This is a genomic window from Xanthomonas sp. NCPPB 901 (assembly GCF_056725085.1).
The window spans coordinates 745,687-861,029 of sequence record NZ_CM161511.1 but is presented as its reverse complement, the minus strand read 5'-3'; the positions used below and the strand labels follow the sequence as shown (position 1 = coordinate 861,029).

The following is a 115,343-nucleotide window of genomic DNA, read 5'->3' as shown; positions in this document are numbered from 1 at the left end:
ATGCGCGCATCGCGACCGGCGACTGGCACGACCGGCTGCCGATCGGCGACGCCGCGACGGCGACGCTGACCCGCGCCAACCACTGGTCCAGCCGCGGCATCGCCGATCGCAGGATGGCGCTGTGGTCCGGTTTCTTCATCGAGACCGCGCGGGGATCGGTGTGGTTCGCGGGGGACACCGGCTATGGCGATGGCGCCATCTTCCGCGAGATCCGCGCACGGCACGGCGCGCCCGACGTGGCGTTGATCCCGATCGGCGCCTACGCGCCGCGCTGGTTCATGGCACCGCAGCACATCGACCCCGCCGAAGCGGTGCGGATCTTCCAGGACACCGGCGCGCGGCGCGCGCTCGGGATCCACTGGGGCACCTTCCAGCTTACCGACGAAGGCCGTGAGGCGCCGCGCGAGGCGCTGGCCGCCGCCCTGCACCTGGCAGGTGTCGCCGCCGCCGACTTCGTCGCCGCCGAGCCCGGGCAGGCCTTCGACTTCGCCGATCCCGCGCCATAGCGTCAGGGCATGCTGGCGACGATGGACGAGCAGCGCTCGGGCGCTATTGCCTACAGGTAATCCGTAGGAGCGGCTTCGGCCGCGACAGGCTTTCCCGGTAACGCCCGTCGCGGCTGAAGCCGCTCCTACGCGATGCGCCCCGTCGTTAGCAAAGAGGCCCCCACGAGGAGACGAACCGCCACGCGTGCGCGCTTCGTCGCGGCAAAGCAGCGTGCACGCAGGCGCAGACCGCTACACTCGCGCTCCCCGCCCACCAGGACACCGCCATGCGCGACCTCAGCCCCCTGCCTTCCATCGCCCTGGGCCGCTACCGCCACTTCAAGGGCGGCGAATACGAGGTGCTGGGCGTGGTCCGCAGCAGCGAGACGCTGGAGCCGCTGGTGCTGTACCGGCCGCTGTACGGCGCAGGCGAACTATGGGTGCGGCCGTACCCGATGTTCGTCGAGCCAGTGCAGGTCGACGGCGTGTCGCGCCCGCGCTTCGCGCCGCTGGATGCCGTCTCCTGAGACCTTGTCAGGCCGCAGCCATGGGCGCCGTCCCTAGCGCTTGGCGGCGGTGTCCACATCGCTCTTGGTGGCGGCGTGGTCCTGCGCCGGGCGGTTGCGGTTCTTCTTGGCGCGGGTCACCAGGTACAGCATCGCGGCGATGAGCAGGATGAACAGCCCGGCAACCCAGGGCATCAGCGTGGTGTCCATTCGACACTCCAGTTCGGTTGTGCAGTGGCTACCAGAACACAGGCGCGGTGAAGGTCTTGGCTAGCGCGCCTCGCGCCGCGATCGCCTGCGCACGCATCACACGCGCGTCACGACCTGTGCCGCCGGCGAACAGGCACCATGCTCGCCGCGGCAACGAGCGCTGGCGCCGTCGATCGCGCGTCACCTAGGCGCAGCACCCAAGCACTGCGCCCTCGACGTGCCGCAGGCGTGCACTGCTCCGCGGTCCTCGGCGCAGGCGCACTCGAGCACGCGGCGGATCTGCGCAGCGTCCGCACGGCGGGCATGTCCCTACGGCACGGCCGGCACCTGCACCGCACGTGCGACGGCCTCGGTCGAGGACACCAGCGGCCAACGCAGCTCGAAGCGGGTCCCGCTGCCTGCGGGCACGCACAGCGCATCGCCGCCGTGCGCCACGGCGATGGCCTTGACCACCGCCAGGCCCAGGCCGCTGCCGCCGCTCTTGCGCGAGCGCGACGGATCGCCGCGGCGGAACGCATCGAACACGCGCGCGGCGATCTCCGGTGCGATGCCGGGGCCGGCGTCTTCCACGAACAGCACGCACTGGCCCGCGTGCGCCAGCACGCCCACCCGCAACGGGCCCGGCTCGGCATAGTGCTGCGCGTTCTCCAGCAGGGCCATCAGCGCCTGGCGAATGCGCACCGCATCGCACAGCACCGGCGTGCGCAGCGCCAGCGTGGGTTCCAGCACCAGCCCGCGCGCGTCCAGGCTGGCGCCGAACGCATGCAGCACCGCCGCCACCTCCTGGGCCAGGTCGGCCGGTGCCGGCTGCAGCTCCAGGTGCCCGCTGTCGGTGAGGCTGAGCACGCGCAAGTCCTGGATCAGCCGGTTCAGGCCTTCGACCTGCCGCAGCAGGCTCTCGAACGCCGCCACGTCCGGCGCGAACACGCCCTCGGCCAGGCCCTGCAGGCGCCCGCGCAGGATCGTCACCGGCGTGCGCAGTTCGTGGGCGACGGCGGCATTCCAGAACGCGCGCTCGCGGGTCATCGCCTGCAGCCGATCGGCCATGGCGTTGAAGTCGCGCACCAGCTGCGCGGTCTCGCCCAGTGCATGCGCGTCCATGCTCGCGCGCGCATGCAGGTTGCCCTGGGCGACTTCGCGCAGGCTGCGCGCCACCGAGTTCAACGGCGTGAGGATGCGCCGCGACAGCCGCACCGCCACCGCCACCGCGATCGCCACGGCCAGCGCCGCGGTGGCGCCCATCCACATCATCTCGACATGCGACGGCACCCAGGTGTCGGAGATGCTGTCCGGCAGATAAGCCACCGCCACCGCGTAGAACACGTAGGAACCGACCACCGACAGCAGAATGATCCACAGCGCCAGCGCGCCCAGCGACAGGATGACCTGGCGGCGCAGCCCGGGGGCGCGGCTCATGCGCCGGATCCGAAGCGATAGCCGACCCCGCGCACGCAGCCGGGCGTGCCCTGTACGCCCAGCGCCTCCAGCTTCTTGCGCAGCTTGCTGACGTGGCTGTCGATGGTGCGCTCCTGGGTGTCGCCTTCCGGCAGGCAGGCGTCGCGCAGTTCGGCACGGCTGAACACCCGCTTCGGCGCGCGCATCAGCCGCACCAGCAGCTTGAACTCGGTGAGCGTGAGGTCCAGCGTGTGCCGGCGTTCGCCCACGCGCACGCTGGCCTCATGCTGGTCCAGGTCGATGTGGAAGGCACCCACGCGCAGGCTGCGCGCCTCCTCGGCGCCGTTGCCGCGGATGCGCCGCAGCACCGCCTGCACCCGCGCCACCACCTCGGCCGGGTTGAACGGCTTGACCACGTAGTCGTCCGCGCCCAGGCGCAGGCCCATCAGCTTGTCGATGTCCTGGTCCAGCGCGGTGAGCATGATCACCGGCGTCTGCCCGCGGTGGCGCAGTTCGGCCAGCACCTTCCAGCCGTCCACCGCCGGCAGTTGCACGTCCAGCAGGATCAGGTCCGGATCCAGCGCCAGGTGCAAATCCAGTGCGGCGCGGCCGTCGCCGGCATGCGCGGTGCGCAGCCCGCTGCGCGCCAGGTAGGCGGTGAGGATCTCGGCGATCTCGCTCTCGTCTTCGGCGATCAGGACCAGCGGCGCGGACGCGGGCGCGGCAGCGCCCGGAGAGGAAACGGACATGGCGTGGCGGCGAAAGGCGCGTCGGCCCGGACGGGCGGCTCTCCATCATATCTCCACACGGCATCGAACGCCGCGCAACCCGCGGCCGCGACCATAGACGGCTTTGGCGTCCGCCGCATCCGCGGCGGCAGCGATAAGGCACGAGGCATGGGCATGCGGCAACGGGGACGGACTCTGGGAATGGGCGGCGCGCTGGCATTGGCCCTGGCCGGCTGCGGCGGCGGCACGGAGCCGCCGCCCGCGGCCACGCCGGTGCGGGTCACCGCCGTGACCCTGCAACCGGCGCCCATGAGCGTGAGCGTGGACCTGCCCGGGCGCGTGGCCGCGGTGCGCAGCGCGCAGATCCGTCCGCAGGTCGGCGGCATCGTGCAGCGCCGCTTCTTCGAGCAGGGCGCCGACGTCCACCGCGGCGATGCGCTGTTCCAGATCAATCCGGCGCCGTTCCAGGCCGACGTGGACACCGCCGCGGCCGCACTGCACCGCGCCCAGGCCGCGCAGGTCCTGGCCGACGTGCAGCACGCACGGCTGCAGCGGCTGCTGGACTCGGGCATGGTCAGCCGGCAGATGTACGACGACGTCGCCTCGCAGCGCACGCAGGCCGCCGCGGCGGTGGCCGAGGCGCAGGCGACGCTGGCGCGGCGGCGCCTGGACCTGGCCTTCGCCACGGTCGATGCGCCGATCGGCGGCCGCATCGACCAGGCGCTGCTCACCGAGGGCGCGCTGGTCTCGCCCAACGACAGCGCACCGATGGCGGTGATCCAGCAGATCGACCAGGTCTACGTCGACGTGCGCCAGTCCGCCGCCGACCTGGACCCGCTGGAGCCGGCCGCGCGCGCCCAGGCCGCCGCCGGCGACGGCCTGCCGGTGCAGATCCTCGACCGCAGCGGCACGCCCTCCGGGCTGAGCGGGCGCGTGCTGTTCTCCGGCACCCACGTCGATGCCGGCACCGGCGACGTGCTGCTGCGCATCCTGGTCGACAACCCGCAGCGGCGCCTGCTGCCGGGCATGTACGTGCGCGCGCGGGTGCCGCGCGCCCAGTACGCGCAGGCGCTGCGCGTACCGCAGCAGGCGGTCACCCACGTCGGCAAGCACGCGCAGGTGTGGGTGCTGGACGCCGACGCGCGCGTACGCAGCGCGACGGTGCAGTTGGGCGAGCTGGTGCAGGGGCACTACCGCATCGTCGCCGGCCTGCAGGCCGGGCAGCGGGTGGTGGTCGAAGGCATCGACCGGCTCAGCGCCGGCGCCCGGGTGGACGCGCGCGCGTGGCGGCCGCCGGCGGCCGCACCGGCAGCCATGGACTGAGCCGGGGACACCGCCATGCCGCAGTTCTTCATCGAGCGCCCGGTCTTCGCCTGGGTGATCGCCCTGTTCATCGTGCTGTTCGGCAGCCTGGCCATCGGCCGGTTGCCGGTGGCGCGCTATCCGTCGGTGGCGCCGCCGTCGGTGTCGCTGTATGCCGCCTACCCCGGCGCCACGCCGCAGACGCTCAACGATTCGGTGGTGAGCCTGATCGAGCGCGAACTGTCCGGGGTCAAGCACCTGCTGTATTTCGCGTCCTCGGTGGACAGTTCGGGCAACGCGGAGGTCACCGTCACCTTCAAGCCCGGCACCGACCCGGAGCTGGCGCAGATGGACGTGCAGAACCGGCTCAAGGCGATAGAGCCGCGGCTGCCGCAGGCGGTGCGGCAGAACGGCCTGCAGGTGGAGTCGGCCGCCTCCAGCTTCCTGATGCTGGTCGGCCTGACCTCGCCCGACGGCCGCTACGACGAAGTGGCGCTCAACGACTACCTGGCGCGCAACATCGTGCAGGAGCTGCGGCGCATCGACGGCGTCGGCCGCGTGCAGCTGTTCGGCGCCGAGCAGGCCATGCGCGTATGGGTGGACCCGGACAAGCTCGTCGCCTACGGCCTGACCATGACCGAGCTGGCGCAGGCGATCGAACAGCAGAACGCGCAGATCGCCCCCGGCCGCCTCGGCGACGAACCGGCCGTGCGCGGGCAGCGCCTGAGCGTGCCGCTGACCGTGGCCGGACAACTGACCACGCCGGCGCAGTTCGCCGCCATCGTGCTGCGCGCCGATCGCGGCGGCGCGCGGGTCACCCTGGGCGACGTAGCGCGGGTGGAACTGGGCGCGCAGTCGTATGGTTTTTCCAATCGCGAGAACGGCGCCGCCGCCACCAGCGCGGCGATCCAGCTCTCACCCGGCGCCAATGCGCTGCGCACCGCGCAGGCGGTGCAGGCGCGGATGGCGGAGCTGGCCGCGAGCATGCCGCCCGGGATGGCCTATTCGATCCCGTTCGATACCGCGCCGTTCGTCAAGCTCTCCATCCAGCAGGTGCTCAAGACCCTGCTCGAAGCGATGGTGCTGGTGTTCCTGGTGATGTACCTGTTCCTGCAGAACGTGCGCTACACGCTGATCCCGGCCATCGTCGCGCCGATCGCGCTGCTGGGCACCTTCGCGGTGATGCTGCTGGCCGGTTTCTCGATCAACGTGCTGACCATGTTCGGCATGGTGCTGGCGATCGGCGTCATCGTCGACGACGCCATCGTGGTGGTGGAGAACGTCGAACGGATCATGGCCAGCGAAGGCCTGCCGCCGCGGCAGGCCACGACCAAGGCGATGCGCGAGATCACCGGCGCGGTGGTCGGCATCACCCTGGTGCTGACCGCGGTGTTCATCCCCATGGCCTTCGCCAGCGGCTCGGTGGGGGTGATCTACCAGCAGTTCACCCTGGCGATGGCGGTGTCGATCCTGTTCTCGGCGTTGCTGGCGCTGACCCTGACCCCGGCGCTGTGCGCGACCCTGCTGCGCCCGGTCGCGCCTGGCCATCACGCCAAGCGTGGCGTCTTCGGCGCGTTCAACCGTGGCTTCGAGCGCCTTGCGGGTGGATACGCCACGCGCGTGACCTGGCTGGTGCGACGCGGCGGGCGGGTGATGGCGGTGTTCGCGGCGCTGTGCGTGGCGCTGGTCTTCGCGCTGCGCGTGCTGCCCTCGGCGTTCCTGCCGGAAGAGGACCAGGGCTACTTCATGACCTCGATCCAGTTGCCCACCGGCGCCACCAGCGAGCGCACCCTCGACGTGGTCGAGGCGTTCGAGCGCCATGTCGCCACCCGCCCGGCGCTGGCCTCCAACCTGGTGATCCTGGGTTTCAGCTTCTCCGGCTCGGGCACCAACGCGGCCATGGCCTTCACCATGCTCAAGGACTGGGACCGGCGCGACGGCGCCAGCGCGCGCGACGAAGCCGAGCGCGCGCAGCGGGCGATGGCGACCCTGCCCGAAGGCGCGGTGATGAGCCTGCTGCCGCCGGCCATCGACGAGCTTGGTACGTCCTCCGGCTTCACCCTGTACCTGCAGGACCGCGGCAACCGCGGTGAGGCCGCGCTGCTGGCCGCACAGGCGCAACTGCTGGACCTGGCCGCGCGCAGCGACGCGGTCAGCGACGTCTATGCCGACGGCCTGCCGCCGGGCAAGAGCATCCACCTGGAGATCGACCGCCAACAGGCCGAGGCCATGGGCCTGTCGTTCGCCGCGGTCAGCAACACGCTGTCGGCGGCGATGGGCTCGCTATACGTCAACGATTTCCCCAACGCCGGGCGCATGCAGCAGGTGATCGTGCAGGCCGACGCCGCGTCGCGCATGCAACTGGACGACGTGCTGGATCTGCGCGTGCGCAGCGACGGCGGTGGCATGGTGCCGCTGCGCGAAGTGGTGCGCGCCAGTTGGACCGATACCCCGCAGCAGTTGATGCGCTTCCAGGGCTTCCCGGCCATGCGCATCGCCGGCGGCGCCGCGCCCGGCGTCTCCAGCGGCGCGGCCATGGCCGAGATGGAGCGACTGGCCGCGCAGTTGCCGCCGGGCTTCGCCGTGGCCTGGACCGGGCAATCGCTGCAGGAGCGGCAATCGGCCGCGCAGGCGCCGCTGCTGATGCTGCTGTCGGCGTTGGTGGTGTTCCTGGTGCTGGCGGCGCTGTACGAGAGCTGGTCGATTCCGTTGTCGGTACTGCTGGTGGTGCCGCTGGGCCTGTTCGGCGCGGTGGCCGCGGTGATGCTGCGCGGCCTGCCCAACGACGTGTTCTTCAAGGTCGGGCTGATCACCATCATCGGCCTGTCGGCGAAGAACGCGATCCTGATCGTCGAGTTCGCCCGGCAACTGCACCGCGATGGCCAGGGTCTGCTCGAGGCGGCGACCAACGCCGCGCGCCTGCGCCTGCGCCCGATCCTGATGACCTCGCTGGCCTTCGCCCTGGGCGTGGTGCCGCTGATGCTGGCCAGCGGCGCCAGCGCCGAGACCCAGCACGCCATCGGCACCGGCGTGTTCGGCGGCATGGTCAGCGGCACCGTGCTGGCGATCTTCTTCGTACCGGCGTTCTTCGTCTGCGTGGTGGGGCTGCAGGAGCGCGTGGCAACGTGGCGCGCGCGCCGCGGGGGCGCGTCGTCGGGAAACTAGAAGTGCTGCGGGGGCTGCAGTCCCGGCCGGAGGCCGGCGCCCGTGCGGAGGGCGGCATCGCGTGCAGACGGCGCCGCCCACGTACCGGTGGGCGGGGTCATGCGCTCGGTCAGAAACGGACACGCCAGACGCTGTTGCCGACGTCGTCGGCAATCAGCAGCGCGCCGTCCTTGTCCTGCGCCAGGCCGACCGGGGCACCGAACAGCTGCGACTCGTCCTGCGAGTGGAAGCCGCTGACCACGGTCTGCGGCGGGCCGACCGGCCGGCCCTGCTGGAACGGCACGTATACCACCTGGTAGCCGCTGAGCGGCGAGCGGTTCCAGCTGCCGTGCTCGGCCACGAAGGCACCCTCGCGGTACTTTGCGGGCAGCGTATCGCCGCGGGAGAACCACAGACCGAGCGCGGCCACATGCGAGCCCAGTGCGTAGTCCGGCTTGATCGCCTTGGCCACCAGGTCCGGGCGCTGGTCCTTGACCCGCACATCCACGTTCTGTCCGTAGTAGCTGTACGGCCAGCCGTAGAAGCCGCCGTCCTGCACCGAGGTCAGGTAGTCGGGCACCAGGTCGGCGCCGATCTCGTCGCGCTCGTTGGCGATCGCCCACAGTTTGCCGGTGCGCGGCTCCCACTGCAGTCCGGTCGGATTGCGGATGCCCGAGGCGAAGATGCGGCTGCTGGCCGAGGCCACGTCCACTTCCAGGACGGCCGCGCGGCGGTACTCCACGTCCAGCCCGTTCTCGCCGATGTTGCTGTTGGAGCCCACGCCGACGTACAGCTTGCGTCCGTCGGGGCTGGCCAGCAGTGCCTTGGTCCAATGGTGCTCGATCGTGCCGGGCAGATCGGCGAACACGGTGCCGGGCGCGGTGATCTCGGTCTGGCCCGCGACATAGGGGAACTTCATGATGTTGTCGGTGTTGGCGACGTACAGCGCATCGCCGATCAGCTGCACCCCGAACGGCGAGTGCAGCCCCTTCAGGAACGCATGCTGCTCCCACCTGCCGTCCGCGGTCCTGCGCAGCAGGGTGATGCGGTTGCCGCCCTTGGCGCTCTTGCCGGAGCGGCTCTGGACCAGCCCCGCGATCAGTTGCTTGGGTGTGGTGACAGGCTCCATCCCCGGCGAATTGGCCTCCACCACCAACACGTCGTCGTTGGGCAGCACGTACAACTGGCGCGGATGTTTCAGGCCGCCGGCGATCTTCTCGATCTTCAGGCCTGCCGCCACGGTGGGCGCCTGCCCCTCCTTCCAGCCCACCCCCTCGGGAACCTGCATCGGCGGCAGCAGAAAGTTGCGTGGCTGCGGCAGCGGCGGCGCGTTGCCCGCCTGCTGGGTTGGCTCGAGCGAGGCCTTGCCGCTGCAGGCGGCCAGGGCCACCGCGCAGCTCAGCGCGAAGGCGGACATGCAAAGGCGCTTAGCCATGGGCGTAGCCCTCGCGTGGCGTGGTGCGGATGGCGATGAGCACATGTCCGATCGCCAACAGCGTGACCGTGGCGATCGAGAGCCAGAGCCCTGCCGGGACCACCGCATACGCGTCGCGGCTGTGCACAAAGGAATTGAAGATGGCGGCGACGATGGCGAGCAGGTTCAACCAGAAGTCGAGCCGTTCCACCGGCAGCACGGAGCGCCGAGCGGTGATCCAGACCTGCACCAGATTGATCAGACGCGGCACGATGGCGATGACCAGCCCGATCGCGATCAGCCAGGCCGCCGCCTTGGTCCACAGGATCACCCCGCTGCGGGCGTAGACGATGTCGAAGATCAGTGCAGCCACGAAGCAGCCGAACGGGATGGGATTGAGCAGGCCGTAGAAGGCGTTGGCCACCACGGAACGGCGCGGTGCAGTCTGCAGATGCATGAGACAGCTCTCGACGAAAGGAAGAAGGGGACGAATCGCCCGCTCACCACGAGCCCACGGAACGCGCCGCCGTGGTGAGGGGACCCACTATCTGCCCGTCCCTGTCTAGAGGGCGTCGCGATGGCACTGCGCGCGCGGGCATTCAATCCCGTATCGTCGTTTCGGCCGCAGCCGCGATCGCAGCGCTAGGCGCGCGCGGGCGCGATCGGTGCTCCGCTGCTCTCGCGCACCGACAGACTCACCGGCACGATCGTCCTGCGCGGTGGAGCGGCCGCGTCCAGCCGCTCCAGCACCAGCTGCGCCGCCTGACGGCCACGCGCGCGCGGCTGCGCGGCGAGCGTGGTCAGCGCGGGCGTGCTCACCGCGGCCTCGGGGATGTCGTCGAAACCGGTGACCGCGAAGTCCTGGCCGGGGCGGATGCCACGCGCGAGCAGGCCCAGCATCAGGCCCAACGCGACGGTGTCGTTGTAGCAAACCGCCGCGGTCGGCGGCGCGTCGCGGGCGAACAGTTCGCCGTGGCGCGCGGCCGCTTCCAGGCGATTGGGCGCCGACTCGATCAGCCAGGCCTGGTCGATCGGCAGCCCGGCCTGCCGCATCGCCTGCGCGTGGCCGGCACGACGCTGCCGGCAGGAACTGGAATCGGCATGGCCGCCGTAGAAGGCGATGCGGCGGTGACCGAGCGCGATCAGGTGCTCGGTGGCCAGTTGCGCGCCGCGCTGGTTGTCCAGGCCGAGGAAGCCCCAGTCGTCGGCACCGGCGAGTTCGCGGTTGAACAGCAGCACGTTCGCGCGGGCGTCCAGCACCGTGTGCAATTCGGCCGCGTCGCTGCCCTCGGCCGGCGACAGGATCACCCCGGCCGGGGTGTGTTCCATCAGCGAGCCCAACACCGCTTGCTGCCGCGCGGGCGATTCGCCGGTGCTGCCGAGCAGGGTCACGTAGCCTCGCTCGCCCAGCGCCTCGTCCACGCCGGCAGCGAATTCGGCAAAGAACGGATTGGCCAGGTCGTTGATGACCAGGGCCACGCTGGTCGAGGTGCGCCGGCGCAGATTGGCTGCGCCGCGGTTGTAGACGTAGCGCTGCCGCTTCAGTTCCGCCTCCACCCGCGCGCGCGTGTCAGCGTGCACCAACGGGCTGCCGCGCAGCACCAGCGAGACGGTGGCGCGCGAAACGCCGACCGCCTCGGCGATGTCGGTGACGGTCACCACGCGCTGGCGGTCGTGCGCGGCGGCCGCCGGTGGGGCCTTCTTGGCCTTGCCGGCCTGCTCCGCCGCGACCGGCGCCGCCTTGCGCGACACGCCCTTGACGGCCTTGGCAGCGCCTTCGGATCCGGTTCGAGGTGGACGCTTCTGGCGCATCGGATCGATTCCTTTCGGACGAGGCGCCCAGCCTAAACCATCGGCTGCGCGCCCCTGGTGCGGTACGGTGCGAGGTCAGCGCCAGCGCAGGCTGGCGGTGCTGGTCGGCGCCGCGCACGGCGACACCGGCAGGTCCTGCGGCTGCGTGCCCCAGCCCTGCGGCTGCGGCGCATCGCGCAGGTCGAAACGCAGGCGCCCGCCCTGGCGCAGCTGCGCCCAGTCCAGCCACACCGGCGCGTGCGCGCGGCCGTCCAGCGACACGCCACCGACGTAGCGCAGCCTGCCGTCGCCGGCCTGCGGCGCGTCGATGCGCAGCGTGCGGCCGGGCCCGACGTCCAGGTCGACGCGCGAGAAGCGCGGCGCGTGCAGCAGGAACTGGCCGGTGCCCGGCACCGCCGGATACAGGCCGATGACGCTGAACAGATACCACGCCGACATCGTGCCCAGGTCGTCGTTGCCGGTGACGCCGTTCGGCGCATTGGTGAACAGCGTCTGCGCCGCATGCAGCACGGTGCTGGTCTTCCACGGCTGGCCGATCAGCGTGTACATCCACGGCGCATGCAGGTCGGGCTCGTTGTTGGGGTTGTAGCGGAACTGGCTGTAATAGCTGTACGGGCCCACCACCCATTCCTTGCGTGCGGCGCCGGCCGGGTCGGCCAGCAGCGCGTCGTAGGCGAAGAACGCGTCCAGGCGCCGCGCGGTCTGCTCGGGCCCGTGCATCGCCTGCACCAGCCCCGGCACGTCCTGCTGCGCCAGCCACTGGTACTGCCAGGCCGTGCCTTCGTGGAAGCCGTGCTGCGAGCGCGGGTCGTAATGACCGTCCGGCGGCGTGTACCACGCACCGTCCTCGGTGCGCGGCCGCGGGAAGCCGGTGAAACCGGTTTGCGCATCGCGCACCGACGGATCCCAGATCGAACGCCAGTTGCGCCCGCGTCGGTTCAGCACCGCCGCGTCCTCGGCATGGCCCAGCGCGCCGGCCATGGTCGACAGCGCGCAGTCGGCCAACGCGTACTCCAGCGTCGCCGAGCCGCCATGGTGCGGATCGACGTCCATGCCCTTGGACGGGAACGCGCGGTCGTACTCCACGAAGCCCTGCGCCAGGTAGTTGGCATTACCGGAACGCCCGGCATGCCGCGAGTTCAACGGCGGCATCTCGAAGGCGTTGCGACGCAACGCTGCGTAGGCCTCGGCCTCGCGCCCCTTCAGCGCGCCGAAGCGCCACAGGTCGACCAGGAACGGCGTGACCGGATCGCCGGTCATCACGTTGGTCTCGAAGTTGGCGTAGCCCCAGCGCGGCAGCCAACCGCCTTGTGCATTGATCGCCAGGATCGAGCGGGCGATGTCGGCGGCGCGCTGCGGCCGCAGCAGCGCCAGCAACTGGTTCTGCGAGCGGTAGGTGTCCCACAGCGAGAAATACTCGTGATAGGTCCAGCCGTCGGCGCGGTGGATGCCGTCGTCGTAGCCACGGTAGCGGCCGTCGGCGTCGCTGCCGGTGAGTGGCTGCAGCAGCGCGTGGTACAGCGCGGTATAGAACACCATGCGGTCGTCGCCACTGCCGCCGTGCACGCGCACGCTGGCCAGCTCCTTGTCCCACGCCTGCTGCGCGCGGGCGCGCATGGCATCGAAGCCGAGCAGGCGGCCGTTGGCCATGCCCTCGCTGTGCAGATTGTTGCGCGCGCCCTCGGCATCCACGTGCGAGATCGCCGAGATGGCGGTGACCGAGCGGTCCTTGCCCAGGTCGAAGGTGAGCCACGCGCCGCTGGGCTTGCCCTCGCCCTCCATGCCATGGCGCGATCCCGGCACGCCGCCGGCCTCGCCCCAGGTGCCGAAGGCCTTGAACGGGCGATCGAACTCCAGGCGGAACCAGGTGGTGTACTGGTGGCCGCCGCAGAAGCTCTGCGTCACCAGCTTGCCTTCCACCACGCGGTCGCCCACGACGGTCAGGGTGCTGCCGGTGACCGTGTGGCGGGCGTTGGCCTGGCCGATGTTGACCAGCACATGGCCATCGCCCGATGTGGAAAAGGTATAGCGCTCGGCCGCGGCGCGGGTCAGCGCGGTGGCCTCGGCGTCGATGCCGCCGTAATCGGTCAGCCGCACCTTGTAGTAGCCGGCCTGGCCGCGCTCGCCGTCGTGCTGGTAGCGCGCACCGTAGCGGGTGTGGTCGAACGCCTTCGGGTCGCCCGTGTCGAACTCGCCGCCGGGACCGATGCGCCCGGTGACCGGCAGCACCGAGACCTGCCCGCCCTGCTCCCAGCAGCCGGCGCCGGACAGGAAGGAATGGCCGAAGCCACGGATCTGCGGATCGTCGTAGCGCCAGCCAGCGTAGTGCGCGCCGATCGGGCTGACCTGGATCATCCCGAACGGGGCGGACGCGCCGGGGAAGGTGTTGCCGTCGTCCTTGCTGCCGATGAAGGTGTTGACCTCGGCGCTGAGCCGCGGCGCGGCGGCCAGCGCCGGTGTGGTCAACAGCAGGGACAAGGCGAGCGTGCGCAGCAGGGAAGGCAGCGGGGAAGACGTCATGATGGGTCCTGTGGTGAACGACCGCGACAGGCGCGACGGCGCGGTCGTGGACGGCGAAAACGGTAGCCCGGCCGTCGCCGGACCGTCGTGCCCATGCCGTCCGCCGCGCGGCAGGCATGGGCACGACACGCTGCAGCTTAGAACTTGTAGGTCAGCCCCAGGTACGCCAGCCGCCCGGCGTAGCCGCCGGTGTAGAAGCGCGCCCGGGTGTCGTCGCCCAGGTGCTGGCGCGACTCCTGCTTGGTCAGGTTCAGCACCGACGCGGTGAGGCTCAGCGCCGGGGTGATGTTGTACGCCGCGTTCAGATCGATCTGGTAGTACGGCTCCTCGTACACGTTCAACCCGTTGACCAGGCCCTGCACCAGCTCGCCGCGACGGTTGTACGAGGCGCGCAGCAGCAGGCGGTCGGTCTCGTAGAACACGGTGAGATTGGTCTGGTTCCTGGCGCTGCCGGGCATGGCGGTCTTGCCGACCTCGGTACCGTCCTCCAGCCGCACCGCCGCCTTGCTGGCATCGTTGTAGGTGTAGTTGAACTGCACGCCGAGGCCGGACGGCAGCGTGTGCTGCGCATACAGCTCCACGCCCTGCGACACCGCATCCTGGCCACCGGCCTTGGTGCTGTAGTTCTGCACCGTGACCGCCTGGCCGTTGATCACCATGTTCACGTCGCTGATCACGTCGACCGAGAAGTTCTCCACGTTCTTGCGGAACAGCCCCACGCCCGCCACCGAGCCCGGCTGGAAATACCACTCCAGCCCCAGGTCGAACTGGTTGGCCTTGTACGGCTCCAGTTTCTTGTTGCTGCCCGAGCCGTACCAGCCCTGCTCGCTGGCGCCGCCGGTCAGGCGCCGGTCGGCCACGTATTCGGGGCTGTAGTACTCCAGGCTGCCAGGTGCGGCGATGGCGTTGTAGCTGGGCCGTGCGATCACCTTCGACGCCGCTGCGCGCAGCAGCAGGTTCTCGGTCAGATCGTAGGCCAGGTTGAAGCTGGGCAGCACATCGGTGTAGTTGCGGTCCAGCGCGCTGACCACGAACGACTCGCTGCGCTGCTGGGTGTCCGACAGGCGCCAGTAGCCTTCCGTACCGCAGTAGGTGTCGGCCGGCGCGCCAGCGGGCATGGCGGCGCCCTGCTGGCAGGCCAGCGGGTTGCCGTCGGCGCCGTCGAAGAAGTAGTCGTTGTAGGCGGTCACCTTGTCGGTGGAATCGGCATGCTGGCCGGTGCGCGCCACCCGCACGCCGACATTGCCGCGCAGGCGCTCGGTGTGGAAGTTGAGCTGCAGGTAGGTCGAGTAGATCTTCTCGTCGACGTTGTAGACGAAGTTGTCTTCGTTGCGGGTCTGCATCGCGCCGTAGGTGTTGTTCAAGTAGCCGATGTAACCCGGGAAGTTGATCGCCGGGAACGCGCTGGACTTGACTCCGCCGGCCAGGTTGTCCAGCGGGAATAGCAACTCCGGCGAGAACTGCGTGGCCAGGGCATTGCAGCGTCCGTTCCAGTAGCGGTTGTTGTAGTCGCTGGGGTCGGTGCCCGGGCACACCCAATAGTTGTTGCCGGTGCTGCGGTGGATGCCGCCATCGCGGCGCTTGAGGCCGAACTGCAGCGAGTCGAAGAAATCGCCGTCGATATGCCAGGTGGTATCGATCTGTGCGTACTGCTGCTGGTTGGTGTTGCGGGTCCAGGACGAACCGGTCGACCCCAGGTCGACCTGCAGGATGCCGTTGCGCAGGTTCTGCATCAGCTCCGGCGAGAAGGCCATGGTCGGCGTGCCGGTCAGGTCCCAGGCGCTGGCGAAATTGCCGTTGCTCCAGCTGCCGTCGGCGTTCTGGCGGCGCGGCTTGATCGGCAGCGAGAACTGCAGTTCCGGCCCGCCCTTGGCCCAGGTGCGGCCGGCCTTGAACGACACGTCCACCTTCTCGCCACGCCATTCGCCGCCCAGGTCCACCGTCTGCGACAGCGACTTCTCGATGTTGTAGCTGCCGGTGATCTGCGGCGTCGGCACCGTGCAGTCGTCCGAGCCCCAGCCGCCCGGCGGCAGGCCGGCCGCGGCGGCCTGGGCCTCGCTGCAGTAGTAGGTCTTGCCCGGATGTAGGCTGTAGGCGGCACCGGTGACGATGGTGCCGCTGGGATCGAACTGCAGCCCGTCGAGCAGTCGGCCGCCGCGCCAGTTGCCGTCGCCGTAGTAGCGCGCGATGTTCCACTCGGGAATCTTGACGGTATTGGTCTGCGAGTTCTGCGACAGGTCGAAGCGGAAATAGTTCGCGGTCAGGGTCAGGTCGTCGGTCGGCTTGAACTGCAAGGTCAGCTGGCCGCCCTTGCGCTCGCGCTGCTCCTGCTTGACGTCCAGGCTGACCGCCGTCGGCATCATGAAGCGGGTGTAGTACCTGCCGTTCTGGTCCCAGAAGCCGGTGCCGCCCCACCAGTTGGCGTTGAAGTCCGAGGGATTGCCGTTCACGTCGACCGCCGGGCCGCCTTCGTCGCGGCCGTACCACTGCCAGCTCTCGGTGCTGGCGTTGAGCGTGCGTGCGGTGCGCTTTTGCTGCGTGTAGCCGACGAACACGCCGAAGCGGTTGTCCTGGTCGTGCCACGCGTACGAGCCGGAGAACTGGCCGTCGGTCTTCTTGCTGGTATCCGACCACACGCCTTCGGCGGAGACGAAGCCGGAATTGGACTCCAGCTCCAGCGGGCGCCGCGTCTGCAGGATCACCGTGCCGCCGATGCCGCCTTCGTCGATGCGCGCTTCCGGCGTCTTGTACAGCTCCGCGCTGCCCAGCAGGTTCGACGGCAGCAGCGTGTAGTTGAACGAGCGCGTCGGGTCGCCGTTGGACTCGGCGGTGGCGATGTAGTTGCCGTTCAATTCGGTCAGCACCAGCTCCGAGGACAGGCCGCGCACGCTGACGTTCTTGCCTTCGCCGCCATCGCGGCTGATGACCACGCCCGGCACGCGCTGCAGCGCATCGGCCACGTTCTTGTCGGGGAACTTGCCGACGTCCTCGGCGGTGATCACATCGACCACGGCGTTGGCGTTGCGCTTCTGCTCCAGGCTCTTCTCGATCGCGTAGCGATAGCCGGTCACCGTCACCGCGTCCAGGTCGGTAGCCTGCAATTCGGGCTGGCCCGCGGGGGCCGGCGTCCCGTCGGCCTGCTGCGCGAAGGCGGTGGTGGAGGCGGCGCTCGCGAACAAGGCGATGGCGATGCCGGCGGACAGCGTGCTGCGGTTGCGTGCGAATGGCATGCAGTTCATTTCAATCATCCTCTCCCAAAGATTGATCGGCTGCGCGAGCGCGGCCGCCACCCGATCCAGGGACCGGGCAACAGGCACGCGTCGCTGTAGAAAACATCCGGCGCCATTGCGGCGAGCCGGTCCTACGGTTCCTCCCCCATGTCCCTGCACAAACTGAATTGGATCGTTCTAATGCAGCGGGAAGCTTAAGTACCACAGCCTCCTTCGCAACGCATGCTGCCGCGCAACAGGTCTAGGGCATGGCGTGTCGTCTACAGCGCGCACACGCTGCGGTGCTGCTGACTCACGGCATGGCCTGCCGCGTCACCGGCTGCAAGAGTTCGATTTCGGCCAGCGAAATGCCGTCGCCCGCCTCGATGCGTAGCCGGTACGCGGAGTAGGTGCCCGGGCGCGCAATGCGGAACGGACGCAACTGCCGCGCCCAGGCGAAGCGCTGCGCACGCCGCTGGTCCAGCGTGGTCCACGCGCCATCGGCGTTGCGTCCTTCCAGCGTCCACCCCAGGCCGGACAAGGCGCTGTCGGCGCTGGTCAACGTGTAGTGCGTGGCATGCATCGGCTTGTCGAAGCGCAGGTCGACACTGGCGCCGGCCGGTAGGGGCAACGCCGTCGTCGCGTCGTCGTCGATCAAGGCCGCGGCCCTGGACTGTCCTTGCAGCGACACCGCGACGGCCTGCGAGGCCACATCCTCCAGTCCGCGCGGCGCGCTGCCCGGCGGCGTCAGCGACGGCGGCAACGCGTCGGCGCCACTGCCCCAGCGCGAGGGCGTCGCACCCATCACGAACTCCAGCGTGGCGCCGTCGGCGACGTCCGCATGGCGCAGCCAGGCCTTGTTCCAGGGCTTGCCGTTGAGCGTGAGCGACTGCACGTACACGTTGCGCGCACTGTTGTTACGCGCGATCACCACCAGCTTGCGGCCGTTGCCAAGGTCGACCTCCGCGCGCGGGAACGCCGGCGAACCGATCACGTATTCCGGCGCGCCCATGCGCAGCGGATACAGCCCGAGCATGGCGAACAAGTACCACGCCGACATCTCGCCGTTGTCCTCGTCGCCCGGGTAGCCCTGGCCGATCTCGCTGCCCAGGTACAGCCGGCGCAGCACCTCGCGGGTGAGACGCTGGGTCTTCCACGGCTGCCCCGCCGCCACGTACATCCACGGCAGATGGTGCGAGGGCTGGTTGCTGTGCGCGTACATGCCCATGCGCACGTCGCGCGCCTCGGTCATCTCGTGGATGACGCCGCGATAGCTGCCGGCAAAGCGCTTGTCCGCGGTCTCGGGCGTGGCGAAGAGTTCGTCCAAGCGCGCGGCCATCGCGTCCTCACCGCCCAGCAACCCGGCCAGGCCGGCCGCGTCGTGCGGCGTGGTGAAGGCGAAGGTCCAGGCATTGGCCTCGGTGTAGTCGCCGCCCCACACGCGCGGATCGAAGCGCGCCGCCGGCGCATCCCACTGGCCGGCCGGCGTGCGCCCGCGGAAGAAGCGGGTGGCGGGGTCGAACAGGGACACGTAATCGGTGGCGCGCGCCTGGAAGTACTCGGCTTCCTCGCGGTAGCGCTGCGCCTGCTGCGGATCCTGTTCCCGTTCCGCCAGCGCCTGCCCCATCTGCGCAAGGCCGAAATCGTTGAGCGCGCCCTCCAGCGTCCACGACAGCCCTTCATGCACGTCGTTGGCGGCGTAGCCGCGATACATCGAGCGCGCCAGGCCCTTGCGGCCGACGTTCGACACCGGCGGCACCACCGTGGCATTGCGCAGCCCCGCCGCATAGGCTTCCTTCGCATCGAAGCCGCGCACGCCCTTCAGCCAGGCATCGGCGAAGGCGACGTCGGAACTGGTGCCGACCATCAGGTCCGCATAGCCCGGCGAGGACCAGCGCGCCACCCAGCCGCCGTCGCGGTACTGCTGCAGGAAGCCCTCGATCATCGCCCCGGCCTGTTCGGGCGCGAACAGCGCATAGGCCGGCCAACTGGTGCGGAAGGTGTCCCAGAAGCCGTTGTTGACGTAGACCTTGCCCGGCAGGATCGGCGCCGAGGTGCGCTCGGCGTCGCCGCCGGCGTTGTCCTTGGACCAACTGTTCTGGTCGGCATGCCGCCAGTCCGGATGCGCCGCGTCGCTGACGTTCTCGTGGGCGATGTTCGGATACAGGAACAGCCGGTACAGATTGGAGTACACCGTGACCCGCTGGTCGTGGCTGGCGCCCTGCACCTGCAACCGTCCCAGCACCGCATCCCACGCATCCTGCGCACGCGCCTGCACCACTTCGAAGCCGGCGTCGCCGATCTCCTGCTGCAGATTGCGCTGCGCCTGCTCCACCGAGATCAGCGAAGTGGCGATCCGCATCACCACCGTGCGGTCCGCACCCGGCGCGAACTTCACGTAGCCGCTGGGGCGACCCGTGGCGATCTTGCCGCTGGCGATCCACGGACGGTCGAAGCGCGCATACACGAACAGCCGCGTGGCGCCGTTGGACAGTCCGCTGCGCGTATCCGAATAGCCGCGCAGCGTCTGCGTCGCAGCATCCAGGGTCAACCCGCCGCGTGCGTCGACGTTGTCGAACAGCAGATTGGCATCGCCGCCCTCGGGAAAGCGGAAGCGGAAGATCGCCGCCCGCTCGCTCGGCGTCAGCTCCGCACGGATGCCGTTGTCGAAATCCACCCGGTACAGATGCGGGCGCGCCTCCTCGTGGTCGTGACTGAACGACAACGCACGCTTCGCACGATCCGCCTCCGGCACCCCGCGCGTGGCCGAGGGCATCACCTGGAAGGTCTGGCGATCGCCCATCCACGGGCTGGGTTCATGGCTGATCGACAGCGCCTGCAGCCGCGGCCGGTTGTCGTCGCCGTTCTGCTCGTTCCAGCGGTACAGCCAGCTCAGGGTTCCCGCATCGGTCGCCGGCACCCAGAAATTGAAGCCATGCGGCATCGCCGTGGCCGGAATGTTGTTGCCGCGCGAAAACGTGCCGTTGGACTGCGTCCCGCGCGTGGTCACCACCTCGTCGCTGGGCCGCCGCGCCGCCTGCGGCGCGGGCACGCGCCGCGCCGCGACATCATCTATCCAACCCGCCGCCACCTTGCCGGCCCCCGGCTGTACCTGCAGCTCGATCGCGCGGATGCGCTTGCCGCGCAGCGCCGTCACGGTGCCCAGCCGCACCTGCTTGAACGCCCACTGCTGCGGATACAGCGTCTTCGACGCCGCCTGCCCCGCCGCACTGACCAGCGCCCCATGCTGGTCTTCCACGCCCAACTCGGACAAGCGGCGCCCATCGTCGAACAGCAGATCCACCGCCACACCCGTCGAGGCCACCGTATCGCCGTCGACGATTTCCGGCAGCACCATCCACGACAGCACGGTGTCCGACTCCACCGGCAGATCGACCGCGAACAGCTGTGCACGCCCGGCCGCATTGGCGCGGTAGTGCAGCGCATGCAGGCCGGTGTAGCCCATACCGGCCTTGGCCGCGTAGGGCTGCTCGGGGCCAGTGCCGATGGCAACTTGGACGCCTGTTTTGTCGGACTGCCTGGCCGATGCAGGCACAGGTTCACCCCGCTCGAACGAAGACGCGAAGCCGGGTTCGGCCGCGCATGCCGCACCGGTGCCCGCGCACAACAGCGCCGACGCAGCGACGAGTCCGAACCACCAGCGCGAAGACTCAGGCGAGTGCGCGAAGCGCGGACGGATTGGCATGGCAGGCTCCCCAAACTCTCTAGGTCGGTTGTGCCGCGACGCGTGGCGTCACGCACCTCCGGTGGCAACGGCGCGCAGCGAAGGCACGCAACGTGGACCGGATCGACCCGAGGGATCGCCGCTCAAGTCGGCATCCAACGCCGCTTCACGACCGCAGATGGATGCGGACCAGAGAGCAGGCGTCAGCAAACTCGTCGCACGCGATCCCTACCCGCCGTCTCCCCCAAGGATGCGTTGCATCAACGGCTTTGGATCGATCCAACCGAGCTAGAAGTAACACGCCTTTCGAAGAGTTGCATGCTGCTGCGCAACAGTTCGCCTGCGGATCGACACGCGATCCAGCGTCTCTGGTTTAGGTCGAATACGAAGAGGCATGACGCTGAAGCGCCACGCGACGGGGAGCGATCGAAGGCGATAGAGCGCCCTGCCTGACTGACGATCAACGGCTACACTGGCAAGCGCTGGATCGCTCCACACACACAGGGGGTTTCAAATGAAAATGGCCACACTCGCAATGTTGGCTGGACTGCTGGCAACGTCGAGCGCACTCGCCGGGACACGCTGCACAACCGACGCGTTCGGCGTGAAGACATGCACCGGCGACGACGGAAGCACGACGCGCACCACGACAGACGCCTACGGTACGACCACGACCCGTGACAACCAGGGCAACCAGACGCGCTGCACTACCGACGCTTACGGCACCAAGGCGTGCCAGGGCAGCGACGGAAGCTTGACGCGCACCACGACAGACGCCTACGGCACGACCACGACCCTCGACACCCAGGGCAACCAGACGCGCTGCACCACGGACGCGTTCGGCGTCAAGACGTGCAACGATGGCAAGGGCAACATGACGCGCTGCACGACCGATGCCTATCGCGTTGAGACTTGCCGGTAAGCAGCCTGACGCTGCATTCAAGCCGACGCCGCGTTGCGGCGCAGCTTGATCCAGCAACGTCCTTCCGCGCAACGCCCGTTACGCCGAGCATCTTCTTTTATCGAGGGTTTGCGACGGCGTGCGTTGCGTGTCAGAAGCTTGCCCACGCTGTGATCAGGAAGCCATGGCAGAGTGCATCTCCCGCTCCATGGGTCTTGGACGTCACCCCATGGGAATTGATGCGACAGGTGCACTCTGGCCCAATTTTCCTGGCCGTCATGCGGCAAGAAGCGAATGAAAGGCGATGGCGCGAGCGACCTGCTTGATTATCTATCAACGGCTACAATCGCTAGCGTCAGATCGCTCCACACACACAGGGGGTTTCAAATGAAAATGGCCACACTCGCACTTTTGACTGGACTGCTGGCAACGTCGAGCGCATTTGCCGACACAACGCGCTGCTCGACGGACTCGCACGGCAACAAAACATGCCGCGGCGACGATGGAAGCGTGACGCGCACAAGCTCAGACTCCTATGGCAATACCACAACCCGTGACGACCAGGGCAACACGATTCGCTGCTCCTCGGACTCCTACGGCAACAAAACCTGCCGCGGCGACGACGGAAGCGTGACGCGCAGCAGCACGGACTCCTACGGCAATACCACGACCCGTGACGACCGGGGCAACACGATTCGCTGCTCCACGGACTCCTACGGCAACAAAACCTGCCGCGGCGACGACGGAAGCGTGACGCGCAGCAGCACAGACTCCTACGGCAATACCACGACCCGTCACGATTAGGGCAACGTGGTTCGTGGCGCGACGGACTCCTTCACCAACATGCCGTATCGCGACGGCAAGGGCGACGCAACGCGCTGCAGCACCAGCAGCTTGGGCGTTACCACTTGCCGGTAAGCGACCTGCACTGCATTCAAGCCGACGCCGCTTTGCGGCGCGGCTTGATCTAGCGATTGCCTTTCGAGTAACGGGCCAGCTGCGCCAAGCGGCTTTCTTCAACAACCCTTCGCGGCGGCTTGCGGTGGCGACTGTCAGAAGGTTGCGGAAGCTGGAGCCAGGCAAACTTGGGGCAGATCACATCTCCCACTACATGGGTTTTAGACGTTCCCCGCTGGGAGTTGATGCAAGTAATTGCGCCCTGCCCCTGTTTTACCCAGCGCAGTGCATACAGCCCGGCCTAGCCCATGTCGGCCTTGGCCCAATAGAGATGTTCGGGGCCATTGCCAATGGCTATCTGAACACCTGTTTTATCAGGCTATGCCGGTAGCGCAGGTGCGGTTTCGCCGCGCTGGAAGGAGGCGAATGGCGCGAGTGCGACCGTGCAACTCGTGCCGGATCGACTCGGCAATCGCGGCGAGAGCCCACATCAGACGCAGCCCACGACGGCGAGCGCATGCGAACCCCAAAGCCCAAACGCCGGTGCACGGACTTCATGCGACTAGTCACGAACAGCAGACCTTGCCAGCTCCGGCAGTGACGCCTACATCCCGGACATCAACATCCAGCCCGGCAGCGCCGGACTCCCAATGAGCCGCCCGGCGGCAGAAGCGCTCCCGCTCTGCGCCGTGCTTTGAGTGACGACATTACCGCTTCACGAGGCGTGGCTTAACGAGCGAGCCTTTTCGGAAGCTGGAGCCGATGGGGATTATTCCATAGCATCAAGCCACTCAAATAGCACAACGCCAGCAAGCTCCAAGCTCCATAGATTGCGCGCGCCTGCTCAAAAAAGTCCCAAAACCGCCCCGTCACGAAAGGACGCCACAATGCACTAAACTCGGGAATATACCAACACAAATATTCCTTCGCGTAATTCTCCCCCCAACACGCATCCATGTCGCTTTGCGCAAAGACATAGCCATCAACGGACACCCATACCGAAAGCAGAACCACTAGCCAAAGCAACGACAATCGCGGCAAAGAAAGGGCTTTCTCCTGCACCAGGCGTGCCATTATCAGACAGGCTGGAGCACATAGATAAAGGAAGAATCGCGGGCCCCAGAAACTTCCGCCGTACCAAGCCCACCATTTTGAATACAGCAACACCGGCCCAACCAAAGCCACCAATGCAATCAACGAGGCACGAGCATCAAGCTGCAAAGTCGAACGCACCCTTTTGCTCATGGCGAGAAACACGCCCGGGATATAAAAAACAAGCCCCTTGCCAAACGATAGAAAAATCGAAATCAGCCCGAACAATACCGGATAGCTGAATCCTGAACGACCCGAGTAAGGAAGAACCGTCTGGAATCCATGCTCGCTATCGGAAAAATAGCCACCTGCGGCGCCTGCGTGCTTGACCCACAACTCAAAAGCAACGGCAGCGATTGCAAGCGCGGCGGAAGCGCAAGGAATCTTCTTTTTATCAAGGACGAACCAGACCAGGGCAAATGCCAGGAAAGGTGGCAGCAATGCGGGAGTATTCACGCAGCCGACCGCCATCAACACCATCGAGGCCAAAGGTCTACGCTCTACCCACAACACGCCGAGAAAAAGACAAAGCGCGCTGAGCACTTCGCCATAGTAATTCTGCAAATGATGGGGAAACATCGAGCCACACAGCATCAACAGCAGCCATGCACGGCCCGTTCCCGCACCATAACGAAGCATGATCTGCCTGTATATGGGAATCGCAAACAAAATGAAAATCAGAAAATTGAAATATGCCACGAATCTGGAGGGCTCGACATGCAATGCCACTGCCAGCCACGCCAATGGCATGGAGAGCAACGGCTGCACCAATGAAAACTTCGAGAACCGCTCGTCACCCTGTAAAAACCCCTGTACCGAAGTGAAGCGAACCGCTCCATCTCCACCAACATTAGGATTCAACGTGGCCAAAACAACCAGAAAGCCCAATGCAATCAGGCTCCATTCGATGATCGACTGCGCGCCCCACCCTTCGCTCCCCTTGCCTCTCAATGCATTCATCGCGCGACACCATCCAAATCTGTCATTTGCATAATCAAACCAGAAGAACGCGACCAGGCGCGCGCCCACATCCACTCGTGTTTAAGAGCACGCGACCGCGACTGCGTTTCTAGTAGCCCCGGCGGCTAGTTTAGCGCAGCTTGATGAAAGTGGGCAAAAATGATCTCTGTACCGCTATCCGAGAAGGGCTTGAGCCACGCAGGGAAGGCATTGCCGAGCCACGCCATGGATTGACGTCGAATGGCAGTTCGGGGCGTTGCGCGTCACAATCGCCATCCGGTGCCGCGGCGCGCCTGTCGATCTGCAACCCGTGGCACTGCACCGCGGCCGTAGCGCATTTGGGAAACACCCGCTTTCAACAGCATCACGCTCTGGATGGCGTGCTTGCATTCGATGGACAGCGCTTCGAGTTCAAGCTGCATCACACACTAGTGAGGGTGGAGATTTAGAGCTTGAATGCATCGGCGCTGTGCAGCCATGCCGCCATATGCGCATTGGCGTTGCCGAGAGACACCTTGCGCAACTTGGACACCCCGTTCGAGCACGCACATCGCGACAGACCAGCCGGGCGTGCGCTCACCATGCGGGACGTAGATCGACTGGTGGCCCACCAAGATTCGAACCTGGAACCAAAGGATCATGAGTGATCCGTCAATTGGATAATTCCCCTTATGGATCAATCAATTACCAAGAGTGCGCTTCGCCCAGGCTACATCTAGGCTACAGTCTCAGCCCACCGCCACCTACTCGTCAATGCGGACAACACCGATCGCTTCAAAGTAGCTGGCCGGCCCCAGGATGGAGCCGTCGCGCAATAGGCTGAGTGACCCCAACCGATCTGGCACAAACATCGGTTCGAGACGTGTGGGCTGATCTACCCCAGCACGTGCCGCCTGGAGCACGCTGTGGAACATGCCAGCCTCTAGGCCGAAAAATTGGACGGGAGGATGCAAAGTGAGAGGATTTCCGAGCCAGCCGTCGTGGTACATCGGCCAGTAACCGCGATGACCTGGGCTGGGGATGATCCCGCCTACGAACTTACTCCCTGCCAATGGGCCTGTCCGACACACCCATAGGCCGCGCCGTTCGTTGCTCGCCTGCCCTTGCAGAGGAAACGCAAATTGAAGGCTGTCCGCGACAACCGGCAACTGCAGTCTTTGGAAGATGGAAACGTAGTGACCAAATACCATCGATCTCCCGACGGACTCGGGGTAGCCAGCGTCGCGCATACCCTCGGTCCACGGATTTTCTACCCACAGTTTTGACTTTACCTTAGGCGTCTCTTCTGTGCCCCAGCGAGCTGCACTAATGAAGCCCTTAACTGCCAGTTCCCTCCCTGCCGAATCACACAGTCGCGCTCGCGCAAGCTGCTTCCGGAAGCTGTCGAATTCCTTGGTCTTAAACGTCACCGAGCTGTAGCGGCCCTTCGCCTCAAGCAAATGGATACTGCTGGTTTCGTCGGGCCCGCAAACATAATCAGGCAGATCGCCAGGCTTTCGCCGGCTCCAGGTATGTCCAGATCCCGGCCAGCTCATTTTCATTGCAACGTCAAACGGACAGAAATAGGTGTGTCCCAGGTATGTGTACAGGAACCATCGCGCAAACGCCTTTCCCAACTCATTGGACACATTGCGCTTGGATTCGGTGTCGGCCCCAGTACCCGCCCCCTTCATGCGCCAATCGGACCCAGCCGTCAGCCGTCCCCAATATTCAAAAACGTCGTCGACGGCGGGTGCCTCCCCATATTTCGTCAAGTAGAACTGGTGGAACAGCTCACTCTTGGGAACAGTGATTGACGTCACCGGCTTGCCGGCGGCGTCCAGCAGCTCCGCCGGCAGCGAGGGAAAGGCGTTCAAGGCCAGTTCAATAGTCCGCGAAGGATTCACCGCGTCGTCCCTGAGATATGAGGGCTCAAGCGTTTCTGCTAGGAAATCGTTGACGTGGAGCCCTGCGCCAGCAGCAAGCCTGGCCATGGCTTGATTGGATAGCAGCAGTATGTGGGGTGGTGGGCCCTCCCGGGCTCGAACCGGGGACCAAGCGATTATGAGTCGCGCGCTCTAACCAACTGAGCTAAGGGCCCACATCCTACTATTGTCGCACACCGCTAACGCCTCAACAAACTGCCAAGGCCTTCATTCGGATCGAGAAACAGCCTTCGCCACTGCGGTACGCTGACGACCCGCGTTGGGCAATCAGAGAATGGAGCGGTAGGCAGCAAGCGTCTTGATGGTTTGGACCAGACCTTGGCGCAACATGATGCCCAGGTAAGAGTCCACATCGATCGGGGGCGTCTTCAATTGAGCCCGCTGACGCTGCTCCGCAGACACGACAGCAGCGGCATCCAGATCCAGCAGGTTGTCCACGAACTCATCGGGATGCTGCGACTCGATGCCGTAGGGAGCCAGCAACTCGGCGGGAAAATCCCGCTCGTTGAAGGTCACGATCACGTTGGCGCCGCAGCGAATCGCCGCGGCCAAGACGTGGCGGTCGTCCGGATCGGGCAGCGCCAGCCCTGGGATGAGCGAATCGAATCCCTCCACCGACCGTCCGGAATGGCGCGGTCCATCAACTTGGACGTGCGGTCGACCTGCGGCTGGCAGCGCTGACGGGATCTCCCGCCATCACGTGATTGATGACCGCGTTGCCGCCTCAGGGAATACGACGATTTAAGCTGACGGCCCCATAGCCGTTGAAGATTTCGCACTTCAGCCCAAAGTGACGCGCGTTGATTTCCGCGAGACCGCCACCGAGTGAATGGCCAACAACGGCGACGTCATGAACCTCGGTGTACTGGCCAATCTATTCTGCGGTTTCCAGGGCGTGTCGAGTGAACTCAATGGCATCCGCCGCTTGGGCGTTGTGACGGGCGGCGACCATGCCCCCATCGGCAACCAGGCCATCGCGCCACGGCTCGCGGTCGAACTCGCTGCCGCGGTGTGCGACGATGAGTTCGTTGGTATCCAGCCGTTGATAAAGCATGCCTTGATAGCCGGAAATGCTATCCATATAGCTGAGCCGCTTGTAGGAGACACCTCCTATATCGAGAGGCTTACTTCTTTCCCCCGGTCTCGGGCGGCTTTTTATATGCATCATTTGCCAGCGCCGCATATTGGCTAGTCGTCATGCTCGTGGAAGCATCTCTCCGATGTCAGCGTCACGTTGAAGATATTGGGTCGTGCATTCTCATTGAAGTCATCAATGGTTGATACGCTGCTATCCGGGAAGTCATCCACGCCCGCTCTCGGATAGAGTCCTTTCCAGAAGTACGTGACCTTGGGCGCTGAACTATAAATCTCCTTCTTGAACAGCGCAGGCTCGTACCGCGTTTCTTCATGCTTGCCGGTCGCCTTCAATGCAATACCGACGCCTGTTAGCTAAAAGCGACACACGCCCATGCCGTAATAGTCCGCGTCGACCATGCCGTCGGCATACACCGTCCCCACATAATGTTGCCCGTCGATCTTATGACAGTTGACGGGTATTCCCGCTTTTTTCGGCTTGGTTCTCACGCCTTCGAATGGCTCGTTAAGCGGCGCACACTATTCATAATTGGCCATGTCATAAAATGCAGTACCTGAGACATACCCAAACGTTCCCGGCACACCTTCGATGGTCATCGCAATTCGATACGCCTGGGTCAGCTTGACATTACGCTGATAAACTGGATTTCCATCGACTGCGGTTTGCGCAACACCGTCGGCTTTTTAAGAGGCGGCATTCATCTGATTGCATCCGGCCAAGAGGGACAGAAGAAACCCGGCAGCAACAGTCTGAGCGTTCATAAGGGCGTTAGGCCACCAAGGTGCTGCGTATCGCCCATTCGGCCTGCGCTAGGGCCTCGGTCAGCCCGCGGCAACTGCGCCTGATAGAAACACCGAGTAGCAACAGGGCAGCGATCAAAATCACGAACATCATTCCAGCTTCCGGCACGCGCATTACCATCGGCAGAGCGATTGGCAGCGCACTTACCGCCAAGCTCATCATGAGCACCTGCACAGCTGCGCCAACGACGCCGAAGATGGACCGGCGCAACGGGCGCCACTGTGCGATGCGCCCGCCGTGTGCCTGAAGGCGCTGCTTGGTAGCTGATGCGCCTATTGCCAGCCTAAGTAACATCGCCGCGATGCCAAGGTGAACGAGCGCTCCCATGGCTGCCAAGCTTTGCGCCAGCAACAGGATGATGTTCTCTGACGTGCGATAGGCGAGCGCAGTCAGGCTGGCAGTCAGCGAGAGTATCAAGAGACAAAGGGTCAGCAACGCCCTTACACGCTGCACCGACTGCTGCCACTTATCAGCGGATAGTGTTTGCAGCATGAGGCCAGGTCCGACTATGGCGCATCCTCAGTGACTGACTTAGTGAAAATCGCACATGTTATTTTGTGGAACTTCCGGAAGGCATTTCTCGTAAAATTTATTGTTTATTAAGTCGTGCCCCGCCTACACCATTTGCAGCGTCATTGCCGATTGAGGGTTCTAGAATTTTTTAAAGATTGGATCTGAGCAGGCTTTATAAACAACGCTACATTGAGAGCTGCCATTTTCTCTACCACATCCTTCAAGTGCAGCACTCTCTGCGAGCTCTATTGATGACCGTCCAACAGCCACCACACGGCCAACGATGTCACCTCCGGGTGTCTTAGGTTCAGCAAGAGCCGCACATTGATTGAAGTAGGTCAGAATTACTTTACAGCCTATTGCACCACGTTTTGCGCAACGGTCTATTGCGTCTGATTGGGCGTCTGATTTAGAAGTTTTCCCAACAGGAACGCCATAGTGAGGAACGCCATCAATCGCCCCCATTGCAATAGCTCCCCAAGTTTTAATCCATTCGCCCGAAGGACGTGGCTGAGGTGATTGCTGCTGATAATAACCTTGTGGGATGGGCGTACATGACGCTATATTTCCATTTGATTGTGCTGGAAGTTGTCCCGGCGGACAACCTCCTTCAGCCGCCGCAATAGATGGAAAAGCCAGATAGAATAGAAAAATTACTGCTCTGGTTTTCATACGCCCTCAGCCATCAACATTCAAGAAAACCTATTTCCATCATTATTAACAGCATTTCCACGAACCCCAGTCGGCTGTGTGGCGACCGATGAAGGCCCGCCTCTGACACCCAGATTTTGGGGCGATCCAACCACTTCGGATGTATAAGGAGATGAATCGCTTCGTGCAGGTTGTTGCGGCACATACGACCCCGGCGGCTGCCCCTGCGGCCCTGGCGTTGACGCTGCACCACCGGAGAACGCCGAGAAGTGCATGAAGGACGCCATGCTGCCCTGCCAGAGCACTGCCGCCATGGGCGGCACTGAGACGATGAGCAAGGTCATGAGCAAGCCAATCCCTCCCTGCTGCAGCGCCTGGGAAGACAAACCTTCCGCATTTCCCAGCGGTATGAGTTTCATGGCCCAGTAGGCACCTGCCACCTTGGCGGTGAACTTCAACACCATCGCCGTCGCCACCGACAGCATCGATAATGAGAATAGCGTGCCGATCAGGTAGTACAACCATTTTTTGAACAGGTCTTTCGTCTGATCGAACATCAGGAAGAAGATGAAGATCGGCCCGATGCCCACCAGGAAGGCCAGGGTGAACTTGAACAACAGCAGCATCGCACCAGCGACCATGGGCGGACCGGCCGTGCCGAATCCAGCCAACAGGATCGCTCGGCTCTTTTGATCGATAGACTCCGGATCGTTGGCGTCCACCTTCACGGCATCCAGGGCGGCCATCGCGAGCTGGGTGTACTCCAGATTCTGGTCGATCGCATCGGCTGCGCTGGAATTATCGTCGCCGGTGAACAAGCCGTGGATCTCTTTGTCCAGGTTGTCGGTCATCGTCTTGTGCAACATCGCGCCGTTGGCGCCGACGGTGGACGCGATCATGAGGATCACTGCGACCTTGGCCGCCTTGACGATCGTCGCCATCGCCGATTCCCGTGACTGCCCGGTGGCGATGCGATAGCCCTGGATCAGCACCCAGAACATCGTCGCCGTCAGCGCGATCACACTCACCCAGCGCATCGCCCGCCGCGTCAACTCCAGACCGAAGGTCGCGATCTCGTTGGTGAAGTAGTTGTTAACAAGCCTGAAGAACAGGAAGTCGCCCAGGTTAGCGTCTGCCAGCGGCTGCACCCAGTGCGTCGCAGTGTCGAAAAGTCCGTTCATGCTGCGTGTTTATCCGATGTCCATGGTGGATGTGGGCTGCGACGCGATCAGTTTTGCAGCGCGCCAGCCAGCACGCCGGCCTGCACGACCTGCCCCAGCAGGTTGTCCTTGTTGCCGTTCAGGGCACGCCGGGCCAGGCGCGACTGGTCGTCCTTCAAGGCGACGATGTAGGCGTCGTAAGCCTTCATCTGCGCATTCCAGTAGTCTAGGTCCATGGCGTTCTGCGCCGCGAAGCGGCGGACTTCGTTATCGTTGGCAGCCAGTCCGCCTTGGCTCGACCCGATGCTGTCGCGCTGGGCCTCGATCTGCTGCTTGAACTGCTGGTTGCGATCGATCAATCGCTTGAGCATGCGCACCGTCTCGTTGTACTGCGCGTTTTGCGCCATCACGATGCGCGCGCACACTTTCGTCTGCTCCCCAACCGCATCGCCGCTCATGTTCGGCGCAAGCGCCTTGAACTGGCTCAGCAATCCCGAGAGGCCACTCTGCGCGGCTCCCGGGCAACTGTCTTCCACTCCGTACTCCAGGGGGCGGTCGGCAAAGTTGTCTTGCATGGTGGAACCGCCGAGTTGCAGCCGCTGGAGCTTGATGAGCTGCTGCTGGTAGTGCTCCAACTGCTTCTGGTACTGGCTGATCGTTTCCTGCCAGCGCTTTGCGGTCTCCGCGTATTCCGCCATGGCTTTGGACATCGACGCCGGATCATTGACGATCACCTGTGCGTCGGCTTGACCGGCGCAGAAACCGCCGACAAGCAGCAGGGCCGCGAACAGCGGCGAGAGCGGGATGAGGGAGCGGCGTTGGCGAAATGCTGTATTCACGGCAGGTCTCGTCGGGTCAGAAGCAAAACCGGTGGAGCGGGACAGGAGGCAGTCCTATGTAGCGAGGACGCCAGCGGGGGGGCGGCTTGGGAGGGGGAGAAGCACTGCGTGGCAGCCGCAGGAGCAATTTCTTGCTGACGACTGCGGGTCCGCCCACGACCTGGGCTGGGGGATGAATGCAGGTTCTCGTCCTGCTGCGGCCATGGTCCTTATGCGCAGTTGGGGCAGGTTGGGGCAAACTCTGGCATAGGTATGGGTGAATTTCCACCTCCACCCATTCAGGCGGGCGTGGCCGGCTTCGCCGAACGCCTTCTATGCTTGGCCCTACAGAGGGACGTAGGAAAAGTCTGACCCCTCAACGCGGCAGTTTCCTACCGCGTTTGCGCAGTCCGTTTTGTCAACACCCGCCTGACCGGATCACGTACCTTGGCCAAGCCCAAGATGCAGGCGACCACCCCGCAGGGGGGAAGGAAACGTGATGCGTGACCACATGGCAACTCCGCCGACCATCGTCGGGCAGCATGGTCATCGCCTGCCGCTTTCCAGTGTAAGCGTGAACCAGCCAGATTTCCGTAGACACTCATCTGCGGCTCTGCGCGTAACTCCTTTCAAACTCTAACGGTGGCAGCCAGCCACCCGTGATCTTGGCCGCCTGCATCGGCTATACACCGTGTGCTTGGATGCGGGACACGACGTCCACCACCGTGAAGCCACGCTCGATTACCTGCCTCCCCGCTTTGGCACGGAACTCATCCGTGCATTGCTTGCTGTTGCCCATAAACACCTCGGTCATTGCCATCAATTATGGCAACTGGATGTCTACGAGAGGCTGGCCGGTCCACGGGCAGTGCGCGATGACCAAGGCGAACAGGCGCATGGCGGTATCCCCGAAAAAGTCCCAGACGCAATCGCTTTCTGGATCAGCGGGCGATACCAGTCAAGGTTCGTAGCCCCACTGCGCGATGATGGTTTCCACGATGTGTTGATTCGGTACGATCGCGCCTGGACATGTCATCAGAAATGTCCGGCGTGCCGCCGCCGTGGCCGGCGGGTTGAACGCCGGGCTCCATACCTGGATGGCATGGAAAGCTGCGATTGGCGCCGCACATTGGGGACTCGGAGTGCCGAACCCGGACACGCTGGCCATGCAAAGAAAGACCGAGCAAGAATCAGGCGCCTGTGCGCGAGCCGGGGCGCTCAGGCCGAGGTCTAAAGCCGCAGCCAGCGCGAGAGTGGCGGAAATGGCGCGTAGTTTCATGATGAACCTCCCTGGTTACTGAAATGACGTGCTTGTTTCTGGGCGACTTGCGATAAGCGCGGCTCAACGAGACAGTGCCGGCGCCGCTTCCTGTGGCGGCGGCTGGATTGGGCGATGCGTGATTCTCAGCATGGCGGGTGGCGTTGTAGTCGGCTTGTAGAAGCGGACGGCGAGGTCCGGGAACTGTGGTGAAGTATGTACCAGGTCTTCCGCGCGAAGGTGGGGATAGCGCTTGAGCATGTGCCTAGCTAGCCATCCGTACTCCGGAGTGAGGCGCGCGCCGCGTTACTTTACCGAAACTATGCCTGACCACAACTTCAGGAAACTCCTGAATGCGAGGTTTGGGCCATGCGACTCTGCAACCATCTGAATTTATGGATATTTTCCGGCAATGCCATCGCCACCGCAGCGATTGCTGGCAGACGCTGGTCGCCGTGGACAAAGGTAAGGAGGCCATGCCGTCTCCATGCCTGCTGACGTTGTCAACGACATGCCAGGCAACCATCGGTCTTCGAGGTCGCGTCGCGGCTGCCACTGCGTGGCCTGCTCTACGCCCATGCAGCAGTAGACGCTGGCGGTCAGCACCCCCTGCGCCGCGCTGGTGATCTTCTTCGACCCATCCCTGGAGATTCCTGCATGAGCGTCCGCGCGGAGCTTACAAGAGGCTCCCCAGGCGCCCTGTAGACAGTTGAGCGTTGGGGCGCACCTGGAGGACAGCGCCGGGTGCTGAGCATTGCACCGATGCCCTCTGGCAGCGTCAGCCCTATGCCGCCATCACTGCCGGCGGCTGGCGTGAAGCACCGGCAGGCGTAGCAAAAAGGGGGCCGAAGCCCCAACGTCAAAGCAAACCATGCTCTGCGAACGACATGGCAACGGCGCCTGCGACGATGAGGTGATCCAGCGTGCGAATGTCCAACAGCGCCAGCGCCTGACGAAGCCGTGAAGTCATCGTTTTATCGGCCGCGCTCGGCTCGGCGCCTCCGTTCGGATGGTGGTGGGAAACGATGACCGCGGCCGCATTGAGCCGCAGCGCCTGCTTCATCACCTCGCGCGGATGCACGTCGGCGGCGTCGATCGTGCCGTGGAACATCTCCACGCAGTCGATCACAGGTGTTGGGTAGGCGGTTTGATCGCCGTCTCGTGCTGATGCTGTAATCAGGACGTCGCGCTGACGCTGCCGCACAGGTTCATTCTCGCCATAGCGCTCGCCATAGCGTTCAAGCGGCGACGGCGGCTGAAACTACGGATTCGTCATTGCTGGCGGAAGGCCGTACCTGCTCTGACTGGTAAGTGCTTCCAGTAGCTGCTCCCGTGTGGGAGGCGCGTAGGAAAACGTCATCGAGCTATTGGGCGAGTGCTTCATCAGGTGCGCGATCGTAAACGCATGCACGTTCAGACGCGTCAGCGTGGTGGCAAAGATGCGCCGGAGGTCGTGCATGGACCACAAGCGATCGCATGCTTCCCGAACGAGCTTGATGTGGTACTGCGGTGGGCAGGCCATATGGCCCGTCTTCGATTTGGCATAGCCGAACACGAAGTCGTTGATCCTAGCCACATAGCGTCGCTCCAAGATCGTGCGCGCCAGCGGCGCGAGCGGAAAAGGTGTAGGACTGACCATTCCTGGTGTCCCGGAATGTCACCTCGTTCTTCTTGAAATCCACGTCGGTGCTCCACCGTAGTGTCGCGGACTCAACAGAACGGCTAGCCGTGATGAGCGTGAACAGGATGTAGTCGCCCTCTACTGGCTTCAACGCTTCGCAGGCAAACCACCACTTCACGAAGTAGGGCTTCGTCGTCTCCAGCAATCCGCTGCGCCTGTTCATTCGGTCCCAGCGCCGTGCAGTTCTGAGGATGGCAACTGGATTGGAGAAACCCACACCGGCCAGACGATGCTTGCTGATCGCGTCCTTGTAGGCAGCCTGTAGATACTTGAAGTGCTGATTGATGGTACGAGTGATGGGTGCCGGCGGGCCGTCGCGCCGATGCTTGGCAAGCATGCGTGAGCCTACATCGAAGCGCGCTAGCACATCATCCTGTGTGATCTCTCGGTATGGCCGCTTGAGCCAGTTGGGCAGCACGCCCTTCACGATCTCGACCATCTCATTCGATCAGCCGTCCGGCTTGCTCTTGAACGCCTGCCCCTCATGGCCACCGGAGTGCTTGATGGCTGCGTCAATGCTCTTCTTGATGTTGGCGCAGTGCGCAACCTCGTCACGGTACTCCTGGAAGAGTTCTCCGAGTGTGGCGTCGATAGGGCATCGCTCACGCTCGGCGTAGGGATCTTTGCCTTCCAACAACGGCGCTTTCAACAGCAGAGCTTTTTTGCGCGCCTGATCGACAGTCATGGATGGGGCCGTACTCTCCAAGCTTCCGCTTCGGCACCTTCCTGCCAATGCGGACCTGGAGATAGAACACCTTTTGGGTCGCTGAAACGCGCAGACCGAAGCCGGTCAATTCATCGTCCATGTATCGCGTTTGCTCCCCAGCCGCGGCCGGCGGTAGGGACTCTTGGGCATCTTGGACTCCTCTAGGCTACGCGCAGCCAATCCCAGGCTACACATAGGCTACACGCGAGCTACAAGTTGATCGCTGCCCATCCAAGTTCAATGCGTTGCGACGCACTGAAAAATTATTACAAAACAATTTCTTATCGAAACAATAGCGAAATTCCCAACGCCTGCAAGGGCTTGCGAAATGCCACTTTAGACGCTCATGAGTCCTCTGCCCTAACCGTTGAGCCATCGGACGCGTCCGGAGCGGGCGGGCGATGCGTCGCCGCCGGCTTAGCGCCTCTGGCGCGCATGCAGAGGAAGGCGCCGAGGCGGGCGTGAGTTTACCGGTCGGGGCGGTGGGCTGTCTGCCCGGGGCGGTAGACGGGGCCGAGAATTGCTCTCGGCCTGTGGGCGCAGCGAGCTAGGCGCCGAGGACTGCACCTAACGGGTGCGAATCTTCGGCATCTCGTGTGGTTACGGCTCGAGTGCTGACAGTGGATCGGGAAAGCGTCGGGACTGGAGTCCCTCCCACAACAGCCGATTTCGCTCCCACCAACGGACGCCTCCCCCCACCCCCTACCCCTACTCCTCAACCCCAAGCACCAGCACCGCCAGCGGCGGCACGGTCAGCACCAATGAAGCAGGATGCCCGTGCGCACCGATGTTCTCGGCCCGCACGCTACCGCCGTTGCCGGTATTGCTGCCGCCGTAGATCTCGCTGTCGGAGTTGAGCAATTCGCGCCAGCGGCCGGCGCGGGGCACGCCGATGCGGTAGCCGTGGTGCACCTGCGGGGTGAGGTTGGCCACCACCAGCAGTGGGGTGTCGCCGCTGCGGGCCTTGCGCAGGTAGGCGAACAGGCTGTTGCCGGCGTCGTCGCCGATGACCCAGGCGAAGCCCTCGGGTTCGTCGTCGCGGGCGTGCAGTGCGGCGTGCTCGGCGTAGAGGCGGTTGAGGTCGCGGACCAGGCGCTGGATGCCGCGGTGGTTGGGCTGGTCGAGCAGGTGCCAGGGCAGCGCGGCATCGTGGTTCCACTCGGTGGGCTGGGCGATTTCGCAGCCCATGAACAGCAGTTTGCGCCCGGGGTGGGTGTACATGTAGCCGAGGTAGGCGCGCAGATTGGCGAAACGCTGCCAGTCGTCGCCGGGCATGCGGCCAAGCAGGGAGCGCTTGCCGTGCACCACTTCGTCGTGGGAGATGGGCAGCATGAAGCGCTCGGAATACGCGTAGACCATGCTGAAGGTCATCTCGCCGTGGTGGTAGCGGCGGTAGATCGGGTCCAGCTCGATGTAGTGCAGGCTGTCGTGCATCCAGCCCATGTTCCATTTGTAGTTGAAACCCAGGCCGCCGTGGGCGAGATCGGCGGTGACGCCGGGCCAGGCGGTGGATTCCTCGGCGATGGTCATGGCACCGGGGGCCCGCTCGGCCACCACCTGGTTGAGCCGGCGCAGGAAGGCGATGCTCTCGTAGTTCTCGCGGCCGCCGTGGATGTTGGGCACCCACTCGCCGGCGTTGCGGCTGTAGTCGCGGTAGAGCATGGAGGCGACGGCGTCCACGCGCAGGCCGTCGACGTGGTAGCGCTGCAGGAACTCCAACGCGCTGGCGATCAGGAAGCCGGAGACTTCGCGACGGCCGTGGTTGTAGATGAGCGTGTTCCAGTCGCGGTGGAAGCCTTCGCGCGGGTCGGCGTGTTCGTACAACGCGGTGCCGTCGAAGTGGGCCAGGCCGTGCGCGTCGGTGGGGAAATGCGCCGGCACCCAGTCGACGATGACGCCGATGTCCTCGCGGTGGCAGCGATCGACGAAGCGGGCGAAGCCTTCCGGGCTGCCGAAGCGCGCGGTCGGGGCGAACAGGCCCAGCGGCTGATAGCCCCAGGAGCCGCCGAACGGATGCTCGGTGACCGGCAGCAGTTCGATGTGGGTGAACCCCATGTCGGCCACGTAGGGAATCAGCCGCTCGGCCAGCGCGTCCCAGTCGAGCAGGCTGCCGTCGTCGGCATGCATCCACGAGCCGGCATGCACTTCGTACACGCTGATCGGCGCCTGCGGGGCGTGGCGGCGCGCGCGGGTGGCCATCCAGGCATCGTCGCGCCAGGAGAACGACGCGGGGTCGGCGACGATGGAGGCGGTGCCGGGCGCCAGTTCGGCCTGGCGCGCGACCGGGTCGGCCTTGGCCGGCAGCTCTTCGCCGCGCGGGCCGCGCAGGGCGAACTTGTAGCGGGCGCCGGGGCCGACGCCGGGCACGAACAGTTCCCACACGCCAGCCTGGTGACGCAGGCGCATCGGGTGGCGGCGCGCGTCCCAGCTGTTGAAGTCGCCGATCACCGCCACGCGCGAGGCATTGGGCGCCCAGACCGCGAAGCGGGTGCCACGCTCCCCGTCGACCTCGACCACGTTGGCGCCCAGCGCATCGGCAAGCTGCAGATGATGGCCTTCGGCGATCAGGTGCAGGTCGAAGTCGCTCAGCTGCGGGCCGAAGGCGTAGGCGTCGGCGGTGTCCTGCTCGCCGCCGGGCCAGCGGATGCGCAGGCGGTAGCGTCCCTCGCCCGGCAGTTCGGCATGGAAGAAGCCTTCCGGCCCCTGCTGCAGCGGCACTTCGCTGCCGTCCTCCAGCACCGCCAGCACCGCGTCGGCGCCCGGCTGGTAGCTGCGCAGCACCCGCGCCGCGCCGAGGCGGTGCGCGCCCAGCACGGCGAACGGGTCGCCGTGGCGGGCGGTGGCGAAGGCGCGCTGCGTCGCGTCGTCCCAGACGTGGACGGCATCACTCATCGAATCGACTCCTGGGGCACGGGAAAGCGGTCGAGTATGCGCAACAGTCCCTGTATGGGCACCATGATCCATGCCGGGCGGTTGGCGGCCTCGTAGCGAATTTCGTAGCAGGCCTTCTCGATCAGGAACAGCAAGGTGGTGGCCTCGAACGCGGCCGGCGCCACCCACGGGTGCGGGCTGGCGTCGAGCACGCCGCGGTAGGCGGCCAGGAACGCGGCGCTGGCGCGACTGCGGAACGCGGCCAGGAACGCCTCCTGCGCGGTGTCCAGACCCGCGCCCACACGCGCGGCAGTGCCCTCCTCGCCGCGCGCGGAGACTTCGCTGGCGTAGTCGAGCGAGCGCAGGAAGCCGGCCACGTCGTGCAGCGGGCTGGCCTTGGCGCGGCGTTCGTCCAGCGACTTGGCCGGCTCGCCTTCGAAGTCGATCAGCACCACGTCGTCGAACGCGACCAGGATCTGGCCGAGGTGGAAATCGCCGTGCACGCGCGTCAGCAGCGCGCCGGACAACAGCGACGGTGCCTGCTGCAACCAGGCGTCCAGGCGCGCACGCTCGGCCAGCAGGCTGTCCACCGCCGCATGCTCGGCCGGGTCGTCGTTGGCCGCGCGGTGCGCCAGCAACGTGTCCCACATCGCCTGCACCTCGTGCACCACGCCGTCCACCACCTGCTGCGCGGCGGCCGCGTCCACCGCCTGCGGCGCGAAGGCGGGCGCGTCGGTGGGCTGCGCCAGCACCGCGTGCAGTTCCGCCAGGCGCCGCCCGACCAGGGCGGCGAAGGCGTCGTAGCTGGCCACGCTCTCCAGCCGCGCGGCATCGTCCTGGGCGGCGTCGTATTCCTCGGCGCCGCGCGCCAGGTGGTCCAGGGTCCAGCGCCAGGCATCGCCCTGGTTGCGCACGAAGCCCTGCAGCAAGGCCAGCGTGGTCTCGCTGCCGTCGGCCTCGACACGGGCGACATGGCCCAGCAGCGGCGCGGCGTTGGCGTAGCCCAGCGCGGTAAGGCGTTCGCCGATCTCGATCTCCGGGTTGATGCCGGCCGACACGCGCCGCAGTAGCTTGAACACCGCCGCGTCGCCGACGATCAGCGAGCTGTTGCTCTGCTCGGCCGACAGCCAGCGGATCTCCGGGTCGTGGGGGATATTCACGCGCTGCAGCGCCGACGTCGGACAGAAGCGGATACGCTCGGCGGCGGATGCATTGCCGGCCTCGCCGTCCACGCGCAGTTCCGCCTTGTCGCGCAGCGCGGCGAGCATGCTCAGAGTAAAGGGCTTCAGCGCGAAGGCATCGGTCAGATAGCCGACCTCGCGGCCGTGACGCACGCGCGCCAGTGCCAACTGCTCGGCCAGCACGCTCGGCTGCTCGCGCTCCCAGACGATGCCCAGCGGCAGGATGTAGTGCTCGTGCGCGCCGTCGTCCAGCTCCGCCTCGATTTCCAGCAGGGTCAGGCCGTCGCCGCCTGACAGCGGCGTGCGCCGCGCGATGCGCACGCTGCGCAGCGCGCGATCCTTGGCCGCGAACCAGCGCCGGGTGGTGAGCCATGCCGGCAGGATGTCGCGCTCCAGCGTCGGCAGGTGCGCCTGCAGGCCGGCGCTGTCCACAGTGCTGCGCAGCACCAGGGTCTGGTAATCCGGCAACGGCACCGGCGCCGGCACGTGCCAGTCCGGCAACGTCGCATTGCCGACCAACTGGAAGGCGTAGAACCCGAACGCCGGCACGGTGAGCAAATAGGTCAGCCGCCCGATCGGCGGGAAGCTGCCGCCGCCGAGGATGTCCACCGGCACCCGGCCCTCGAACTCGGACAGGTCCAGTTCCACCGCCTGCAGCGTGTGCGAGAGGTTGGCCACGCACAGCACGGTCTCGTCCTCGTGGCAGCGCAGGTAGGCGAGCAGGCGGCGGTTGCCCGGATACAGGAAGCGCAGCGTGCCGCGGCCGAACGCGCGGTAGCGCTTGCGCACCGACAGGATGCGCCGGGTCCAGGTCAGCAGCGAATACTGGTCGCGCTGCTGCGCCTCCACGTTCACCGCCTGGAAGCCGTACAGCGGATCCATGATCGGCGGCAATACCAGCGCCGCGGGATCGGCACGCGAGAAACCGCCATTGCGGTCGATCGACCACTGCATCGGCGTGCGCACGCCGTCGCGATCGCCGAGATGGATGTTGTCGCCCATGCCGATCTCGTCGCCGTAGTACAGCACCGGCGTGCCGGGCATGCTCAGCAGCAGCGAGGTCATCAGCTCGATGCGGCGGCGGTCGCGCTCCAGCAGCGGCGCCAGGCGCCGGCGGATGCCGAGGTTGATGCGCGCGCGGCGGTCGGCCGCGTAGGTCTGCCACAGGTAGTCGCGCTCGGAGTCGGTGACCATCTCCAGGGTCAGCTCGTCGTGGTTGCGCAGGAAGATCGCCCACTGGCAGCTCTGCGGGATCTCCGGGGTCTGGCGCATGATGTCGGTGATCGGGAAGCGGTCCTCGCGCGCGATCGCCATGTACATGCGCGGCATCAGCGGGAAGTGGAACGCCATGTGGCATTCGTCGGCGTTCTCGCCGAAGTACTGCTGGGTGTCCTCCGGCCACATGTTGGCCTCGGCCAGCAGCATGCGGTCCGGGTACTCGGCGTCGAGAGTGGCGCGAATGCGGCGCAGGATCGCGTGGGTCTCGGGCAGGTTCTCGTTGGAGGTGCCCTCGCGTTCAATCAGGTACGGCACCGCATCCAGGCGCAGTCCGTCCACACCCAGGTCCAGCCAGAAGCGCATCACTTCCAGCACCGCTTCCATGACCGCCGGATTGTCGAAGTTCAGGTCCGGCTGGTGCGCGTAGAAGCGGTGCCAGAAGTATTGGCCGGCCTCCGGGTCCCAGGTCCAGTTCGACTTCTCGGTGTCGCAGAAGATGATGCGGGTGCCGGCGTAGTCCTGGTCGCTGTCGGACCACACGTAGAACGCGCGTTCGGGCGAGCCGGCCGGGGCACTGCGGGCGCGCTGGAACCAGGGATGCTGGTCGGAGGTGTGGTTGATGACCAGTTCGGTGACGATGCGGATGCCGCGCGCATGCGCCTGCGCCACGAAGCGCTCGAAGTCGGCGATGCTGCCGTAGTCCGGGTGCACCGCCATGTACTCGGCGATGTCGTAGCCGTCGTCGCGGCGCGGGCTGGGGTAGAACGGCAGCAGCCAGATCGTGTCCACGCCCAGGTCGGCGATGTAGTCGAGCTTGGAGATCAGCCCGGGGAAGTCGCCGATGCCGTCGTCGTTGGAGTCGAAGAACGACTTGACGTGCACCTGGTAGATGATCGCGTCCTTGTACCAGCGCGCATCGCCGGCCGGTGCGCGCGGCTCGAGTGGCGGGGACGAGGTCAGGGCGACATTCATGCAGGGGCTCCGGCGCGGATGCGCCACAGGGAGAACGGCCGCGACGGATCGAGGCGGATGTATTGGGTCTTGCCATACCAGGTGAAGTCGTGGCCGTCCCACAGGTCGCGCACGGCGACGCCGGCGTGGTCGGGCAGGCCCAGTTCCCACAGCGGCACTTCGATCTGCGCGTTCTGCGGCGCGTACGGGTCCAGGCTCACCGCCACCAGCACCAGGCTGCGGCCGCGCGCCAGGTGCGCGGCGTCGAGGAACTTGCCGAAGTACAGCACCTGCTCGTTGTGCGCGACGTAGAAGCGCGTGCCCAGGTGCGACTGCAGTTCCGGATGCTGGCGGCGCAGCAGGTTGAGGCGGGTGATCTCCTCGACGATGTCGCCCGGCGCGCGCTCGGGCCACACGCGCAACTGGTACTTCTCCGAGTCCAGGTATTCCTCCTTGCCGGGCAGCGGCGTGGCCTCGCACAGCTCGAAGCCCTGGTACATGCCCCACAGCCCGGACAACGTGGTCGCCAGCGCCGCGCGGATCAGGTGCCCACTGCGTCCGCTCTGCTGCAGGAACAGCGGATTGATGTCCGGGGTGTTGACGAAGAAGTGCGGGCGGAAGCACTCGCTGGGCGTGCCGCTGTTGAGTTCCTCGATATAGGCCTGCAGCTCGGCCTTGTGCTGGCGCCAGGTGAAGTAGGTATAGGACTGCGAGAAGCCGACCTTCGCCAGCCGGTACATCGGCTTGGGCCGGGTGAAGGCCTCGGAGAGGAACACGACTTCCGGGTGGCGCCCACGCACTTCGGCGATCAGCCATTCCCAGAACGGGAACGGCTTGGTGTGCGGGTTGTCGACGCGGAACAGGGTGACGCCCTCGCTGACCCAGAACAGCACCGCATCGCGCAGCGCGTTCCACAGCGCCGGCACCGCGCCGCTGGCATAGAAGTCGACGTTGACGATGTCCTGGTACTTCTTCGGCGGGTTCTCCGCGTACGGGATGGACCCGTCGGCGCGCCAGGTGAACCAGTCCGGATGCTCGCGCAGCCAGGGATGGTCCGGCGCGCACTGGATGGCGAAGTCCAGGGCCAGCTCCAGGCCGTGCGCGGCCGCGGCCGCGCGCAGGCGGCGAAAGCCTTCCAGTCCGCCCAGTTGCGGATGCACCTCGGTATGCCCGCCCTCGGCCGAGCCGATCGCATACGGGCTGCCGGGCTCGCCCGGCTCGGCGGTCACCGCGTTGTTGCGGCCCTTGCGGTTCTTCTCGCCGATGGGATGGATCGGCGGCATGTACAGCACGTCGAAACCCATCGCCTGGATGTGCGGCAGCCGCGCGATCACGTCGTCGAAGCTGCCGTGGCGCTGCGCATCGCCGCTCTGCGAGCGCGGGAACAGTTCGTACCAGCTGGCGAAGTGCGCGGCGCGGCGTTCGGCCTCGACCCGGAAGGTCATCGGGTACTCGGTGCGGAACGGCTTGGCGTCGGCGCGCGCCATCGCCTCGGCGGTGTCCGGTTCGAGCAACAGTTGCGCCTTCTCGGCCAGGTCGTCGGTGCGGGCGATGCGCGTGGCGATGGCCTTCAGCCGCGTGGCCAGCGCGCCGCGGCTGCGCGCGCGCGCGGCCTCGACCTGGGCCAGCGCTTCCTGCACGTCCACCGGCAGCAGGGTGCCGGCGGCGCGCTTCTTCTCCAGGTCGGCATGGGTGGTGGCGTAGACGTCGCGCCAGGCCTCGATGCGGAACTCGTAGCGGCCCAGGCGCTGCAACGGGAACTCGCCGCGCCAGCGGTCGTTGCCGAGCGCGCGCATCGGCGCGCTCGACCAGGTGCGCGCGTCGGCGGCGCGCCACAGCAGCGCCACGGCGATGCGGTCGTGGCCGTCGCAGAACGCATCGGCCTCCACGCACACGCGGTCGCCGACCGTGCGCTTGACCGGGAAGCGGCCATCGTCCACCGACGGCGTCACCGCCTCGATGCACACCCGCGCCTCGCCGGCGGCGACCTCGGCCGGCGTGCGCGCACGCGCGGCGGTCAGCACCGGGCGCGCCGGCAGGCTGCGGTAGATACGGACTTCGCCCGCTTCCAGCGTACCGCCCTGCTCGCCCTGGATCGGTTCGCCATGGTCGCTGAGCAGGCCTTCGCTGTCGCCGAGCAGGCGCAGCAGCGCCGTCCCAGGCACCGGCAGCAGGTGGTCGCGGTCGCTGTTGAGCAGCACCAGCCACGGCGCCGCGTCCAGCGGCTCCACCGCCACCGCGGTCAACGCGCCGTCGCGCAGCAGCGGGCGCAGGCGCAGCGGCGCGGTGGCGTCGGGCAGCGACGCTGCCGGCATGGACGCGTCGCCCTCGGACATACCGTGCTGCGCAGGCTCGGGTTGCCCATGTTCCGTCAGTATGTCCTGCGCGGCGATCGCCCAGGCGCCGCCGAACGCGGCGGCCAGGCGCTGCCGCTGCGCGCGCGGCAACGGCAGTGGCGCATCGCTGGCGGTGTCGGCATCGAGGGTGGCGACCACGCAGCGCGCCAGTGCGCGCAGGGCGCTGTCCTCGTCGAAGAACCAGTCGCCGCGGCCGTCCCACCAGGCCAGCGAGGAGAACGCGGCATCGAAGCCGGCGCCGGCCAAGCCGCGCAAGGCATCCAGGCCCAGCCCGGGCGTCCACGCCAGCAGCCGCGCCTGCGGCGCCTGCGCGTGGACCCCGTCGATCAGCGTGCGCCACAGCGACGCCGGGACGCGCTGCGGCTGCAGCACGCGGAAGCCGGCCACGCCGCTGTGCAGCCAGTCGAGCAGGCGCGCACTCCACCACTGCGCCAGTCCCGCGCCCTCTTCGGCGGAGGCGAAACGGCCCTGGGCGATGTCCGGCGCGGCGCGTTCGGCGCGCGGGTCCGGCAGCGCCGAACTGCGCGCGCGGAACCAGTGCGGATGTTCCTGCAGCAGGCGGCTGCCGCCGCCGATCTCGTCGATACGCAGGTCCAGCACCACGCGCAGTCCGTGCTGCTCGGCGCGCTGCAGCCAGCGCTGCAGCTGCGCGTGGCCGGCCGCGTCGTCGCTCGCCGGGTCATGCAGGCGGCCGTCCGCGTCCTGTGCGAACGGGTTGGGCAGCACGACGTGATCGCATCCCTGCGCCTGCGCCGCCGCCAAGGCCGCGTCCAGCGCGGCCGCATCGTGAGTAGGAAAGGGGGACAGCAGGCAGACATGCATTCGGAAAATCCCGTTCGACGAATGAGAAGGACACGTCGCCTCTGCACGCCGTTGCCGGCAACGCGGATCGCGCCGTCGCATGGCAACGGCACCGGAACGGAATGGGCCTGCACGCTGCCGCGCCTCCAGGATCGCGACGGTGCCGGCGCACCCGGTCCGCGCGATGCGATGCAGCACCGACACGAGACCACGAACGCCGCAAATGGAATGTGTGGATGACATTAAATACGCGTGCATGTGATGCGGCGCGATGTGACGATGTGGGGCGAAGCACGTTGCGCGACCAAGCCCAACGCACGTCACACCGAATATTCACGCGATGTTGACGTCCGCTCGAGGCGCGCACGAGGCCGTCGTGCAGCGCGGAAGCCTCGGCTGTCATCCAGGCGCAGCCTCATGCCGGTGCAGCTTCAACGCATCTGTGAACCTGCTGCCACCACACTCCAGCCGGATCCCGCTGGCCCTGCGGGAGTCAACTGTCATGCTGCCGCGACGCGCGAAGTGCTGTGCTTTGCGATGGCGCAATGCGTCGGGACTGAAGTCCCTCCCACAGTGCACCCGGCAGGCTCGCCGCAAGCCGCTGTGGGAGCGACTTCAGTCGCGACGAGTGGAGCCATCCAATGACCGATTGCTACGGCAGTCGTGGCTGAAGCCCCTTGCACAGTGCACCCTGCGGGACTCGCCACACACCCCTGTAGGAGCGGCTTCAGCCGCGACGGGCTTGGCCGGGAATGCCCCGTCGCAACTGAAGCCGCTCCTATAGGACATCTCCCGGCGTAGCTGGAGTGCCCTTCATTCGCTCATCGAATAGGCGCGCTCGGCGCCAGCCGCCGCCCAGGCGGTGTTGGGCGTGGCCTGCAGGGTGAAACGCAGTTCGCCGCCGGCCATGAGTTCCTCGTGGCGCAGGAACGCGCGGTTCAGCGGACGCCCGTTGAGGGTGACGCTGCCGACATAGGGATGCGCATCGTCCAGGCCGTCGGCGATCACCGTGAAGCGCTTGCCGTTGGGCAGCGCCAGGGTGGCGCGCGGCAGGAACGGGCGGCCGAGGATGTATTGGTTGCTGGCCGGCGCCACCGGGTAGAAGCCCAGCGCGGTGAACACGTACCAGGCCGACATCTGCCCCAGGTCGTCGTTGCCGGCCAGGCCGTCCGGACGCGCCGCGTACTGGCTGCGCATGATCTGCTGCAGCCGCGCCTGGGTGCGCCACGGCTGCCCGGCGTAGGCATACAGGTAGGCGACATGGTGGCTGGGTTCGTTGCCGTGCGCATACCAGCCGATCAGCCCGGTGATGTCCTCCATGTGCGCGAACACCTTGGGATCGACCTTGGCGTCGAACACCTGGTCCAGCCGCGCCAGCAGCCTGTCGTCGCCGCCATGCGCACGGGCCAGGCCGGCCACGTCCTGCGGCACGTACCAGGAATACTGCCAGGCGTTGCCCTCGGTGTAGTCGCTGCCGTAGCCGCTGGCGTCCGGATCGAACGGAGTGCGGAAGCTGCCGTCGCGCTTGCGCGCGCGCATGAAGCCGCTGTCCGGGTCGAAGGCGTTGCGCCAGTTGCCGGCGCGCTTGGCGAAGGTAGCGGCGACGTCCGTGCGGCCCATGTCCTGCGCCATCCGCGCGATCGTCCAGTCGTCGAAGGCGTACTCCAGGGTCTTGGAGGCGGCCTCGCCTTCCTCGTCGATCGGCACGTAGCCCAGCTCGCGGTACTGGGCGATGCCGTCGTAGGGGCCGTAGTTGGCGCTGGCGACCATGGCCTTGAGCGCGGCGTCGGTGTCGTAGCCGCGGATCCCCTTCATGTAGGCGTCGGCGATCACCGGCACGGCGTGGTAGCCGATCATGCACCAGGTCTCCAGGCCGTGGAACGCCCATACCGGCAGCACCCCGTAGGGACTTTCGCGCTGGTGCGCGAGCAGCGAGTTGACGATGTCGTTGGTGCGTTGCGGCGGCTGCACGATGGTCAACAGCGGATGCAGCGCGCGGTAGGTGTCCCACAGCGAGAACGTCGAGTAGTGGGTGTAGCCCTGCGCCTGGTGCACGGCGTTGTCCGGCCCGCGGTAGCGGCCGTCGCTGTCCATGAACAGGGTCGGGCCGAGCAGGCTGTGGTACAGCGCGGTGTAGAACTGGGTGCGCTGGGCCGGCGGCGCATCCACCTCCACCGCGCCCAGCGCCTGCGCCCATTGCGCGCGCGCCGCGCGGCGCACGCCGTCGAAGTCCCAGCCCGGCACCTCGGCGTCGAGATTGGCGATGGCGCTGTCCTCGCTGACCGGCGAGATCGCCACCTTGACCAGCAGCGGCCCGCGCAGGGCGTCGCCGAAGTCGAACGATCCGACCAGTTGCCGGCCTTCGATCTGCGCGCGCTGGGTGGGGTCGTTGTCGCCCGGCGGCGGGAAGCCCTTGTAGGGGATGTCCTGCTCGGTGTTGTGGAAGGCGTGGCCGCGCAGCGGCTGCGAGAAGCGCAGGGCGAAGTACAGCTGCCGCCCCGGCGCCCAGCCGCGGGTCTCGCGGAAGCCGGTGACGGTGCCGTCGGCGCGCAGGCGCAGCCGCGACCAACTGATCTTGCCCGGGTAGTCGTACAGGCTGGTGCGCAGGTCCAGCAGCACGTGCGCCGGCTGGCCGGCCGGGTAGGTGTAGCGGTGCACACCGACGCGGGCGCTGGCGGTGAGTTCGGCGCGGACCTTGTAGTCGTCCAGGGTCACCGCGTAGTAGCCCGGCTCGGCGCGCTCGTCGTCGTGGCGGAAGCGCGCGCTGTAGCCGCTGCCGGGGGTGTCCGGGTCGCCGCGCTCCAGCCGCACCGCGCCGCTGATCGGCATCAGCAGCACGTCGCCCAGGTCGGAATGGCCGGTGCCGGAGAAGTGGGTGTGCGAGAAGCCGACCAGACTACGGTCGTCGTAGCGGTAGCCGGCGGCCCAGCCGTAGGCGTCCTTGCGCGGCTGGATGCGCGTGTCCGGGCTCAGCTGGACCATGCCGAACGGCACCGTGGCGCCGGGATAGGTATGGCCCTCGCCGCCGGTGCCGATGAAGGGGTCCACCGCCGCCACCGCGCGCTCGCCGGCGGTGGCGGAAGCAGCGGCGGCGACGGCCGGCGCGGTCGGCCACAGCGCGGCCAGCAGCAGTGCGGCGGTGCCGCCCAGCGTCCTCGAGCTGCGCATGGCAGGCTCCCCGTATCGAATCGATCCAAACCGATAGCACAAAGCCCGCCCAATGCCTTGCTGCACTGCAAAATGCGGATCGCAGCACGACGGCGCAGGATGGGCGGCCTTTTGAACCGGTCTAATCCGCCGTGGCGCCGTCTCCCGCCGACAAACGCGTCACCGTGTCCGACATCGCCGCCGCCTGCGGCGTGTCGCGGGCGACCGTGTCGCTGGTGCTGCGCAACAGCCCGCTGGTGCATGCCGACACGCGTGCACGGGTGGCGGCGGAGATCGCCCGCCAGGGCTACGTCTACCACCGCGGCGCGGCCAGCCTGCGCGGGCGCGCGTCCAATGCGGTGGCGCTGGTGGTCAACGACCTGGCCAATCCGTTCTTCGCCGAGTTTGCCGGCGGCGTCGACGCGGCGCTGGCCGAGGCCGGATACGTGATGCTGATGGGCAGCACCGGCGAGTCGCCGGAGCGCCAGCAGACCGTGCTGGCCTCGCTGATCGAGCACCACCCGGCGGCGCTGATCCTCGCCCCCACCGAGAACACCGACGCGGCGCGGCTGCGCCAGTTGCTGGGGCCGCGCCTGCCGGTGCTGCTGTTCAACCGCGCACTGGACGGCGACTGGCCGTTGCTGGCGCTGGACAACCGCCGCGGCGCGCGCCTGGCCACCGAGCACCTGCTGGCGCAGGGCCACCGCGCCATCGCCTTCTTCGGCGGCCACCGCCAGTCCAGCTCCTGCGCCGAGCGCCGCGCCGGCTACCGCGAGGCGCTGGCCGCGGCCGGCATCGCGGTCGACCCGGCATGGCTGATCGAATGCGCACCGACCCGGCTGGACGCCGCGCGCCAGGCCGGCGCGCTGTGCGCGCGCGACCCGCTGCCGACCGCGCTGGTCTGCTACAACGACGTGGTCGCGCTGGGCCTGGCCAGCGGCCTGGCCGAACGCGGCCGCGTGGCCGGCCGCGACTACGCGCTGATCGGCTTCGACGACATTCCCGAAGCCGCCGTCGCCACCCCGCCGCTGTCCACCGTCGCTGTCGCCCCGCGCGAACGCGGCATGCAGGCCGCGCGCCTGGTGCTGGACGCGCTGCGCCACCGCCAGGCACTGCCTGCGCTTACCATCGCCCCCGCCCGGCTGTGCCTGCGCGCCAGCAGCCGGGTCATCCTCTCGCCCGTTCCCGGAGTCGCTGCATGAGTCGTCGCCCGCTGTCCAACACCGCCGCCATCGCGGTGGTCAGCATGATCTTCTTCACCTGGGGTGGCCTGACCAGCCTCAACGACGTGTTGATCCCGCATCTGAAAGCCGTGTTCCAGATGAACTACGCGCAGTCGATGCTGATCCAGTTCACCTTCTTCGGCGCCTACTTCCTGATGTCGGTGCCGGCCGGCGCGGTGGTGTCGCGGGTCGGCTACAAGGCCAGCATCGTCATCGGCCTGGTGGTGGCGGCGATCGGCGCGGCGATGTTCTACCCGGCCGCGCGCCTGCCCTCCTACCCGCTGTTCCTGACCGCGCTGTTCGTGCTGGCCAGCGGCATCACCCTGCTGCAGGTCGCCGCCAACCCCTACATCAGCCTGATCGGCGCGCCGGAGAAGGCGCCGAGCCGGCTCAACTTCGCGCAGGCGCTGAACTCGCTGGGCACCACCGTGTTCCCGTGGCTGATCGGCCCGCTGATCCTGGCCGGCGCGGTGCTCGGCGCCGACCAGCTGGCGGCGATGAGCCCGGAGCAGCTGTCCGCCTACCGCATCGAGCAGGCGCGCTCGGTGGAGATCCCCTACCTGATGCTGGCTGGCGGCCTGCTGTTGCTGGCGGTGTTCGTGCTGGTGATGCGGGTGCCGTCGCTGCGCGAGGACACCGATACCGGCGCCGAGTCGCACCACCGCTTCGCCGACGCGCTGCGCCATCCGCACCTGCTGTGGGGCGTGGTGGCGATCTTCATGTACGTGGGCGCGGAAGTGTCGATCGGCAGTTTCCTGATCAACTACATCTCCGGCCCCACCACCGGCGGCCTGACCGAAGCCGCTGCCAGCCACTATCTGCCGTTCTACTGGCTCGGCGCGATGATCGGCCGCTTCGCCGGCGCGGCGCTGCTGCAGTTCGTCCCGGCGCGCAAGCTGCTGGCGACCTTCGCCGGCATCGCCTCGCTGCTGCTCGTGGTCACCATGCTCAGCACCGGCCATGTGGCGATGTGGAGCGTGATCGCGATCGGCCTGTTCAACTCGATCATGTTCCCGACCATCTTCACCGTGGCCATCGAGCGCCTGGGCGTGCTCACCAGCAAGGCCTCCAGCCTGCTGATCATGGGCATCGTCGGCGGCGCCATCGTGCCGCTGGTGCAGGGCGTGCTGGCCGATGCGATCGGCATCCAGCACGCCTTCGTGATCCCGCTGCTGTGCTACGCCTACATCGTCTGGTACGGCCTGCGCGGCTCGCGCCTGTCGCCGGACCTGGCGGCGGCCGCCCCCACCACCGCGCCGACCGCGCGCGCGATGCACTGATCCGCTGATCCGTTCCCCGCGCGGCGGCGGCCCACGTGCCGCCGCCGCGCGCCGCAGCCTTCCCCTCCCTCACTCCGTTCGCCAACCACCCGCATGAACCTGCCCGCCACGCCCCTGCCCGACTTCGCCGACGCCGCCGTCCTGCGCGCGCACATCGCCGACACCATGGCCTTCTACCACCCGCGCGCGATCGACCCGGCGGGCGGCTTCTTCCACTACTTCCGCGACGACGGCAGCGTGTACGACGCCGGCCATCGCCACCTGGTCAGCAGCACCCGCTTCGTCTTCAACTACGCGATGGCGGCGATCGAGTTCGCCGAGTCGGCGCTGGCCGCCGAGTACCTGGACGCCGCGCGCCACGGCCTGCGCTACCTGCGCGAAGCGCACCGCGATACCGCCAGCGGCGGCTACGTGTGGACCCTGCGCGACGGCGTGGCCGAGGACCGCACCCAGCACGCCTACGGCGCCGCCTTCGTGCTGCTGGCCTACGCCACCGCGAAGAAGGCCGGCCTGGACACCGACGCGTGGATGGACGAGACCTGGCAACTGCTGGAAACCCGCTACTGGGATGCCGCCGCCGGCCTGTACCGCGACGAGGCCACCCCGGAGTGGACGTTCTCCAGCTACCGCGGGCAGAACGCCAACATGCACCTGTGCGAGGCCCTGATCGCCGCCTACGAGGCCAGCGCCGAACCGCGCTACCTGCAGCGCGCGCTGCTGCTGGCCGACCACATCACCCGCCGCCAGGCGGCGCTGGCCGGCGGCCTGGTGTGGGAGCACTACGACGCCAACTGGCAGGTGGACTGGGACTACAACCGCGACAACCCCAAGCACCTGTTCCGGCCGTGGGGCTTCCAGCCCGGCCACCAGGTCGAATGGTCCAAGCTGCTGGTGCTGCTGCACGGACACCTGCAGGCCGCCGCCGGCACTGCGCCGGACTGGCTGCTGCCGACCGCGCGGCACCTGTTCGACACCGCCCTGGCGCACGGCTGGGACGCGCAGCACGGCGGCATCGTCTACGGTTTCGCTTCCGGCACGGAAGACGCGCCGGTGGTCGGCGTGCCGGACGTGGCCGCGGCGCCGACCTACTTCTGCGACGACGACAAGTACTTCTGGGTGCAGGCCGAAGCGATCGCCGCGGCCTCGCGGCTACTGGCCGCCACCGGCGATGCCGGCTACCGCGCCGCCTACGACAAGCTCTGGGCGTACTCCTGGGCGCACCTGGTCGACCACCGCTACGGCGCCTGGTTCCGCATCCTCAGCCGCGACAACCGCAGCTACAGCGACGAGAAGAGCCCGGCCGGCAAGACCGACTACCACACCATGGGCGCTTGCCACGACGTGCTGGCGGTGATGCGCGGCAGCCGCGCGTTCGGGTAACGCAGCCCCCTCGGATGTAGCGGCGGCGGCAGCCGCGACGGGGCGTTCCTGGGAACGTCCGCTCGCGGCTGAAGCCGCTCCTCCGCAGGTGGCAGGGTTTTCGGTGCACGCCTCGCCTCGCCCGAGGCGAGGCGTTTTTCGTTGCACCCTGTTTCAGTGCACGCCATCCTCCGCCGGCGCGTCCGTGGCCGTGCCCTGCACCTGCGGCCGCTGCCGCACCTGTTCGATCGGCTGGTTGGCCGAATCCGTGCCTTGCTGCAGCGGGTCGCGCTGCGGCGCGGGCTTGCTCTCGAAGGTCAGCGGCGGTTGCCCGGCCTCGGTCTGCACGCTGCTGATCTCGCCCTGCGCGCGCCGTGCCTTGACCTGTTCGATCACCGGATTGCTGCACGAGCCTTCGATGAAGTCGGCGCGTTGCAGCTCGCCGTTCTTCATGTCGACGAAGACGCTGCCGGCATCGGCGGCATTGCGGGGGCTGCTGGTCACCATGCGGCTGCCGCGCGGCAGGGTGCGCGGATCGATCTTGATGACGTGGGTGGTCGGACGCACGCCGCAATAGCTGTACTTGCCCTCGGCATCGGCGATGAAGTAGGTGCCGTCCTCCATGTACATGCGCGCACCGGGAATGCCCAGTTCCTCGGGGTCCTTCACCGAGTTGCCGTTGCAGTCCACGAACACCTGCCCGACCACGCAGCCTTCCTCGCCGAACACGCCGCCGCTGACGTCCACCTTCCAGCGCGACTCGTTGGAGCACACCTGGCCGGGGCCCTGCGCGCGGGTGCGGCACTCGGCCTGCGCGTGGTTGATGCCGTCGCCCTGCATCGCGCCCACGCCCAAGCGCACGCGATAGGCCAGGATCACCTCGGCGCCCGGATCGATGCGGTCCAGCTCCATGCGCAGCACCGGACCGGGTGCGCCCTGCAATGCCAGCAAGGTGGCGCCGCGCACGCGCACGCTGCCCTCGACCAGGCGGAAGCCGGCCGGCAGCCGGTCCACCAGCGTCGGACGCAGGGCGATGCCATCGCCGCTGTTGCGCACGCGCACGGTATAGCTGACCAGGTCGCCGATCTCGGCCTGGCGCGTCGAGCCGACCTTCTCCACCGACAGCTGGCTGGCCAGCACCGGCTTGGGGGTTTCCACGCAGGCATTGTCCTGCAGCGTTCCCTGCGGCGCGGACAACGTGGCCAGGTTGAACAGGCCGTGCTGGGCGGTACCGGCGACGCAGGCATCGTCGTCCTGGTTGCTGCCGGCGGCGACCTTCAGGCGCACGTCGAGCAGATAGCTCTCGCTGGCGCCGGCGGCCAGCGTGCGCTTGCTGGCCAGGGTCCATCCGCCCGCACCATCCAGGGTCACCGCGCTCTCGCTGCCGCGGGTGGAGGTGGCGCCGAGGATGCGCGCATCCGGATCGAACTGCGGGTTGTCGCTGAGCGCATACGCGCCGGCGCTGCCGCCGATATTGGCCACGTCCAGCCGGTAGCGCACATGGAACTCGTCGGCCGTGCCGGCGACCAGTTGCGGCGTGCCCACCACGCGCTTGGCGACGGTGAAGATGGCGCGGATCGGGTGCTGGGTCTGGCATTGCTCGGGATTGACGCAGGCCGGATTGTCGGGGCCGCTGGGAACCACCGCGTTGCTGACCGCGCCCGTCGCGTCGGCAGCGACCTTGGCACTGTAGGCGAAGACATAGCGGCCCGCGCTCGTGCCCGCCGCCAGCGTGCAGGTGAGGACCTGCCCCGCCACGCTGCAACTGCCACCGTTCGGCGCGACGATCGAGGCGGCGTCCAGGTTCAACTTCGCGCTCAGCGTGTCGGTCAGCACCACCGGCGCGGTGGTCGCGGCGCCGGTGACGTTCACCGCCAGGCGGTAGCCGATGCGGTCGTTCGGCGCGACCTCGCTGCCGCTGGCCGGGTCGGCGGACTTGGCGACGGTGATCCGCGCGTCGGGATCGTTGACCAGGTCGCAGACGATTTCCGCCCCACCGACCACCTCCGCGGCCGGAACCGTATAGGTACGCGACGCGCTGTCCAGGCTGCCGACCACGCGGCCACCGACGCTGCAGCGGCTGTCGGCGCTGGACAGGTGCCAGCCGGCCGCCGCGGTTTCGGTGATCGCGATCGCACGCCCCAACGTCGAGACCACGAACGCCTGGACGCCGGCGCTGGCGGTGTCGCCGTCCACCTGCACCGCGCTGTCGCTGGCGCTGGTGGCGACGCTGCCGCTGGCTTGCACGGTGTTGCCGAGGGTGAAGGCGAAACTGCCGGTGCCGCCGCGCGAGGTCTTGCGCAGCACCAGCGTGGCGCGCGTGAGCAGTTCGGCGAAATCGTAGTTCACGCCGGTGCCCTGGCGCGGCACCAGAATGTCGCCGATCGCGCTCGGCAGCGTGCCGACCGCATTGGCGGTGCCGCCGAGGCTGCCGACGCGGCGCTTGCCGTCGGCATAGCCGGCCGGCTGCGCCTCCACCAGCCGATAGCGGCCGCTGGCGACGTTGGCGAACAGGTAGTCGCCCTGCGCATCGGTGTTGACCACCCGGCTGACCGACACATCGTCGCCCGCGCAGGCGATGGCGCCGCTGGCCGGCACGCTGGCGGTCTGCACGCTGCCGTCGGGGCCGCTGCTGCAGCCTTCCAGCGTGATCTGCACGGCGCCGATGCCGGCATCGCTGCCATCGAACTGGCCATTGTCGTTGTCGTCGCGGAACACCTTGCCCGACAGCGCGCCGGCGACCACGCGCGTGGTCGCCGCCGGTGCCACCACGGCCCGGGTGAACGGGACGTTGCCGCTGACCCCGCGCATGGCGAAGTCGTTGCTGTACACGTCGCCGCCGGCGTTGCCCTGCGGCTGCAGCAGCACCCGCACGCTGCGCAGCTGCCCGTCGAGCTGGCGCACGCCATCGGCGCTGACCACGCGCACCGCGGTGACCTGCGCCGGCGATGCCGGGCACCCGGCGCTGCCGAACTGCGCCTGCGTGCACCAGCGCGTGCTGCCGCCGTTGAGCGCGTTGCTGGGCGCCGCCGGGTCGTGGTCGATGCTGCCCGGCGCCGCGCTGCTGTAGTACACCGTCGACGCAGGGCTGCCATCGCCGCTGATCGCGCCCAGCAGCGCGGCCAGGCCAGTGCTGCCGCTGACCTGGCTGCCGCGCGCATCGCCGGCATACGGCAGTACGTCGATCAGGTCGCTGCTCTGCACGTCGCCGCCGACGCTGATCCAGCGCAGCGTGTAGCCGATCGGCTGATTCGGCTCCACCGTGTCGTTGTCGGCACGCTTGCTGATCTGGAAGCCGCCGGGATTGCTGATGGTGAGGTCGCGGCGGGCGGCGAGGCGGCACAGCGTGCCGGTGACCGCGCCGGTCGCCGAATCGACGCTATAGCCGCTGTTGAGAATGGCGTCGTAGACCCCGCCGGAGTTCTGGCAGGTCCCGGCGTCGAGCGGGCTGCTGACCACGGTGAAGTTGGGCATGACCCGGGCGTTGGCCGACGCCACGTCGACATCGACCTTGAAGCGGATCGGCGCGATGCTCTGGCCGGTGGCGACGCTGGGAAGGTTCCAGACCAACGTGGTGTAGCCGGACTGCGGCGTGTTGGCCTGCACGCTGCTCGGCGCCAGCGACGCCGAGCCGTTGACGTACTGCGCTTCCGGCGGCAGCACGTCGCGCACCTGCAGGCTGGTGGTGGTCTGGGTGGTACCGGACGAACTCAGCACCGGACGCAGTTCGTATTCCACCTGCTGACCGGCGACCACCGCGTTGACGTTGTTGGCCGGGGTCAGCGTGACCTTGCTGATCGAGGCGCGCGCGGCGATCAGGGTCACCACGTCGCCCCAGGCCGTGCTGGTGATGAAGCGGCTGCTGTCGTCGCCGAGACCCACCCAGCGGATGCCCTGCGCGTCGGGCGCACTGCCCTCCGGCACATTGCTGGTGCCGACGGTGCCGTAGTTGTAGACGGCCGTGCCGTTCTCCCACACATGACCGGCGGCGACGCCATAGCCGGCGACCGGGGCGGTCCTGGTCGCCTTCAGCGCCACTTGCAGCAAGATCTGTGCGCTGGCCGGCATCGGCACCAGCACCCGCGCGCGGACCTTGGTGATCCGCGCCGCACCGCCCGGCACCGCAGCGAAGCTGCTGTACCAGGTCGGCGACTGGTCGTTGCCGCAGGTGCCGTTGGCCTGATCGTCGCGGCTGGCCCACCCGTCGCCGGCGCCGTCGCGGCCGCCGGTGCCGTATTCGATCACCACGTTGCCGTCGGCCCAGCCCTGCGGGTTGGCGCTGGCGAGCGGCGCCACCGCGCTGGTGAGCTGATACTTGGTGGTGTCCAGCTTCTCGCACAGCACCAGCCCCTGGACCGGGGTGCTGCTGGGATTGAGCGCAACCACCGCCGCGCCGAAGTTGGAGCCGTCCTGCACGGTGCCGTCGGCGGTGTGCCAGCCGCTGCTGCCGATGTCCAGGTACTGCTTGCCGCCTCCGATCGAGGTGGTCTTGGTGAAGTTCAGGCTGGCCGCATTGTTGGCGCTGTCATCGCCGCTCAGCGACTGTCCACTGATGGTCCGGCCGCGTACACCGCTGTAGCGGTTGGTGATGGTGACGTTGGCCTGGTCGATCATCGGATCGAAGCCGCTGGCCGGAATCCAGATGCTCAGCACGCGCGCCGCGACGTAGTTGTCGCCGGGAGCCAGGTCGTTGTACTCGGTGCCCTGCCGCGGGAAATAAGTGCCATCGTCGGCCAGGTAGGTTCCGCTCCAGGGCGCATCCTTGATGGTGACGCTGATCGGCGCACCCGGCCCGGACTGGGTGGCGGTACAGGTACCGCTGTCGCGCAGCTGGTTGGGCGTGCGGCCGGTGCCGCCGTTGGGCATGCCGAACAGGCCGACGTTGCTGCCCTGGCTGCTGTTGTTGAGGATGCAGTTGCCGCCCGGCCAGCTGTACAGCACGCCCTGGGTGCGGATCGCGTTCTGCAGCGCGGCCGCGCCGTTGGGATCGTTGCTGCTGGTCACCTCGATGTCGCTGAGGTTGTCGCTCCAGGCGATGCCGTCGCCGTCGATCGGTTCCAGACCCTTGATGCCGTTGGGGGCGCGGATGCCGGCGGCATAGCTCATCACCCAGCCATCCTGGCCGTTGAGCTTGGTGTAGACCCAACGGTTGCGGCTGCCGTTGGACTGCGGCTGCTTGACCACGTCGTAGCCGCCGCGCGCGCGGACCGTAACGACCAGTTCGCCGCTGTCGGTGGCCAGATAACTGGTGGTCGGCGGCGTGGAAGTCTGCGGGCTGGTGAAGGTCGTGGTCGGCGGGTTCAGCACCGCACCGTTGGGTGCGTTGCCAAGCACCATGGCCACCGGCAGGATGCTGCGCGCGCCGGCGTCCATCGGACCGTTGATCACGCAGGTCAGGGTCAGGCCGTCGGCGCTGATGCCGCTACCGTTGCCGTTGCACTGCGGCGGCAGCGCCTGCCAGGCGACGATGCGGTCGCCGTTGCTGCAGCCGGCGGTGCCGGCGGCGCAGGTCGGCAGCGTCGAGGTGATGCTGACCTGGCTGTCGCCGCCATCGGTGTAGTACTGCAACGCATAGGTCACCGTGTCGTTGCTGCGCACGTCGCCGTTGTTGCCGGCGGCATCCAGGTTGTCATACGGCGCCGAGCCGGTGGTGGCGGCGCCGGAGCCGGTGCGCACGGTGCCGGCGGTCACCGCCGCCAACGCCGGCAGCGCGTGGAGCAGCACGCTCAACAACAGCAGTTGCCGTGCCGCGGTGCGCACGCAGCCGCTGGCTGCCAGCCAGCGCAGCAGCGCGCGTGGCGCAGGCATGCGGTACGGCGAGGACGAATGGGCGCGTTCGACGGAAGCCATGGCGGTGCTCGTGGTAGGCGGAGGGGCGAGTGCCGGCACGCGCTGCGTGGCCGCCGCGCGGCACGGCGCCGAACCAGCATCGGGAAGAAGGCGACGCGACCGGCGCATCAGCGCGCATCGCCCTGGCGGCCGACGATCTCGACCGAGACCCGGCGATCGGGCTGCAGGCAACGGGTCAGCGCCGGCGTGGCGCTGGTGCCGACGCACTGCGCGGTGGCCGCGGTCGGCGCGCGCGCGCCGACGCCGTCGGCCTGGATCGGCGCGGCGATGCCGTGCTGCTGCAGGTACTGCTTGACGGTCCACGCGCGCTGTTCCGACAGCCGCTGGTTGTAGGCGGGACGGCCGAGGCGGTCGCTGTGGCCGACCAGGCGGATGCGCTCGATCTGCGCGTACTGCGTGTCCAGTCGTTGCACCAACGCGTCGAGCGCCTGCCTGCCCTGCGGCAACAACCCGGCCAGGTCGCCGCGATCGAACGCGAACAGGGCATCGGCGCTCAGATCGAAGCGCTCGGACTGCGCCGGCGTCTGCGCCGGCGCAGCGTTGGGGCAGGCATCCGCCTGCGCCTCGGCCCGGCTGGTCAAGTCTTCGGCGATCTGCAGATAGGGCTTGGCATGACGCCAGCCGCCGTCGTGGATCTCGTTGCCGGCATGCACCAGTTCCACTTCGGCGCAGGCAGTGGCCTGTGCGGCGCAGCGGAAGCCGGCGCCGCGCTTGAGCGCATCGTAGCGGGCCCACAGATCCGGGCGCAGCTTTTCGGCGCCGTTGACCAACGGCGTGTCCATGCCCGGATCGCGCCCGTTCTCCAGCGCGTCGAGCAATTGCACCGAGGCGTCCAGCGCCGCCTGCGGATAGCCGCCGCGATCGTTGCGGGTGTACTCGTGGAAGCTGGTATCCAGCCAGCACTGCGCCTTGGACAACGCATAGTCGTCCACCCGCAGGCCCTTGTCGTTGAGCGCCTTGATCCGCGTCTGGGTGGCCTGATACGCGTCATGGTCGGCATGGATCGCCTGTGCGCTGATGCGTTGCGGCGACGGCTGCAGCGCGACGGCATCCTCGGCCGCGGCGCAGGGCAATGTCCATGCGCCCAGCACGGCGACGATCAGCACGCTCAGCACGTGATGCGGCAGGGAAATGGATCGAGTCTTCATGGCGGTGCCCGGTTCGGTGCGGCAGCGGAGAGGGGAAAAGCGGCGAGGAAACGGCGTCATCGCGGCAGCGCCGGATTGACGGCCGGGTCCTTGCCGCGGAACAGGTCTTCGTCGAACTTGAAGCGCAGGCGCAGGAAGCCGCCCTGGTTGGTGTACTCGGCGCCGACCATGTCGTCGTCGCGGAAACCACGCCAGTTCCAGCCCGCCGACAGCCACAGGTTGGCGGTGAGCAGATAGCCGACCTCCAGGCCCTGCGCGTGCTGCACGGCGCCGCCCGGGCTCCACATGCGGTAGGCCATCGCGCTGACATCCCAGCGCTCGCTCAACCCGTAGGTGCCGCGTCCGCCGAGCAGGTAGGCGGTATAGCGGTCGCGGCCGCCGTCGATGCGGTCGCTCTGGCGCTTGCCGGCCACACGCGCGGTCCACCACCACACCCGGTTCGGATGCCAGTCGGCGACCACCGCGACCACGTGCTTGTCGTAGCCGCCGCTGGGGGCGAGCAACTGATCCTGCCCGAGCCACTGCGACAGATCCGCGTCGCGGCGGGTCCAGTACTCGTATTTGCCCAGCAGGTTGAAGCGGTTGCGGTCGGTGTCGCGGTAGGCGATGCCGAACTGGAAGCGATCCTCGTCGCTGCTCTGGCGGCTGTCGTCGTAGTCGTTGCGCAGGTAGTAGTTGCGCGCCAGCACGGTCCAGTCGCGGCTGAGCTTGCGCGCCGCGGTCGTGGTCGACAGCCAGCTGTCGTAGCCGCCGCCAAGCCAGCCTTGGCTGGGCAGCGTGCTGTCGCTGCGGGTCGGCATGGCCCCGGTCCGACGCCATTCCAGGCGCTGGTTGAGCAGCCACAGCTCGTCCGGACGCCACTCCACCGCGAAGGTCGCGGCGGTGGCGCGCTGCACCTGGCCCTGCAGCGCCTCCAGCCGCTCCGCGCCGGTCTGCAAGGTCAGCGTCGGCCCCAGGTGCCACAGGTTGCGCACGCCGCTGGCCCACTGCGCCTGGCGCGCGCCGAAGCTGTCGTACATGCGGTACTCGTTGAAGACGGTGCCGCCTTCCATGTACTGGGTGTCCAAGCCGAACACGAAGGCGTTGCTGTCGTAGGGGCTGGGCCGGCGCTGCCCGGTCGCCGGATCGATCACGCTCGTGCTGGTGGCGACCGTGCTCAAGCCGGTGTTCCACTCGTAGCGCGCATACAGGCGGGTCTGTTCGTGCACCTGGTAGCCGGCGCCCAGCGCCGCGCGCCGGTGCGCGCTGTGCGCCACGTCCTGCTCCACTTCGCCGCTGAGATCGACCCTGGGCAGCGGCCGCCATCGCGTGGCCACACGCAAGGCGGTGTACGCGACCGGCACCCCGGCCAGGCCGTTGCCGACCCAACTGCCGTAGTTGCCGCTCCAGCCCGCGCCGGTGTTGTACAGCGTCTGTCCGTTGCCGGGGTTGAGCGCATTGGCCATGCCGCCGGCATAGCCACCGCCGATCCCGCCGCCGATGCCCGGCGTCACCAGTCCCACGCCATAGGGCGCGCCCAGATTGCCCGGCAGGCTCAGGCCATTGCCGAGGCCGCCGCTGCCAGCGCGCTCGTCGACGTGATTGGCCCCCATCTCCAGGCTGAAGGTGTCGGCGGGCGCATAGCGCAGCCCTGCCTGCGCCTGGCTGCGCTCGGCCGCGCTGATCCGGTCGGAGATCCAGCTGCCTTTGGCGTACAGCCCCCAGGCGCTGCGCGCGTCGCCGTCGAGGTCGCCGCCCAGCGCCAACTGCGCATCGAGTCCGGCCTGGCGACGTCCGCCAAGATAGGAAGACGCCGGGTTGTTGAAATCGGCATCGCTTTGGCCGTACCAGGCCAGCACGTTGCTGCGCCGGTCGCGATGGCCGAACTCGGCGCGCCAGGCATCGCCGGTGACGGTCTTGCCCGCAGCGGCGAACGGATCGATGGTGTAGATGGTGCCGCTGGCCGAGTTCAGCGCGCTTTCGGTCCGCGCGTACTCGCCGCGCAGCCAGGTGCGTTCGCCCAGATGCACGGTGCTGTTGACGCTGGCCAGTTCGAACGGCGCCAGCGGGTTCTGGTCCTTGACATAGCTGCCGCCCAGTTCCAGCGCCGGCAAGACCTTGTATTGGCCGTTGAGGCCGTACACCCAGTAGTTTTCGCCGCCCTGGTCGACTTCGTAGGTGATGCGCACCGACACCGGATTCAGCGATTCGTCCACCGACGGCACCGGCTTGGTGAACAGGATGCGGCCGCTGAACGGCTCGAAGGTGTAATCGCTGAAACGCACCATCGGCGTGGTCTGCAGGATCCGCGACGGCGCGTACCGGTCGCGCACCACGATCTGCACCTGCTCGCTGCCCAGCACCGCGTGGGTGCTGTTGCTGACCGTGTAGGGACCGGACAGGCCGCGGCCCGGGAACTCTTCGACCACCTGGCGCAGATGATCGTCGGCAGCGAACGCATCGAGGCTGCCGCGCGCGCCTTCCAGATGGCCGCGCACGCCGGTCAGGGTGCGGGTGTATTGGCCCAGGTCGCGGACCTGGGTGCTCGCCACCTCGCCCTGCCCGGCGCGCTGGCTGAAGCCGTCGCCGGTGGCGATGTCGCCGTACATCAGATAATTGCGCTGCCGGTCCAGGCGCAGATACAGGCGGCTGTTGCTGCGCGCCTCGAAGCCGACCATCGACGCATCGCCGGTGACCGGGAACCAACGCTCCGGATCCAGATCGCGGAACAGCCGCGCGGTCCCGGGCTTGTCGCTGTCGTAGGCCAGGGTCAGCAAGGTGTCGTCGGCGACCTGGCCCTTGAGGAAGAACGCGCTGCGCAGCGCGACGTTGCGCTTGCCGTCGCCGCTGCTGCGCGACCAGCTGTCGATGCGCGCCTCGAATCCATCGTCCGGACGCGCCTGCTGCAGGGAGAACGGATTCTTGCGATCGAAGCTGACGATGCCGTCGACCAGGCCGACCGCGAGCATCTCGCGCAACTCGGGCAGGAACGCGATCCGCCCCTTGGCCACGGCCGCGCCGGCGCTGACCTGCACGTCCACCGACTGCGCCTGCACCGGCGCCAGCAGCCACACCTCGGCCTCGCCCTGGTGCACGGCGACCTGCATGCCCGGCGTTACCCGGTCGGCGTCGCGCGGTGCCAGGCCGGCCTCGTCGCTGTCGGCGCCGGGCAGTTGCAGGCGCCCGGCGGACGCCTCGACGGTGACCATGGTATCGGCCTGCAGCGGCCGGCCTTGCCGGTCGAACACGCGGATCTTCAGCTTCGCCGGAGTCTGCCCGTCGGCCGGCAGGCCATCGCGCTCCACCTCCACGGTGAGGCGATCGACGCCACTGCCGCGCATGTCGAACGGTGCGGGCGGCGGCGACTCCAATGGGAGCGCGCGCGCCGGCGTGCAGGCCGCACCGAGACCGAGCGCTGACGCGATCGCAAGCGCCAGGACCGATGTCTGCCTGCGCGTGCGGAGAGTCGTTGTTGCCATAGTCATGTCGTCCCTGCCTCGCAAACCGCTGCCCGCCGCGCGCTGCGCGACAGGTGACGTCACAGAAAAAGAAAAAGACGCTCGCCCCTAGGCCGACGCAAGCAGATTTCCTGCCGCATGAAGATCGGCCAACGCCCGCATGCCGCTGCGATGCCGCAGCGCACATCGGCGACGGCTGGCGTGTGGTGATTCTTTCGCCTATCGGAGGCAGCGACGTCCGCATTTGCGCAACCACACGTTCTCGATCGCGCAACGCGACCCAACCATGTTTCGTGTTAACCATCCCGCGCCCTGGATCGGGCAACGGGTGCTGCGCTCGGCAACAGCACCCGGCCTGGCGCGAGCCCACGCATTTCGGAGAACGAACGTGGCGGCTCGCGTCATCGGTTCGACGCGGCGGACGGTCAACGCATCGCATCGCGCCTGCAGCGCAATGCAACGCCGCCCTGCCTGGATCACGCGCGCGCCGTCACCTCCGCTCGGGCGACGGCTGCACCAGACAGCGCGCGACCAAGCCGCCGAGCACGCCGCCGAGCAACGGCGCCGCCCAGAACAGCCAGAGTTGCCGCAGTGCGCCGTCGCCGGCGAACAGCGCCGTGGCGGTGGAGCGCGCGGGGTTGACCGAGGTATTGGTGACCGGAATGCTGACAAGATGGATCAGCGCAAGGCACAGCCCGATCGCCACCGGCGCTGCCGCTGGCACCGCGCCCGGCCGGGTGGCGCCCATGATCACGCCGACGAATACCGCCGTGAGCACCGTCTCCAGCACGAAGGCAGGCACCATGCCATAGCCGTCCGGCGACAGATCGCCATACCCATTGCTGGCGAACGCAGCGGGGGACGTGGCCTGGAACGCTTCCGCCACCGAGCCATGGTGGACCAGATACAGCAAGGCCGCGGCCAGGATGCCGCCGACCAGTTGCGCCAGCACGTAGGCCGGCACCCGTCGCAATGGGAAGCGCCCGCCCGCCCACAGCCCCAGGCTCACCGCCGGATTGAAATGGCCCCCGGACAGATGCCCAAGCGCATAGAGCCCCGTGAGCACGCTGAAGCCGAATGCCAGCGCAACGCCGACGTTGCCGATGCTGCCGCCAGCCAGTATCGCCGCACCGCAGCCGCCCATTACCAGCCAGAACGTGCCGACCGCTTCGGCGAGGAGTCTCCTGAACATTGCCGTTTCCCAGATGAAGGTGTCATGTCGAATCGCGCGACGCGAGGCGGACGGCGATTGCGCGATCCCGGCCTCGGCACGCATGCGGGCTCCATGGCGTTGCCATCGCCGGCACTCCTTCGCCGACGATGGCAGTGGACTGCATCCTGCGTCTCCACGCGGCCGTCCTGCGGCGCGTCCCGCGCTGCCGGCGGCAGTCGCCTGCGATCTAGGGTCGCGCCGGCAAGGACGTGCGCAAACCGCCAGAACAGCAACCAATGGTTGCCGCTGCGCGCACGCCGCCGCGCAGCGCACGTGCGCTCGGTCGCACCGCTATACCTCGGGAAAATAGGTCTGCAGCACCTGTTCGATGGCCGCACCGGACAGCACTGCCAGGGCTTTCGCCATCGCCGCGCCGTGGCTTTCCACCACCAGGGTGATCCGCCCGTAGGCCGTCGCAACCACATGTTCGGCCCGCGCTGCATGCGACGTCGGATCCAGGCGATCGCCACTCGCGTCCATCGTTTCCTCCTTGCGCCATCGGTCCGCCGCAGCGGCGGACGGGATGACACGCAGCATCCGCGCCGAGACCATCCACAGCCACGGCTTCGGCGACAACCTAGCGTTCGCGCACCCACAACCGGTCACGCGTACAGCTGCGGAGCGCTCTCGACCAGGAACGCGATGAAACGCTGGATCTTCTGCGAATTCCTGCGGTTGCCCGGATACACCGCAGACAGCGCGAAGGCCGGCAGCGCCGTGTCGTCCAGGACCTGGCGCAAGCGCTGCGCGGCCACCGCATCGGCGACAAGGAAGCGCGGCGCGGCGACGATGCCGAGGCCGGACTCGGCCGCGGCCAGCAGGTGCCGCAGCGAATCGCTGCGCATGCGTTCGTTGACGCGAAAGGCATGCCACTTGCCATCGGCAAGGTAGCGCCAGGCACGCGCGTCGCCGCCTTCGATCAGTGCGTCGTGCGCCTCCAGCTCCTGCGGCTGCGTCGGCACGCCGCGTTGCTGCAGGTACTCCGGGCTTGCGTACAGCGCGTAACCGACCTGTGCGATCTGGCGCGCGACCAGGCTCGAATCTTCCAGTTCGCCCAGGCGCAAGGCCACATCGAAATGCGCCTCGTTGCCGGACGGCGTCTCGTACTCCACATGCAGCAGCACATCCGGATACGCCAGGGCAAAGCGACTCAGCAACACGCCGACCCGGCGCTCGTCGAACGTCCGCGGCACGGCCAGGCGCAAACGGCCATTGACCTGGCCCTGCGTGTTGGCGACGAACTCGTTGGCCGCGGTGAATGCCTCCAGCAAGCGTACGCACTTGGCGTAGTACACCGCACCGACCTCGGTGGCGCGGACGCTGCGCGCACTGCGGTCCAGCAACGGCGCGCCGAGCTTGCGCTCGATCTCGCTGATGCGCCGGCTGACCACCGACTTGGCGGTCTGCAGGCGCCGCGCGGCTTCGGTGAAACTGGCCGTTTCCACCACCGCCACCAGCGCGCGCAGGTCGGCGATCTCGATCATGCGCGCTGGTCCAGCATCTCGGCAGCGAGCAGGTCGTCGAGCACGGCGGCGAGGGTGGCATCGCTGGCGTCGGCCCCGAGCTGCACGCAGAACCCGCTGTCGGTGTCGCCCCAGGCGGCATCGCCGATCAGCAACAGGACCGTTTCCGCGCTGATGCCCAGGCGCCCGCGCAGCGCCATCACCGACGCACCGTCGTCGCCGGCAGCGGCGATCGCCAGGGCCAGCGGCCCGTCGCAGGCGCGCTGCCGTTGCAGATCGATCGTGCGCCTGCCGCGTGCGGCCAGCATCGCGTCGATGCGCTCGGCCAACGCGTCCCGCGGCAATGCCACCAGCACATCGCCGGTCACCCCGAGCGGGCTTGGCGACGGCGCCAGCGCCTGGTCGGCCCGCACCGGCATGCGACACCACAGATCGCAACCGCCGTCCTGGCGCCGGACCAGTTCGACCTGCGCACGCAGCTGCCGCAACAACGTCTGGCTCACCGCAAGGCCCAGGCTGCCTTCGGCATGATGCAGCAGCAGGTCGTCGGTGGTGACCAGCGGCCCGAAGTGCTCGGCGGCAAAGCCGTCCGGCTCGCACACCAGCTCCATCTCCAGGCAGCGCGCGCTCGCCTTGAGATCCAGCGCCAGCCGCTCGCCGCGCAATCCATCGAGCGCGTGCGCCAACAGGTTGATCAGGATCTGGCGCAGCGCCAGCGGGTCGACCAGCACCGCCTCCGGCCCGCGGCTGACCCGCAACTGCAACTGCACCCCCGCCTCGCGCGCCTGCAGGGCGAAGGTGTCCTGCAACCATGCCGCCAGTTGCGGCAACCGCACCGCGCCGCGTCCGTCGCTGTCGGCCGACAGCCGGCCCAGCCCGACCAGCGCGTTGCGCGACAACGCATCCAGCTGCACCGCCGCCTGCTGGATGGCCGCCACCGACGCGGATGCGCCCGGCACCGCGTCGAACTGCCGCGCCAGCACCTTGGCATGCGCCGAGAGCGCGGCCAGCGGCGCCCGCATGGCATAGGCGATTCCCGCGAACAGGTTGCCGGTGCGGCGGAACGGTTCGAGCGCGCGCTGGCTGCGCGCATCGCGCGGCGGCGTTCGTCCCAGCATCCGCAGCTGCCGTTCCTGCGCCAGCGCCGCCTCGTTGCCGCGTTGCTGGTACGCGCGCAAGGCCAGCATGCCGTCGCTGTTGCCGAGCAGCACCATGTGCCGCAGCGCATCGCCTTCCTCCACGATGTGCACGTCCACGTAGCGGTCGGCGCTCAGTTCCACGCCGGGCAGCGTGACCGGCAACGCATCGCAGCCGACCAGCAGGTCGCGCAGGCGCTGGATGGTCGCCGCCTTCGGCTCGGTATCGCCAAGCAGTTGGGTCAGGTCGCCGACGATGTCCTCGACCTCGCCGCTGGCATCGAAGCTCACCACGACCGGCTGCTGCGCCACCACCGTGGCGGACCGACGGCGCCGCTTCACGGCGAATGCTCGAGTTGCGCGGCGAGCGCGGCGAACGCCTCTTCGACGCCGTCGCCGGAACGGGCGCTGGCGCTGAAGGTCGGCAACTGCTGGGCCAGATGGCGCACGTGCGCCGGCGTCACGTCCCATTGATCGGCCATGTCGCACTTGTTGAGCACCAGCACGGCCGGCAACGACCGGCCCACCGTGCGCTCGGCCTGTTCGCGCAGTTCCAGCACCGTGGCCAGCGTGTGCGCGCGGGTGCCATCGGCAACCAGCAACAGTCCGTGGCTACCGCTCAGGTAGTGGCCACGGAGCTGATCGATCAGGCTCGCCCCGGCGATGTCCCACAGCACCAAGCGCAGTTCGTGCTCCGACGAGCGCACGAGCGTCTTGCTGTCGACCTTGACCCCCACGGTGGTCAGGTAGTGATCCGAGAAGGTGTTACGCACCGCACGCGCCACCAGGCTGGTCTTGCCGACGGCGAAATTGCCCAACAGGCTGATCTTTCTGGACATGGAGATCATGGCGATACCGCAAAGGGAGTGACGATGAGAGAGGTGGCGCGGGCGCTGCCGCGGTGAGGCAGCGTGGCGAGCGCGTCCTCGTCCAGCGCGAGCGTGTTCGGTGGCCGCAGTTCGTGCATCAGGCGCGTCGCCAGCCACTCGGCGCGGCGCCGGCGCAGGTCGCGGTTCTGCGCATAGCCGCCCGGATCGTCAGTAAAGCCGCGCGCCGCCAGATGGAAGCCGATCGCATGCGCGGCTCCCACCTCCTGCAACGCGCGCAGGCACTCGATCAGCGCGCCCAACGCCGCCCGCATGTCGCCGCGCGGCTGCGTCGTTCCGGGTTCGAAGGCGATCTGGATGGCCTGCATCTGCGCGATGAGTGCCGCGATGCGCTCGCGCCCCGGGTAGGTCAGCCGCTCGGTCTCCAGCCGCAGGCCGGGCAACGGCGAGGGCTGCGCGCGCAGCCGCTGCCAATCGGCGAAGCCGACTTCGCCGACCAGGCGCAGGCTGCCGTCGGCGTCCGGGCCATGCACCATGGCCAGCGGCAGCCCGAGGCTACGCGCCATGCGACGGCGCAAGGGCAATGGTTCCAGCGACAGGAACGGCTGCAGCCGCCATTGCGCCGTCACCTGCGGGTGGACACGCGCCAACCACGCGGTGGGATCGTCGGCGAACGGATCCAGCAACCCGGCGATGCGCACCTGCCCGCGCCGCGACGCATCCCAGCCGGAAAGCGACAGCCCCGGCCAGTGGGCCAGCGCGTCATGCACGCGCTGCTCCCGGGCCGACCAGCGCGCGGCTAGCCCCGCGTGCACGCCGATGGCCAGGACCAGCGCCGCCAGCGTCGCATACACGTAGCGGCGCTGGCGCCGGGCGCGCGGCGACTGCCAGCCCGGGACCCCGGGGTTCAGCGTCGCCAGCGAAACCGACTGCAGATAGCCGGCGCCGGCCTGCCCGGCCTGTGCCGCATCTCCCAGCGCCGCCCCGTGGCGGCGATGCAGTACTTCGCTGATCGCATCGAGGCGCTGGACGAATCCGCTTGGCGGCACGCCGCGCACGAACGCGACCAGCCAGCACCACGGCGACTCGCTGACCGCCAGACGATACTCGCCCACCGTGGCCGAGCCGATGCCGTCGTCGCCGGCGACCGCATCGCGCACGAACTGGTGGATCGCGCTGAACATGCCGGCCACGGCGTCGGCATCCAGCGCGCGGGCGCCGTCGGCGCCCAGATAGCCGAGCAACAGGCCGTTGCCGCGCTGGATCAGGAACAGATGCTCGACCCGATAGTGCGCACTATGGCGCAGGACGATCTGCGCATACGGCACGCCGCCACGCAAGGCCAGCCAGCGCCACCACAGGGTACGCGGACTCAGCGGAGCGCCCAGCGCCCGATCCAGATCCTCGCCGACCTGGCGCATCGCCTCGACCAGGGCGCGACGGATGGTCGCCCCGATCACCGGATACAAGGCCGCCACCACCGATTGCGGCCGTTGCCGCACCGCCGCGTCGAGCGCCTCGCCACTCAGTGCCGACAGCGCCTCGCGCAGCCGCGATGGCGCGGTCGGCGCAGCCGCATCGCGTTCCAGTTCCTCGGCCAACAGGTCGGCGAGCTGCGCCAGCCGCGTGTCCAGGCGCCTCAAGCGCTCCCACTCGGGCTGCAGCAACAGCTCGCGGAGGCGCTGGTAATCGTCGTGCATATGCCGCACTCAGCCTTCGCCGAGCGCCGCTCCCGGATCGCGCAGGCGCAGCGCCAGTTCGGCGAGCAGGTCGGCAAGATCGTGCCTGGCCAGTTTCTGCGCCTGCAGCGCGCCGTGCGCGTCGGCAAGCGCCTGGCGCACGCCGGCGACCGCCTCGTGCTGGGCCTGGCGCTGGTCGGCCAGCGCCGCCCGGTGCCTGGCATCGGCCGCCTGGGCATCGTGCTCATGCCGCTGCAGTGCCGCGTTGATCTCGGTCCGCTGCGTGCGCGACGCCTGCTGCCAACGCGCCTGTACATCGTCGATCGCGTTGGCGCGGTTGTCGGCCTCCTGGTGCAGTTGCGCCTGCATGCGCTCGGCCTGCTCCAGTACCCGGGCCTCCAGCTCCTGCAATTGCCTGTCGCTGCGCTGCGCCAGTGCGGACAGCTCCTGCTGCACGTAGTGCCGCAGTTCCTGCAGACGCGCATCGAAGTCGCGCACCACGCTGCCGAACATCAACTCGCGCAGTTGCTCCATGCGCGGATCGGCGGAGACGGACGATGGCGGATCGGCGCGTGTGGCCGACGGCGGCGGCAGATCCTCGGCGGAAGCGGCGGGCTCGGCACGATCGGGCATCATGGGTGGCTCTCGGGATGGCGGTAATGGCGGGGGACATCGGAGCGCGGGCAGGACGAACGCGACAGCGCGCTCAGGCCACGCCACGGCGCGGCAACGGATCGCTCGGATCCTGCAGCGCCGGCGCCGCGTCCTCCAGGCGCTGCAACACCTCGCGCCTGCAACGTTCGTCGAGATAGGCGGCAACCAGTGCGGCAAGCGCCGTACGCAACGCCGGATCCTGCAATGCGCCGACCACGTGTCGCCACGCGTCCCGCTGTGCCCAGCGCGCGAACCGCACATAGACGCCATGCCAGGGGCCGAACGCCGCTGCCGGCACGCAGGTCCAGCGCGCGCCGGTCGCGGCGACCCACAACACGGACTCGACGAAACGCCGCGTCTCGGTCGCGTTGCGCGCGCGGCTGCCGAGCCGGCCCGGCAGGCTGGCGGCGATCTGCGTCCACTCCTCGTCTCCCAGACGGCGCGTACAGTCCCATTGCGCGCGCAAGTCGCGCATGTCGCCGGGCGACGCAGTGGCAGTGGTAGACAACGGTGGACAGCGACTCATGTGCCGCGCTCGCCATCCGGAGCAACAGCGGCCCCATTTCGCACTGCCGCTTGCCGACCTCCGCCGTGCCTCGGGACAGCAGGACACATGCTGTGCCGCAGGGTTTCGCCGCCGCTGTCCTCGCATACATGTGCTTCATCCATTCGCGTCCTCGCCGACTGCCATGCCTCCAGGCAACCGCCGACACAGCGTCGGATACGGTTGCCTCTTTTCAATGGATTCGTGCTTGATGTCACAATGAGGACATTGCATCGTGTGAATAAATTCACGTTGCTTTAAGTGCAGGCTTCAGGGGGCATCAACACATGCATGCGCGTTCCGCTCACGAGCCACCGGACGACTCGATCACCGACCTCCTGCACGCGGCCCAGGCAGGCCAGGCCCACGCCTGGGACCGGATCTACACGCTGCTCTACCAGGACCTGCACCGCATCGCGCGGTCGCAGGCGCGGCAGCAACGCGACCTGGGAATGTCGCCGACCTCGCTGGTCAGCGAGACCTGGCTGCGCCTGGTCAACGCCGAGGTGGCCGCGGCGACCCGACCGCATCTGCTGGCGCTGCTGGCCCGCGCCATGCGCTTCGTGCTGGTGGACGAAGCGCGGCGCAAGCTGACCGACAAGCGCGGCCAAGGCGTCGTCCTGGTCCCGCTCGAGGCGCAACACGATGTCGCCGAGGCGGCGCAGTCCGCCGAATACATGCTTGCGCTGCAGCAGGCGCTGGAAGCGCTGGAAGCGCTCGACCCGCGCCTGGTCAAGGTGGTGGAGTTGCGTTACTTCGGCGGCCTGAGCGAAACCGAGGTCGCCGATCTGCTGCAGCGCAACGTGCGCACGGTACGGCGCGACTGGCGCAAGGCCCGCGCCTTCCTGGCCTGCCAACTGGATGGCGCCGCGGCGACCGGAGCCTCCGCCGGTGCATGACCTGCACGCCGAGGCACTGAAGCTGTTCGACACGTTCGTAGCGCTGCCGCCGACACGGCGCGCCACGGCGCTGCAGCGCCTGCGGACCGCGCACCCGGCGCTGGCCGCCGTGCTCGACGGCTTGCTGGACGCCGACGCCGCCAGTTCGCCGCTGGACCTGCCGCTACCGACGGCGCTTGCCGGCGCTGCTGCCGAGATCGAGCCGGATCGACGCCTGCAGACGCACCTCGGCCCATGGCGCATCGTGCAGGTGCTCGGCGAAGGCGGCATGGGCACTGTCTACGAAGCGAGACGCAGCGATGGCCATTACACGCAGACCGTCGCCCTGAAATGCCTGCGCATCGCCGCGGTCTCGCCGGCGGTGGCCGATGCCTTGCGCCACGAGCGCGACACGGTGGCGCAACTGGACCATCCCGGCATCGCGGCCTTGCTCGATGGCGGCATCGACCGCGACGGCCATCCCTGGTTCGCCATGCAGAAGGTCGACGGACAACCGATCGACCAGTGGTGCGATGCGCACCGGCTGTCCCCACGCGAGCGGGTGCGCCTGCTGTTGCAGGTGTGCGATGCCGTCGCGTATGCGCACCGCCTGGGCATCGTGCACCAGGACATCAAGCCATCGAACCTGCTGGTCGCCGAGGACGGGCGTCCGCGCCTGCTCGATTTCGGTCTGGCGCGCCGCATGCAATCGGACCGCAAGCTCATCGCCATCAGCCACGGCTACGCCGCTCCGGAAGCGCTGCGCGATGCGCGGCCAGCCCGCACGCTGGATATCTACGCGCTGGGCGTCGTGCTGTACCGGCTGCTGTGCGGCAGCGGCCCGCTGCCGCCGGCGCCGCTGGGGGGCGCGGCGCTGGCCGCAGCACCGCAGCCACGCCGTCCCAGCGCCTTGGCCGCCGGCACCGACGCGGCCAGCGCACAGGCCCGCGGCCTGTCCCGTCCGCGCGCGCTTGCCGCGGCGATCGGTGCCGATCTCGACGGGATCGCCTTGCGTTGCGTGGCGATCGCGCCCGAACAACGCTATCCCAGCGTCGAAGACCTGCAGGCGGACCTGCAACGCTGGCTGGCACATCGCCCGGTGACAGCCGCGCCCACCAGCCGTCCACACCGCATCCGGCTGTTCCTGCGCAGGAATGCGCTGGCGGCGACCCTGTGCAGCATCGCCGTGGCGGCGCTCTTGATCGGCGGCGGCATGGCGGCCCTGCAGTTGCAGCGCGCACGCCAGGAACTGCGCTCGGTCGCCGCCCTGGACCGCCTGTTCGAACGCACGCTCGGCAGCACCACGCTGTCCGGTCTCGGCGAAACGCCGCTGACCCCGCAACGCCTGCTCGCCGAGACCGAAGGGCGCCTGCGCGATCCGGCATTTCCGCACACCCCCACCAGCCGCGCGCTCGGCCTGGCCGCGCTGGCGCGCAGCTACGACGTCATCGGCAACACGGCGCATGCGGCGAGGCTGGCCGCCGAAGCGGTCGCGCTGCGGCCGGACGATGCGCGCATCGCCGCGATCCTGGCCAGCCTGCAGAACCAGCAGGCCGATTACGCGCGCGCCGAACGGACCGCGCTGCACGGCCTGCAGCAGGTCGACGACACCGTCGAGCAGGACGCCGAGCGCTTGCGCCTGCGCGCCACGCTGATCGCCGCGCGCGCCCGCGCGCGCTGGGGCCAGGCCGACCAGGACCAGGCCACTGCCTTGCTCGAGCAGGCGCTGGCGCAGTTGCCGAACGGCGGCACCGACAACACCGTGTTGCGCGCCGATCTGCTGACCCTGCGCGGTTACTGGCGTCTGCAGAAGTACCGGATGGCGGAGGCAGAGCAGGATCTGCAGCACGCCATCGCCCTGAGCCAGCCGCTGGCTCCGGCCACCGCCGACGATGCACGGCACTTCCTGGTGCGCACGCTCGGCCTGCTGGACCGGCCCAGCGAAGCGCATGCCCTGGCCGTCACGCTGCTGGCCAGCCGGCGGCGCATGTATGGCGAGAAGCATCCGCAGACCGCGCGCGCGCTGGTGTCCTACGCCGAATCGCTGATCTATCTGTCCGATCTCAAGCAAGCGCTGGTCTACACCGACAAGGCGCGCGCCATCTTCCATGCCAGCGTCGGCGACGACCATCCCGACATGGCCGAGGCATTGCGATTTTCCTCCTACGCACGGACCGGCACCGGCGACCTGGCCGGCGCCATCGGCCAGGCGCGCGAGGCTCTGCGCATCCACCTCCGGGCGCACGGCCCGCACCACGAACTCACGCTCAAGGCCAAGAGCAATCTGGCCGGCGAGTTGATCTACTTCGGGCAGTACGTGCCTGAGCAGCGCAAGGCGTACGACGACGAGGCATTAGCCCTGTTCCGGGAGGTCATCGCCGAAGGCACGCGGCAACGCCTGCCGATGCCGGCCATCCGCCTCACCTACGCGTTCGGCCTGGTGATCAGCGAGCATCCGCAGGAGGCCGAGCAGCAACTGTTGCTGGCCGATCATGAAATCGTGACCTATCTGGGCCGCCAGCACAGCTATCTGTCGCAGACCCAGTATTCGCTCGGCCTGTTGTACGTTCAGCTCAACCGCGACGGCGACGCCGAGCGCGTGTTCCAGGCGCTGGTCGACGGCATGGGCGATCCGGCACAAGCGTCGTACATGCGCACGATGAACGCCTTCGGCGCGCTGGACGGGCTCGGCGACATCGCCCAGCGCGGCGGCCGCACAGGCCAGGCCCGGCGCTACTGGCAGCGCGCGCTGGCGCTGGGATCGCGCATCTACGGCCCCCGCGACAACACCCTGGTCGCGGTGAAGCGGAAACTCGCCGCGGCGGGCTGAGGCGGGCCGGCAACGCCAGGCTGCCGTGCCCCTGCCTGCACGTCACGACGCAATGACGGCGCGCAGGCCGACCGTCGCTATCGGCGATCACACCGCCATCGCGACTGAAGCGGCTCCCACGGATCTCGCGCACACCCCGGCACCCACAAAAAAGCCCCGCACCTGGCGGGGCTTTTTCGTGACCGCGAACCGCGCGCGCTCAGTCGATGTCGAGGAAGCTGCGCAGCTGTTCCGAGCGGCTCGGGTGACGCAGCTTGCGCAACGCCTTGGCCTCTATCTGGCGGATGCGCTCGCGGGTCACGTCGAACTGCTTGCCGACTTCCTCGAGGGTGTGGTCGGTGTTCATGTCGATGCCGAAGCGCATGCGCAGCACCTTGGCTTCCCGCGGGGTCAGCCCGGCGAGCACGTCGCGCACGGTCTCGGACAGGTTGATGTTGGTGGTGTTCTCGATCGGGGACTCCACGTTGGTGTCCTCGATGAAGTCGCCCAGATGCGAATCCTCGTCGTCGCCGATCGGGGTTTCCATCGAGATCGGCTCCTTGGCGATCTTCATCACCTTGCGGATCTTGTCCTCCGGCATGTCCATTTCCTTGGCCAGCTCCTCCGGGGTGGCCTCGCGGCCGTACTGCTGGAGCATCTGCCGGGAAATGCGGTTCAACTTGTTGATCGTCTCGATCATGTGCACCGGGATGCGGATGGTGCGCGCCTGGTCGGCGATCGAGCGGGTGATCGCCTGGCGGATCCACCAGGTGGCGTAGGTCGAGAACTTGTAGCCGCGGCGGTACTCGAACTTGTCCACCGCCTTCATCAGGCCGATGTTGCCTTCCTGGATCAGGTCGAGGAACTGCAGGCCGCGGTTGGTGTACTTCTTGGCGATGGAGATCACCAGGCGCAGGTTGGCCTCGACCATTTCCTTCTTGGCCTTGCGCGCCTTGGCTTCGCCATAGGCCATGGCGCGGCTGATTTCCTTCAGCTCGGCCAGGCTCAGGTAGGTGGCCTGCTCCACCGCGACGGTGGCTTCCTGCTCGGCGATGATCTGGTCCTTGACGTCGCGCAGCGCCGAAGACCACTTCTGCTTGCGCTTGAGCGCGTCGTCGACCCAGGCCACATTGGTCTGGTTGCCTTCCCAGGAACGGATGAAGTCCTTGCGCGGCATGCGCGCCACGTGGGTGGCCAGATGCAGCACGCGGCGCTCGTGGTCCTTGACCTGGGCCATGGTGTCGCGCAGCTTGCGCACCAGCACGTCGGTCAGCGGCAGCGGCAGCTTCAGGGTGACGAACACCTCGGCGATGTCGTTGCGCAGCTTGGTGACCAGCTTGTGCTCGGCGCCGTTCTTGGCGTGGGCCTTCTTGAACTTGGCGTACTCGGTGGCCAGCACTTCCATGCGCCGCGCGACCTCGGCCGGGTCCGGACCGGTCGGGCCGGCGTCCTCTTCGGCGGTGTCGACGTCGTCGTCGTCCTCATCGGCATCGGCATCGCCGGCACCGTCGTCTTCGGCGACCACCACCGGCGCCGGCTCTTCCTCGATCAGGTCGTTGAAGCCGACCACGATCTCGGCCAGGCGCTTCTTGCCTTCCTTGTGCTGTTCGTAATCCTCGAGCAGGGTCTCCACCGCCAGCGGGAACGCGCCCAGCGCGGCCTGCACCTGGCCGAGGCCTTCCTCGATGCGCTTGGCGATGGCGATCTCGCCTTCACGGGTCAGCAGTTCTACTGTGCCCATCTCGCGCATGTACATGCGCACCGGATCGGTGGTGCGGCCACCCTCGGTGTCGAGCGCGGTCAGCGCCGCGGCGGCTTCTTCGGCCGCGGTGTCGTCGACTTCGCGGTTGCCGGTGTTGCCGTCGTTGAGCAACAGGGTTTCGGCATCGGGGGCAACCTCATGGACATCGATGCCCATGCCGTTGATCATGCCGATGATGTCTTCGATCTGTTCGGGATCGACCAGATCGTCGGGAAGGTGGTCGTTGACTTCCGCGTAGGTCAGATAGCCCTGTTCCAGGCCCTTGCTGATCAGTTGCTTGATGTCGGATTGCTGGGCAGGACGTTCGTTGGCCATGAGTGCTCGCGCCACCGGCAGGTAGGTGAATGAGTGAACCTAGCATTATAACAGCCCGGACCGCCGCTTGCCGGACGAGGAGCCTGAACGGCTCCGCCAGGAACGCGCCGGCGTCTACGGCCGGAGCAGAAACGTGACCGGGCCGTCGTTGACCAGGCTGACGACCATATGGGCACCGAAGCGGCCGCTTTCCACCCCCGGCGGGTGCTGCGCACGGCACAGCTCCAGCAGTCGGTTGAAGCCGCGTTCAGCCTTGGCCGGCGGTGCCGCGGTGGTGAAGCTGGGCCGCATGCCCGAACCGGTATCGGCGGCCAGGGTGAACTGGCTGACCAGCAGCAGGCCGCCGCCGGTATCGCGCAGCGAGCGGTTCATGCGTCCGTTGTCGTCGGAAAACACCCGGTAGCCGAGCAGGCGCTCGGCCATGCGCCGCAGCTTGGCCTCGTCGTCGCCCGGCTCCACCGCCACCAGCGCCAGCAGGCCGGGGCCGATCCGGCCCACGACCTCGCCGTCGACGCTGACCGAGGCCTGGGTGACGCGTTGGATCAGCGAGAGCATAGGGCGGGGATTGGGGATTGGGGATTGGGGATCGCCCGCGCTTGGCGAACGGCTGCGATCACGCAGGATCATCGCCGAACCGCTTGGATTGGGGAAGCCGGATCGCATGCCGCTGACGGGATCCGCGATGCCCGTCGGGCGGGGCCGACGCGCCGAGCGGATAAACTGGGCCGATGAAACCTGCGACGCTCGCTTCCCTGCTGTACCGCTGCGCCGCCGCCGTGGCGCGCCTGCCGTGGCCGTGGCTGCGCCGCCTGGCCGACGCCCTGGCCGGGCTGTGGCTGCGCCTGGACGCGCGCGAGAGCCGGGTGGTCCGGCGCAACCTGGAGCTGGCCTATCCGGAGCTGCTGCCCAGCGAGCGCATCGCCCTGCAGCGCGATGTGCTGCGCTCGACCGCGCGGCAGGCCTTCGAGACCCTGCTGCTGTGGACCCGGCCGCCGGAACGGAACCTGGCGCGGCTGCGCCTGCGCCACGGCCAGGACCTGTACGACGCGGCGCTGGCCGCCGGCCGCGGGGTGATCGTGGCCGCGCCGCATTTCGGCAACTGGGAACTGCTCAACCAGTGGCTGGCCTCGCGCGGGGACATCGCCATCGTCTACCGCGCGCCGGACTCGGCGGTCGGCGACGCCTTCCTGCAACGGGTGCGCAGCGGCGAGCGGGTGCGCCAGGTGCGCGCCGAGGGGCCGGCGGTGCGGCAACTGTTCAAGACGCTCAAGGACGGCGGCGCGGTCGGCATCCTGCCCGACCAGCAGCCCAAGGCCGGCGACGGCGTGTTCGCGCCGTTCTTCGGCGTGCCGGCGCTGACCATGACCCTGGTCAACCGCCTGGCCGAGCGCACCGGCGCGACCGTGCTGTTCGCCTGGTGCGAGCGCGTCGGCAACGACCTGGAGTTCGCCCTGCACGTGCAGCCGGCGCCGCCGGCGATCGCCGATGCGGACCCGCTGCGCGCGGCCACCGCGCTCAACGAGGGCGTGGAGCGGGTGGCGCGGCGCGACCCGGCGCAGTACCAGTGGACCTACAAGCGCTACACCCTGCGCCCGGACCCGGCCGAGCCCAATCCCTACGCCACCGAGCGCCATCCGCACTAAGGCGCTCGCCCGGGCAGCCCCGCGCTAATCGTCGTGCGGCTGCGCCGGGCCGGCGAGGATGCGCTGGTAGAACGCCAGGTCCAGCCAGCGCCCGAACTTGAAGCCGGCCTCGCGCACGGTGCCGGCATGCACGAAGCCCAGTTGCTCGTGCAGGGCGATGCTGCCGGCATTGCTGGCGTCGATGCCGCCGACCAGCACGTGCACGCCGCGCGCCTGCGCGGTGTCGATCAGCGCCTGCAGCAGGCGCCGGCCCGCGCCGCGGCCGCGATGGTCGCGGTGCACGTAGACCGAATGCTCGACGCTGTACTTGAACGCCGGCCAGGCGCGGAAGGTGCCGTAGCTGGCGAAGCCGAGCAGGGTGCCGTCGGCGTCCTCCAGGCCCAGCACCGGGAAGTCGCCCGCCCGTTTGGTCGCGAACCAGGCCGCCATGCTCTCCGGCGGGCGCGGCCGGTAGTCGTACAAGGCGGTGGAATGGACGATGGCGTCGTTGAAGATCTCCAGGATCGCCATGGCGTGGCGTGGTTCGGTGCAATCGACGAGTTGCATGCGGGGCGGGGGCCGGACGGGACGCGATGCGGCACAGTAGCAAGCAACCGGCGGCGCGTGCACGCCCGCGCGTGTCGCTGGCGCTGCCGCCGCCGTCGCATCCGGTTGCATCGGCGGCGCACTGCGGCCGGGCACAGTGCGTTCCATCGCCTGCAGGCTGGCGGGGCGGGCAAAGCGCGCGACAATGGCGCCCGGGCGCCGAACGCGCCTGCCGGCGCCGCGCCGGTGCCGCCGCGACCGGACGCGGCAGCCTTGAAGCGGCGCCGCCGATCCCCCATCTGGAGTCGTGCATGACCAGCCCCACCGCCCCTTCCGCGCACGCCTTCGGCGATCCTGCCGCGATCCGCAGCGAACGCGCGGCATCGGAGCTGCGTGCCGGGCGTCCGGTGCTGCTCGAGGATCGCGCCGGCCACGTCCGCGCGGTCATGGCGCTGGACAGCAGCACCGAGCCGTCCTATCGCAGCTTCGCCCAGGCCACCGGGCAGCGGCACTACCTGTTCGTGACCCCGGCGCGCGCGCAGGTGCTGGGCCTGGAGGCGCCGCAGGGCGCACGTATCGCCCTGGCCGGGCAGTCCTACGACGCGCTGGCGGCGCTGGCCTACCTGCGCGACGGCCCGGTACCGGCGCACTGGCAGCCCGGCGACGCGCTCGATGCCGGCGCCGCCGAGATCGCCCGCCTGGGCCTGCTGCTGCCGGCGATGGTCGCCGCCGAGCTGGACGCGGACAGCAGCGCCTTCCAGGGTTGCCAGGCGCTGCAGCTGGACGACCTGGAGCACGGCTGCGCCCTCGCCGCCTCCGACAGCTACACCCTGGTCACCCGCACCCAGGTGCCGCTGCGCGACCTGGGGCCGGGCGAGTTCGTGGTGTTCCGCGGCGGCGTGGCCCAGCGCGACCAGGTCGCGATCGTGATCGGCCAGCCCGACCTCGGCGCACCGGTCCCGGTGCGCGTGCATTCCTCCTGCCTCACCGGCGACCTGTTCGGCTCGCTCAAGTGCGACTGCGGCGACCAGTTGCGGCATGGCCTGGCCAAGCTCAAGGCATTGGGCGGTGGCGTGCTGCTGTACCTGGACCAGGAAGGCCGCGGCACCGGCATCGCCACCAAGATGCGCGCCTACGGCTACCAGCACGACGGCCTGGACACCATCGACGCCGACGCGCAACTGGGCTTCGGCGCCGACGAACGCCGCTACGGCAGCGCCGTGGCGATGCTGCGCGGGCTCGGCATCCGCCGCGTGCGCCTGCTCACCAACAACCCGAACAAGGCCGAGCGCCTGCGCGCGGCCGGCATCGAGGTGACCGAGCGCATCCCGGTCACCGGCACGATCACCGCCGAGAACGAAGGCTACCTGCGCACCAAGGCGGCCCGGGCCGGCCACGCGCTGGACGTGGACGCGCTGCTGCGCGCGGCGCGCTGAGCCGCCGGCGCGGCACGGCGCCCGACGCCACACCTGCGGCTCAGGCGGGAACCGCGCGGCGCACAGCGCACACCCGCCATCGCCGCGTTAGGATCGCAGGCCACGCGGCGCGCCCGCGCACTCGCCCCGAGACCCCGACGTGACCGCACCGCCGCCCATGGACGACGCCCTCGCCGCGCCCAGCGCTCCCGCCGCCGCACCGGCATCCGCGCCGTGGCCGCCGGCGGACTGGCAACCGCTGCCGTTGCGCGGCGCCTGGCTGGCCGCGCTCGGCGGCGGCTGCATGCTCGGGCTCAGCCTGCTGGTCGCCGCCGCCATCGTCGGCCTCAGCCTGCACAGCCTGCAGGCGTTGGCCCTGGGCGCCGCGGCGGCGGCGCTGGGCAGCCTGTGCGGCGCCTGGATCGGGTTCGTCCGCCACCGGCGCATCCGCTGGCGGCTGAATGCGCAGGGCCTGGACGTGTTCCGCGGCCGCCTGTGGCAGAGCGAGACGCACGTGCCGATCTCGCGCGTGCAGCACCTGGACCTGCGCCGCGGCCCGCTGGAACGCGCCCTGCGCCTGGCCACCCTGGTCGTGCACACCGCCGGCACCCGGCACACCGCGGTCGCCGTGCCCGGCCTGGACCAGGCCGACGCCGAGCATCTGCGCGAACGCCTGGCGCACCAGCTCGACCACGACGACGACGCGCTGTGAGCGGCCTGGCCGACGCCGAGCACACCACGCCGGTGCGGCGCCTGCACCCGTGGTCGTGGCTGTTCGTGCTGCTGCAGCACCTCAAGCATTTCCTGCTGCCGTTGCTGGCGCTGCTGGTGTTCGGCAGCCGCGACGGCCACCGCGATCACGCCGATCACTTGGTGATGCTGGCGGTCGGCAGCGCGCTGGTGGCGGTGTCGCTGCTGCGCTACCTCACCTACCAGTACCGCATCGGCCGCGACAGCCTGAGCATCCGCAGCGGCTGGCTGGAACGCAGCCTGCGCGAGATCCCGTTCGCGCGCATCCACAACGTGGTGGTGCACCAGTCGCTGCTGCACCGGCTGTTCGGCGTGGCCGAGGTACGCCTGGAATCGGCCGGCGGCACCAAGCCCGAGGCGCAGATGCGGGTACTGCGGCTGGACCAGGCGCTGGCGCTGGAACAGCAGATCCGCCACCGCGCACCCACCGCCGAGCCTGCCGACCCCACCGACGCCGACGCCGCGCCGGACAGCGAGCTGCTGCTGGCGCTGCCCACCGCCGAGGTGCTGCGCCAGGGGCTGATCTCCAACCGCGGCATGGTGGTGCTGCTCACCGCCTTCGGCGCCACCTACCACCTGTTCCCCGAGCGCATGATTTCCAACGCGATCGAGCACTACGGGCGGCAACTGTTCGGCTACGCCACGCACCTGCAGTTGGGCTGGATGGCCGGCGGGGTGACCTTCGCCCTGATGCTGGCGACGCTGTTGCTGCTGATGCGCGCGTTGTCGATGGGGCTGGCGCTGGTGCAGTACCACGGCTTCCGGCTGAGCGAGAGCGAGCGCCGGCTGACCGTGGAGCGCGGCCTGCTGACGCGGCTGCGCAGCAGCGTGGCGCGGCGCCGGATCCAGGCATGGACCCTGCACGAGAGCGTGCTGCAGCGGCTGCTGCGGCGGCGCAGCCTGCACATCGACACCGCGGTGATCCAGTCGCACCACGGGCACGACCACGCACTGACCGAACTGGCGCCGCTGGCCACGCCGGCCGCCTGCGACGCGCTGCTGCAGCGGCTGCTGCCGCAGATCGCCTGGCCGCCGGCGCGCTGGCACGGCATCGCCACGCGCTGCTGGTGGCGGCTGTCGCTGCCGGCGCTGCTGCTGGTGCCGCTGCTGTGCGCCGGGCTGTGGCCCACGCTCGGTGCCTGGGCCGCGCTGGGCCTGTTGTGGCTGCCGTGGTCGGCGTTCAAGTCCTGGCGGCAGGCGCAGCGCATGGGCTACGCGCTGGATGCGCGCTACGTGGCGGTCCGCGGCGGCTGGTGGCGGCGCTGGTGGCGGCTGGCCGAACTGGACAAGCTGCAGGCGCTGCACCTGAGCCGTTCGCCGCTGGACCGCTGGTGCGGCACCGCGACGCTGTCGCTGGACACCGCCGGCGCCCGCCACGGCGAACCGCCACTGCGCATGCGGCTGCTGCCGGACGCGCAGGCGCGGGCGCTGTACCGACAACTGGGCGACGCGCTGGCGCAGCGGCGGCTGCGCTGGTGAGCGCGCGTCAGCGGCGCGCGCCGCGGCCCCAGTAGCCGATGCGGCGGCGGATCTTCAGCTTGCGCCACAGGTTCCACGGCTTGCGCCGCGGATTGCGCGCACCCTCGGCGACGAAGTCGTCGATCGCGCGCAGCACGCGCTCGCTGGACTGGCCATCGCGGTAGGGATGCAGGCCATCGGCGAATTCGCGGATCGCCGCCATCAGCTCCGGCGGCCGCTGCAGCGCGCGGCGGATCGCCGGCTCGAACTGCGCCGGATCGTCGATGTCGATCAGCTGCGGGCCCGGACGCCGGTTCTTGAAGGTCACCACCGGCTTGTAGGTGAGCAGGAACTCGTTGAGCGCGGACGAGGTGTCCGAGCACATCATGTCCACCTGCGGGAACAGTTCCAGGATGTTGTCGTTGTCGGCGAAGTGCAGGAACTCGCTCTCCAGCGCGCGGTAGCGCGCGACCATCGCCGGGTCCATCTTTGGATGGAAGGTGACGATCCAGCGCCATTCGCCGCTGCGCGAGAGCCGCGCGACCTCGTCGTAGAGGATGCCGGCCGCGCTCCACGACGGCGAGAACGTGGAGTGGTACAGGATCACCGGCGGCTGCCGCACTGGCGCCAGTTCCGCGCCGATCTCGCGCATGAACGGGTCGATCTTGGGGAAGCCGGTCTCCTTGACCGCGAAGTGGCCGAGCTTGCGCGCCAGCGCGCCGAACGCCGCGGTGTCGCGCGGGCCGGTGGTGCAGTACAGGTCGAAGAAACCGCGCACGTAGATATGCCGCGGCTTGCCGGCGTCGAAGCCATGGAAGGTCTCGACCTTCACCCCCGGGAAGAAATGCGGCACCGCGTTGCTGGAGGTGATCACCGCGTACGGATTCCACGCCAGCACCTCTTCCACCGTGGCCAGATGGCGTTCGTCGGCGGTCAGATCCTCGGCACCGGGGCCGTCGAAGAACCATGCCGCCTCGTCGCCGCGCGCGCGGATCGCCGCCTGCAGCGGACGCAGGATCGCCAGCGCATAACGCTCGGACCCGTACAGCAGATAGTGCTTGCTCATCAGTGCTCCAGATCGTGCCGTTGCAGTTGCGCCCGCGCCTGCTCCACCGAGGCCGGGTTGACCTGCATCTCGTAGTAGCGCATGCGCTTGTACAGCGCATAGCTGGCCGCGGTCTGCGCCACCACGAAGCCGCGCCAGCCGTCGAGGAACGCCAGCCGCAGCAGATAGTCCTTGAGGAAGGCGCCGGCGAACACGAACGGGCTCTGCCACATTCTCACCGGCTTGCGCTTGTCGCGCCAGCCGAGCGCCTTGAGTTCGGCGTAGCGCAGCACCTTCAGTTGCTTGTGCACCAGGGTCGGGTTGTGCAGATGGTTGAACGGCGGCGCGAACGCGGCGCTGGCGCCGTCGAAGCGCAGCGATTCGTGCACCCGCGCATCGCTCCAGCGCGCGCGGCCGCGGTGGTACAGCCGCGCCAGGCGCTCGCCGACCATGGGGGTGTACCAGCGCATCGGCGCGCCCATGTACCAGGTGCTGCGGCGCAGCCAGACCGCGTCCACGCGGTCCTCGGCGAGCAACTGCGGCAGCCGCGCCAGGCACTCGGCGCGCAGCGCGTCGGACAGGAACTCGTCCGCGTCCAGCACCAGGATCCAGTCGTGCGCGGCCTGGGTCGAGGCGAAGTTGCGCTGCGGGCCGAAGCCCAGCCAGGCCTGCTCGACCACGCGCGCGCCGTGCGCGCGGGCGATCGCCACGGTGTCGTCGGTGCTGCCGCAGTCCACCACCAGCTTGTCGGCGGCGAACGGCACGCTGTCCAGGCAGCGCGCGATGTTGGCGGCCTCGTTGTAGGTCATCACCACCAGGCTCAGCGGCAGGGTGGTCGCGGCGGCGTCGGCCATGGCGCGCGGTATCCGGAAGTCAGGCGCGGTGCCGGCGGCCGGCGCAGGCGCCGCGCCGCCCGGCGATGCGGGACCGGCAGTCTACCGGCTTCGCGCGGCGCCTTCAGCGCCCCGCTGCCGGCACCGCCTCGCGCGCGGCCAGCCCGATCAACACCCCGACCAGGGCGACGTAGAAGCCGGTGCTCACCTGGTGCGCGAACATCGACTGGGTCATGCCGCACAGCACGTAGGCCGCCACCACCATGATCCCGGCCGCCGCCGCGCCGTGGAAATGCGGCTGTGGCCGGCGCCGGTACAGGCGCAGCAGCAGCCACAGCGGCACGCCGTACACCATCAGAATCAGCACGGTGCCGGGCAGGCCCTGGGTCGCGCTCCACTCGGCCAGGTCGTTGTGCGCGTGGCCCAGGTGGCAGCGCTCGACGAAGCCCTTCCGGCAGTCGGGCAGGCGCAGCATGGCGTTGTCGAAGCGGCCCACGCCGACCCCGGCCACGGGGTGCTCGACGAAGGTCGCCGCCGCCACCTGCAGGCGCTCGATGCGCGCGCCGGCCGAGGAGTCGCTGTCGCCGCGCTCGTAGCGCTGCACGTCGTGGTGCAGCTCGGCCAGGCGGGTCTGCTTGGTCAGCGCCGGCACGCTCAGCACCAGCACCGCCGCCAGCGCGGTGCAGGCGCCCAGGATCATCAGCCGCGTCGCGCTGTCGCGCCAGCGCAGGCACAGGGCGCTGACCACCAGCAGCAACAGCACGCCCAGCCACACGCCGCGGCTGCCGCTGAGCAGGATGACGATGCCGCCGGCCACCAGCGCGGCCACGGCCCACGGCCACTGCCCGCGCGGCCGGCAGAACACCGCCAGCACCATCAGCATCAGCACCACGTCGGCCAGCACGATGGCGTTGGTCCAGCCCTCCGCGCGCGGCTGGCCCTGCAGCACCTGCACGCTGGCCAGCACCAGGGCGGCAAGGATGCCGAGCAGCGCGCCCCACCACAGCAGGCGCTGCGGCGGCCGCAGCGCATAGGTCCACAGCGCCGCCCACGGCAGCACCAGGAAACGGGTACGGTTGTCGATGTCCTTCAGCGGCTGGCCGAAATACAGCACCGAGCACAGCGACAGCCCGATCACCAGCAGCGCCAGGATCCACAGCCAGCGCAGCGACGGCTGCATCGGCGCCACCGCCTGGCGCAGTTGCGGCAGTGCCAGCAGGCTGGTCGCCAGCAGCAGCAGGCCGAACGGCAGCAGGCCGCTGGGCATGCTGATCACCAGCCCCGGCAGGCACAGCAGCGCGAGCGCCGCGCCACGTTCGGCCAGGGACTGGCGGGAGAACGCGGAAACGGCATGGCGTGGCGCAATGGGCTGGGACATCGAGGAGGAATGGCCGTGGCGGTGGGCTGGTCGGCGATGATCCGGGGGACTTCCCTAACCCGGCCTGACCTGCTCGCGATCGACGCCGCGGCTGGCCGGCAGGACCGGCGGCGGCACCTCCCCGAGCAGGTCGGCGACGGCCGCGCGCAGGCGCTCGCCGAACTCGCGCCGGCGCGTCTCGAAGAAGCCGCGCGCGGCGGTGCCCAGCGCGTCGCACTGCATCGGCGACAACGCCAGTGCCTGCGCCATCGCCTGTTCGAGGCCCGCGGCCTCGATCCGGTAGCGCACGCCGTAATTGTCCGGGCCCTCGCCGACCGGGTCGATCAGCACGCCGCGCTCGGCGCTCACCAGCTCGTTCATCGGCGCACCGTTGGTGGTGATCACCACCGCGCCGACGCTCAGCGCCTCCATGATGTAGTGGCCGAAACCCTCCACCTCGGAGGGGCACAGATGGAAGCGGTGCGCGTTCTGCAGCCGCCGCAGTTCCTGCTGGTCCAGGTAGCCGGTCAGGTAGTCGATGTTCTCGGCCTCGATCGGGTGGGACTTCTTCGCGCTCTGCACCACGGTCAGCCGTGGCCACTCGGGGTGCCGCGCCCAGGTCTGCAGCAGCAGCGCCGTGCCCTTGGCCGAACTGCGCCCGGCCACGTGCAGGCAGGCGCGTTCGCGCGGCACCTCAGGACGGTAGCAATCGTCGCTGCAAAAGCCGATGAAGGCGGTCGGCGCCATCGTGGAAAACCGCTGCTCGGCCTGGCGGGTCTTGCACAGCACCTGGGCGAAGCGCGGCAGGCAGCGCAGCCACTTGTGCCGGAACCACTCCGGGTTGGGAATCAAGGCATTGCGCAGGCCGCTACCCAGGCAGCGCGGATACACCCGCTCCAGGAAGATCTGCAGGTCGGCGCGCCCGAACAACAGGCTGCGCAGGAACAAGCGCAGTTCGCGCAGGCGATTGATCATGCGCACGGTGCCGAAGCCCAGCACCTCGATCCGGTACTTGCCGGTGTCGCGCAGCAGGTCGGCGACCACCTGCAGGTCGCGGCTGAGGCCGCCGCCGTTGTCGCGGCTGATGACCCGGATCAGACGCGGCACGCGTGCCCCCCGGCCCGCGCGGCACACTGGCCGCCACCGGCACCCGCGCCACGCCGCCGCATTGCGCGGGGGCGGCTCATTCGAAGCGGTCCTTGTCCTGCTCGCGCAGGCGGTCGCGGTCGTCCTCGGTGACCACGCAGTGGCCGTGCACGGCGTTGGCCGGGACCAGCCACCAGTCGCGCCGATTGGACACGCCGGCCAGGGTGCTGGCGCTGCGATCGACGCAGCCCAGCATTGCCGCCTCCTGCACCAGCAGCCAGCGCCGCTGCGGCGCCTGCGCCTGCCAGGCGATGCCGCGGCGCAATTGCTCGTCCCAGGGCACCACGAAACCGAAGGTCGCTGCCGGGCGGTCGGCCATCAGCAGGTTCTGCTCCTTCCAGGCGACCAGGCCGAGCTCGGCGTCCGGGCCGATGCGGCGCCCGACCGCCTCCATCACCCCGCGCGCCGAGCTGGACAGGTTGATCAACGGATACACCAGCAACCCGGCCATCACCCAGATCATGGTCAGGGTCGACACCGTCGCCAGTTCCGGACGGCGCCGCGCGAACGCGGCCAGGCTGGCCACGCCCCACAGCCCGATCGCCAGCAGGATCCAGGCCAGCACCTGCACCGTGACCAGATCGATGCCGCGGTCCTCCATCATCTTCGCGCGGAAGCCATGGCCGAGCAGGATCGCCGCGCCGACGCCGAGCAGCGCCAGCGTCAGCAGCGCGGTGAACGCCAGCAGCAGGCGCTTGACCCCGGTCTTGCGCAACAGCCCCGGGATCAGCGGGCCCATCGCCAGGCACAGCATCGGCAGCGCCGGCAGGATGTAGACGTCGCGCTTGCCGGTCGGGATCGAGAAGAACAGCACCACCAGCGCCCACCAGGCCAGCGGCAGCAGGTAGCGCGCATCGCGGCGGCGCAGGCGCCGCGCCCAGGCCGGGATCGCCCACGGCAGCGCCAGCAGCACCGGCAGCCACATGCTCGGCATCACCCCGAAGAAGTACAGCGGCCCGTGCGCGTGGTCCCAGGACTTGGCATAGCGCCCGGCGGTCTGCCGGAACAGGATGTCGTTGAGGTAGGCGCGGTACTCGGGCGCGTTGCTCGACAGCGCCGTGGTCACCATCGGCACCAGCCAGATCGACACCGCCGCCAGGAACGCCAGCGGCCCCAGCCAGAAGCGCGCATCGCGCAGGCCGACCCGGACCCCGCGCCAGTGCGCCAGCGACGCCGCCGCGGCCGGCAGCAGCATCAGCAGCGCCAGCACGCCCACGCCCTTGGTGATGGTGCCCAGGCCGGCGGCGAACCAGCCCAGCGCCCACAGCCGCCAGTCCGGCCCGCGCAACAGGTGGCGCAGCAGCGCGTAGTTGCCCAGGGTGATGAAGAACACCACCAGCGGGTCGATCTGCGCCTTCTTCGCCTGGTAGGTGAAGTGGAAGGCGAACAGCAGCGCGTAGGCCGCGTACATGCCGACGCGGCGCGTCCACAGGCGCCGGCCCAGGTCGTAGACGCAGGCCAGCGTGCCCAGCCCGGCCAGCAGCGACGGCAGCAGGAACGCCACCCGCCAGTTGCCGAACAGGGTGTAGAAGCTGGCCTGCAGCCACATCAGCATCGGCGGCTTGTCCGAGTACAGCTCGGTGCCGCGGTGCGGGAACAGCCAGTTGCCGCTGTCCACCATCTGCTTGGCGACCAGCGCGAAGCGCGGTTCGTCGGCCGGGTGCGGATCGCGCAGGCCCAGGCCGGTGCCGAGCACCAGCACCGCCAGGACGGCCAACAACCAGAACTCTCGGGACGCGCGGGTCTTCAGCATGGGAGGCGATGATACCGGGGCCGGTTCACGCCGTCTTGCGCAACCGCGCGTAGTAGAAACCGTCGCAGTCCTGCTCGCCGGGGAAGCGCTGGCGGCCGCCGCCGGAGGCATGCCCGCAGGCCGCGCCCGGGTCCTCCAGCGCCGCGCCTTGCTGCCGCGCCAGCATTGCCTGCACCTGCCGCGCGTTCTCGTCCTGCAGCAGCGAGCAGGTGGCGTAGACCAGCACCCCACCCGGCCGCAGCACCTGCCAGGCGGCATCGAGCAGGCGCGCCTGCAGCGCCTGCAGCGCCACCACGTCCTCGCGCCGGCGGTGCAGCAGCACATCCGGCTGGCGGCGCACGATGCCGGTGGCCGAACACGGCGCGTCGAGCAGCACCGCGTCGAACGACACGCCGTCCCACCAGTCCTGCGGCTGCGCCGCGTCGGCGACCTGCAGCTGCGCCTGCGCGCCGGCGCCGGTGCGCGCGAAGGTCTCGCCGACCCGCGCCAGGCGCCGCGCATCCACATCCAGCGCGGTCAGGCGCAGGCTCGGGTCGCGTTCGAGCAGGTGCGCGGACTTGCCGCCGGGCGCCGCGCACGCGTCGAGCACGCGCGCACCCGGCGCCGGCGCCAGCACGTCGGCGACCTGCTGCGCCGCGCCGTCCTGCACCGAGACGCGGCCGTCGGCGAAGCCCGGCAGCGCGCCCACCGCCAGCGGCGTCTCCAGCCGGATCGCATCGGCCAGCAACGGCGATGCCTGCGCGGCGATGCCGGCCGCGGCCAGTTCCTGCAGGTAGGCGTCGCGGGTGCCGCGCTGGCGGTTGACCCGCAGCCACAGCGGCGCCGGCTGCTGGCTGGCGGCGAAGATCGCCTCGGCCTGCTGCGGCCAGTCGGCCTGCAGCGCATCGCGCAGCCACAGCGGCCAGCCCGCATCGGCGGCGACCACCGGCAGCCCGTCGCGCAGCGCGCGCCGCAGCAGCGCATTGACCAGCCCGGCCTGGCGCGGCCGGTCCAGCGCGCGCGTCGCCTCCACCGTCGCCGACAGCGCCGCATGCGGTGCAAGGCCCAGCGCATCGAGCTGGGCGAAGCCGGCCAGCAGCAGGCCGCGCAGTTCGGCGTCGCGCTGCGGCAACTGCTTCTGCAACCACATCCGCAACGCCGCCTCGTAGGCCGGGCGGCGGCGCAGCACGGCGAAGCAGATCGCCTCGACCAGCGCGCGGTCGCGCGAATCGGGCAGCGTCGGCAACGCGGCCGCCAGTTCGGCCTTGAGCGAGCGGCCGCGGTCGATCACCGCCGTCAGCACGCGGGCGGCGACCACCCGCGGGGCGACGCCCGGCGGCCACACGGCAGCGGGGGTCGCGGTCATCGGCGCACGCTCCAGAACGGGGCGTTCCCGCGCGCGCATGCTGCGCCGTGGTGGCGCGCGCGCAAGGCGCGGACACGCGGAGCAGTGAACGCCCGCTCAAGCCTCAGCGAGGACGCAGCCACAGGCGCGCCTGCCAGGCCCAGCACGGCGTCCGCGATACGCAATGGCACGCGCGTCAGGCCAGCACCGGCAGGTCGCGCCGTGCGTTGAGGTAGTCGGCGGCGGTGATCGCCTTGCCGCCGTCGCGCTGCAGCACGCGCAGGCGCAGCGCGCCCTGGCCGCAGGCGATATCGATGCCCTGCTTGGAGGCGGCCAGTACCGTGCCCGGCGGCTGCCCGTGGGCCAGGTCCAACGCGATCGCGCCGCGCACCCGCACCCGCTCGCCGGCCAGCATCGCCTCGGCGACCGGCCACGGATCGAACGCGCGCACCTGCCGCGCCAGCTGCGCCGCCGGCTGCTGCCAGTCCAGCCGCGCCTGCGCCTTGTCCAGCTTTTGCGCATAGGTGACGCCGGCCTGCGGCTGCGGCTGTGCCGCCGGGCGCAGGCCGGCACGCAGCAGACCGAGGCCGTCGGCCAGCACCTGCGCGCCGAGCGCGGCCAGGCGGTCGTGCAACTGCCCACCGGTCTCCTCGGCGCCGATCGGCGTGCGCTGCGACAGCAGCACCGGGCCGGTGTCCAGCCCGGCCTCCATCTGCATCAGGCACACCCCGGTCTCGGTGTCGCCGGCCTCGATCGCGCGCTGGATCGGCGCGGCGCCGCGCCAGCGCGGCAGCAGCGAGGCATGCACGTTCCAGCAACCATGGGTCGGGATCGCCAGCACCGCCTTGGGCAGGATCAGCCCGTAGGCCACCACCACGATCAGGTCCGGCTGCAGCGCGCGCAGCGCCTGCAGCGTCTCCGGCGAACGCAGCGTCTGCGGCTGCAGCACCGGGATACCGCGCGCCACCGCCTCCAGCTTGACCGGCGACGGGGTCAGCCCGCGCCCGCGCCCGGCCGGCCGGTCCGGCTGGGTGTAGACCGCGACCACTTCATGGCGCTGCGCAGCCGCGCGCAACGACGGCACGGCGAAGTCCGGCGTACCGGCGAAGACGATTTTCATGGAGGCTGGGAACCGGGAATGGGGAAGAGGGAATGGGCAAAGCGCGAACCCGGGAAGGTCACGGGCACCGCACTTACGATTCCCGTTTCTCCATTCCCGGTTCCCCGCTTCAAGCCACGTGCTTGCGCGCCTTGGCCAGCTTCTTGCGCACCATTTCGCGCTTGAGCGGGGACAGGTAGTCGACGAACAGCTTGCCGTCGAGGTGGTCCATCTCGTGCTGCACGCACACCGCCAGCAGGCCGTCGGTGCTCAGTTCCTGCGGCTGGCCCTGGCGGTCCAGGTAGCGCACGGTGATGGCGTCGGCGCGGGCCACGTCGGCGTAGATGCCGGGGACCGACAGGCAGCCTTCCTGGTACACCTGTTCGCCGTCGCGCTGCACGATCTGCGGGTTGATGAACACCTGCGGGGCGTTCTTCTCCTCGCTGACGTCGATGACCATGAAGCGCTTGTGCACGTCCACCTGGCTGGCCGCCAAGCCGATGCCGGGCGCGTCGTACATGGTCTCGAACATGTCGTCGAGCAGGCGTTGGAACGCCGCGGAGGTGACCTCGGCGGACTCGACCGGCACCGCCTTGGTACGCAGGCGCGGATCGGGGAATTCGAGAATGGGGAGCAGGGCCATAGCGATACCCAGGATGGGGGCGCCGGACGATTCGGCAAGGCCTGCGAATTCTACCCGTTTCTGCGCCCGGCGCTTGCGCCCGCACCTGGGTTCTGCACTATAGTGCGCCAACCTGTTGGGGAATCAGGCTCCGCGCTCATGTTCAATCGACTCCGCACGGTCGTCGCCGTGGCGATGCTCACCGTGGCGACCTATGCCGCTTCCGCCAGCATGGCCGCAGAACACCCCGACACCTACGTGGTGCGCAAGGGCGACACGCTGTGGGACATCGCCGGGCGTTTCCTCGGCAAGCCCTGGCTGTGGCCGGAGATCTGGCAGGCCAATCCGCAGGTGCACAACCCGCACCTGATCTACCCCGGCGACGTGCTCAGCCTGGCCTACCTGGACCGGGTGGCGCATGCCGCGGTCAAGCCGGGCCCGCGCCAGGACGCGCCGATCGACGCGATCCCGCTGGCGCAGGTGGAGCCGTTCCTGAAGAACCTGCGCGTGGTCGACCGCATCGACCACCTGCCCTACGTCGTCGGCATCGAAGACAACCGGCTGCGCGCCACCGACGGGCAACTGGTCTACGCGGTCGGCCTCGGCCAGGCCCAGGCCGGGCAGCGCTACGCCGTGGTCCGCCCGACCGTGCGCTACCTGCTGCCCAAGCTCAGCGACGACCTCAACGCCGAAGGCCGCAGCATTCCCGGCAGCGGCAACCTGTGGCAGACCTTCGTGCCGCCGGACAAGCGCCGCGAGACCCTCGGCTACGAACTGGCCCAGGTCAACATCGGCACCGTCACCCGGGTCTCCGCCGACGGCCGCCAGGCCACCACTCTGCTGCTGCAGGACAACGCCCGCGAAGTGCGCGCCGGCGACCGCCTGATCCCGGTCGAGGCGCAGCCCTACGACCTGCAGTTCGTGCCGCATCCGCCGTCCGAGCAGGCGCTGGCGGCCGGCCTGCGGGTGCTGGCGGTGGCCGACGCGTTCAGCGTGGCCGGCCCGCGCGACGTGATCGCCATCTCCGGCGGCCGCCGCGACGGCATCGACAACGGCACCGTGTTCTCCCTGTGGCGCCACGGCACCCGGGTCAACAACCGCGTGCTTCTCCCCGATACCTCGCGTGCCGACGACGGCTTCACCGGCGGCGGCGGCACCGTGGCGCTGCCGGACGAATACGCCGCGCATGCGATGGTGTTCCGCACCTTCGACAAGGTCAGCTACGCGCTGGTGATGGACGGCATCAAGCCGACCCGCATCGGCTACGACGTCAAGCACCCGGACGCACGCTGACCCGCCGCCGGGGCATCCCCCTACAGCGATTGCAGACGGCGCCCGAGGGCGCCGTCTGCGTCTGCGGCCTAGCCTGGGCGCATGTCCCAGCCTGATACCGCCCGCATCGACGCACCCGCCGACCCGGCCCTGCTGGTCCTGTCGCTGGCCGCCGGCGCCAGCGCCCCGCGCCGGCAACTGCTGGAGCAGCATGGCAGCCCGGCCGCGGCACTGGCCGCCGGCCCCTCCGGCTGGCATGCCGCCGGCCTGGACGCGGCGCAGATCGCCGCGCTGCAGCGGCCCGACCGCGCCGCGCTGGAAGCCGCCGAGCACTGGCTGGCGCAACCAGGCCGGCACCTGCTCGGCTGCCACGATGCCGACTACCCCACCCTGCTGCGACGTGCGCCCAACCCGCCGCTGGCACTGTACGTGGACGGCGACCCCGCGGCGCTGTGGCACCCGGCCGTGGCGGTGGTCGGCAGTCGCGCGCCCAGCGCCGGCGGCCGCGACAACGCCTACGGCTTCGCCCTGGCCCTGGCCGCGGCCGGCTTCGCGGTCACCAGCGGCATGGCCAGCGGCGTGGATGCCGCCGCGCACCGGGCGGCACTGTCGCGCGCCGACGGGCGGACCGTGGCGGTGGTCGGCACCGGCCCCGACCTGGCCTACCCGCGCCAGCATGCCGCCCTGCGCACGCAGATCGCCGAACGCGGCGCGGTGGTCAGCGAGCATCCGCCCGGCACCCCGGCGCGGCCGGGCCACTTCCCGGCGCGCAACCGGATCATCGCCGGGCTGAGCCTGGCGACCCTGGTGATCGAGGCGGCCACCCGCTCCGGCGCACTGATCACCGCGCGGCTGGCCGCCGAGGCCGGGCGCGAGGTGTTCGCCCTGCCCGGCTCGATCCACAACCCGCTGGCGCGCGGCTGCCATCGGCTGATCCGCGACGGCGCCGGACTGGTGGAAAGCGCCGAGGAGGTGCTGGCCGGCGTCGCACCGCTGGCCGCAGAACTCGCCGACGCCTTGCGCGGGCGCCTGAATGCCCCCACACAGGAAGCCAGCACCGCGCGCGGCGCCACGCCGGCCTTTCCCGACCCCGACTACCAGCGCTTGTGGCAGGCGCTGGGCCACGACCCCATCTGTATGGATTCAGTGATCGCACGCAGCGGATTGACGGCCGCAGCGGCGTCCTCCATGCTGCTGGCCATGGAACTGGATGGCTACGTGGCGGTCGAACGCGGTCGTTACACCCGCAAACCCTAGTTTCTTCACCTCCACAGCGTCTCGCGACGCAGGCCGAGGGGCAATGAAAGAGAGCATTCTGGATGTCCTGCTGTACCTGTTCGAACACTATTTCAGCGAAGACGCGGATCCGGTCCGCGATCGCGACTCCCTCCAGAATGGCCTGATCCAGGCCGGTTTCAGCCCCACCGAGATCAGCAAGGCGTTCGACTGGCTCGACGCCCTGGCCGACCAGCGCCCGGCCGTGGCGCAGCCGCGCATCGACGGGCCGATCCGCATCTACCACGGCCCGGAACTGGACAAGCTCGACGTGGAATGCCGCGGTTTCCTGCTGTTCCTGGAACAGCACGGCATCCTCGACAGCGACCAGCGCGAACTGGTGCTGGACCGGGCCATGGCCCTGGACCAGGACGAGCTGGACCTGGACGACCTGAAATGGGTGGTGCTGATGGTGCTGTTCAACCAGCCCGGCGCCGAGGCGGCATACGCGTGGATGGAAACGCAGATGTTTGTCGACGAGCCGGAACCGGTCCACTGAGCCACTGACGGTCGCGCACGGATGCACGAAGACACCTCTCCATTGGCGGCCTGGTACTACGTCGACGCCGCGCGCGAACGGCACGGCCCGTTGCCGGCGTCGGCCCTGCTGGAACGCCTGCACGACGGCCGCCTGCACCACGAGACCCTGGTCTGGCGCGAAGGCCTGCCGGAGTGGCGGCCGCTGCACGCGGTCGCCGCCGAACTGGGCCTGCCGGACGCGCCCACCCCGCCCCCCTTGCCGCCGCCGCTCCAGGCCGCCGCTCCCGCACGCGCCGCTGCCGCCGTCGCGCCGCGCAACGGCCTGTCCGGCTGCGCGATCACGGCCATCATCGCCGTGGTCGGCGGCGTGCTGCTGGTGGCGTTCCTGGGCATCGTCGCCGCGATCGCCCTGCCCGCCTACCAGGACTACCTGGCACGCGCCAAGGTCGCGCAGGCGCTCGGCACCCTGGCGCCGCTGAAGGACCAGATCGGCGCGTTCGCCGCGCAGGAGCACCGTTGCCCGGTGAACGGCGACACCGGCTTCGGCACCCCGCAGAGCTATGCCGGCGATGCCATCGCGCAGGTGCGGGTCGGCCGTTTCGACAACGGCCACTGCGGGCTGGAAGCCACGCTGCACCTGCCCGACCAAAAGCGCCTGGATGGCAAAGCGCTGTGGCTGGACTACGATGAACGCACGTCCGCCTGGAACTGCAGTTCCGACCTGGACGACCGCGTCCTGCCGGTCCACTGCCGCGGCGGCTGACCGGCACACCGTTTTCGACTGCAACTCCGGGGAACACAATGACTGAGTGGTACTACGCCGATGCGGCGCAGCAGCGCCATGGGCCCATCCCGGCTGCCGAGGTGCAGCACTGCTTCCAGCGTGGCGAGATCGGCCTGTCCACCCTGGTCTGGCGCGAGGGCCTGAGCGAATGGCGCACCCTGGCCGAATTCGTCGACGAACTCGGCCTGACCCAGGCACCGGCGCCGGCGCCTGCACTGGCGCCGTTGGAGGCCGCCGGCGAGGTTCCGCCGCCCGCCCCGGCCGTCCCCGACGCCTGGGCCGCTCCCGCACCCGCGCCGGCCGTGGCGGCCTCGCCCTACGCGGCGCCCGCGGCCGTGCTCGACGGCGGCGCGCGCGTGGTCGGCGGCGGCGAGGTGGTGCAGGCCGGCTTCTGGAAGCGCGTGGCCGCCTACCTGATCGACGCGGTCCTGGTCGGCATCGTCGCCAATGTGATCCAGTTCGTGGTGATGCTGGGCTTCTTCGGGATCAACGGCTTCGGCAAGCAGCCCGACTTCGCCACCGCGGCCGGCATCGTCATGCTGGTCCTGCTGTACCTGCTGCCCATGGCGATCTCGGCGCTGTACTACGGCCTGTTCCACGCCTCCACCAAGCAGGCCACGCTGGGCAAGATGGCGGTCGGCATCAAGGTGGTGCGCACCGACGGCAGCCGCATCAGCGTGGCCCGCGGCGTGGGCCGCTACTTCGGCTTCATGCTGAGCAGCCTGACCCTGGGCATCGGCCTGCTGATGGCCGCCTTCACCGAACGCAAGCAGGCCCTGCACGACATGCTCTGCGACACGCTGGTGGTGGACAAGTGGGCCTACACCGACCACCCGGAATGGCAACAGCGCAAGCTCGGCACGGTCACCGTGGTGATCCTGACGATTTTCGGCCTGCTGATGGCGGCTGCGGTGCTGCTGGTGGCCCTGGCGATCGGCATCGCCGCCAAGGGCGGCTGGCACTGAGTCCGGCGGGCGCCGCAAGCCGCGCGACCACGTGCGCGGCGGCCGGGCCGGCCGCCGCCGGCTTGACAGCGGACGCCGGACATGCCCACTAATAAATAAGCGCCGTAGCTGAACGCCCGGGGGTTCCGTCCCGGGCGTCGGCTTCTCTGCGAGACCGCAACGCTTCACTAACCGGAGCAATTGCGCCACCCTACCGCCCCCAGGGCGTCCGCCCACGCCCATCGAAGCCCGACCCGCCATGTCCAAGCACCTGCTCATCGTCGAATCGCCCGCCAAGGCCAAGACGATCAACAAATACCTCGGCAAGGATTTCCACGTCCTGGCCTCGTATGGGCACGTGCGCGACCTGATCCCGAAGGAAGGCGCGGTGGATCCGGACGACGGCTTCGCGATGCGCTACGCGCTGATCGACAAGAACGAGAAGCACGTCGAAGCCATCGCCAAGGCGGCCAAGGCGGCCGAAGACATCTACCTGGCGACCGACCCGGACCGCGAGGGCGAGGCGATCAGCTGGCACATCGCCGAGATCCTGCAGGAGCGCGGGCTGCTCAAGGGCAAGCCGCTGCACCGGGTGGTGTTCACCGAGATCACCCCGCGCGCGATCAAGGAAGCGATGGCGCAGCCGCGGCAGATCGCCGGCGACCTGGTCGATGCGCAGCAGGCGCGCCGCGCGCTGGACTACCTGGTCGGCTTCAACCTGTCGCCGGTGCTGTGGCGCAAGGTGCAGCGCGGCCTGTCCGCCGGCCGCGTGCAGTCGCCGGCGCTGCGCATGATCGTCGAGCGCGAGGAGGAGATCGAAGCCTTCGTCGCCCGCGAATACTGGTCCATCGCCGCCGACTGCGCGCATCCCTCGCAGCACTTCAACGCCAAGCTGATCAAGCTCGACGGGCAGAAGTTCGAGCAGTTCACCATCACCGACGGCGACACCGCCGAGTCGGCGCGCCTGCGCATCCAGCAGGCCGCGCAGGGTGCGCTGCACGTCACCGACGTGGCCAGCAAGGAGCGCAAGCGCCGCCCGGCGCCGCCGTTCACCACCTCCACGCTGCAGCAGGAAGCCTCGCGAAAGCTCGGCTTCACCACCCGCAAGACCATGCAGGTGGCGCAGAAGCTGTACGAAGGCGTGGCGATCGGCGACGAAGGCACGGTCGGCCTGATCTCGTACATGCGTACCGACTCGGTCAACCTGTCGCAGGAGGCGCTGGCCGAGATCCGCGACGTGATTGCCCGCGACTACGGCATCGCCTCGCTGCCGGACCAGCCCAACACCTACCAGACCAAGTCCAAGAACGCCCAGGAGGCGCACGAAGCGGTGCGTCCGACCTCGGCGCTGCGCACCCCGTCGCAGGTCGCCCGCTTCCTGACCGACGACGAGCGCAAGCTGTACGAGCTGATCTGGAAGCGCGCGGTGGCCTGCCAGATGATCCCGGCCACGCTCAACACCGTCAGCGTCGATCTGTCGGCCGGCAGCGAGCACGTGTTCCGCGCCAGCGGCACCACCGTGGTCGTCGCCGGTTTCCTGGCCGTGTACGAGGAAGGCAAGGACAACAAGAGCGCCGAGGACGAGGACGAAGGCCGCAAGCTACCGGCGATGAAGCCCGGCGATCGCGTGCCGCTGGAACGCATCCTGGCCGAGCAGCACTTCACCCAGCCGCCGCCGCGCTTCACCGAAGCGGCGCTGGTGAAGGCGCTGGAAGAGTACGGCATCGGCCGTCCCTCGACCTATGCCTCGATCATCCAGACCCTGCTGTTCCGCAAGTACGTGGAGATGGAAGGCCGCAGCTTCCGTCCGTCCGACGTCGGCCGCGCGGTGTCCAAGTTCCTGTCCAGCCATTTCACCCGGTACGTGGACTACGACTTCACCGCCAAGCTCGAGGACGAGCTGGACGCGGTCTCGCGCGGCGAGGAGGACTGGATCCCGCTGATGTCGCGTTTCTGGGAACCGTTCAAGGAACTGGTCGAGGACAAGAAGGAATCGGTCGACCGCGCCGAAGCCAGCGGCGCGCGCGAGCTCGGCACCGACCCCAAGACCGGCAAGCCGGTGAGCGTGCGCCTGGGCCGCTTCGGGCCGTACGCGGCGATCGGCAGCACCGCCGAGGATGCCGAGGACAAGCCCAAGTTCGCCTCGCTGCGTCCCGGCCAGAGCATGCACACCATCACCCTGGAGGAGGCGCTGGAGCTGTTCCTGATGCCGCGCAGCCTCGGCCAGGACAAGGGCGAGGACGTCAGCGTCGGCATCGGCCGCTTCGGTCCGTTCGCCAAGCGCGGCAGCGTCTATGCCTCGCTGAAGAAGGAAGACGATCCCTACACCATCGACCTGGCCCGCGCGGTGTTCCTGATCGAGGAGAAGGAAGAGATCGCGCGCAACCGCATCATCAAGCAATTCCCCGGCAGCGACATCCAGGTGCTCAACGGTCGCTTCGGCCCGTACATCAGCGACGGCAAGCTCAACGGCAAGATCCCCAAGGATCGCGAGCCGGCCACGCTGAGCCTGGACGAAGTGCAGAAGCTGCTGGAGGAAACCGGCAAGCCGGTGCGCAAGGGCTTCGGCGCCAAGAAGGCCGCCGCCAAGAAGGAAGCCGCGCCGAAGAAGAGCGCAGCGAAGAAGGCCGCCGCCGACGCCCCGGCCAAGCCGGCAGCGAAGAAGGCGGTCAAGAAAGCCGCGAAGAAAACCGCCAAAAAAGCGGTGAAGAAGGCGGCCAAGAAGACGGTGGCCAAGGGCGGCTGAGCCGCCCTTGTCGGGCTGCCGTTCGCGGCGGCCTTCAACTTTGGGGGCGCGGCCGAGCACGGCGCATGGCGCGCGCCGCCATCAGCACCCGCTCGCCTCATCGCTCCACCGCCTGCCCTCGACCTTGCTGGCGCACATCGCTTAGGCAGCGCGCCCCCGCACGCCCCGCTGCTGCGGGCACCGCGCTTGCCCATGTCGTGGGTTCGGCCACGAGGCCCGGCCCAGCGCGCCTTGCGCCGATCCGCCCTGCTCCGCAATGACCCTCATTGTCCTTAGACAAGGACGTGCCGCATGATGCGCGCATGACCGACCTGTCGCTGAGCCATGCCGTCGCCGTCCTGCGCCAGGGCGGCGTGATCGCCTACCCCACGGAAGCCGTGTGGGGGCTGGGCTGCGATCCGCACGACGAGAATGCCGTGACTCGCCTGCTGCGGATCAAGCAGCGGCCGGTGGACAAGGGCCTGATCGTGGTCGCCGCCGAACTGGATCCGCTGCGCCCGCTGCTCGACCTGTCGGCGTTGCCGCCGGGACGGCTGGCCGCGGTGCTGGCCAGTTGGCCGGGACCGCACACCTGGATCCTGCCCGCCGCCGCGCATGCGCCGCCCTGGATCACCGGCGCGCACCAGGGCATCGCCGTGCGGATCAGCGCGCATCCGCTGGTGGCCGCCCTGTGCCGGGCCTGGGGTGGCGCCCTGGTGTCGACCAGCGCCAACCGCGGCGGCGAGCCGCCGGCGCGGCAGCGCAGCGAACTGGATCCGCTGCTGCTGGACGCCCTCGACGGCCTGATCGACGGCGAGACCGGCGGCCTGGCCCAACCCACCCCGATCCGCGACGCCGCCAGCGACCAGATCCTGCGCGCCTGAGGCGCCGGCCTCGCGCACGGCACGCCGCGCTTCCGCTGCGTTGACGCTTGGCGACAAGCGCGCGATGGTGCGACGTGGGCGCTTCGCGCTCCGGATCCTCACCCCAACCCCTCTCCCGGGGGGAGAGGGGCTTTGTTCCTCCCCTCAGAAAGAGGTGCCCCGCAGGGGCGGATGAGGGTCGGGCGAAGCCTCGCAGCGATGGATCAACGCGCCGGCCTGCCGCGACACCGTCGCGCCCTCAATCCCGACGCGCACGCCCTTTCCCTGGCCGCCCGAGGCGCGCAAGATGCGCGCATGCGCCGCCTTCTCCGCCCGTTGCTGCTGCTGAGCCTGTCGCCCTTGAGCGGTGACGGCTGGGCGCAACAGACGCAGACCATTAGCAGCGACGGCAGCAACGCGTCGGTGCGCATCTACCGCTGCATCGCCGCCTCCGGCGCGGTCAGCCTGCAGAACGCCCCCTGCGAGAACGCGCGCCAGCAGCAGGTGCTGGACATGCAGCGACCGCGCGATCCGCCACCGCGGCCGACCACCACCCTGAGCACCGATCCGGCGCGCGGGGCGGCCTCGCCGGCGCCGCTGCCGCAGCGTGAACTGCGCATCGTCACCGTGCAGCCAGCGCAGCCGATGTACGAGTGCGTGACACCGGAAGGCACGCGCTACACCAGCGACGACAATGCCGGCAACCCGCGCTGGGTGCCGCTGTGGGCCTACGGCTACGCCGAAGGTCCCTACGCGCGGCCGTCAGAGCGCGGCCCCGATGGCCGCCCGCACCGCCCGCCGGGACCGCCTCCGCCGGGTGCGCCGCGCCCACCCGGGCCACCGCCGCCGGTGATGACCGCCGGCGCCGGCGTGATCGTGCCCGCCGGCAGCACCCTGATCCGCGACACCTGCACGGCGCTGCCCGAGCAGGAGGTCTGCGCGCGCCTGAGCGACCGCCGCTGGGAGCTGATCCGTCGCTACAACAGCGCGCTGCAGAGCGAGCGCCGCGCGCTGGAGACCGAACAGCGCGGCATCGACGCGCGCCTGGCGCGCGACTGCGGCAGCGGCTGATGCGCCGTGCGCTCTGCCTGATCGCGTTGCTGGCGTGCGCCAGCGCCGCGCCCGCCGAACCGGTGGTGTTCTATCGCTGCACCGACGCGCAGGACAACCTGACCATCCAGAACAAGCCCTGCCCCAAGGGCATGCGCCAGCAGAAGAAGGTCATGCAGGGCGTCGGCAGCGCCGCGCTGCCGGCCGTGCCCGCGGCCCCGCCCGCCCCATCGCCGCCACCGGCGAGCGCGACGAACGCCGCCACGCCTGCGGACGCGCCCACCCCGCCCGCCCCCGCGGCCGCTGCACCGCCCCCGGCGCCAGCGCTGCCGCCACCGCCGCTGTACACCTGCACCACCCGCGAGCAGGCGTCCTATATCGGCGAAGTCGCCGAACCGCCGCCGCGCTGCGTGCCGCTGAGCACGACGGACCTGGACGGTGGCCCCAACCAGGCCGGCGGCAGCGCCTGCGAAGTGCTGCGCGACCAGTGCCAGCCGCTGCCCGCCGAGCAGTTGTGCGAGGCCTGGAAAAGCTATGTGGCCGAAGCCGAAACGCATTGGCGCTTCGCCGTGCCCGAGCATGCCGAAGCGCTGCACACCGAGTTCGAACGCCGCGAGCACCTGCTTGAGGCCAGCAACTGCGGTGCGCAGGAGCGGCCTGTGCCGTGACCCGTCCCGCTCGCGCATGGTTGTGCGCCTGGTTTACGAGGAGCGGCTTCAGCCACGACGGAGCCTTACCGGGAACGCCCGGTCGCGGTTGAAGCCGCTCCTACGGATGGCGATGCGCGCGGTTGCCGCGCTTGCAACACGCCTGCCCATGGCGCAAAACCCGCCGTCGACCGCGATGCGCAGGTGATGTAGCAGGCCGCCGACAGCCACAGGCACCCGACCGCCGCCGCCACGTCATGGCGCTCGTCGCCGCAGCCGGTCCACCAGGGTGAGCGGGGCCCCTTGTGGGAGGGACTTCAGTCCCGACGACGTAGCGCCCGGGACGTACCTAAGCTGCGCCTTTCGGCTGGTGCCCTGCACGCACGGCCACCATGCAGGGGCTGACCGCTAGAACCCGTAACGCAAGCAGCCACCATCCACCGCGATGCTTCGCCGGCAAGGTAGCTAGCCGCCGACAGGCACAGAAACCGATCCACCGAGGTGAGCGCCCGCGCCTTTGTGGGGGGACTTCAGTCCCGACGACGTAGCGCCCGAAACGCACCTACGCCGTGCCTTTCAGCTGGTGCCCTGCACGCGCAGCCGCCATGCAGGAGCTGAACCGCTAAAACCCGTAACGCAAAAAGCCACCGTCCACCGCGATGCTTCGCCAGCAAGGTAGCTGGCCGCCGACAGGCACAGAAACCGATCCACCGAGGTGAGCGCCCGCGCCCCTGTGGGAGGGACTTCAGTCCCGACGATGTAGTGCCCGAAACGCACCTACGCCGTGCCTTTCAGCTGGTGCCCTGCGCACGCAGCCGCCATGCAGGAGCTGAACCGCTAAAACCCGTAACGCAAGAAGCCACCGTCCACCGCGATGCTTCGCCAGCAAGGTAGCTGGCCGCCGGCAGGCAAAGGAGCCGATCCACCGCGGTGAGCACCCGCGCTTTGTGGGAGGGACTTCAGTCCCGACGACGTAGCGCCCGGGACGTACCTAAGCTGCGCCTTTCGGCTGGTGCCCTGCACGCACGGCCGCCGTGCAGGGGCTGACCGCTAGAACCCATAACGCAAAAAGCCACCGTCCACCGCGGTGAGCGCCCGCGCCTTTGTGGGAGGGACTTCAGTCCCGACGACGTAGCGCCCGAGACGCACTACACCGCTCCTTTCGGCTGGTGCCCTGCGCGCGCACAGCCGCTATGCAGGGGCTGACCGCTAGAACCCATAACGCAAAAAGCCACCATCCACCGCGATGCACTCGCCGGTGACGTAGCTGGCCGCCGGCAGGCACAGGAAGCCGACCGCCGCCGCCACTTCCTCCGGCTCGCCGATGCGGCGCATCGGCGTGCGCTCGATCACCTGCTCGTAGTAGTCCGGGTCCGACAGCGGCCCGGAGGTGCGGCGGGTGCGGATGTACCACGGCGCCACCGCGTTGACCCGGATGCCGTCCTCGGCCCATTCGGCGGCGAGGTTGCGGGTCAGCTGGTGCAGCGCCGCCTTGGTCATGCCGTAGGGCGCGCCACTGCGCACGTGGGTCAGCCCGGACACGCTGCCGACGTTGACGATCGCCGAGGCCGCATGCTGCGCCAGCAGCGGGTACGCGTAGCGCGACAGCTCGAACGCGGAGAACAGGTTGGTCTCGAAGATGCCGCGCCATTCGTCCTCGGTGTAGTCCACCGCGGCCTTGCTGACGTTGCCGCCGGCGTTGTTGATCAGCAGGTGCAGGCCGTCGGCATGGTCCTCGACCCAGTCCAGGATCTCGCGGCGGTCCTCGTCGTCGGCGACGTCCGCGGCCAGCGCCAGGATGCGGCGCTCGGGGAAGGCGTCGCGCAGTTCGTCGCGCGCGGCCTCCAGCGCATCGAGGTCGCGTGCCACCAGCAGCAGGTCGGCGCCGAACCCGAGCAACTCGCGCGCGATCGCCAGGCCGATGCCGGCGCTGGCGCCGGTGATCAACGCGGTCTGTCCGTCCAGCCGCCAACGGTGCTGCATGCGCGTGCCTGTCTGCTCACGGGGGAGGCGTAGGATGATACCTCCACCCTCGAGGAGGTCGCCGCCATGTCCGCACTACTGCGCAGGATGACGCTGGCATTGCCGCTGCTCGCCCTGCTGGCCGCATGCAAGCCGGAACCGCCGCAACCGCCCGATGCGCCGCCGGCGCCGAAGGCCGGCGCGATGCGTGCCGCCATCGCCCAGCCGCTGGACCGGGCCAGGCAGGCCCAGGCCACACTCGACCACGCCGCGGCCACGCAGAACGCCGCGCTCGACGCCGCCACCGCACAATGAAAAACGCCGGCCGCAAGGGCCGGCGTTGCAGTGAAGATGCGACGCGCCCGCGAGGGCGCGCCGCCGACGGCTCAGCGCCGGCTCACAGCCCGCAGAAGCAGTAGGCCAGCGCCTTCACCGGCGCGCCCGGACGGGTGTCGGCCGCGTCCTTGACGAAGCGCAGCTGCGTGTCCAACTCCGGCAGGCTGCGCGCCAGCAGGGCGTGGCCCAGCGCCGAGTCGCTCAGCATCCACACGCCCAGGCGGCTGCCGGCGAACCCGCTGACGAACTGCGCGAACGGCGTGGCCGGCTTTTCGATGTAGCGCACCCGGTACTTGTCCTGGCCACCCAGCTTGGCGCGTGCGGCGGCATCGGCCACCGCGTCCTTGAAGCCGCCGAACGCGTCCACCAGCCCGCGCTCCTTGGCCTGCGCACCGCTCCACACGCGGCCGCGCGCGACCTGGTCGATGGCCTCGACCGACTTGCCGCGCGCCTGCGCGACCTTGCCGGTGAAGTCGGCGTAGCCCTTGTCGATCACCGACTGGATCAGCTGGCCCACCGCCGGATCCATCGGCCGGGTGATGTCGAACGCGCCGGCGAAACGGGTGGTGCCGACGCCGTCGGTGTGCACGCCGATCTTGTCCAGGGTACGGGTGATGTTGGGGATCATGCCGAAGATGCCGATCGAGCCGGTGATCGTCGACGGGTCGGCGTAGATGCGATCGGCGTTCATGCTGATCCAGTAGCCGCCGGACGCGGCCAGGTCGCCCATCGACACCACCACCGGCTTGCCGGCGGCCTTCAGCGCCACCACCTCGCGGCGGATCTGCTCGGAGGCGAACACTTCGCCGCCGGGCGAATCCACGCGCAGCACCACTGCCTTCACCGCCTCGTCGTCGCGCGCCTGGCGCAGCAGCGCCGCGGTCGACTCGCCGCCGATGCGGCCGGCCGGCTGTTCGCCGCCGCTGATCTCGCCCGCGGCCACCACCACCGCCACCTGCGGCCGCGAGTCCACCGGCGAGCGGCGCAGGTCCAACTGCTGCAGGTAGCCGTCCAGGTCGATGTTGCGATAGCCGGTGTCGGCATCGTCGTCGGCCACGCCGCGCTTGGCCAGCAGTTGCTCGACGTCCTCGCGGGTCTTCAGGCCGTCCACCAGCTTCTGCTGCAGGGCGAACTTGGCCAGGTCGCCGCCGGCGGCGGCCACGCCCTCGGGCATGGTGTCGATGCCGGCGCTGATCTGCTCCGGCGCCAGCTTGCGCGCCTTGGCGATGTCGGCCACGTAGCGCTGCCACACGTCGTTCATCCAGAACAGGTCGGCTTCCTTGGACGCCGGCGAGGCCGCGTCGAGCACGTAGGGCTCGGCGGCGGACTTGTACTCGCCGACCTTGAACAGGTGCACGTCCACGCCGAGCTTGTCCTGCAGGCCCTCGCGGAAGTACTGGCGGTAGCGGCCGAGGCCTTCCAGGGTCATCGAGCCCATCGGATCCAGGTAGACCTCGTTGGCCTGCGCGGCCAGCAGGTACTGCCACTGGTTCAGATTGTCGCTGTAGGCGACGATCTGCTTGCCGGAGCCGCGCAGGTCCTGCAGCGCCTTCTCCACCTCGCGCATCGAGGCGAAGCCGCTGGGCTGCAGCTTGTCCAGGCGCAGCGCCACGCGCTCGATCTTCGGATCGGTCTTGGCCGCCTCGATCGCGCGTACCAGGTCGCGCAACTGGATCTCCTGCGCGCCCTTGTCGTTCATCGCCTTGGCCAGCGCGCGGCTGACCGGGTCGGCGCTGAACTGCTCGACCAGCTTGCCTTCCGGCGCGATCAGCAGCGTGGTGCGGTCGCGCAGGGCCTTGGCGCCGTCGCCGCGCGCCATGGCGAACACCATCACCAGCAGGACCAGCAACAGGAAGCCGAAGAACACCAGGTTGAGGATCAACCGGCGGGTGAAGTTCATCACATCCCACAGGCCGACGAAGAAGTTGGCGATGGGGCTGCGACGCACGGGTTGGTTCATGGAAAGCTCCGAAAGGAAGGCGTCTTGCGCCCGCGCAGCATACCGGCTGCGTCAGGCGCCGCACATGCGTCTGAAGTCAGGGGGCCGCCGGCGCGGCCAGCAGGCGCGCGCTGCTCCAGCGGAAGCGCGCGCCCATCATCACCGCGGCCGCGGTCAGACCCAGGATCAGGCCGATCCACATGCCCTGCGGTCCCCAGCCCAGCCACAGGCCGAGGCCGGCGCCCAGCGGCATGCCCAGGCCCCAGTAGGAGCACAGGGCCAGCAGCATCGGCACGCGGGTGTCCTTGAGGCCGCGCAGCGCGCCGGCCGACAGCACCTGCACGCCGTCGGGGAACTGGAACGTGGCCGCGTACAGCAGCAGCGTGGAGGCCAACGCCGCCACCGCCAGGTCGCTGGTGTAGATGCCGACGATGGCGTCGTGGCCGAACAGCAGCACCAGCGCCGACAGCGCCTGGGTGCCGAGCACGATCGCATAGCCGGCCCAGGCCGCGCCGCGCACGCCGACCGCGTCGCCGGCGCCGGCGGCGCGGCCGACCCGCACCGTGGTCGCCTCGGCCACGCCCATCGGTACCATGAAGCACAGCTGCGCCACGTTGATCGCGATCTGGTGCGCCGCCGCCGGCACCTCGCCGAGCCGCGCGATCAGCAGCGCGGTGACGATGAACAGGCCGCCTTCCATCAGGATGGTCACGCCGATCGGCAAGCCGGTCTTCAGCAGCCCGGCGATCGCGCGCAGGTCCGGCGCCTCGAACTGCGCGAACAGGCGCAGCGACGCGAAGCGCCTGGAACGCGCCAGGTAGACGGCGAAGCACAGCGCCTGCGCCCACATCGTGATCGCCGAGGCCATGCCCAGGCCGCCGGCGCCGTGTTCGCGCAGGCCCCACAGGCCGAAGGTCAGCGCATAGCCGAGCGGGGCCAGCAGCAGCAGGCCACCGAAGCCCAGCAGCATGGTCGGCAGCGTCCAGTGCATGCCTTCGCTGAGATAGCGCATGCAGAAATACAGCACCAGCGCCGGCACGCCCCAGCGGATCGCGTGCAGGAAGTCGCGCGCGCCGGGCACGATCTCCGGGGCGATGCCCAGTTGCGGCAGCGCCATCGGCATCACGCTCAGGAACGCGAACATCAGCAGGCCCAGGCCCAGCGACAGCCACAGCGCCTGCCGGAACAGCGGCCCGATCTGTGCCTGGCGGCGGGCGCCGTCGAGCTGCGACACCGAGGCGGTCAGGGCGATCAGGGTGCCGATCGGGACCATCATCGGCAGCCACAGCAGGGCCGTGCCGACCGTCACCGAGGCCAGCGTGCGGGTGCCGTGGTGGCCGGCGATCACGTTGTCGACGAAGCTGATCAGCCCGGTGGAGACGTGCCCCAGGACCAGCGGCAGGGCGAGTTGCGCGGTGGTGCGCAGTTCGCGGCCCCGGACCGAGGCCGGGGTGGAGGACGAAACCATTGCAAGACTCTGGCGATCCCGCCGACTGCGGCCGCGCAGACAGCGCCGGCACCGGGTGGCGGAGGCCGCGCATTCTACCCGCTGCGGCGGACGGCTGCTGGAAGGCGGTCGCCGCAGCCGGTTGCGGCGACCCGAGAAAGCCAGGCGCCCCGCGCGCGACTCAGCGCGCGGCGCGCTGCTTCAACCACGCGCCGCGGCTGTCGGCGCCTTGCGCCAGCAGGTCGCGGCGCAACGCGGCACGGTCCTGCGGCGGGGTGCGTTGCGACAGCAGCGCCAGATGTTCGCGCTGCTCCGCCGGCAGGCTGCGCAGCAGGCCCAGCAACGCCTGCCGCTGCGCCGCGGGCACATAGCCCAGCAGCGGCTGCAGCGCCCAGAACTCGGCACCCAGTTCCGGACCGAGCAGCCAGCCGTGGCGCTCCAGCGCGTCCATCTCGGCGAACTGCGCATGCAGGCTGTGCTGCTGCTCGATCGGCAGGCCGGCGAAGGCCATGGCGACCTGGCGCAGGCGCGCCTGCGCCGCCGCCGGCAGTGCGTCCCAGGCCGCCTGGCGCGCGCGCAGCTGCGCCGGGGTCAGCGCCGGCGGCGTGCTCGCCGCCGCGGGCGCGACCGCCGGAACCGCGGCGGCGGCCGGCGGCGCTGCGGCGGCCTCGGCCAGGTCGGCGGCGCTGGGGGCGCTGCGCTCGATCCGCGGCGGCGGCGCGCCGGCCGCATACCACGCGTAGAAATCCAGGTCGTAGATCGCCGGCTCCGGCAGCGGCGCCGGCGGTTCGGCCGGCAGCGGCGGCGCGCTGGCGGTGTCCGATTCCGGCGGCAGCACTTCCACCTGCACCGGGCCGGTGTCGCCCAGCGCCAGGCTCGCATCGTTGCCGCCGGCCGCGGCGGCGTGGGAGCGGCGCCACGGCAGGCGGTCCCACCACAGGGTCCCGGCCAGGGCCAGGACCACGACCGCGATCACCGCCCCGGCCAGGCGCGTGCGCAGGGCCGCCCGCGCGCCGCGGCGGCGCGGACGCGCGGCGGCGTCGGCCGTTGCGGATGTTGCCGGGGCCGTCGGCGCAGCGGCCGCGGCGGGGCCGCCGGCAACCGCCGCATCGCGCAACTGCGCCAGCGCCTGCAGCCGCGCCGGCGGCAGGTCGCGCAGGCACTGTTGCGCCGCATCGGCCAACGCCCGCCAGCCCGCCGCGTCCGGATGCCCGCCGGCGTCGCGCGGGCAGGCCCGCGCCAGCGCCTGCTGATAGTCCTCGGTGGACAGCTGCAGCACCTGCGCGGCGAGCGGCTCGTCCAGCCCGGCGACGATGCGCAGCAACAGCGCCAGGCGGTCGGCCGGCTGCAGGGTGCGCAGATGCGCCAGCGGCGCCGGCCATGCGCCGTCGGCGGCATCGGCCTGGCGCAGGGTCGGTACCGCGCCGAGCAGTTTCCAGAAGCGCAGCGGCCAGTCGGCCATCGGCAGTGCCGCGGCGTGGCTGCGGAACGCCCGCATCGCCGCCGCCAGGGCCGGCATGCCGCGCTCGGGGCGGCCGCTCTGCAGGTCGGCCAGGACCGCCGCACGGCGTTCGATCCCGCGCAGGAACGCGGCCAGGGCGGGCGGTGCGGCCACGCCGTCGGAGGGGGACGTGGCGGTCATCGGAACTCCATCATCGGCGCGATGATAGCGAGGCAGCCGCCACATCGCGCGCTTGACAGCAGCGCCCCGATCGGCTCTTCCGCGGCCGCCGCGACGGCGGGTTGTGCACAGCGCCAGGAATTGGCCGGAGACAGGTCTTGTCAAGCCCCCGCGAAACCATGTTGCATCTGTGTTTCACGGCCAAGTGATTGTTCTAAAAGGAATAAATGCGATTGGCGCTTTTTTGTCCAACTCGTGGCAGAGGCTTGTGATTCCGTCTTCACGGCGTGGAGCATGCCCGTCATGCACAGCTTTATCCACAGCAGATGTGGATAAATTCGATTCTCCAAGCGGGGCGGCTATTTACGACCGGTTTATCACTTTGCGGGCAGCAATCGCATGCAACTCCCGGCAGCCCGGACCGGCTTGCGGCGGCCGCTAGACTAGGCGGATGCCTTCGCCCGCCGCCACGCTCCGCGTCGCCCTGCCCGTGCCGCTGCCGCAGCTGTTCGACTACCTGCCGCCGCCCGGCGGCACGGTCGCCGACGGCGACGTCGGCCGCCGCCTGCAGGTGCCGTTCGGCAACCGCGAACTGAGCGGCGTGGTGGCGGCGATCGGCCAGGTCGAGGACGCCGACGGCCTGCGCGCGGCGCTGGCCTGGCTGGACCCGGCGCCACTGCTGCACGGCGAACTGGCCGAGTCGCTGCGCTGGCTGGCGCGCTACAGCCACGCACCGCTGGGCGAGGTGCTGGCCACGGCGCTGCCGGTGCCATTGCGCCGCGGCGAACCACTGCCCGACACCCACGCCTGGGCCTGGCGCCTGACCGAGGCCGGCGCCAGCCACCGCGCCCGGCCCGGCACCCGCCCGCACCGCTTCGCCGCGCTGCTGGCGGACGGCGCCATGGACGAGGACCGGCTGGACCAGGCGATGGACGACTGGCGCAGCGCCGCCCGCGCGCTGGCCAAGCGTGGCCACGCCGAGCGCATCGCAGTGCCGGCCAGCGCCACGGCGCCGCAGCCGCAGCCCGGACCGATCCCCAACGCCGAGCAGCAGGCCGCGATCGACGCGGTGGTCGCCGCCGCCGGGTTCGCCCCGTTCCTGCTCGACGGCGTCACCGGCAGCGGCAAGACCGAGGTCTACCTGCAGGCGATCGCCGCGTGCCTGGCGCGCGGCCGCCAGGCGCTGGTGCTGGTGCCGGAGATCGGCCTGACCCCGCAGACCCTGGCGCGCTTCCGCGCGCGTCTCGGCGTGCCGGTGCATGCGCTGCATTCCGGGCTCAACGACAACGAACGCGCGCGGGTCTGGGCCGCGGCCTGGCGCGGCGAGGCGCAGGTGGTGGTCGGCACCCGCTCGGCGGTGTTCGTGCCGCTGCCGCGGGCGGGACTGATCGTGGTCGACGAGGAACACGACGGCAGCTACAAGCAGCAGGACGGCATCCGCTACCACGCCCGCGATTTCGCCCTGGTCCGCGGCAAGGCGCTGGACGTGCCGGTGCTGCTGGGCAGCGCCACGCCCTCGCTGGAGAGCCTGCACAACGCCGCCGGCGGCCGCTACGCGCACCTGCGCCTGACCCGCCGCGCCGGCGACGCCAAACCGCCGACGGTGCGCGTACTCGACGTGCGCAAGCGCCCGCTGCAGGACGGGCTGTCGCCCGAGGTGCTGGCCGGGATCGGTACTGCGCTGGCCGAAGGCGGCCAGGTCCTCGTATTCAAGAACCGCCGCGGCTACGCGCCGGTGCTGTTGTGCCACGACTGCGGCTGGACCGCGCCATGCCAGCGCTGCAGCACCCCGCTGCACGCCACGCCGATGACCGTGCATGCCGGCGGCCGGCGCCTGCAATGCCACCACTGCGGCGCGCGGCAGCCGGCGCCGCTGGCCTGCCCGGATTGCGGCAGCCTGGCGCTGCAGCCGCAGGGCATCGGCACCGAACGCCTGGAGGAACGCCTGGTGCAGGCGTTCCCGGACGTCCCGGTGCTGCGCATCGACCGCGGCACCACCCAGCGCCGCGACGCGCTGGAAACCCAGCTGGCCACGCTCGGCAGCGCCCCCGGCATCCTGGTCGGCACGCAGATCCTGGCCAAGGGCCACGACCTGCCGCAGTTGAGCCGGGTGGTGGTGGTGGGCATCGACGAAGGCCTGTTTTCGGCCGATTTCCGCGCCAGCGAGAAGCTGGCGCAGCAGTTGATCCAGGTCGCCGGGCGCGCCGGCCGCGCCGCGCGTCCGGGCGAGGTCTGGCTGCAGACCCACCACCCCGGGCATCCGCTGCTGCAGACCCTGGTCCACGGCGGCTACCACGCCTTCGCCGCGGCGGAGCTGGAGCAGCGCGAGGCCGCAGGCTTCCCGCCGTTCGCGCACCTGGCGCTGCTGCGCGCCGAGGCCAAGCAGGTCGAACACGCCAACGCGTTTCTGGCCGCGGTGCGCGCGCTGCTGCCGGCGCAGGACGAGGTGCAGCGCTTCGGCCCGATGCCGGCGCCGATGCCGCGCCGCGCCGGCTTCCAGCGCACCCAGTTGCTGCTGTCGGCCAGCACCCGGCGCGCGTTGCATGCGTTGCTGGACGCGGCGGTGCCGGCGATCCACGCACTGCCGCAGGCGCGGCGGGTGCGCTGGTCGCTGGATGTGGATCCGCAGGATCTTTACTGAGGCGGCCGCGCATCACCGGCAAGACAACTGCTAAAGCACCGGCACGCGTCGCCGAGCACGTGATGTGCCTGCCGCGCACGGATCGAGCCGCAGGTCGCCACAATCCACTACGCGCTCCGATGCCGCGCGATCCGATGCCGCAGGAGCGGCTTCAGCCGCGACAGGCTTTCCCAGTAACGCCGCGTCGCGGCTGAAGCCGCTCCTAGGAGCTAATGGCGTGGATTGCCAGCCCGCCGCAGGGGTTGCTTCAAGGTTGTCTGAAAGCCGCTTTGAACGAACAGCGCGGCGACGTGGCGAAGCAGAGGCCGGTCCTGCAGGTGGCCGCAACGCCCTCGTGTTTCGCTCAACCCGCCAGTCCCAATGCGTCGACCAACTGTGCGCGCAGCGTGGCGCTGTCGCCGGCCTCCACGCAGCGCCACGCGCCAGCGTCCGCGGCCAGGCCGCAGGCGGCGGTGGCGATCACCGGCTTGCCCAACGCCAGGGCCAGCAACAGCCCGCGCGGCTGCTGTTCGATCCAGGCCGGCAGCAGCACCAGCGTCGCCGCGCGCACGCCTTCCGCCATCGAGGCGACCCGCTGCACCTCGACGCCGCTCCAGAAGTCCGGCGTTTCCTGCGCGCCGGGCGGCAGCAGCAACAGCACCGGCAGGCCGCGCAGTGCCTCGCGCAGTTCGTAGGCGCCCTTGCGCGCCAGCGCCGAGGCGGCCAACAGCACCCGCGGCACGGTATCCGTGGTGGCGGCCGCAGGCTCCGCCGCGACCGCCGGGAGCGCCGGCCGTTGCCATTCCAGTGCGAGACCGCGACCGCCGGCCAGTGCCAGCAGTTCGCGGTGCGGCGTGATCCAGTGCCGCGCCTGCGCCAGCGCCACGCGCTCGGCCTCGACCAGCACCGGATCGGCGCGGAAATCGCGCAGGGTGGGACTGTGCGGATGCCGCTGCGCGGCCACGTCCAGGCGCGCCTGCAGCAGGTGCATCGGCAAGGCGGTCATGCACACGTCCCAATGCCGGCCCTGCAGTTCGCCCGCCATCCACAGCTCCGGCAACAGGCTCTGCGGCACCACCAGGTCGACGTCGCGCGCACCCAGCCGGCGCCGCAGCGCCTGCAGGCGGATGCGCTGCGCGCGCTGGCGCGCCTGCGGCAGCGGCATGCCGCGCCACAGCCACCAGCGCCGCATCAGCGCCGCATGCAAGGCCGCGACGCTGGTGCGCGGCAGCGCCAGCACGCGATCGCCGGACTGCTGCCGGCGCCGGCGGTCCTCGGCGAACTCCGGCCAGTCCTCGTCGACCAGCCAGGTGCGGTGCAGGCCGTCGGCCACCGCCGGCACATGGCGATGGCAGGCGCTGCGGCCGCAGCGGGTGCAGTCGTTGGCGGTGTCGACGCTGGCCGGCGCCGTGCGTCGCTGCGGCGGCGGCAACGGCAACGCTGCCGGCACCGCGCTGCCGCCGCGGATGCGCACGTGCAACGCCTCGCCGTCCAGCCACACCTCCAGCCGCCACGGCGCAGCCGCGCGCAGGCGCAGGTCCACGTAGTTCCAGAACACCACCGCGTCGCGGTCGCGTTCGGCCAGCGAGCCGGGAATCACCTGGCTGTGGCGATGCCGCTCGACGATCTCCAGGCCCTGCCGCAGCGCCGCGTCGTAGATCGCATTGGACAACTGGCACAGGCCGCCGCCGATCGACGGCACCAGGCAGCCTTCGCGCAGTCGCGGCCGACGACGAAACCGCGGCGACGGGTGGCGCGGCCGAGCTGGCGCCAGAAACCGAAGGTCGCCCCGGCCGGCACCTCCACGCCGTGCAGCGCACGCGCGGCCAGGCGCAGGTTGTGGATCTTGCCGGCCACCAACTGCGGCGCGGTCTCCTCGCTGGCGGGCCACAGCGCGGTGACTGATTCGGCGCACGCGCCATCGACGATCGCCAGGCCGCCATCGCGGCGATGCCGGCGTGGTCCATCGCGCAGATCGCGCAGCGCGCGGCGCAACTGCAGCGCGCGGGTCTTGGCCCAGAACAGCAGGCTGCGCCAACGCGACGGCAGCGGCGCCTGCGGCGACGCCGACGCGCGCGGCTTCACTGTCGCTGGCATGACCGTGCGTCCTCCGTGTCGCTGTCCGCGCTTGGCATCGCGCTACTATACGGACATGCAGGTCCGGCCCTCGACGATCGCGCAGCGCCTCGCTGGCAGCGCGCGTTCCGGCGAATCGGTGCGCCGCGCGACCGCGACGCGACCGCCGCCACGCCGATACCGGACGCCTCCTCTCCCCTCCCCCTCTGGAGTCCTGCATGGACAACACGCGCGTGCCGCACCTGATCGTGGTCGGCGGCGGCTTCGCCGGCTTGTGGGCCACCCGCGCCCTGGCCAAGACGCCGTTGCGCATCACCCTGATCGACCGCCGCAACCATCACCTGTTCCAGCCGCTGCTGTACCAGGTCGCCACCGCGGGCTTGTCGGCGCCGGACATCGCCGCGCCGCTGCGGCAGATCCTGCGCCGCCAGGACAACGTCGAAGTGCGCCTGGGCGAAGTCGTCCACGTCGACAAGCAGGCCCGGCAGGTACGCCTGGCCGACGGCCACGTCCTGGACTACGACTACCTGCTGATCGCCACCGGCGCCACCCACGCGTATTTCGGCCACGACGACTGGGCCGCGCACGCGCCGGGGCTGAAGACCCTGGACGATGCCTTGCAGTTGCGCCGGCACCTGCTGCTGGCGTTCGAGCGCGCCGAAGCCGAAACCGATCCGGCCGCACGCGCGGCCTGGCTCAGCTTCGCCATCGTCGGCGGCGGCCCCACCGGCGTCGAACTGGCCGGCACCCTGGCCGAGATCGCCCGGCACACGCTCAAGCACGAGTTCCGCCGCATCGACCCGGCCGAGGCGCGGGTGCGGCTGATCGAGGCCGGCCCGCGGGTGCTGTCCTCGTTCCCCGAACGCCTCTCGGCCAAGGCGCAGAAGCAGTTGGAAAAGCTCGGCGTGGAAGTGCTGACCGGGGTGCCGGTCGCCGACATCGACGCCAGCGGCTACCGCCTCGGCAGCACCTTCGTGCCGGCACGCACCGTCGTCTGGGCCGCCGGCGTCGCCGCCTCGCCGTTGGCGAAGACGCTGCAGACGCCGCTGGACCGCAGCGGCCGCGTGCAGGTACAGCCGGACCTGAGCGTGCCCGGCCATCCGGAGCTGTTCGTCGCCGGCGATCTGGCCGCGGTGCAGCAGGCCGACGGCCGCCCGGTCCCCGGCGTGGCACCGGCCGCCAAGCAGATGGGCCGGCATGTCGCCGAGACCCTGCGCCGGCGGCTGCGCGGCGACAGCGCCAGCGTGCCGTTCCGCTATGCCGACTACGGCAACCTGGCCACCATCGGGCGCATGGCGGCGATCGTGCACCTGGGCCGGCTGCAGCTCTCCGGCGTGCTGGCCTGGTGGTTCTGGCTGGCCGCGCACGTGTTCTTCCTGATCGGCTTCCGCAACCGCGTGGTGGTGCTGCTCAACTGGGCCTGGGCGTACTGGAGCTATCAGCGCGCCGCGCGGATCATCCTCGGCGACGCGCCCGCCGCGGAGGAGCACCCGGCGCCAGCCGCGGACGGGTGACACTGCATGGCCGGGCTGCCGGCCTTCGACCGCCAGCACACGGTCGAGCGCCTGCGCGATCCGCTGCGGATCTTCGACGCGATGGGCCTGGCGCTGTTCGCGGTCTACGGCACCGGCAAGGCGCTGGCGTTCGGCCTGGGACCGGTCAACGCGCCCCTGCTGGGCAGGCTCGGCGGCATTGGCGGCGGCATCGTCCGCAACCTGCTGCTGGCGCGCATGCCGGTGGTGCTGCAGGCCGACATGTACGCGGCGGCGGCACGAGTCAGCCGGCAGCGTGGCCGGCCAACCGCCTTCGCGACTGCCACGCGCCATCCCGGCCGATGCGCGGGACGCCTGTGCGCCTCAACCGTAGTTGAGTTCGCCGGCATAGCGCATCACCAGATACAGCAGTGCCGGCGTGGCGCCGGGATTGCGGTAGGCGTGCGCCTGATCGGCGCGGAACTGGATCGCGTCGCCGGCCTGCAGCGCATGGGTCTGTCCGCCGACCTCGATCTCCACGCTGCCGGCGTTGACCACCAGGTTCTCCTCGGTGCCGGCCGCATGCGCGGCCGCGCGCTCGACGGCGCCGGGCAGCAGGCGGATCTCGTAGAACTCCACCGCATGCGCGCCGAGGAACGGAAACAACGCGCGCGAGACATAGCCGCCGTCGGCCGAAACCAGTTGCTTGGCGTCGCAGGCACGCAGCACGGTCGCCTGCCGCACGGGGTCGCCGTGCAGCAGTTCGGTCAACGGCACCTCCAGCGAATCGGCGATCCGCAGCAGCAGCTTCAAGGTCGGTGCGCTGCGGCCCTGTTCGATCTGCCACAGCATCGCGCGGCTGACCCCGGACGCCTTGGCCAGCACCTCCAGCGACAACTGGCGCTGCTTGCGCAGTTGCGCCAGGCGCTGCGCGACCAGGGCGCCCAGGTCGCCCGGATCGACAGGGCTGGCGTCATCGACCGCCGACATCGCACCCCCGCGCTGCGAGGTCCGCCGTCAGCCGCGGCGCCCCGCCACGCGCACGCCGTGCAGCGCCGCCGCGGCGCTCGGCTGCGCCGGGCGGAACACCGCCACCTGCACCGTGCCGCTGCCCGGATGCACCCACAGGAACGCGCGGCGCCGGCTGTCCTGCCCGCAATCGCGCAGCGCCTTGCGGCGGCGGTAGTCCGCGACGTCGTAGACGGGGGCGATGGCGTGAGCACTCATGGGACGAACCGGTGGCTGCGATGGACGTCCCCACTCTGCCGCCCGCGTGCGCCGGCAGGGAAACAACCGCTGCGCATAGCGATATAACCGCATCCAACAAAACGGAGGCGCGTTCAAGATAACGGAAATTTTTCCTTTGGAATCATTGACTTGAAACGCTCATGACTTATCGGCATGATCCCATAGCGAAAGGCGATTTCGCCCTTCCCCCGACCGGAGACCTGTCATGAACACCGCAATGAACATGATGCCGATGAACACCATGCAGATGCCCGGCATGTCCTCGATGCCGATGGCGACGATGATGCCGATGATGTGCCACATGGATTGCTCCATGACCGCCGAAGGCATGATGTGCGTGATGAAGCCGGCCGAAGGCAGCTCGATGGAGATGCTCAAGGACTGCTGCGACATGATGACGTCGATGATGGCCTGCGGCACCCCGTGCGGCATGATGTGCGGCAACATGCCGATGATGGCCTGCTGCGGCATGCCGATGATGCCGAAGATGACCTGCACGATGGAATCGCGGGGCATGGTCTGCATGATGATGCCGACCGGCATGATGAGCATGGACATGCTCAAGATGTGCTGCGAGAGCATGAACCGCATGATGGGCTGCGGCATGCCGATGACCATGATGTGCGGCACCATGCCGATG

Annotated in this window: 83 protein-coding genes, 1 tRNA gene and 3 pseudogenes (2 of these 87 only partly in view); 28 read left to right on the top strand and 59 right to left on the bottom strand. The window is 69.2% G+C overall.

Translation table 11 applies throughout. The features are described 5' to 3' along the window. Both AC1PME_RS03560 and AC1PME_RS03555 read left to right on the top strand, forming a co-directional pair. Positions 1-506, top strand: partial view of an MBL fold metallo-hydrolase gene (locus AC1PME_RS03560; protein WP_481097323.1) — the 3' portion only. 484 nt of this gene lie to the left of the window's left edge; the window shows 506 of its 990 coding nt (coding positions 485-990); its start codon lies off the left edge, out of view; it ends in the stop codon at positions 504-506. Between the two features lie 266 nt (positions 507-772). Then, positions 773-1,012 carry a DUF1653 domain-containing protein gene (locus AC1PME_RS03555; protein WP_481097322.1) on the top strand — a complete coding sequence of 80 codons (240 nt, stop codon included), beginning with the start codon at positions 773-775 and terminating at the stop codon, positions 1,010-1,012. 33 nt (positions 1,013-1,045) lie between these two features. Here AC1PME_RS03555 and AC1PME_RS03550 read toward each other — a convergent pair whose 3' ends face one another. From AC1PME_RS03550 to AC1PME_RS03540, 3 genes are all read right to left on the bottom strand, one after another. After that, the gene (locus AC1PME_RS03550) at positions 1,046-1,201 is read right to left on the bottom strand and encodes a hypothetical protein (RefSeq protein WP_254460315.1); all 156 of its coding nucleotides are present in this window, start codon (positions 1,199-1,201) and stop codon (positions 1,046-1,048) included. Between the two features lie 309 nt (positions 1,202-1,510). Next, entirely contained in the window at positions 1,511-2,617 is a 1,107-nt protein-coding gene (locus AC1PME_RS03545) for an ATP-binding protein (protein WP_254460314.1), read from the bottom strand. Further along, a complete protein-coding gene (locus tag AC1PME_RS03540) occupies positions 2,614-3,345 on the bottom strand; it encodes a response regulator (RefSeq protein WP_254460313.1) in 732 nt (243 codons plus the stop codon). The genes AC1PME_RS03545 and AC1PME_RS03540 overlap by 4 nt, the downstream gene beginning before the upstream one ends. A 180-nt stretch (positions 3,346-3,525) precedes the next feature. Here AC1PME_RS03540 and AC1PME_RS03535 point away from each other — a divergent pair, with 180 nt between their 5' ends. Both AC1PME_RS03535 and AC1PME_RS03530 read left to right on the top strand, forming a co-directional pair. After that, on the top strand, positions 3,526-4,647 hold the full coding sequence (locus AC1PME_RS03535; RefSeq protein ID WP_481097321.1) for an efflux RND transporter periplasmic adaptor subunit: 1,122 nt from the start codon (positions 3,526-3,528) through the stop codon (positions 4,645-4,647). A gap of 15 nt (positions 4,648-4,662) precedes the next feature. Beyond that, on the top strand, positions 4,663-7,791 hold the full coding sequence (locus AC1PME_RS03530) for a multidrug efflux RND transporter permease subunit (RefSeq protein WP_481097320.1): 3,129 nt from the start codon (positions 4,663-4,665) through the stop codon (positions 7,789-7,791). Between the two features lie 109 nt (positions 7,792-7,900). On the opposite strand, the gene AC1PME_RS03525 is transcribed toward AC1PME_RS03530, so the two are convergent. From AC1PME_RS03525 to AC1PME_RS03500, 6 genes are all read right to left on the bottom strand, one after another. Next, the gene (locus tag AC1PME_RS03525; RefSeq protein WP_307548482.1) at positions 7,901-9,205 is read right to left on the bottom strand and encodes a PQQ-dependent sugar dehydrogenase; all 1,305 of its coding nucleotides are present in this window, start codon (positions 9,203-9,205) and stop codon (positions 7,901-7,903) included. Beyond that, a complete protein-coding gene (locus AC1PME_RS03520) occupies positions 9,198-9,641 on the bottom strand; it encodes a DUF2231 domain-containing protein (protein ID WP_254460309.1) in 444 nt (147 codons plus the stop codon). The genes AC1PME_RS03525 and AC1PME_RS03520 overlap by 8 nt, the downstream gene beginning before the upstream one ends. Before the next feature lie 185 nt (positions 9,642-9,826). Next, positions 9,827-10,996, bottom strand: a complete 1,170-nt coding sequence (locus AC1PME_RS03515) for a LacI family DNA-binding transcriptional regulator (protein ID WP_481097319.1) — start codon at positions 10,994-10,996, stop codon at positions 9,827-9,829. A 75-nt stretch (positions 10,997-11,071) separates the two neighbouring features. Next, on the bottom strand, positions 11,072-13,516 hold the full coding sequence (locus AC1PME_RS03510) for a GH92 family glycosyl hydrolase (RefSeq protein WP_481097318.1): 2,445 nt from the start codon (positions 13,514-13,516) through the stop codon (positions 11,072-11,074). Between the two features lie 137 nt (positions 13,517-13,653). Then, positions 13,654-16,815: a TonB-dependent receptor gene (locus AC1PME_RS03505; protein WP_481098062.1), complete on the bottom strand. Its 3,162-nt coding sequence runs from the start codon at positions 16,813-16,815 to the stop codon at positions 13,654-13,656. Between the two features lie 223 nt (positions 16,816-17,038). Further along, complete coding sequence (locus tag AC1PME_RS03500; RefSeq protein ID WP_481097317.1) at positions 17,039-20,431, bottom strand: GH92 family glycosyl hydrolase; 3,393 nt, start codon at positions 20,429-20,431, stop codon at positions 17,039-17,041. Positions 20,432-20,924: 493 nt separating this feature from the next. Here AC1PME_RS03500 and AC1PME_RS03495 point away from each other — a divergent pair, with 493 nt between their 5' ends. Both AC1PME_RS03495 and AC1PME_RS03490 read left to right on the top strand, forming a co-directional pair. Next, entirely contained in the window at positions 20,925-21,332 is a 408-nt protein-coding gene (locus tag AC1PME_RS03495) for a hypothetical protein (protein ID WP_481097316.1), read from the top strand. 366 nt (positions 21,333-21,698) lie between these two features. Beyond that, entirely contained in the window at positions 21,699-22,115 is a 417-nt protein-coding gene (locus tag AC1PME_RS03490) for a hypothetical protein (RefSeq protein WP_481097315.1), read from the top strand. Positions 22,116-22,937: 822 nt separating this feature from the next. Here the strand turns inward: AC1PME_RS03490 and AC1PME_RS03485 are convergent. The 19 genes and pseudogenes from AC1PME_RS03485 to AC1PME_RS03395 all read right to left on the bottom strand — a co-directional run bounded on the left by AC1PME_RS03485 (position 22,938) and on the right by AC1PME_RS03395 (position 47,416). Next, positions 22,938-24,329, bottom strand: a complete 1,392-nt coding sequence (locus tag AC1PME_RS03485) for a hypothetical protein (protein ID WP_481097314.1) — start codon at positions 24,327-24,329, stop codon at positions 22,938-22,940. 194 nt (positions 24,330-24,523) lie between these two features. Continuing rightward, positions 24,524-24,682 (bottom strand): hypothetical protein, encoded by a 159-nt coding sequence (locus tag AC1PME_RS03480; protein ID WP_481097313.1) that lies wholly within the window; start codon positions 24,680-24,682, stop codon positions 24,524-24,526. Positions 24,683-25,003: 321 nt separating this feature from the next. Further along, positions 25,004-26,233, bottom strand: a complete 1,230-nt coding sequence (locus AC1PME_RS03475; protein ID WP_481097312.1) for a hypothetical protein — start codon at positions 26,231-26,233, stop codon at positions 25,004-25,006. A 30-nt stretch (positions 26,234-26,263) separates the two neighbouring features. Beyond that, positions 26,264-26,340, bottom strand: a tRNA-Ile gene (locus AC1PME_RS03470). Between the two features lie 112 nt (positions 26,341-26,452). After that, entirely contained in the window at positions 26,453-26,800 is a 348-nt protein-coding gene (locus AC1PME_RS03465) for a VapC50 family PIN domain-containing toxin (protein ID WP_481097311.1), read from the bottom strand. Between the two features lie 49 nt (positions 26,801-26,849). Continuing rightward, positions 26,850-27,384 (bottom strand): annotated as a pseudogene (locus AC1PME_RS03460) (Tle-like phospholipase domain-containing protein); the annotation flags it as partial. Then, entirely contained in the window at positions 27,374-27,613 is a 240-nt protein-coding gene (locus tag AC1PME_RS03455) for a hypothetical protein (protein WP_481097310.1), read from the bottom strand. The pseudogene AC1PME_RS03460 and the gene AC1PME_RS03455, both read right to left, overlap by 11 nt. 436 nt (positions 27,614-28,049) lie before the next feature. Further along, entirely contained in the window at positions 28,050-28,574 is a 525-nt protein-coding gene (locus AC1PME_RS03450; protein WP_481097309.1) for a hypothetical protein, read from the bottom strand. Positions 28,575-28,733: 159 nt separating this feature from the next. Next, positions 28,734-29,267 (bottom strand): DUF4189 domain-containing protein, encoded by a 534-nt coding sequence (locus AC1PME_RS03445; protein WP_481097308.1) that lies wholly within the window; start codon positions 29,265-29,267, stop codon positions 28,734-28,736. A 20-nt stretch (positions 29,268-29,287) separates the two neighbouring features. Then, complete coding sequence (locus AC1PME_RS03440; RefSeq protein ID WP_481097307.1) at positions 29,288-30,427, bottom strand: TrbL/VirB6 family protein; 1,140 nt, start codon at positions 30,425-30,427, stop codon at positions 29,288-29,290. 47 nt (positions 30,428-30,474) lie between these two features. Further along, positions 30,475-31,116: a hypothetical protein gene (locus AC1PME_RS03435; RefSeq protein WP_307552839.1), complete on the bottom strand. Its 642-nt coding sequence runs from the start codon at positions 31,114-31,116 to the stop codon at positions 30,475-30,477. A gap of 1,066 nt (positions 31,117-32,182) precedes the next feature. Next, entirely contained in the window at positions 32,183-32,503 is a 321-nt protein-coding gene (locus AC1PME_RS03430) for a hypothetical protein (RefSeq protein WP_254460296.1), read from the bottom strand. An 838-nt stretch (positions 32,504-33,341) separates the two neighbouring features. Then, positions 33,342-33,686 (bottom strand): JAB domain-containing protein, encoded by a 345-nt coding sequence (locus tag AC1PME_RS03425; protein WP_481097306.1) that lies wholly within the window; start codon positions 33,684-33,686, stop codon positions 33,342-33,344. Between the two features lie 364 nt (positions 33,687-34,050). Next, a complete protein-coding gene (locus tag AC1PME_RS03420) occupies positions 34,051-34,602 on the bottom strand; it encodes a hypothetical protein (RefSeq protein WP_481097305.1) in 552 nt (183 codons plus the stop codon). A 9-nt stretch (positions 34,603-34,611) separates the two neighbouring features. Then, positions 34,612-34,848 (bottom strand): hypothetical protein, encoded by a 237-nt coding sequence (locus AC1PME_RS03415; protein ID WP_307548457.1) that lies wholly within the window; start codon positions 34,846-34,848, stop codon positions 34,612-34,614. Between the two features lie 729 nt (positions 34,849-35,577). Continuing rightward, entirely contained in the window at positions 35,578-37,761 is a 2,184-nt protein-coding gene (gene glgB / locus AC1PME_RS03410; RefSeq protein WP_481097304.1) for a 1,4-alpha-glucan branching protein GlgB, read from the bottom strand. Beyond that, entirely contained in the window at positions 37,758-41,111 is a 3,354-nt protein-coding gene (gene treS / locus AC1PME_RS03405; RefSeq protein ID WP_481097303.1) for a maltose alpha-D-glucosyltransferase, read from the bottom strand. Before treS ends, glgB begins: the two co-directional genes overlap by 4 nt. Next, positions 41,108-44,269: a maltotransferase domain-containing protein gene (locus AC1PME_RS03400; protein WP_481097302.1), complete on the bottom strand. Its 3,162-nt coding sequence runs from the start codon at positions 44,267-44,269 to the stop codon at positions 41,108-41,110. The genes treS and AC1PME_RS03400 overlap by 4 nt, the downstream gene beginning before the upstream one ends. Positions 44,270-45,061: 792 nt before the next feature. Next, positions 45,062-47,416 (bottom strand): GH92 family glycosyl hydrolase, encoded by a 2,355-nt coding sequence (locus AC1PME_RS03395; RefSeq protein ID WP_481097301.1) that lies wholly within the window; start codon positions 47,414-47,416, stop codon positions 45,062-45,064. Positions 47,417-47,547: 131 nt separating this feature from the next. Here AC1PME_RS03395 and AC1PME_RS03390 point away from each other — a divergent pair, with 131 nt between their 5' ends. From AC1PME_RS03390 to AC1PME_RS03380, 3 genes are all read left to right on the top strand, one after another. Next, the gene (locus AC1PME_RS03390; RefSeq protein WP_481097300.1) at positions 47,548-48,597 is read left to right on the top strand and encodes a LacI family DNA-binding transcriptional regulator; all 1,050 of its coding nucleotides are present in this window, start codon (positions 47,548-47,550) and stop codon (positions 48,595-48,597) included. Then, positions 48,594-49,898 (top strand): sugar MFS transporter, encoded by a 1,305-nt coding sequence (locus AC1PME_RS03385; protein WP_481097299.1) that lies wholly within the window; start codon positions 48,594-48,596, stop codon positions 49,896-49,898. The genes AC1PME_RS03390 and AC1PME_RS03385 overlap by 4 nt, the downstream gene beginning before the upstream one ends. 93 nt (positions 49,899-49,991) lie before the next feature. Continuing rightward, a complete protein-coding gene (locus AC1PME_RS03380; protein ID WP_481097298.1) occupies positions 49,992-51,278 on the top strand; it encodes an AGE family epimerase/isomerase in 1,287 nt (428 codons plus the stop codon). A gap of 153 nt (positions 51,279-51,431) precedes the next feature. On the opposite strand, the gene AC1PME_RS03375 is transcribed toward AC1PME_RS03380, so the two are convergent. From AC1PME_RS03375 to AC1PME_RS03325, 11 genes are all read right to left on the bottom strand, one after another. Then, positions 51,432-57,107, bottom strand: a complete 5,676-nt coding sequence (locus AC1PME_RS03375; RefSeq protein ID WP_481097297.1) for an SdrD B-like domain-containing protein — start codon at positions 57,105-57,107, stop codon at positions 51,432-51,434. A gap of 107 nt (positions 57,108-57,214) precedes the next feature. Beyond that, a complete protein-coding gene (locus tag AC1PME_RS03370; protein WP_481097296.1) occupies positions 57,215-58,255 on the bottom strand; it encodes an OmpA family protein in 1,041 nt (346 codons plus the stop codon). 56 nt (positions 58,256-58,311) lie between these two features. Then, positions 58,312-61,575: a TonB-dependent receptor gene (locus tag AC1PME_RS03365; protein ID WP_481097295.1), complete on the bottom strand. Its 3,264-nt coding sequence runs from the start codon at positions 61,573-61,575 to the stop codon at positions 58,312-58,314. Positions 61,576-62,182: 607 nt separating this feature from the next. Continuing rightward, positions 62,183-62,884: an aquaporin Z gene (gene aqpZ / locus AC1PME_RS03360; protein WP_481098061.1), complete on the bottom strand. Its 702-nt coding sequence runs from the start codon at positions 62,882-62,884 to the stop codon at positions 62,183-62,185. A gap of 312 nt (positions 62,885-63,196) precedes the next feature. Next, a complete protein-coding gene (locus AC1PME_RS03355) occupies positions 63,197-63,481 on the bottom strand; it encodes a hypothetical protein (RefSeq protein WP_254460281.1) in 285 nt (94 codons plus the stop codon). Between the two features lie 26 nt (positions 63,482-63,507). After that, complete coding sequence (locus AC1PME_RS03350) at positions 63,508-64,389, bottom strand: LysR family transcriptional regulator (RefSeq protein WP_254460280.1); 882 nt, start codon at positions 64,387-64,389, stop codon at positions 63,508-63,510. After that, positions 64,386-65,846, bottom strand: a complete 1,461-nt coding sequence (locus tag AC1PME_RS03345) for a sensor histidine kinase (protein ID WP_481097294.1) — start codon at positions 65,844-65,846, stop codon at positions 64,386-64,388. Before AC1PME_RS03345 ends, AC1PME_RS03350 begins: the two co-directional genes overlap by 4 nt. Next, positions 65,843-66,343 (bottom strand): Rab family GTPase, encoded by a 501-nt coding sequence (locus AC1PME_RS03340; protein WP_254460278.1) that lies wholly within the window; start codon positions 66,341-66,343, stop codon positions 65,843-65,845. Before AC1PME_RS03340 ends, AC1PME_RS03345 begins: the two co-directional genes overlap by 4 nt. Before the next feature lie 5 nt (positions 66,344-66,348). Beyond that, the gene (locus AC1PME_RS03335; protein ID WP_481097293.1) at positions 66,349-68,031 is read right to left on the bottom strand and encodes an OmpA family protein; all 1,683 of its coding nucleotides are present in this window, start codon (positions 68,029-68,031) and stop codon (positions 66,349-66,351) included. Between the two features lie 9 nt (positions 68,032-68,040). Continuing rightward, the gene (locus tag AC1PME_RS03330; protein WP_481097292.1) at positions 68,041-68,646 is read right to left on the bottom strand and encodes a hypothetical protein; all 606 of its coding nucleotides are present in this window, start codon (positions 68,644-68,646) and stop codon (positions 68,041-68,043) included. A 70-nt stretch (positions 68,647-68,716) separates the two neighbouring features. Further along, complete coding sequence (locus AC1PME_RS03325) at positions 68,717-69,139, bottom strand: transposase (RefSeq protein ID WP_481097291.1); 423 nt, start codon at positions 69,137-69,139, stop codon at positions 68,717-68,719. Positions 69,140-69,495: 356 nt separating this feature from the next. Between AC1PME_RS03325 and AC1PME_RS03320 the strand changes: the two genes are divergently transcribed. Further along, a complete protein-coding gene (locus AC1PME_RS03320) occupies positions 69,496-70,107 on the top strand; it encodes an ECF-type sigma factor (protein WP_481097290.1) in 612 nt (203 codons plus the stop codon). After that, positions 70,100-72,916 carry a protein kinase domain-containing protein gene (locus tag AC1PME_RS03315; protein WP_481097289.1) on the top strand — a complete coding sequence of 939 codons (2,817 nt, stop codon included), beginning with the start codon at positions 70,100-70,102 and terminating at the stop codon, positions 72,914-72,916. The genes AC1PME_RS03320 and AC1PME_RS03315 overlap by 8 nt, the downstream gene beginning before the upstream one ends. Before the next feature lie 199 nt (positions 72,917-73,115). Here AC1PME_RS03315 and rpoD read toward each other — a convergent pair whose 3' ends face one another. Both rpoD and dtd read right to left on the bottom strand, forming a co-directional pair. Then, complete coding sequence (gene rpoD, locus AC1PME_RS03310) at positions 73,116-74,972, bottom strand: RNA polymerase sigma factor RpoD (protein WP_254460272.1); 1,857 nt, start codon at positions 74,970-74,972, stop codon at positions 73,116-73,118. Positions 74,973-75,086: 114 nt separating this feature from the next. Continuing rightward, entirely contained in the window at positions 75,087-75,527 is a 441-nt protein-coding gene (dtd, locus tag AC1PME_RS03305; protein WP_481097288.1) for a D-aminoacyl-tRNA deacylase, read from the bottom strand. 173 nt (positions 75,528-75,700) lie between these two features. Here dtd and AC1PME_RS03300 point away from each other — a divergent pair, with 173 nt between their 5' ends. Further along, positions 75,701-76,615 (top strand): lauroyl acyltransferase, encoded by a 915-nt coding sequence (locus AC1PME_RS03300; RefSeq protein WP_254460270.1) that lies wholly within the window; start codon positions 75,701-75,703, stop codon positions 76,613-76,615. 24 nt (positions 76,616-76,639) lie between these two features. Here the strand turns inward: AC1PME_RS03300 and AC1PME_RS03295 are convergent, their stop codons facing one another. Next, on the bottom strand, positions 76,640-77,161 hold the full coding sequence (locus tag AC1PME_RS03295) for a GNAT family N-acetyltransferase (RefSeq protein WP_254460269.1): 522 nt from the start codon (positions 77,159-77,161) through the stop codon (positions 76,640-76,642). Between the two features lie 290 nt (positions 77,162-77,451). On the opposite strand from AC1PME_RS03295, the gene ribA reads away from it, so the two are divergent. The 3 genes from ribA to AC1PME_RS03280 all read left to right on the top strand — a co-directional run bounded on the left by ribA (position 77,452) and on the right by AC1PME_RS03280 (position 80,784). Further along, positions 77,452-78,576 (top strand): GTP cyclohydrolase II RibA, encoded by a 1,125-nt coding sequence (gene ribA / locus AC1PME_RS03290; protein ID WP_481097287.1) that lies wholly within the window; start codon positions 77,452-77,454, stop codon positions 78,574-78,576. 157 nt (positions 78,577-78,733) lie between these two features. Beyond that, positions 78,734-79,267: a PH domain-containing protein gene (locus AC1PME_RS03285; protein ID WP_481097286.1), complete on the top strand. Its 534-nt coding sequence runs from the start codon at positions 78,734-78,736 to the stop codon at positions 79,265-79,267. Beyond that, on the top strand, positions 79,264-80,784 hold the full coding sequence (locus AC1PME_RS03280) for a PH domain-containing protein (protein ID WP_481097285.1): 1,521 nt from the start codon (positions 79,264-79,266) through the stop codon (positions 80,782-80,784). The genes AC1PME_RS03285 and AC1PME_RS03280 overlap by 4 nt, the downstream gene beginning before the upstream one ends. Before the next feature lie 7 nt (positions 80,785-80,791). Here AC1PME_RS03280 and AC1PME_RS03275 read toward each other — a convergent pair whose 3' ends face one another. From AC1PME_RS03275 to def, 8 genes are all read right to left on the bottom strand, one after another. Further along, a complete protein-coding gene (locus AC1PME_RS03275) occupies positions 80,792-81,829 on the bottom strand; it encodes a CDP-glycerol glycerophosphotransferase family protein (RefSeq protein WP_481097284.1) in 1,038 nt (345 codons plus the stop codon). Further along, positions 81,829-82,662 carry a glycosyltransferase family 2 protein gene (locus tag AC1PME_RS03270; protein WP_307548412.1) on the bottom strand — a complete coding sequence of 278 codons (834 nt, stop codon included), beginning with the start codon at positions 82,660-82,662 and terminating at the stop codon, positions 81,829-81,831. Before AC1PME_RS03270 ends, AC1PME_RS03275 begins: the two co-directional genes overlap by 1 nt. Before the next feature lie 103 nt (positions 82,663-82,765). Further along, entirely contained in the window at positions 82,766-84,019 is a 1,254-nt protein-coding gene (locus AC1PME_RS03265; protein WP_481097283.1) for an O-antigen ligase family protein, read from the bottom strand. Positions 84,020-84,073: 54 nt separating this feature from the next. Beyond that, complete coding sequence (locus AC1PME_RS03260; RefSeq protein ID WP_481098060.1) at positions 84,074-85,096, bottom strand: glycosyltransferase; 1,023 nt, start codon at positions 85,094-85,096, stop codon at positions 84,074-84,076. A gap of 85 nt (positions 85,097-85,181) precedes the next feature. Further along, positions 85,182-86,897 (bottom strand): ArnT family glycosyltransferase, encoded by a 1,716-nt coding sequence (locus AC1PME_RS03255; protein WP_481097282.1) that lies wholly within the window; start codon positions 86,895-86,897, stop codon positions 85,182-85,184. A gap of 25 nt (positions 86,898-86,922) precedes the next feature. After that, on the bottom strand, positions 86,923-88,242 hold the full coding sequence (gene rsmB / locus AC1PME_RS03250) for a 16S rRNA (cytosine(967)-C(5))-methyltransferase RsmB (RefSeq protein ID WP_481097281.1): 1,320 nt from the start codon (positions 88,240-88,242) through the stop codon (positions 86,923-86,925). 175 nt (positions 88,243-88,417) lie between these two features. Then, on the bottom strand, positions 88,418-89,341 hold the full coding sequence (gene fmt, locus AC1PME_RS03245) for a methionyl-tRNA formyltransferase (protein WP_481097280.1): 924 nt from the start codon (positions 89,339-89,341) through the stop codon (positions 88,418-88,420). Between the two features lie 109 nt (positions 89,342-89,450). Next, positions 89,451-89,963, bottom strand: a complete 513-nt coding sequence (gene def, locus AC1PME_RS03240; protein ID WP_254460258.1) for a peptide deformylase — start codon at positions 89,961-89,963, stop codon at positions 89,451-89,453. Between the two features lie 138 nt (positions 89,964-90,101). Between def and AC1PME_RS03235 the strand changes: the two genes are divergently transcribed. The 6 genes from AC1PME_RS03235 to AC1PME_RS03210 all read left to right on the top strand — a co-directional run bounded on the left by AC1PME_RS03235 (position 90,102) and on the right by AC1PME_RS03210 (position 97,443). Next, complete coding sequence (locus AC1PME_RS03235; protein WP_481097279.1) at positions 90,102-91,235, top strand: LysM peptidoglycan-binding domain-containing protein; 1,134 nt, start codon at positions 90,102-90,104, stop codon at positions 91,233-91,235. A gap of 81 nt (positions 91,236-91,316) precedes the next feature. After that, positions 91,317-92,471: a DNA-processing protein DprA gene (dprA, locus tag AC1PME_RS03230; RefSeq protein WP_481097278.1), complete on the top strand. Its 1,155-nt coding sequence runs from the start codon at positions 91,317-91,319 to the stop codon at positions 92,469-92,471. A gap of 43 nt (positions 92,472-92,514) precedes the next feature. Beyond that, entirely contained in the window at positions 92,515-92,988 is a 474-nt protein-coding gene (locus tag AC1PME_RS03225; protein WP_010340686.1) for a DUF494 family protein, read from the top strand. 21 nt (positions 92,989-93,009) lie between these two features. Next, complete coding sequence (locus AC1PME_RS03220; RefSeq protein WP_481097277.1) at positions 93,010-93,732, top strand: pilin; 723 nt, start codon at positions 93,010-93,012, stop codon at positions 93,730-93,732. 38 nt (positions 93,733-93,770) lie between these two features. Then, positions 93,771-94,718, top strand: coding sequence for an RDD family protein (locus AC1PME_RS03215; RefSeq protein WP_307548397.1), 948 nt, complete (start codon positions 93,771-93,773; stop codon positions 94,716-94,718). A gap of 238 nt (positions 94,719-94,956) precedes the next feature. Beyond that, a complete protein-coding gene (locus AC1PME_RS03210) occupies positions 94,957-97,443 on the top strand; it encodes a DNA topoisomerase I (RefSeq protein WP_254460253.1) in 2,487 nt (828 codons plus the stop codon). Positions 97,444-97,540: 97 nt separating this feature from the next. On the opposite strand, the gene AC1PME_RS03205 is transcribed toward AC1PME_RS03210, so the two are convergent. After that, positions 97,541-97,747 (bottom strand): HvfA family oxazolone/thioamide-modified RiPP metallophore, encoded by a 207-nt coding sequence (locus AC1PME_RS03205; RefSeq protein ID WP_481097276.1) that lies wholly within the window; start codon positions 97,745-97,747, stop codon positions 97,541-97,543. Here AC1PME_RS03205 and tsaC point away from each other — a divergent pair. The 3 genes from tsaC (at position 97,746) to AC1PME_RS03190 (ending at position 100,003) form a co-directional block, all read left to right on the top strand. Next, entirely contained in the window at positions 97,746-98,306 is a 561-nt protein-coding gene (gene tsaC / locus AC1PME_RS03200; RefSeq protein WP_254460252.1) for an L-threonylcarbamoyladenylate synthase type 1 TsaC, read from the top strand. The genes AC1PME_RS03205 and tsaC overlap by 2 nt on opposite strands. A 294-nt stretch (positions 98,307-98,600) precedes the next feature. Beyond that, positions 98,601-99,356 carry a DUF4124 domain-containing protein gene (locus AC1PME_RS03195; protein ID WP_481097275.1) on the top strand — a complete coding sequence of 252 codons (756 nt, stop codon included), beginning with the start codon at positions 98,601-98,603 and terminating at the stop codon, positions 99,354-99,356. After that, positions 99,356-100,003: a DUF4124 domain-containing protein gene (locus tag AC1PME_RS03190; RefSeq protein ID WP_481097274.1), complete on the top strand. Its 648-nt coding sequence runs from the start codon at positions 99,356-99,358 to the stop codon at positions 100,001-100,003. Before AC1PME_RS03195 ends, AC1PME_RS03190 begins: the two co-directional genes overlap by 1 nt. A gap of 1,188 nt (positions 100,004-101,191) precedes the next feature. Here the strand turns inward: AC1PME_RS03190 and AC1PME_RS03185 are convergent. Continuing rightward, positions 101,192-101,965 (bottom strand): SDR family oxidoreductase, encoded by a 774-nt coding sequence (locus AC1PME_RS03185; RefSeq protein WP_481097273.1) that lies wholly within the window; start codon positions 101,963-101,965, stop codon positions 101,192-101,194. Positions 101,966-102,031: 66 nt separating this feature from the next. Between AC1PME_RS03185 and AC1PME_RS03180 the strand changes: the two genes are divergently transcribed. After that, entirely contained in the window at positions 102,032-102,259 is a 228-nt protein-coding gene (locus AC1PME_RS03180; RefSeq protein WP_481097272.1) for a hypothetical protein, read from the top strand. Positions 102,260-102,341: 82 nt separating this feature from the next. Here the strand turns inward: AC1PME_RS03180 and sppA are convergent, their stop codons facing one another. The 3 genes from sppA to AC1PME_RS03165 all read right to left on the bottom strand — a co-directional run bounded on the left by sppA (position 102,342) and on the right by AC1PME_RS03165 (position 107,308). Further along, positions 102,342-104,240, bottom strand: coding sequence for a signal peptide peptidase SppA (sppA, locus tag AC1PME_RS03175; RefSeq protein ID WP_307548387.1), 1,899 nt, complete (start codon positions 104,238-104,240; stop codon positions 102,342-102,344). Between the two features lie 76 nt (positions 104,241-104,316). Next, positions 104,317-105,687 (bottom strand): MATE family efflux transporter, encoded by a 1,371-nt coding sequence (locus AC1PME_RS03170; RefSeq protein WP_254460247.1) that lies wholly within the window; start codon positions 105,685-105,687, stop codon positions 104,317-104,319. 160 nt (positions 105,688-105,847) lie between these two features. Continuing rightward, positions 105,848-107,308 (bottom strand): hypothetical protein, encoded by a 1,461-nt coding sequence (locus AC1PME_RS03165; protein ID WP_481097271.1) that lies wholly within the window; start codon positions 107,306-107,308, stop codon positions 105,848-105,850. A 430-nt stretch (positions 107,309-107,738) separates the two neighbouring features. On the opposite strand from AC1PME_RS03165, the gene AC1PME_RS03160 reads away from it, so the two are divergent. After that, positions 107,739-109,928, top strand: a complete 2,190-nt coding sequence (locus AC1PME_RS03160) for a primosomal protein N' (protein WP_481097270.1) — start codon at positions 107,739-107,741, stop codon at positions 109,926-109,928. Positions 109,929-110,271: 343 nt separating this feature from the next. Here the strand turns inward: AC1PME_RS03160 and AC1PME_RS03155 are convergent. After that, a pseudogene (locus tag AC1PME_RS03155) lies at positions 110,272-112,004 on the bottom strand (VanW family protein). A gap of 197 nt (positions 112,005-112,201) precedes the next feature. Here AC1PME_RS03155 and AC1PME_RS03150 point away from each other — a divergent pair. Together AC1PME_RS03150 and AC1PME_RS03145 are read left to right on the top strand one after the other, a co-directional pair. Next, positions 112,202-113,497 carry an NAD(P)/FAD-dependent oxidoreductase gene (locus tag AC1PME_RS03150; RefSeq protein WP_307548380.1) on the top strand — a complete coding sequence of 432 codons (1,296 nt, stop codon included), beginning with the start codon at positions 112,202-112,204 and terminating at the stop codon, positions 113,495-113,497. Between the two features lie 3 nt (positions 113,498-113,500). Then, positions 113,501-113,755, top strand: a pseudogene (locus tag AC1PME_RS03145) (TRIC cation channel family protein); the annotation flags it as partial. An 84-nt stretch (positions 113,756-113,839) separates the two neighbouring features. On the opposite strand, the gene AC1PME_RS03140 reads toward AC1PME_RS03145, so the two are convergent. The 3 genes from AC1PME_RS03140 to AC1PME_RS03130 form a co-directional block, all read right to left on the bottom strand. Then, positions 113,840-114,445 carry a helix-turn-helix domain-containing protein gene (locus AC1PME_RS03140; RefSeq protein WP_481097269.1) on the bottom strand — a complete coding sequence of 202 codons (606 nt, stop codon included), beginning with the start codon at positions 114,443-114,445 and terminating at the stop codon, positions 113,840-113,842. Positions 114,446-114,472: 27 nt separating this feature from the next. Next, positions 114,473-114,682: a hypothetical protein gene (locus AC1PME_RS03135; RefSeq protein WP_481097268.1), complete on the bottom strand. Its 210-nt coding sequence runs from the start codon at positions 114,680-114,682 to the stop codon at positions 114,473-114,475. A gap of 159 nt (positions 114,683-114,841) precedes the next feature. Next, on the bottom strand, positions 114,842-115,343 hold the 3' portion of the coding sequence (locus tag AC1PME_RS03130) for a hypothetical protein (protein WP_481097267.1). The gene runs 11 nt beyond the window's last position; only the last 502 of its 513 coding nucleotides appear in the window; its start codon lies off the right edge, out of view; its stop codon occupies positions 114,842-114,844.

What these genes read in the sequence shown, in the direction of transcription:
- AC1PME_RS03555 (WP_481097322.1), top strand. Translation starts at nt 773, where the DNA reads ATGCGCGACCTCAGCCCCCTGCCTTCCATCGCCCTGGGCCGCTACCGC.
- AC1PME_RS03550 (WP_254460315.1), bottom strand. Translation starts at nt 1,201, where the DNA reads ATGGACACCACGCTGATGCCCTGGGTTGCCGGGCTGTTCATCCTGCTC.
- AC1PME_RS03545 (WP_254460314.1), bottom strand. Translation starts at nt 2,617, where the DNA reads ATGAGCCGCGCCCCCGGGCTGCGCCGCCAGGTCATCCTGTCGCTGGGC.
- AC1PME_RS03540 (WP_254460313.1), bottom strand. Translation starts at nt 3,345, where the DNA reads ATGTCCGTTTCCTCTCCGGGCGCTGCCGCGCCCGCGTCCGCGCCGCTG.
- AC1PME_RS03535 (WP_481097321.1), top strand. Translation starts at nt 3,526, where the DNA reads ATGGGCGGCGCGCTGGCATTGGCCCTGGCCGGCTGCGGCGGCGGCACG.
- AC1PME_RS03530 (WP_481097320.1), top strand. Translation starts at nt 4,663, where the DNA reads ATGCCGCAGTTCTTCATCGAGCGCCCGGTCTTCGCCTGGGTGATCGCC.
- AC1PME_RS03525 (WP_307548482.1), bottom strand. Translation starts at nt 9,205, where the DNA reads ATGGCTAAGCGCCTTTGCATGTCCGCCTTCGCGCTGAGCTGCGCGGTG.
- AC1PME_RS03520 (WP_254460309.1), bottom strand. Translation starts at nt 9,641, where the DNA reads ATGCATCTGCAGACTGCACCGCGCCGTTCCGTGGTGGCCAACGCCTTC.
- AC1PME_RS03515 (WP_481097319.1), bottom strand. Translation starts at nt 10,996, where the DNA reads ATGCGCCAGAAGCGTCCACCTCGAACCGGATCCGAAGGCGCTGCCAAG.
- AC1PME_RS03510 (WP_481097318.1), bottom strand. Translation starts at nt 13,516, where the DNA reads ATGACGTCTTCCCCGCTGCCTTCCCTGCTGCGCACGCTCGCCTTGTCC.
- AC1PME_RS03500 (WP_481097317.1), bottom strand. Translation starts at nt 20,431, where the DNA reads ATGCCAATCCGTCCGCGCTTCGCGCACTCGCCTGAGTCTTCGCGCTGG.
- AC1PME_RS03495 (WP_481097316.1), top strand. Translation starts at nt 20,925, where the DNA reads ATGAAAATGGCCACACTCGCAATGTTGGCTGGACTGCTGGCAACGTCG.
- AC1PME_RS03490 (WP_481097315.1), top strand. Translation starts at nt 21,699, where the DNA reads ATGAAAATGGCCACACTCGCACTTTTGACTGGACTGCTGGCAACGTCG.
- AC1PME_RS03480 (WP_481097313.1), bottom strand. Translation starts at nt 24,682, where the DNA reads ATGCAGCTTGAACTCGAAGCGCTGTCCATCGAATGCAAGCACGCCATC.
- AC1PME_RS03475 (WP_481097312.1), bottom strand. Translation starts at nt 26,233, where the DNA reads ATGGCCAGGCTTGCTGCTGGCGCAGGGCTCCACGTCAACGATTTCCTA.
- AC1PME_RS03450 (WP_481097309.1), bottom strand. Translation starts at nt 28,574, where the DNA reads ATGCTGCAAACACTATCCGCTGATAAGTGGCAGCAGTCGGTGCAGCGT.
- AC1PME_RS03445 (WP_481097308.1), bottom strand. Translation starts at nt 29,267, where the DNA reads ATGAAAACCAGAGCAGTAATTTTTCTATTCTATCTGGCTTTTCCATCT.
- AC1PME_RS03440 (WP_481097307.1), bottom strand. Translation starts at nt 30,427, where the DNA reads ATGAACGGACTTTTCGACACTGCGACGCACTGGGTGCAGCCGCTGGCA.
- AC1PME_RS03435 (WP_307552839.1), bottom strand. Translation starts at nt 31,116, where the DNA reads ATGTCCAAAGCCATGGCGGAATACGCGGAGACCGCAAAGCGCTGGCAG.
- AC1PME_RS03430 (WP_254460296.1), bottom strand. Translation starts at nt 32,503, where the DNA reads ATGAAACTACGCGCCATTTCCGCCACTCTCGCGCTGGCTGCGGCTTTA.
- AC1PME_RS03420 (WP_481097305.1), bottom strand. Translation starts at nt 34,602, where the DNA reads ATGGTCGAGATCGTGAAGGGCGTGCTGCCCAACTGGCTCAAGCGGCCA.
- AC1PME_RS03415 (WP_307548457.1), bottom strand. Translation starts at nt 34,848, where the DNA reads ATGACTGTCGATCAGGCGCGCAAAAAAGCTCTGCTGTTGAAAGCGCCG.
- glgB (WP_481097304.1), bottom strand. Translation starts at nt 37,761, where the DNA reads ATGAGTGATGCCGTCCACGTCTGGGACGACGCGACGCAGCGCGCCTTC.
- treS (WP_481097303.1), bottom strand. Translation starts at nt 41,111, where the DNA reads ATGAATGTCGCCCTGACCTCGTCCCCGCCACTCGAGCCGCGCGCACCG.
- AC1PME_RS03400 (WP_481097302.1), bottom strand. Translation starts at nt 44,269, where the DNA reads ATGCATGTCTGCCTGCTGTCCCCCTTTCCTACTCACGATGCGGCCGCG.
- AC1PME_RS03395 (WP_481097301.1), bottom strand. Translation starts at nt 47,416, where the DNA reads ATGCGCAGCTCGAGGACGCTGGGCGGCACCGCCGCACTGCTGCTGGCC.
- AC1PME_RS03385 (WP_481097299.1), top strand. Translation starts at nt 48,594, where the DNA reads ATGAGTCGTCGCCCGCTGTCCAACACCGCCGCCATCGCGGTGGTCAGC.
- AC1PME_RS03380 (WP_481097298.1), top strand. Translation starts at nt 49,992, where the DNA reads ATGAACCTGCCCGCCACGCCCCTGCCCGACTTCGCCGACGCCGCCGTC.
- AC1PME_RS03375 (WP_481097297.1), bottom strand. Translation starts at nt 57,107, where the DNA reads ATGGCTTCCGTCGAACGCGCCCATTCGTCCTCGCCGTACCGCATGCCT.
- AC1PME_RS03370 (WP_481097296.1), bottom strand. Translation starts at nt 58,255, where the DNA reads ATGAAGACTCGATCCATTTCCCTGCCGCATCACGTGCTGAGCGTGCTG.
- AC1PME_RS03365 (WP_481097295.1), bottom strand. Translation starts at nt 61,575, where the DNA reads ATGCGCGGCAGTGGCGTCGATCGCCTCACCGTGGAGGTGGAGCGCGAT.
- aqpZ (WP_481098061.1), bottom strand. Translation starts at nt 62,884, where the DNA reads ATGTTCAGGAGACTCCTCGCCGAAGCGGTCGGCACGTTCTGGCTGGTA.
- AC1PME_RS03350 (WP_254460280.1), bottom strand. Translation starts at nt 64,389, where the DNA reads ATGATCGAGATCGCCGACCTGCGCGCGCTGGTGGCGGTGGTGGAAACG.
- AC1PME_RS03340 (WP_254460278.1), bottom strand. Translation starts at nt 66,343, where the DNA reads ATGTCCAGAAAGATCAGCCTGTTGGGCAATTTCGCCGTCGGCAAGACC.
- AC1PME_RS03335 (WP_481097293.1), bottom strand. Translation starts at nt 68,031, where the DNA reads ATGCACGACGATTACCAGCGCCTCCGCGAGCTGTTGCTGCAGCCCGAG.
- AC1PME_RS03330 (WP_481097292.1), bottom strand. Translation starts at nt 68,646, where the DNA reads ATGATGCCCGATCGTGCCGAGCCCGCCGCTTCCGCCGAGGATCTGCCG.
- AC1PME_RS03325 (WP_481097291.1), bottom strand. Translation starts at nt 69,139, where the DNA reads ATGCGCGACTTGCGCGCGCAATGGGACTGTACGCGCCGTCTGGGAGAC.
- AC1PME_RS03320 (WP_481097290.1), top strand. Translation starts at nt 69,496, where the DNA reads ATGCATGCGCGTTCCGCTCACGAGCCACCGGACGACTCGATCACCGAC.
- rpoD (WP_254460272.1), bottom strand. Translation starts at nt 74,972, where the DNA reads ATGGCCAACGAACGTCCTGCCCAGCAATCCGACATCAAGCAACTGATC.
- dtd (WP_481097288.1), bottom strand. Translation starts at nt 75,527, where the DNA reads ATGCTCTCGCTGATCCAACGCGTCACCCAGGCCTCGGTCAGCGTCGAC.
- AC1PME_RS03300 (WP_254460270.1), top strand. Translation starts at nt 75,701, where the DNA reads ATGAAACCTGCGACGCTCGCTTCCCTGCTGTACCGCTGCGCCGCCGCC.
- AC1PME_RS03295 (WP_254460269.1), bottom strand. Translation starts at nt 77,161, where the DNA reads ATGCAACTCGTCGATTGCACCGAACCACGCCACGCCATGGCGATCCTG.
- ribA (WP_481097287.1), top strand. Translation starts at nt 77,452, where the DNA reads ATGACCAGCCCCACCGCCCCTTCCGCGCACGCCTTCGGCGATCCTGCC.
- AC1PME_RS03285 (WP_481097286.1), top strand. Translation starts at nt 78,734, where the DNA reads ATGGACGACGCCCTCGCCGCGCCCAGCGCTCCCGCCGCCGCACCGGCA.
- AC1PME_RS03275 (WP_481097284.1), bottom strand. Translation starts at nt 81,829, where the DNA reads ATGAGCAAGCACTATCTGCTGTACGGGTCCGAGCGTTATGCGCTGGCG.
- AC1PME_RS03270 (WP_307548412.1), bottom strand. Translation starts at nt 82,662, where the DNA reads ATGGCCGACGCCGCCGCGACCACCCTGCCGCTGAGCCTGGTGGTGATG.
- AC1PME_RS03265 (WP_481097283.1), bottom strand. Translation starts at nt 84,019, where the DNA reads ATGTCCCAGCCCATTGCGCCACGCCATGCCGTTTCCGCGTTCTCCCGC.
- AC1PME_RS03255 (WP_481097282.1), bottom strand. Translation starts at nt 86,897, where the DNA reads ATGCTGAAGACCCGCGCGTCCCGAGAGTTCTGGTTGTTGGCCGTCCTG.
- rsmB (WP_481097281.1), bottom strand. Translation starts at nt 88,242, where the DNA reads ATGACCGCGACCCCCGCTGCCGTGTGGCCGCCGGGCGTCGCCCCGCGG.
- fmt (WP_481097280.1), bottom strand. Translation starts at nt 89,341, where the DNA reads ATGAAAATCGTCTTCGCCGGTACGCCGGACTTCGCCGTGCCGTCGTTG.
- def (WP_254460258.1), bottom strand. Translation starts at nt 89,963, where the DNA reads ATGGCCCTGCTCCCCATTCTCGAATTCCCCGATCCGCGCCTGCGTACC.
- AC1PME_RS03235 (WP_481097279.1), top strand. Translation starts at nt 90,102, where the DNA reads ATGTTCAATCGACTCCGCACGGTCGTCGCCGTGGCGATGCTCACCGTG.
- dprA (WP_481097278.1), top strand. Translation starts at nt 91,317, where the DNA reads ATGTCCCAGCCTGATACCGCCCGCATCGACGCACCCGCCGACCCGGCC.
- AC1PME_RS03225 (WP_010340686.1), top strand. Translation starts at nt 92,515, where the DNA reads ATGAAAGAGAGCATTCTGGATGTCCTGCTGTACCTGTTCGAACACTAT.
- AC1PME_RS03220 (WP_481097277.1), top strand. Translation starts at nt 93,010, where the DNA reads ATGCACGAAGACACCTCTCCATTGGCGGCCTGGTACTACGTCGACGCC.
- AC1PME_RS03215 (WP_307548397.1), top strand. Translation starts at nt 93,771, where the DNA reads ATGACTGAGTGGTACTACGCCGATGCGGCGCAGCAGCGCCATGGGCCC.
- AC1PME_RS03210 (WP_254460253.1), top strand. Translation starts at nt 94,957, where the DNA reads ATGTCCAAGCACCTGCTCATCGTCGAATCGCCCGCCAAGGCCAAGACG.
- tsaC (WP_254460252.1), top strand. Translation starts at nt 97,746, where the DNA reads ATGACCGACCTGTCGCTGAGCCATGCCGTCGCCGTCCTGCGCCAGGGC.
- AC1PME_RS03205 (WP_481097276.1), bottom strand. Translation starts at nt 97,747, where the DNA reads ATGCGCGCATCATGCGGCACGTCCTTGTCTAAGGACAATGAGGGTCAT.
- AC1PME_RS03195 (WP_481097275.1), top strand. Translation starts at nt 98,601, where the DNA reads ATGCGCCGCCTTCTCCGCCCGTTGCTGCTGCTGAGCCTGTCGCCCTTG.
- AC1PME_RS03190 (WP_481097274.1), top strand. Translation starts at nt 99,356, where the DNA reads ATGCGCCGTGCGCTCTGCCTGATCGCGTTGCTGGCGTGCGCCAGCGCC.
- AC1PME_RS03185 (WP_481097273.1), bottom strand. Translation starts at nt 101,965, where the DNA reads ATGCAGCACCGTTGGCGGCTGGACGGACAGACCGCGTTGATCACCGGC.
- AC1PME_RS03180 (WP_481097272.1), top strand. Translation starts at nt 102,032, where the DNA reads ATGTCCGCACTACTGCGCAGGATGACGCTGGCATTGCCGCTGCTCGCC.
- sppA (WP_307548387.1), bottom strand. Translation starts at nt 104,240, where the DNA reads ATGAACCAACCCGTGCGTCGCAGCCCCATCGCCAACTTCTTCGTCGGC.
- AC1PME_RS03170 (WP_254460247.1), bottom strand. Translation starts at nt 105,687, where the DNA reads ATGGTTTCGTCCTCCACCCCGGCCTCGGTCCGGGGCCGCGAACTGCGC.
- AC1PME_RS03165 (WP_481097271.1), bottom strand. Translation starts at nt 107,308, where the DNA reads ATGACCGCCACGTCCCCCTCCGACGGCGTGGCCGCACCGCCCGCCCTG.
- AC1PME_RS03160 (WP_481097270.1), top strand. Translation starts at nt 107,739, where the DNA reads ATGCCTTCGCCCGCCGCCACGCTCCGCGTCGCCCTGCCCGTGCCGCTG.
- AC1PME_RS03150 (WP_307548380.1), top strand. Translation starts at nt 112,202, where the DNA reads ATGGACAACACGCGCGTGCCGCACCTGATCGTGGTCGGCGGCGGCTTC.
- AC1PME_RS03140 (WP_481097269.1), bottom strand. Translation starts at nt 114,445, where the DNA reads ATGTCGGCGGTCGATGACGCCAGCCCTGTCGATCCGGGCGACCTGGGC.
- AC1PME_RS03135 (WP_481097268.1), bottom strand. Translation starts at nt 114,682, where the DNA reads ATGAGTGCTCACGCCATCGCCCCCGTCTACGACGTCGCGGACTACCGC.